Here is a 112,954-nt window from a genome sequence, read left to right as displayed (position 1 = left end):
CCGATGTCGGCCTGGCTGTGGATGATCTGCCGCTGCAGGTTGGACTCGTCGACCTCGTCGAACTCCACGATGCCGAGCGTGCCGACGCCCGCCGCGGCGAGGTACATCAGCGCCGGCGAGCCCAGGCCGCCGGCGCCCACACAGAGCACCTTGGCGTTCTTCAGCCGCTTCTGCCCGTCCATCCCGACGTCGGGGATGATCAGGTGGCGGGAGTACCTGCGGACCTCGTCTACGGTGAGCTCGGCAGCGGGCTCGACCAGGGGTGGCAGCGACACGGGGACTCCGTTGGTCGGTCAATCATTACGGTTGTTCTCCCCGTAACACTGCCATGGCCTTTTTCATTCCGAGACACCCGTCCCGATCCGCGAGACGATGTCGTCCCAGTAGCCGGGCATCGTCTCCCAGGGGTCGGTGCGGCCGCCGCGGTCCGTGCGGTCGGTGAAGTAGATCGTCGCGGCGCCCTGCCAGCGGGCGATGCGCAGGGCCTCGTCGAGATGCGGTCCCGGCACGCCGTGGACGAAGTGGCAGAAGCGGTCGGGCGGATAGTCGGCGGTCCACTCCGCCACCTGCGACCAGCGGTAGTCGCTCCACGGGCCGGAGAAGGTGACCAGTTGGTCCGCGCTCTCGGCGTAGCCCGGGTAGGGGTGGGTGCCGTGGCCGAGGACGACATGGGCGTCGTCGCGGAGCGCGCGGAGCGTGGTGACCGTGCGGCGGATCTCCGGGAGCGCGGTGCGTTCGGTCGGGCAGCGGTCCAGGAGGAAGCCGTCGACCTTGTACCAGTCGAGGTAGCGCTGCGCGTCGGACACCATCTCGCCGAACGACCGGGCCCCGTACGTGGCGTCGATGTGACCGAGCACCCGGATGCCCGCGTTGCGCAGCCGCCCGGCCGCCTCCAGACAGTGCGGGTCGGGGCGGCTGCCCGGGCCGTCGGCGACGTTGAGGACGACCCAGTGCAGGGGCGTGGTGCGGGGGCGGGTGAGTTCGGCCCACTCGGCGGGGGCGACGAGGGGGTGGGCGAAGCCCGGGATGCCGAAGCCGGTGTGCAGGCCGGCGCCCTGTTTCCTGGTGTTCGTGCTGGTCAGATGCGGCATGCCGCCTCCATCCAGATGTCCGCGAGGGACTCTTCGAGGTTGATACGGGGGCGCCAGCCGAGGCGGTCGCGGGCGGTGCGCACGTCGGCCTGCTGCCAGCTGCCGCAGCCGTCGGGGTACGGGTAGGCGACCGGGGCCGCGTGGTCCGGTTCGGAGCGCGGGTGGCCGATGGTGGCCCGCAGGGGCGGACCGGGCGGGCCGTCGAGTTCGTGGAGGGCGCCGCCGTAGCCGGCCACGCGCGCGAGGATCGCGGCGGCGTCGCGGAGGCGGACGGCGCGGCCGGAGCCGATGTTGATGACGCCCTGCGCGGCGGACAGGCTCGCGGCGTGCACGGCGCGGGCGACGTCCCGGACGTCGATGAAGTCGCGCTGGACGCCGAGGCCTCCGAGCTTCAGCTCGCCGTCGCCGGACTGCATGGCGCGGCGCATGGCCTCGGCGAGGCGGCCGAGGGGGGAGCCGGCGGGGGTTCCGGGGCCTGCCGGCGAGAAGACGCGGAGGACCACCGCGTCCAGGCCGGAGCCCAGGACGAGTTCCGTGGCGGCGAGTTTGCTGACGCCGTAGGGGCCGCCGGGGCGGGGGACGGCGTCCTCGGCGGTGGAGCTGCCGGGCTGGCTGGGGCCGTACTCCGCGCCGCAGCCGATCTGGACGAGTCGCGCGCCGCAGCCGCTGCGGCGCAGTGCCTCGCAGACGGTGGCCACGGCGACCGTGTTGTGGCGGGTGAGTTCGCGGGCCCCGCCCCTTGTGGCGCCGGCGCAGTTGACGACGACGCCGGGGTGGACCGCGTCGAGGAAGCGGGTGAGTGCGCCGGGGCTGCCGGACGCGAGGTCGAAGCGGACGTCGGCGTCGTCGCCGCGGCCGAGTGCGGTGAGCTGGACGGCCGGGTCGGCGAGGAGGCGGTCGGCCACGAAGCGGCCGAGGTAGCCGTTGGCTCCGATCAGCAGGACCCTCATCGTGCTGCTCCCGGGGCCTCGTGGTCGGGTCGGGAGGTGATCATCTGGTGCTCTCCTTCAGCGAGGGGGGCCTCCGGGCTCCGTTGGGGGGCGGGGGTGCCTGCGGGGGCTTGGGCGGGTGGATGGGCGTGCGGTTGTGTGAGCTCGCGTTGTGGCGTGCCGGTCCGCGTGAGCTCGCGTTTTGGCGTGCCGGTCCGAGTGGGATCGCGTTGTGGCGTGCCGGTCCGCGTGAGCTCGCGTTGTGCGGGGCCGGTCCGCGTGAGCTCGCGTTGTGCCGGGCCGGTTCGTTGTGGGGCGGGGCCGCGCCGGGGGGTGTCCGTCCTCGGAACGGCGCGGAATCGGTCAGTCGAGAGGGCAGCGGTGTTGACGCGCCAACCGCTGCGGGCGGACACCCCCCGACACGTCCTCGCGCCGCCGTCGCGCACTGCCCGTCCGCGGGGGTGCGCGTTCGATCCCGGCGCCGTGTGCGCGCCCGGCTCACCACTGAAGGTCCGTGGTGGCGTGGGCCGAGGCTCGTGTGAGTCGGCGGGTGGCGTGGAGGAGGAGGGCTGCCGCCGCGATGCCGCATGCGAGGGCTGGGACGGAGCCCGGGCCCCAGGTGTCCACGAGGGTGGTCACCGGGGTGCCCAGGAAGGCGCAGCCGGGGAGGCGGGACGCGAAGGTCGTGGCCAGGGCTGTTGCTTCGGTGGTGACGGTGACCGTGAGGACCAGGGCGGGGGCGTGGGTGAAGCCGTGGGTCGTGAGGAGGCGGGAGAGGTAGAGGAGGGCGCCGAGGGTCATCGTCTGGGCGTACGGGGCCGGTTCGTCCAGGGCCACAGCGGTCAGGGCCATGAGGGCCGCCAGCGTGGCCAGGTAGAGGGCGAACGCGCCCAGGAGGAGCGGGTGTACGGCTGCGGCGAAGTCCTCCAGGCCTCGGCTCGCCGTCAGTTTGCGGCGGGCTCGGGTGGTGAGGAGGTGGGCGGTCCAGGCCGCGGGCGCCAGGGACAGGGCGAGGGCCAGGGCGGGGGCGCCCGCCGCGGGCCAGGCGGCGTCCATGGTGCCGGTCGGGAGGGTGTCGGGGCCGCTGGCGACGGCTTGTCGGAGCAGGCCGTCGCCCAGGAGGGCGTAGGTGATCAGCCAGCAGGTGAGGGCGCGGGTTCGGGGGTGGGTGGGGTGAGTGGTGCTCAGGGGGCCTCTGTTCAGGGCCGCGCGTAAGGCCAGGGCCACGGCGAGGGTGCCGATGGCCGCTGTCAGAAGGCGGGGTCGGCCGTGGGTGACGTGGATGCCGGTGAGTGTCGCCGCGCACAGTGCGCCCGGCAGGAGCGTGAGCAGCGCCCAGTCGGCGCGAGTGCGGGGCGCCTGAGGGGGTGCGGTCGGCGCCGTGGAGTCGCCGTCTCGGGAGGCGCGTGCGTACATCTCCTCGGCGAGTGAGAAGACGTCCCGGTGGCGGAAGCGGGTCGCGGTGCGGTCGGTGACGCCGTGGGCCTCCAGGCCCGCCGCGATCTCCAAGGGGTCGACGGCTCGTTCGCACAGTTCGCGGTGACGGTGCATCAGGGCCTTGACCGGGTCCGCGGCCGTTCGGCGTGGGGTGGGGGCGGTCTGCGCACCGCGGGGTGTGGTCGCCGCGGGTGCGGTACGGGGTGGAGTGGCGGGCGTGGTTCGCTGGGTGGCCTCAGGCGCCGGCCGGTCGGTCGGCCGCGCTTCGCCGGCGTCCTCGGCGTCCGCCATGAGCGCCGTACGGTCGCCGTCCGTCAGCCACTCTTCCGACCGCGCGTCCCACGCCCCGGGGCTGTCCGGCGTGCCCGGCTGGTCCAGTTCGCCCGGGCGCCCCCGTTCGTCCAGCTCGCTCATCGCGCCACCTCCGGGGTGTTGGCGCGTACCGGCGGGCCCGCTGCCCAGCCGGGGCCGCCGCGGGCCACCACGCGGGCGCTGGGGCCGGTCCAGCGGCCGGGCATGTGGGCCTCGGCGGGGACGGCGAACGGGCGGGGTTCTCCCGTGGTGTCGTCGAGGACGACCCGGCGGACCGGGTGGCGCGAGACGATCTCCAGGTAAATGCCGTGAAATGCCGTGATGTTCTGTTCGACGGTGAACAACTCAAGGGCGCGGGCGCGTGCGGCGGCGCCCAGGCGCGCACGGCGCTCGGGGTCGCGCAGCAGCGCCACGCACGCCTCGGCGAGCGCCCGCGGATTGCGCGGCGGTACGACGAGTCCGGTGCCGCCGATCACCTCGACCACCGCGCCGACGTCGGTGGACACCGTCGCGCGGCCGCAGAACATGGACTCGACCAGGCTGATCGGAAACCCCTCGACCACGCTCGACAGCACGGTCACCGCGCCGGACGCGTACGCCTCGGCCGGGCTCGGGATGTCCGGGGCGCCGATCTCCTCGAAGGACACGGGGTTGTCGCCGACGGCGTGCAGCCCGTCCGCCTCGTCAGGGAAGAGCTGCGCGGCGAGCGCCTTGCAGTGGCCGAGGTAGGCCGCGCCCTCGCTGCCCGCGGGGACGCCGATGATCCGCAGCCGGGTCTTCGGCTCCTCCTTGCGGATCTCCGCGAAGGCGTGGAGGAGGGAGATCAGGTCCTTCGTCGGTTCCACGCGGCCGACCCAGGTGAGGGTGTCCGGGTCCGCGCACTCCGGGGACTCGCCGATCTCCGCGAAGCGGGTGGCGTCCATGCCCGGGTAGACGGTACGGATCTTGTCGCGGTCGGCGCCGCAGCGTTCCTGCCAGCGGCGGGCGTGCGCGTTGCCGGGGGTGATGACGGCGGCCCGGGCGTAGACCTCCGCGGCGAGCCTGCCGTGGAAGGCGGCGAGCAGGGCGCGTACGGAAGGGGAGGCCTCGGTGGCGGACAGGTGGTGGGTGCGCAGCTGGACGCCGTACTCGGTCACCAGCAGGGGTACGCCGGAGAAGTGGCGGGCGAGCAGGCCGGGGAGCGCCGCCGGGCCGCCCGAGGTGGCGTGGCAGAGGTCGACCGAGCCGAGGCCGTCGTCCTCGTACCAGTCGAGGGCCAGGGGGCGCAGGGCGCGCTCCAGGTGTGCGGCGACGGCGAGCAGATCGGGGACGCGCGCCGCGCGGGCCGCGCGAGGGGCGCCCGGCGTACGACAGGCGCGCTCCAGGGCGCGTACGGCGGTCTCGGAGCGGAGCGCCCCGCTCAGGCCGCCCTCGTCGCGGGCGAGTTCGGCGAGGCCGTACAGCGCGCTGCCGAAACGGTCCGCCTCAGCGGCCGACGCCTCCTCTGAGGGGCCCGTGCACAGGACGGCCGCCAACTCGCCGTAGTGCTCGGCGAACCGTCGGCGCGCGCGGCGCCCATGGGCGATCCCGTCGTCCTCCACGGTCCACAGCGGGGCCGTCCGCACGCGGCTGACCTGCGGCGGCAGGGTGACCCAGCCCTCGTCCTCCTGCCGCCGGCTGCGGCTGAGCGCGTAGATGTCGAACTCGTGTTGATCGAGCCCGCGCACGAGCCGGTCGCACCACAGCCTGGCGTCACCGCTCACATACGGATAGCCACCCTCCGTAAGCAGTCCGATGCGCACGAGTACACCCCCGATCTCCCGTATGGGGAGCCGCCGTTGACCCGGCGGCTCGCAGCGGGACGAACGTATGCGGACAAGGCGGTGGTGCGACGGACGGTTGTCCGTCGCACCACCAAAAGGGGTGAACGCTCGTAACTTTCCCGTGCGGGTCGCGTTCGCTCGCGCTAAGAGATCAAGCAGTTACGTTACGTCAGGCAGCGGCCAGTTCCCGACGGGTGGCTCTGCGGCGGGCGGCCACCTCGGGGTCGAGTGCCGGTACGGCGGCCAGGAGTTGCTGGGTGTACGGGTCCTGGGGGTTGTCGTACACCTCGTCGGCCGGGCCGGACTCGACGATCCGTCCCTGCCGCATCACCGCGACCCGGTCGCTGACCTGTCGTACGACGGCCAGGTCGTGCGCGACGAAGACGAGCGCGAGTCCGAGTTCGCGCTGCAACTCGCCGAGCAGGGCGACCACTTGGGCCTGCGTGGTGACGTCGAGCGCGGAGACGGGCTCGTCGCAGACGATGACGCGCGGGTCGGCGGCGAGCGCGCGGGCGATGCCCACGCGCTGGCGCTGTCCGCCGCTGAACTCGTGCGGGTAGCGGTCGTAGTGCGCCCCTTCGAGCCCCACGCGCTCCAGCAGTTCCGTCACGCGCCCCCTGATGCGCGTCTCGTCGCGCTCGCCCCGCGCGCGGAGCGGGTCGGCTATGGACTCGCCCACGCTGCGGCGAGGGTTGAGGGAGGAGACGGGGTCCTGGAAGACCATCTGGACTTCGGGGCGCACTCCGCCGCCGGGCTTGATCTCCCCGGCCGTCGGCTCCAGCAGCCCGACCAGCATCCGGCCGAGCGTCGTCTTGCCGCTGCCGCTCTCCCCGACCACGCCGAGGGTCTCGCCCCGCCGGATGGTCAGCGAGACGCCGTCGACGGCCGTGAAGGCCTTCTTCCCCCGCCCGAACTCACGCCGCAGGCCGATCGCTTCGAGTACGACGGCACCGGGCTCCAGCGCCGCCCCGCCCGGCTCGTGGGCGACCGGGCCGGGTTCCCGGGCGGATTCGGCCGACTCGAAGGCGGGCTCGCCCGACTCCAGGACGGACCCGCCCGACTTGAAGGCGACTGCGCCGGGTTCCCGGGCGGACCCGGCCGACTCAAGGGCGGCCGCGCCCGACTCCAGGACGCACCCGCCCGACTCAAAGGCGACCACACCCGACTCCAGCACAGCCCCGGCCGGCCCCACGACCGCCGCACCCGCCTCCCCCGCCACCCCGGCAGTCACCCGGCGCGCGTCCACGCGCGGGACCGCGGCCAGCAGTTCGCGTGTGTACGGCTCTCCCGGCGTCCCGAGCACCGTGCCGACCGGACCGTGCTCGACCGCCCGGCCGTGTCGCATCACCAGCACCTCGTCGACGCTCTCCGCCGCCACGCCCACGTCGTGCGTGACGAGGAGCAGGCCCATGCCGGTCTCCTCGCGCAGCGTGTGCAGCAGGTCGAGGATCTGGGCCTGGACGGTGACGTCGAGCGCGGTGGTCGGCTCGTCGGCGATCAGCAGAGCCGGTTCGCAGGCGAGCGCCATGGCGATCAGCGCGCGCTGGCGCATGCCGCCGCTGAACTCGTGCGGGCGCGAACGGGACCGCCGTGGCGCGTCCGGAATTCCCACCCGCTCCAGCACCTCCACCGCACGCGCGCGTGCGGCTCGTCGCGACACACGCGCGTGCACGCGGTACACCTCGGCGATCTGGTCGCCGATCGCGTAGTACGGGTCGAGGGACGACAGCGGGTCCTGGAAGACCATGGCGGCCTTTCCGCCGCGCAGCCGCCGCAACTCCTCGTCCGACGCCTGTTCCACGTCGGTGCCGGCGACCTCGACCGAGCCGCCGACCCGCGCGCCCGTCCCCCGGTGCAGCCCCAGCAGGGCCGAGGCCACCGTGGACTTGCCGGAGCCGGACTCGCCGACGAGGGCGAGGGCGCCGCCCTGCTCCAGCCGGAAGGAGAGCCCGTCGACGGCCCGGAGGGAGCCGAACTCGACCGTCAGGTCCTTGACGTCCACGAGGCTCATGCGAGCACCACCCGTCGGTCGGCCACCGCGTACAGCACGTCCGCGACGGCGTTGGCGAGGACCACGAAGAATCCGATGACCAGGACCATGCCGACCACGACCGGAAGGTCGACCACATTGACGGCATGGACGAGTTCTTGACCGATGCCTGGAAGGCCGAAGAGCGTCTCGGTGAGGACGGCTCCGCCCACCGCGCTGCCGAAGTTGTTGGCGTTGAGCGCGATGACGGGCGCGATCGCCCCGCGCAGCGCGTGCCGTCCGATCACCGACCGCTCCCCCACGCCGTACGCGCGGAAGGTGCGGATGTGGTCCTCGGCGAGCGTCTCCAGCATCGACGCGCGCGTGAGGCGGGCGAACGCGGCGGCCTCGATGAGGGCGAGCGACAGCCAGGGCAGCAGCAGGTTCCAGGCCCACTGCTCGGGGTCGTCGGTGAACTTCACGTACTGCGGGAACGGCAGCAGTTGGAGCTGGCCGCAGACGACGATCATCAGCACCAGGCCGATGACGAAGACCGGCGTCGCCACCCCCGCGAGCGTGACGCCGGTCAGCAGCCGCTCGCTGAGCCGGCCGCGCCGCCAGGCGGACAGGACGCCGGTGCCGACGCCGAGGATCAGCCACAGCACCATCGCGCCGAACACCAGCGACAGGCTGACCGGCAGCTTGTTCAGGATCAGCTGCGTGACCTGCTGGTCGCTCTGGTACGACAGCCCGAGGCAGGGCGCCGAGCAGTGCTCCACGGAGGTGCCGGTCGAGTAGTCCTGGCCGGCCACGAGGCCCTCCAGGAAGTGCCAGTAGCGCACATACAGGGGGTCGTCGAGCCGGAGCTGCTGGGAGACCTGGTGCACCTGTTCCGGCGAGCAGCGCGGGCCGCAGGTGATCTGGGCGACGTTGCCGGGGGTGACGTAGAAGACGACGTAGACGATCACCGAGATGGCGAGCAGGGTGACGACGGCGCCGAGTGCTCGGCGCAGGAGAAAGCCGGTCATGCCTTGGCCTCCCTCTTGCGGCCCGTGCCGACGCGCAGCCGGGACGCCGCGCGCGGGTCCAGCGCGGTGCGTACACCGTCGCCGAGGACGGTCAGGGCGAGGACGGTGACGAAGAGCGCGCCGGCGGGCAGCAGCAGGTACTGCGGGGCGGCCTGGTACCAGACGTCGGCGGCGGTGAGCATCTGTCCCCAGGACGGCGTCGGCGGCTTCACACCGACGCCGAGGAAGGACAGGGCGGCCTCGGCCGAGATGTTGGACGGCACCAGCAGGGCGGCGTAGGTGATGATCGGCGCGGCGATGCCGGGCAGCAGTTCGCGGCGGGCGATGCGCCAGGTGCCCCAGCCGCTGAGCCGGGCCGCGGCCACGTAGTCGAGCTGTTTGAGCGTGAGCGTCTGGGCGCGCACGATCTTGGCGATGGTGCCCCACCCGATCAACCCGATGACCAGCGCGACCAGTACAGGTCGCGGGAAGCTCGACGGGACGATCGCGAGCAGCGCCAACGACATGATCATGAGTGGCAGGGCGACGATGACGTCCGTGAACCTGCTCAACAGTTGATCAACCCATCGACTGCCCAGTGCGGCCGATACACCCACGACGACACCGATCACGATCTGGACGACCGTGGCGGCCAGCGCGACCCCCAGCGAGACCCGGGCGCCGTACACGAGCCGGGCGAACAGGTCGCGTCCCGTCTGCGGTTCGACGCCGAGCCAGTGGTCCCCGCTGATGCCGCCGAGCGAACCGATCGGCACGCCCCCGCGCGCGGAGTCCACCAGGGACGAGTGGTACGTGTTCGGGTCCTGGCCCTCCAGCGCGGTGAGCAGCGGCGCCGCGAGGGCGACCAGGACGAGCAGCGCGACGACGCCCGCCGCGACCATGGCGGCCCGCTGCGCCCGCAGCCGCCGCCAGAACTGACGAGCCCCCGAGACCCCCGGGACGACTGCCCCGGGGGTCTCGACGGCGACAAGTGCCTCGCTCATCGGGTTACTTGACCGCGACCTGCGAGATGTCCAGCACACCGGTCCAGTCGCTGATCACGACGTTCTTGATGTCCTTGCCGACCAACCGCTTGTAGACCGGGTGGAACAGCGGCACGGTCAGCGCCTGCTCACCGACCTTCTTGTCCAGTGCGCCCCACCTCTTGGCGGCAGCGTCAAGATCGGTCAACTTGTTGATCGCGTCAATCTCGGCATTGACCGACTTGTCATTGAGCAGGCCCGAGTTGAAGTTCGCGCCGTCCTTGACGATCTGACGGCCGTCGAAGATCGGGGCGAGGAAGGGACCGCCGGAGGGCCAGTCGGCACCCCACGCGGAGAGGAAGAAGCCCGGCTCGGTCTTCACGCTGTGGACGGTGTCCGAGTAGTTGTTGTCCTCCAGGCCCTGGAGCTTGACCGTGATGCCGGCCTTCTTGAGCGCGTCCTGGATCGCGGTCGCGATCTCGGGGCTGGTCTTGAAGTTCTGGGCGTTGTTGTGGGTCAGCGTGACGGTGAGCCCGTTCGGGTAACCGGCCTCCTTCAGCAGCTCCTTGGCCTTGGCCGCGTTGCCGGTCGCACCCGCCGGGAACAGGTCGTAGGGCTCGTACCCGAAGGACTTCTGGTTGGGCAGGAAGGTGGTGGCGGCCTCGGCCAGCGACGACCCGCCGGCGGCGTTCACGACCGACGAACGGTCGACGGCGTACGAGATCGCCTGCCGCACCTTGACGTTGTTGAACGGCTTGACGGTCGGGTTGAACGCTATGTAGTTCGTGTAGCCGAAGTGGCCGGTGCCGACCCGTGCGGCGAGCTCCTTGTCGCCGGTCACCTTGGCGAGTTCGGCGGGGCCGAGGTTGGTGTCCGTGGTGACCGCCGCCGCGTCCGCTCCCTGAGACGCGGACAGCCGCTGGTTGATCACCGAGGCGTCGAGCCCGGACCTGACGTCGATCTTGTCCGGGTACGCCTTGCGCTCGGCGTCCGTCGAGGCGGACCAGTGCGTGTTGCGCTCCAGGAGGACGGTCTCGCCGTCGTTCTCGTTCTTGACGACCTTGTAGGGCCCGGACGAGATCGGGTGCTCCTCGTACTTCGTGCCGGTGTCCTTGGCCTTCGGCACGGGCGCGAACTGCGTCTGCGTGGCCAGGAAGGGGAACTCGCCCTCGGGCTTGTTCAGATGGAAGACGATGGTCCGGTCGTCCGGCGTCTCGATCGCGTCGAGCCCGCCCTTGTCCTTGTACGGCCCCTGGTAGTCGGCCGCGCCGACCAGCCAGTCCCGCAGATAGGGCGCCCCGCCGGACAGCTCGGGCGCGAAGGAGCGCTCGATGCCGTACTTGATGTCGGCCGAGGTGATCGCGGTGCCGTCCTCGTACTTCAGGCCCGTCTTCAGGGTGTACGTCCACACGGTCGCGTCCTTGTTGGGGCGCCCGGTGTCGGTGGCGAGGTCGGGGACGACCTTCGCGCCGGCCGCGCCGCTCTCGCGGTTGCGGGTGGTGAGCGTACGGAAGACGAGCGAGGGCACGTTGCCGCCGCCCGAGGTGTACAGCCGGGCCGGGTCGAAGTCGGTCTGCGGCTCGGAGTTCAGGACCGTGAGGGTGCCGCCCTTGTGGGGCGTGGAGTCGCCACCGGAGCCCTTGGCATCGTTGTCCTCAGGGCCGCAGGCGGCGGCGCCCGCTGCCAGCACCAGGCTTACGGATGCCGCGGCCACGCGGCGCGCGATGACGGACGGTTGACGCATCGGAGACGACCTCTCGGAAGATGATTCGCCGTGTCTCGGATGACGAGACAGATGGACGAAGGGTGAGACGAAAGTGAACAGACGTCTGCCCGGGCGTCAGGCCGTCGAAAACCCGCGAGCGACAGCTCACGGGAGGAGAAAGAGATCGCGACGCGAACGCCAGAGGGCGGACGTCAGCGACAGTGAATGTCGGCCACGCACAACGCGGTCACGCCGATGAGCGCCAGCTCGATGGCGGCGCAGACGGAGGCGTGAGAGGACGACATGCGCAGAAAATTAGTACGACTTTTCTGCGCATGTCAACGTGACCTGTGAGGCTTCCGTCAACTCCCGGGATACGGCCAGGGGTTGGGCAGACAGTGGATTCCGTCGTGGTCCAGGAACTTGGTCTGCTGCTGCATGACGGGGGCGAGTTCGCCGTCCTTGTCGCAGGTCACGTGGTGGTTGCCCAGCCGGTGACCGACCTCGTGATTGATCAGCATCTGCCGGTAGGCGTGGATCTGGTCGCCATAGGTCTTCGACCCCTGGGCCCACCGGTACGCGTTGATCATCACGCGCTCGGTGGCGGCCGAATCGCAGGACACGTTGTCCACGGTCGTGTCCAGACCGGACTTGGCGCACCATTTCGCGGTCGTCCCCGGACTGGCGAGCGTGATCACGAAGTCGGGCTTGCCGGAGTAGATGCGCTCGAAGGTGCGGGCACCGTTGTGCGCCCAGCTCCGGTCGTCGTTGAGCGTCTTCTGCACCGCCTCGGCGAACAGCTCCGCGTCGAGCCCCAGTCCCTGCTCGACGTCGACCCGGTAGGTGTACTTCTGCCCCCTGCCGGGCGCCTTGGCGACGCCTTTGACCGCGTCGAACTTCCCCGACCCGGCCAGCCCCGCGGCGAGCGCGTACTTCTTGCCCATCTTCTGCTCGTACGTCAGCGTCGCCACGCGCGGCGACGACGGCGTCGGCCGCCCGTCCCCGCGCGAGGCAGGGTCGCGGGCGTCCCGCGCCTGGTCGGTGGCCGACTGCGACCGTACGTCGCTGCCGTCCTGCCGGTCGGCGACCTGACCGGCGACGACGACGGCCAGCACGGTGGTGACCGCGGCGGCCGCGATCCCGGTGAAGGTCCGCCCCTTGCTCCCCTTGCCGCGCACGGGTTCACCGGTGGGCTCCGCGCCCTCGTCGCCGCTACGCGGTTCCGGGACGGTCCGCCACTCGCCGGCCGCGGAGGGATGAGCCGTACGGCGTGAGAACGCGGGGTTCTGGTCGGTACGCGGCGAGAACAGATCGACGTCCTCGTCCCCGAAGGCGTCGACATAGTCCTGCCGGGGACCGGCCTGCCGAGGCCCACCGGGAGGCGCCTGCCGCTGCCGAGGCAGGGTGACACGGGGCCCGGCACTCACACCGTGCGCCCCCAACTCACCCCACCCGCCCCCGGTTTCCCGCTGCTCCGGGTGCCCGCCCCGCACGCGGGGGGTGCCGTGCGCGGGAGTACCACCACCAGGGAACCGGGGCACACCGTGGGCGGGGGTGCCATCGGGAAGCCTCGGCACACCCTGAGCGGGCGTCCCGTCGGCGAACCGCGGCACACCACGCGCGGGCGTGCCATCCGGAAGCCTCGGCACACCACGGGCCGGAGTCCCGTCCGGAAGCCGCGGAACCCCGCGCGCAGGCGTCCCCTCCGGCGGCCGTGCACCCTGCGCGACCCGGTAGACCGGGTCCCCGTACACCGAAGGCCCGCCCGCCGCAGGCATCCCCTGCTGTCGGCCGACCCCGAGCTGCTGCCCCGCCGCACCCGGCTGCCCCGCCGCGCCCTGCTGAGCCGGCCCACCCTGTCCCCGCGGTCCCGGGGAACCCGCGTCCCCCTGGCCCCCTCGCCTTGCGGCTATGTCCGCGGACTCACCCTTGGGTGCGGGCCCGCGGCGGCTGTGGCGTCCCACCTCGCGCCTCAGCTCCCCGCACTCGAGGACTCGACGGCACCATCACCGGAGCCCGACACCCCGTCGGCACCTTCGGAGGCACCACCCGAGCCCGACACGACAACAGCCCGCTCGGAGCCACCGTCCGAACCCGGCACCACGCCCGAACCCCCCAACTCCACCCGAATGGCGAGGAGTTCACCGAACGCCCGAGCCACCGTCTCCGGGTACTCCATCATCGCCACATGCCCCGCGTCCGGCAGGCTGAGGAGTCGGGAGTCGCGGAAGGCGCGCGCCGCCTTCCGCGCCATGCGGTAGCCGACGAGCTGGTCGCGACCGCCGTAGACGAGGAGCGTGGGCGCGAGGACCCGCTCGGCCTGGCGCCACAGCGCGTGCTGCCCGCCCAGCGTGTACGCGTTGACGATCCCGCGCGCGGAACGCGTCATCGCGTCCCAGAAGTACGGTAGTTGCTGCCGCCGCTCCATCTCCTCGACGGCGTGCCGGAAGCCTTCCGGCGACACGCGCGCGGGATCGCCGTAACAGAGCGCCATGACCCCGCGGACCCGCTGCTCGGCCGTCCAGTCCCGGCTCAGCCGCGCGAAGAGCGCCGTCACACCGGGAAGGGCCATCAGCGCCGTGGGCACCGCGGTCCGCTGCACGCGGATCTCCGGGAGCGCCGGCGAGACCAGGGTGAGCGTACGGACGAGGTCCGGGCGCACCGCGGCGACCCGGGTCGAGACCGCGCCGCCGAGGGAGTTGCCGAACAGGTGGACCGGCCCGCGGCCGGAGGCGTCGAGATAGCGGATCACCGCACGCGCGTGTGCGGTGATCGAGTAGTCGCCGTCGTCCGGTGGCGGCGAGTCCCCGAAGCCGGGCAGGTCGACGGCCTCACCGTCGACCACGGCCTCCAACTCCTGCATCAGCGCCGACCAGTTCTGCGAGGAACCGCCCAGACCATGGACGAAGAGCGCGGGCGGCAGCCCCTCGCGCGCGGGCGGCCTCGACCGCACCGTCAGCGTGATCCCCGGCAGCCCGACCGAGCGCAGCCGCTCGCCTTCCGCGACCCTGACGGCCGCCACCTTCGGAAGAACGTTGGTGGCCGGCACGATCGGCAGCTCGGTCGAAGACATGCGGCAATGTTACGAGACGATCACGCACTGGTTCATGTGTTCGCGGTCACAAGGGGCACTCGTATCCCAGCCCGCACCCCGGGAAGAACACACACAGAGCATGCACAGAGCACGTACAGAGCATGCGCGCATCGCATAGCGCCCGATTCGGGTGTCTCCTAGGCTCGTACGCAGGGCACCCGCATGTGGCCCCCTGCTGACCCAGGGACGTTCTAGGAAGGGAGCCCACCATGACCTACGACCCCAGCGACCCCGACACCTTCGAGAACGGCGACCCCGCCGAGCTCGACGTCGAGGCCCCCGAGGACGACGCCGCCGAACAGCAGACGGACGTCACCGCCGACCGCGACGATCCACTGACCGGCGTGGACCCCGCGCGGGCCAACGAGGCCGACCTCATCGAACAGGCCCGGGTCGTCCGGACCGACGAGGACGACTACCGCTGACCCGCCCGCCGACCCGCGGTGAGCAGGAAAGGTGCGTATGCTGCCCGCTCGATCCCTCTTTGAAACCTTTGCACGGCTATCGCCATCGTCCGGTACGTGAAATTCTGCGCTCGCACCGCGCACACCACGGTTACCGAAAAGTACGATGGCGGGCGCGGCGCACACCGCAAGTGGACGACTTTTGGGAGGCGGCGTGACAGCCATCGAGCAGACAGAGGCGGCACGCCCGCGAGGCACGCGCCTGCCGCGCCGTGCCCGACGGAATCAGCTGCTGGGCGCCGCACAGGAAGTCTTCGTGGCGCAGGGCTACCACTCGGCCGCGATGGACGACATCGCCGAGCGCGCCGGCGTCAGCAAGCCGGTGCTCTACCAGCACTTCCCGGGCAAGCTCGACCTCTACCTCGCGCTGCTTGACCAGCACTGCGAGGCGCTGATCGGTTCGGTACGGCAGGCGCTGGCGTCGACGACCGACAACAAGCAGCGCGTACGGGCGACCATGGACGCCTATTTCGCGTACGTCGAGGACGACGGCGGTGCCTTCCGGCTGGTCTTCGAGTCGGACCTGACGAACGAGCCCGCGGTCCGCGAGCGCGTCGACAAGGTCACGAACGAGTGCGCCGAGGCGATCACCGATGTCATCGCCGAGGACACCGGCCTCTCGCGCGCGGAGTCGATGCTGCTGGCCTCTGGCCTGGGTGGCCTTGCCCAGGTCGTGGCCCGCGCGTGGCTGCACAGCGACCGCAGCGTCCCGCGCGAGCAGGCCGTCCAGCTGCTGACCTCGCTCGCCTGGCGAGGCATCGCCGGTTTCCCGTTGCACGGCACCGAGCACCACTGACCCGCCCCGGGGACATTTGTTCCCGCCCGCTGTTCGCTGTTGGCGTTCTTGCGCGGAGCGTGTACGTCCCCTCACCGGGCTAATGTGTGCTGGGTACGGCGCGGAAGGTCGCGCACTTCACTGACCGTCGGAGGGACATAGCCGTGGAGGTCAAGATCGGCGTGCAGCACGCGCCCCGCGAGATCGTTCTGGAGAGCGGTCAGAGTGCCGAGGAGGTCGAGCGCGTGGTGGCCGAGGCACTCGCCGGAAAGTCGCAGCTGCTGAGCCTCACGGACGAGCACGGCCGCAAGGTCCTGGTCCCGGCCGACCGCCTGGCCTACGTGGAGCTCGGCGAGCCGGCCCCGCGCAAGGTGGGCTTCGGCGCGCTGTAGGCAGACGCACGAGGAAGGGCCCGGCGACGTGAAGTCGCCGGGCCCTTCGTCGTCGCACGGACAGAACGGGCCCTTCGTCGTCGTACGAACAGAAGCGGCGCGAGCCTCCGCAAGATTTTTTTCTCCACATATGGAGCACAAGTCACGCACAGAGGAGGATTGCATTCCGCAGGTCACGGGTATGACGGGCTACGACCGTGATACGCAGCGTGGCCGTGTGGGAGGGACCCCAATGATCTTGCTGGAAGCGCTCGGTTCCGCTCTGCTCGGTCTCGTCCTGGCGGTCGCCGCCGCGCACCGCCTGGCCCACCGCCTGCCCGCCCGCTCCCTGGTCCTCGCGACGGGAGTGGCCGGCGCCCTCTTCGGCGCCTTCATCACCCACAGCGCCCTGGGCGCGGGCAACGTCCTGCTGACCCTGATCGGCGCGACGGTGGTCTCGATCGCTTCCCTCTCGCTCCTGCTCCGCCCCGCGCGCAGACTCCGCCGCCGATCAGTGGCGGCATAGCTTTCGGACGCCGCTCAGCGCAACGCCCTCACGGGCGCGGGGAACTGCGCGACCAGCCCCCACGCACCCGCAGCCGCGAGACGGACCGCAACCCGCCCCCACGGAGCGCTACGCCGCCAAGCCCAGCGCAGCCATCCGCTTCGTGTGCGCCTCGGTGATCCGCGAGAACATCCGCCCCACCTCGGCAAGATCGAACCCGTCGGCAACCCCGCCGACGAGCATCGTCGACAGCGCGTCCCGGTCGGCGACCACCCGCTGCGACTGCGACAGCGCCTCACCCATGAGACGCCGCGCCCACAGAGCGAGACGCCCGCCCACGCGCGGATCGGCGTCGATCGCGGCCCGCACCTTCTCGACGGCGAACCCGGCGTGCCCCGTGTCGTCGAGCACGGCGAGCACCAGCTCACGCGTGTCCGAGTCCAGCCGCGCCGCGACCTCGCGGTAGAAGTCGCTGGCGATGGAGTCGCCGACGTAGGCCTTGACGAGCCCCTCCAGCCAGTCCGACGGCGCCGTCTGCCGGTGGAAGCCGTCGAGCGCGGCGACGAACGGCTCCATGGCCTGCGTCGGCTCGGCGCCGATCTCGGTCAGCCGGTCGCGCAGCTTCTCGTAGTGGTGGAACTCCGCCGACGCCATCTTCGCCAGCTCCGCCTTGTCCGCCAGGGTCGGCGCCAGCTTGGCGTCCTCCGCGAGCCGCTCGAACGCCGCGAGTTCGCCGTAGGCGAGTGCGCCGAGGAGGTCGACGACCGCGGCCCGGTACTGGGGCTCCGCGGAGGCCTGGGCCCAGTCCTGGGCGGCCACTCCGGTGGGCTCGGCGGGTGCGTCAGAGGTGTTGTCAGGCGTCGTCATGAAGCGCACAATAGTCCGCTCTCCGCCCCCCGGAAGTCCCTGGTCAATCAGTGTGACGACGACTACGTGACCAAATCGGCCATCGCATGTGCGCGTTTCCGGGGTATGGTGGTAATGCGCCTGCTGAGTACGCACGTCTATGAGGACCGCGTATCTCGACGGGCCGCACGTATGAGGATGCCCGGTCGGTGGCCCGATCGGCTCCGACCTGACAGCTCTCCTCGCCCGTACGGCACTGTGCGTACGGCATCCGGAGGGACCCTCAGCGGTTCGAGCGCTAGAGCGTCGGCAGAGGTCCCGTGCCATTACGGCTGGTCCGTAAGGCAGTCGACGTCCCCAGCACGGTCTTTAAGAGACCCCCGAGCTCGCCTCGCACCGCGTACACAGAAGAGGCAGCACCCTGACTACGACGTTCAGAGATCTCGGAATCCTCCCCGAGACCGCCGAGGCCCTTGAGGCCGTCGGCATCATCAACCCCTTCCCCATCCAGGAGATGACGCTCCCCGTCGCCCTTTCCGGCACGGACGTCATCGGCCAGGCCAAGACCGGCACCGGCAAGACGCTGGGCTTCGGCCTCCCGCTCCTCGAGCGCGTCACCGTCCCCGCCGATGTCGAGGCCGGCCGCGCCGCCCCCGAAGCGCTCACCGACGCCCCGCAGGCCCTCGTCGTCGTCCCCACGCGCGAGCTGTGCACCCAGGTCACCAACGACCTGCTGACCGCGGGCAAGGTCCGTAACGTACGCGTGCTCGCCATCTACGGCGGCCGCGCCTACGAGCCCCAGGTCGAGGCCCTCAAGAAGGGCGTCGACGTCATCGTCGGCACCCCGGGCCGGCTCCTGGACCTCGCGGGCCAGAAGAAGCTCAACCTCAAGCACGTCAAGGCGCTCGTCCTCGACGAGGCCGACGAGATGCTCGACCTGGGCTTCCTGCCCGACGTCGAGAAGATCATCGACATGCTGCCGGCCCGCCGCCAGACCATGCTGTTCTCGGCGACCATGCCGGGCGCGGTCATCGGTCTCGCCCGCCGCTACATGTCGCGGCCCACGCACATCCGCGCCACCGCGCCGGACGACGAGGGCGTGACGGTCGCGAACATCTCGCAGCACGTGTACCGCGCGCACAACATGGACAAGCCCGAGATGGTCGCGCGCATCCTGCAGTCCGAGGGCCGCGGACTGGCCATGATCTTCTGCCGTACGAAGCGCACCGCCGCCGACCTCGCCGACCAGCTCAAGCAGCGCGGCTTCGCCTCCGGCGCGGTCCACGGCGACCTCGGCCAGGGCGCCCGCGAGCAGGCGCTGCGCGCGTTCCGCAACGGCAAGGTGGACGTCCTCGTCTGCACCGACGTCGCCGCGCGCGGCATCGACGTCGAGGGTGTCACGCACGTCATCAACTACCAGTCCCCCGAGGACGAGAAGACGTACCTGCACCGGGTCGGCCGTACCGGCCGCGCGGGCGCCAAGGGCATCGCGATCACCCTCGTCGACTGGGACGACATCCCGCGCTGGCAGCTGATCAACAAGGCGCTGGAGCTCAACTTCAACGACCCGCCGGAGACGTACTCCAGCTCCCCGCACTTCTACGAGGAGATGAACATCCCCGCGGGCACCAAGGGTGTCCTGCCGCGTGCCGAGCGCACGCGCGCGGGCCTCGACGCGGAGGAGCTCGAGGACCTCGGCGAGACCGGCGGCCGTGGTGGCCGCGGTCGCGGTGACCGGACCGGCCGTGACGGTCGGGGCGGTCGAGGCGGCCGGGACGAGTCCCGTTCCGCCGACGCCGAGCGTTCACCTCGTACGCCGCGTCGTCGCCGCCGTACCCGCAACGGCGCCGTGCTGGACGGCACCTCGGCGCCCGCCGCCGAGGTGACCGCGCCTTCCGCGGACAGCGCGGTGGCCGGGGACGCCCCCGAGACCCGCACCCCGCGCCGCCGTCGCCGCACCCGCAACGGCGCCGCGGCGGAGCAGCCGCCGGCCGTGACCACCACGCCGGAAGCCGCCGAGGTCGCGGTCGACACGGCCGAGGCCGTCGAGACGACGCCGCGTCGCCGCCGCACCCGCAAGACCGCGGAGACCGTCCCGGCGACCGAGCCGGTCGCCACCGAGGCCGTCACCACGGAGTCCGTCGTGGCCGCACCGGTCGTCGCGGAGCCCGAGCCCGAGGCTCCCGCCGCCGCGCCGCGCCGCCGCACCCGCAAGGCCGCGCCGGCTGCCGAGACCGCGGTCGACACCGCCGAGGCCGTCGAGGCCAAGCCGCGTCGCCGCACCCGCAAGACCGCGGAGCCGGTGGCCGCCGCCGAGGTCGTCGAGGCCGCCCCGGCGGTCGTCGCCGAGCCCGAGGCTCCGGCCGCCGCGCCGCGTCGCCGCACGCGCAAGACGGCAGCCGCCGCCGAGACCGCGGTCGACACGGCCGAGGGCACGGAGGCCAAGCCGGCGGTGCGCCGTACGCGCAAGGCCGCCGCCGCGCCGGAGACCACCGCCGAGGCCACCGAGCCGAAGCCGCGCCGGACCCGCAAGACGGCAGCCGCCGCCGAGGCCGCGCTGGACACGGCCGAGGCCACTGAGGCCAAGCCGCACCGCACGCGGAAGACCACGGCTGCTGTCGCCGACACGGCCGAGGCCGCCGAGACCGTGGAAGCCAAGCCGCGTCGGACCCGCAAGACCGCCGCTGCCGCTGCCGAAGCCGCCGTCGACACCGCCGAGGCCGCCGAGGCCAAGCCGCGTCGCACGCGGAAGACCGCCGCCGCTGCCGAGATCCCGGCCCAGGCCGTGGAGGAGGCGGAGGCGAAGCCGCGTCGTACGCGCAAGACGGCCGCTGCCGCCGAAGCCGCCGTGGACACGGCCGAAGGCGTGGAGGCCAAGCCCAAGGTGCGGCGTACCCGCAAGGTCGCGGCTGCCGCCGTCGAGACGGCCGAGTCCGCCGAGACGGTGGAAGCCAAGCCGCGTCGGACCCGTAAGACGGCCGCCGCCGCGGAGACGACCGAGGCGAAGCCGCGTCGGACCCGTAAGGCCGCTGCCTCCGCCGAGATCCCGGCGCAGGTCGCCGAGGACGCGGAGGCCAAGCCGAGGGTGCGGCGTACGCGTAAGGCCGCGGCTGCCTCGGAAGGCTGAGCACGCGTTTGTCGCTGACGGCCCGGTCCACCGACAGGTGGGCCGGGCCGCCGCCATTTCCGGGCACACGGCGCCCAAGGACACGGGCACACTGCCCCCAGGGGCACGGACACACGACGCCCAAGGGCACGGTCACACGACCCCCAACGGCATGCGCTCCCCAAGCCCAGGTGGTCCACCTCACGCCGCGTCCCGACCCCCCGCCGGATAGCCTCGAGCCATGAGCCGTCCCCCCACCTTCGCTCCGCCCCCCGGCGCCCGCGCCTACTCCCTGCGCACGTCACGCGGTGAGTTCGCCGTGGTCGACGCTCCGGTGGCGGACGGCGTCACACCGCGCGGAACCGCCCTGCTGCTGCCCGGGTTCACCGGCAGCAAGGAGGACTTCAACCCGCTGCACGAGCCGCTCGCGGCGCGTGGGTACCGTACGGTCGCCGTGGACGGGCGCGGCCAGTACCAGTCGGACGGGCCGGACGCCGACGAATCCGCTTACGCCCAGGACGAGTTGGCGAAGGACGTGCTCGCTCAGGCGGCTGCCGTCGGGGCGCCCGTGCATCTCGTGGGGCACTCGCTCGGCGGGCAGATCGCGCGGGCCGCCGTCCTCCTCGACCCGACGCCCTTCCGTTCCCTGACCCTCATGTCCTCGGGCCCCGCCCAGATCTCCGGCTCCCAGCAGCAGCGCGTCAAGCTGCTCCGGGACGCGCTCGCCGTGATGAGCATGGCGAAGGTGTGGGACGCGATCCAGGCCATGGAGCCGCCCGAGGAGACCGACACCGGCGAGCTCGACGAGGGGCTCGACGACCGGGACGATCTGCGCCGACGCTGGCTGGGCAACAAGCCCGCCCAACTCATCGCCACCGGCCGCCAGTTGTGCACCGAGCCGGACCGGGTCGGTGAACTGGCCGCCGTGGCGCTGCCGTTCCATGTGCTGTCGGGGGCGCACGACGACACCTGGCCGGTGCCCCTCCTCGACGACATGGCCGTACGACTCCACGCCCACCGCACGGTCATCGCCGGTGCCGAGCACTCCCCCAACACCGACCGTCCTCTCGAAACGGCCCGCGCCTTCGCCGACTTCTGGGACAGCACCCCGAAGACCGGCTAGTACTGCGTCTGCAAGTGCTCCCAGAACCCGTCCCGCAACGCCCGCCGCAGGTCCGCCTGGCCGCGCAGCGAGTACTGGAGCAGCCCCTCCGCCTCCACCAGCAGGTCCTGGTCGACCGACCCGGGCAGGTAGGGGTGGCCCGGCAGCAGCTCCACCAGGGCGTCCCGGCCCCGTGCCGCCAGCCACTTCGCCGCGATCTGGGCGCCGACGAAACGGACGTCCTCGCGGGCGGGCCGGGTCACCGAGGCCTCGTACGCGGCGGACGTGCGGCGGGCGACGTACGGCTTGAAGAAGTCGAGGTCGAAGACGCGCTGGCTGTCGACCTCCCAGAGCAGCGGCTCGGCCTGGTTGCGGCCCTCGGGGGCCTCGATGCCCCAGAGGTGGACGCGGGCGCCGTAGCCCTGTGCCGCCTCCACCGCCGACACCAGGTCCTCGTCGCCGCCGAGCAGGGCCGCGTCGCTGATCGCGCGGTGCCGGGCGAGGGACTCCAGGTCGGAGCGGATCAGTGAGTCGACGCCCTTCTGCTGGTTGTTGGCGTTGAGGTTGCCCAACCGCACCTTGACGTCCGGGAGTTCGGCGATCGACTGCTGCTCGGCGGTGTGGATGCGGCGCCTGGCCCCGTCGTACCAGTAGACCCGGAGCAGTCTGCTGTCCGCGAAGATCGTACGGGCCCGGTCGATGAGCGCCTCGATGAGTCCCTCGGTGTCGATGTCGAAGGCGCGGCGGTCCTCCGTCCCGGCGACCAGGCGCCCCGCGGCCGCGTAGAGATACCCCGCGTCGACGAAGATCGCGTGGGTCGAGGGCGTCTTCGCCACCTCGGCGAGCATGCGCTGCAACAGCTCGTTGGTGTGGTCGATGCGGGCGCCCAGCGCCTGAAGGTCGTCGTTCATCGCCACCATTGTCCCGGCGGTCACGCTGCGAACACAACCGGTCCCGGTCAGTCTCATACGGACCACTTACCGGTCAGTAGTTAGTCGTTCGAAAAATTTCTTTAGCGTAGGGAATGTTTGTAACACGCAGCCCGTTAGATACAGACATACGCAGCTGTTCTCCTTCAGGAGGATGACCAGACGAAGGGAGAAGCCCATGCGCTTCGAAATCATGCGACTCGACGATGTCGACGGTACCCCCGTGGACAGCACCGTCGTGGACGCCGCCTCCGTCAACCGGATCGTTCAGCAGGCCGCCGCCATCGGACAGCGCCTCTGGATTCGCCCGGCCGACACCTCGGCCTCATAACAACCAGCTTCAGAGCCCCCGCACGGCAACGATGTCGTGCGGGGGCTCTGTGCTTCCCGAAGGCTTCACCCGAAGCGTTCGACCGAAGCGTCGACCCGAAGCCGTACGAGGCTCGGCTCGGCTCAGCTCCCCCGGATCACCTGCGTGACCCCGTTGATGATCTGCTGCACGGCGATCGCGGACAGCATCATCCCCGCGAGCCGTGTCACCAGGACGACCCCGCCGTCCTTGATGACCCGGATGATCAGCAGCGAGTACCGCATGACCAGCCACAGCACGACATGGATGGCGAGGATCGCCGCCCACACCGACACCTGCGTGGCGACACTGTCGGCCTTCTGCACGGCCAGGATCACGGACACGATCGCACCGGGCCCGGCCAGCAGCGGCATGCCCAGCGGCACCAGGGCGACGTTGACGTCCTTGGTCTGCTTGGGCTCGTCGGTCTTGCCGGTGAGCAGGTCCAGGGCGATCAGCAGGAGCAGCAGTCCGCCCGCGATCATGAGCGCGGGCACGGAGACGTGCAGGTAGTCGAGGATCTGGTGGCCGAGGAGGCCGAAGACCGCGATCACCCCGCCCGCCACGCAGACGGCCTGGAAGGCCATCCGCTTCTGCACCTTGCCGGGCCGGCCGGCGGTCAGGGCGAGGAAGATCGGGGTGATCCCCGGGGGATCCATGATGACGAACAGGGTCAGGAAGAGGGAGCCGAAAACGGCAGCGTCGAACACAGGTGAGCCTTGCGGAAGAAAGAAAAGTGGATCAGGTGGGCGCGAGGGCGGTCCCTCAGGCCCCGCCGGTCCCCGGCACCGGGAACGCGCCCGTCGCCCGCCGGGTGATCTCCCCGTACACCTCGGGGTCGGTCCGGAACTCGCCGAGCGTCACCGTCTTGCGGCTGCCGTGGTAGTCCGAGGAGCCGGTGACGAGGAGCCCCAGGTCGGCGGCGAGCCCGCGCAGCCGGTCCCGGGTCTCCGGGTCGTGGTCCATGTGGTCGACCTCGATGCCGTCGAGCCCGGCCGCGGCCATCTTCGCGATGGCGGACTCGGGGACGGTACGGCCGCGCTTGTCGGCGCCGGGGTGGGCGAAGACGGTGACTCCGCCGGCGGCCTTGACCAGCCGGATCGCCTCGAAGGGGTCGGTCTCGTGCTTCTCCACGTACGCCCGGCCGCCGTCGGCCAGCCAGTCCTCGGTGAAGGCGTCGCTGACGGTCGGTACGACACCGAGCTCGACGAGCGCGGTCGCGACGTGCGGCCGGCCGACCGAGCCGTCGCCGGCGATCCGCGCGACCTGCTCCCAGGTGACGGGCACGCCCAGCGCCTGGAGCTTGGTGACCATTCCGCGCGCTCGCGGCACCCGGTCGTCCCGCACCAGCTCACGCTCGGCGAGCAGCTCCGGCTCCTCGGGGTCGAAGAGGTAGGCCAGCAGGTGCATGGAGACGCCGTCGATCCGGCAGGACAGCTCGGCCCCGGTGACGAGCGTGAGCCCCTCGGGCAGCGCGGCGATGGCCTCGGCGTGTCCGCGCGTGGTGTCGTGGTCGGTCAGGGCGACGACGTCCAGCCCGGCGGCGGCAGCGTTGCGCACCAGCTCGGCCGGGGTGTCCGTACCGTCGGACGCGGTGGAGTGGGTGTGCAGGTCGATACGCACGACGCGAACTCCAGGCGGTGAGGGTACGGAAGGGGTCGCTCAAGGATAACCGGATTTCCGAGCCCTCATGTCACACCCGAAAGCCCATAGCGACCCCTACACAAACACTCAGGGTTTCAACAGCCGCGGCGACAACGCCCCGCAGGGGACCAGCTCCACCTCGGCCCCGGCGTCCCGCAGATCCGTCAGCACCAGCTCGTCGTACATCAGCAGTCCCGACTGCTCGGGCCACACGACCGCCCACAGCCACAGCCCGAGCGCCTCGCCCGCGAACACGGCCCGGTCGTCCGGAGTACCGGAGACATGCCACAGCGGGGTCGGGCGGCCGGCCGCCAGCACCTTGGCCTGGGGCGGCTTCTCGACACTCATGTACGGCCCCGGGTCCGGCCCGTCGATGCCCGCGTAGCGCGCGCCGAGGCCGACGCCGAGTTCCTCGGCGACGAGGATCAGCTCGCCGAAACCGCCGAGCGGTCCGGGCCCCGAGCAGGCCACAGCCGTCGCACGGCCGCCACTGCGGTCGTCACCGGCACTGCCGACGCCCGTGAAGAGCCAGCCGACCGGCAGCGGCCACGGCATCCACACCGGCACCTGCGTGCGATGCACCACGACGCCGAGGGCCTCGACGCTGGGCGGGATCACGGGCTGCAACGGGTGCACGGTCCCGTGCACGTCGCACTGCCAGGAATCGGCGAAGAGTCCGGGAGCCCTGACCCGGCCACCACACTTCGGGCAACTGGGTTCGCCCCTCATAGGGCCCCACGGTCCTACCCCTGCCCCGCCACGTCAAGGACGATCACCCGTCCGGGCTGAACCGTTCACCGTACGAAAGTAGATGTAGCTTGCATTAATTAGCTGCCCTAACTTACTATGTGCATACAGCAACCATCTCGACAGCCGTTCTCACCGGAAAGAGAGAAACCATGGACGCCCTCGACGCGGGAGCGGGCAGCCTCCTGCGACAGCCCAAGGCGGTCTGGGCCACGGCCGGCGCCTCCGTCGTCGCCTTCATGGGCATCGGACTCGTCGACCCGATCCTGCCCTCCATCGCCCAGGGTCTCGACGCCACCGCCGGTCAGGTCTCGCTGCTCTTCACCTCGTACTTCCTGATCACCGCGTTCGCGATGCTGATCACCGGCTGGGTCTCCAGCCGGATCGGCGGCCGCAGGACACTGCTGCTCGGCCTCGCGTTCGTGGTGGTCTTCGCGGGTCTCGCCGGTACGTCGGGCTCGGTCGCCGAGCTCGTCGGGTTCCGGGCGGGCTGGGGGCTCGGCAACGCCCTGTTCGTCTCGACGGCGCTCGCGGTCATCGTCGGCGCGGCGGCGGGAGGGAGCGCCGCGGCGATCCTGCTGTACGAGTCCGCGCTCGGCCTCGGCATGGCCTGCGGTCCGCTGCTGGGCGCACTGCTCGGGGACGCCAGCTGGCGGTACCCGTTCTTCGGCACGGCCTTCCTGATGGCGGTCGGCTTCCTGTGCATCACGGTGTTCCTGAAGGAACAGCCGAAGCCGGCCCGGAAGACCTCGCTGCTCGACCCCGTGAAGGCGCTCGGCCACGGCGGCCTGGCCTCCGCCGCCGCCTCGGCGTTCTTCTACAACTACACGTTCTTCACCGTGCTGGCCTTCACCCCGTTCGTGCTGAACATGACGCCGTACAAATCGGGTGCCGTGTTCTTCGCCTGGGGTGTGCTGCTCGCGGTGTTCTCCGTGATCGTGGCGCCGCGATTGCAGGCGCGGTTCGGTTCGCTGAAGGTGCTCGGCGGCTCGCTGGTGCTGCTCGCGGCGGACGTGCTCGTCCTCGGCTACGGCAGTCACACCACCGCGATCGTCTGCACGATCCTGTCCGGCGCGTTCATCGGCGTGAACAACACCGTCTACACCGAGTTGGCCCTGGGTGTGTCGGACGCCCCGCGTCCGGTCGCCAGCGCCGGCTACAACTTCGTGCGCTGGTTCGCGGCCGCCGCGGCCCCCTACTTCGCACCGCGGATCGAGGAGTGGACCGACATCCACATGCCGTTCGTGGTGGCGGCGGTCACCGCGCTCGTGGGCGCCGCCGTGGTCGTCGTACGACGGACCGCGCTGACTCATGAGGTGGAAGAGCTGGAGTCGAAGCACGCCACAGAGGACGGTGTGGCGGTCTTCGTCAACTGACGGTTTCCGGCCACCACTTGGTGAGCTTGCTCACCCCGCGCTCACCCCACGCTCACTCCAGCGGGACGGACTTCCGGGACGGGTCCCTGAGGTCCGTCCCGTTCGTCAGCCAGCGCTCCTGGAGGGCCTGGGCACCGTGCACCCGCTTCCAGGCGGCCTCGTTCGGGGTCATGGGCAGGAGGGGCAGGAACTGGACCGGGTCCATGGGCTCGTCCAGCTCCAGGTCCTCGACCAGGCCGCCCGGCTCGGCCACCAGGACCGAGGTGAACGGGGCGCCGGGCCACAGCGGTTCACCCACGTCGAGGGACGCGCCGGGGGCCACGATCACGCCCTCGACCTGCGGCGACGCGGCGAGGACGGCGAGCGCGCGGAGCACCTTGTCGGTGTCGGCGAGGCCCGCGCGGACCGACAGGAACAGCTCGGCGCGGGGGCCCTTGACCGGGTCGGCCAGCATCGCGGTGGGGTCGCCCATCGGCGCCGCGGACATGCCGAGCGTGGCGTAGCGGACGATGTCGCCCTCGTGGAAGCGGAGCACCTCGATGCGGTCCGTGCCCAGGAAGGTGACCGCCGCGCGGGCGTCCGGCTCGCCGAGCGCGGTACGCAACCGGGCCTCGACCAGAGGAAGAACATCAGCCATGCCGCGAGCATAGAACTCGTCAGTACCGGGCAAAGCAGCGCCTTGACACTTCAGTCGGCTGATACTCTTGCCCGGTCGTTCGGGGCAGCACGCAGAAGCGTCGCGATCGAGTCCCGACGCCATGAAAATCCCCTGCGAGGGGAACTCCCCTACGGGGAATGAACGTCCCTTACGAGGGACCGGCCGGAGGAGGTGGGGCTGTCATGGATCGAAGTCACCCGTGCAGTACCACTCGCTCTTCCGCCCGCTGATGTAGCTGATCCGGGTCCCCGGCTCACCGCCGCCTCTCGTCGCGCTCGCGTCTTCATCGGAAGAGCACTTCGTCTAGATCTGCCTGATCTGTCTGATTCGAAATCAGCATCTGTATCAGCAACGAAGCCTGCCACCGCAATGGTGCGGTGCTCCCCGCTTTGTGGACGTGCCAAACATCTGCCGTTCGGACGTCCCCATTCCGGGCAGTTCCACCCGTTGAAGCGGCCTTTCGTTGCCTGTCGCGAAGGAGCCTGCCATGTCGATGATCCGCGACCTGCGCGCCGTCGTCCGCCCGTCCCGTCCCTCGCTCCGCAAGGGCGTGCGCATGGACGGCGGGGCGTACGACACCACCCGCGACCCCGGCACCCCCTCGGCCGTCGTCGACTGCGCCGTCTACCGCGACGGCGCCCGCGTCGAGACGCCCCTGCCGCTGACGCCGCACGAGGCGATGCGTCAGGTGCGCCGCGACGGCGGCTTCGTCTGGATCGGTCTGCACGAGCCGACCGAGGCCGAATTCGCCGGTATCGCGAGCGAGTTCGGGCTGCACCCGCTGGCCGTCGAGGACGCCGTCCAGGCGCACCAGCGGCCGAAGCTGGAGCGCTACGACGACTCCCTGTTCACCGTCTTCAAGACCATCCACTACGTCGAGCACGACCGCCTCACCGCCAACAGCGAGGTCGTCGAGACCGGCGAGGTCATGTGCTTCACCGGACGGGACTTCTTCATCACCGTCCGGCACGGCGGCCAGGGTTCGCTGCGGGCGCTGCGCCACCGCCTCCAGGACGACCCGGAGCTGCTCGCCAAGGGCCCCTCCGCGGTGCTGCACGCGATCGCCGACCACGTCGTCGACGGCTACATCGCGGTCGCCGACGCCGTGCAGGACGACATCGACGAGGTCGAGACGGACGTGTTCTCGCCGGGCCGCAAGGGCTCCCCGCGCGGCTCGGACGCCGGCCGGATCTACCAGCTCAAGCGTGAGGTGCTGGAGTTCAAGCGGGCGGTGTCGCCGCTGCTGCGGCCCATGCAGCTGCTGAGCGAGCGGCCGATGCGGCTGATCGACCCCGACATCCAGAAGTACTTCCGGGACGTCGCCGACCACCTCGCCCGCGTGCAGGAGCAGGTCATCGGCTTCGACGAGCTCCTCAACTCGATCCTCCAGGCCAACCTCGCGCAGGCGTCCGTCGCGCAGAACGAGGACATGCGGAAGATCACCTCGTGGGCGGCCATCATCGCCGTACCGACGATGGTGTGTGGCGTGTACGGCATGAACTTCGACTACATGCCCGAGACGCACTGGAAGTACGGCTACCCCGTGATCATGATGATCACCGGTGTCATCTGCCTCGGCATCCACCGCACCCTGAAGCGCAACGGCTGGCTGTGAGGGTGCCTGGATAGGCTGCCCCCATGACTAGCGAGCTGCTCGACCAGGCCCTCGTCGAGGAGGCCACGAAGAAGTCCGGCCTCATCTGGGTCAGGGGTCCCGAGGGCCCCGCCCGGGCGCTGTGGCACGTGTGGCACGAGGGTGCCGCGTGTCTGGTCGGCGACGGGCCGGGCGAGCAGCCGCTGCCGGGGCTGACGGACGGCGGTGCGGCCGAGGTCACGGTCCGCAGCAAGGACAAGGGCGGGCGGCTGGTCTCCTGGACGGCGAAGGTCGTGGAGCTGCCGTCCGGGTCGGAGGCCTGGGCGGCGGCCGTCGCCGAGCTCAAGGGCAAGCGCCTCAACGCGCCCGACGGGGAGGCGATGCCGGAGCGCTGGGGGCGGGAGTGCCGGGTGCTGCGCCTGGAGCCGACCGGGGCGACCGCGCCGCTGCCCGACGGCGACCTGGCCGGGCCGCCGGTGCCGACGTCCGCGACGACCCGCCGGCCGATCCCCGCCGCTCTGCCGAAGCTGCTGCTGAAGCGGCGCCGCCGGAAGTAGCCGGGTCAGGACGTCGGCAGCTGCTTGCCGTAGTCCACCGTCTCGTCCTTCGCCGGCGCCGCCAGCTCGAAGGGCTTGCCCCAGCCGGAGAAGGTCAGTGTGCCGGCGCCGCCCGCGCGTTCCAGGCGGAGCGGGTACGGCTTGCCCTCCAGGGAGACGTCCAGGGTGCCGCCGGCGCCGTCGTCGCCCGTGATCCGGATCGTGCGGATACCCGACTGCTCGTGGTGGCCGTCGGTGGCGAGGTCGCCGTGCAGCGTCAGCAGGCTCGACAGCAGGACGTCCTTGTCGGTGAAGCCGCTGAACTTCTTGTACGACGGGTCGCCCTGAGGCACCTTCACGAACTTGCCGTCGAGCTTGTCGGCGGCGGCCGTGTCCGAGCCCTTGTCGTCGCCCTCGCCGTCCTCATGGCTCCAGAACCCGGCGTCGGCCTTGAGGAAGAGCTTCTCCCCGATCCGCAGCAGCTTGAAGGTGGCGCCCTCGGCGGTGACCGACCCGGTGCCGCCGTCCGCCTTCAGCTGCATGTCGAGTTTGTAAGTGCGCCCGCTGGTAACCACGGTTCCGGAGAGACGCACCGTGTCCGCGGACTCGGCGGCGGCCTTGGTCTTCGTCTGGATCTGGTCGGCCGGCAGCTTGCCGACGCCGTTGGTACCCGCGTCGGGGTCGTCACTACCGCACCCCGTCAGGACCGTGCCCGTCACGACCAGGGCGCACACCGCGCCCCTGAGTCCCGTCCGGCGGGTACGGACCTGGGGAATCGCAGTCACAGGTGGGGCGCCTTTCCGACGAGGGGCCATCAAGCGGCGTACGGCAGAGTACCGGGGCCCGGCGGGCCGAGCGGAGCCAGTCCGTCCGCACCGCCCACCAGGGCGTCCCTCATCGGGACGGGCTAGCCTGAAGCCCACTTGACGGACAATTCACACGGATCAATCCACAGGGAAAGGAGGCACGGCGATGGCAGGGGGCGCCCCCAGGATCTTCGTCTCGCACCTCTCCGGCGTCGCCGTGTTCGATCCCAACGGCGACCAGGTCGGCCGGGTGCGCGACCTCGTCGTCATGCTGCGCGTGGGCCGCAGACCGCCGCGCGTGCTCGGCCTGGTCGTGGAACTGTCCACGCGGCGCCGCATCTTCCTGCCCATGACCCGGGTGACCAGCATCGAGTCCGGCCAGGTCATCACCACCGGCGTGCTCAACGTCCGCCGCTTCGAACAGCGGCCCACCGAGCGTCTGGTCTTCGGCGAGCTCCTCGACCGGCGCGTCACCCTCGTCGAGACCCGCGAGGAGGTGACCGTCCTGGACGTGTCCGTGCAGCAGCTGCCGGCCCGCCGGGACTGGGAGATCGACAAGGTCTTCGTCCGCAAGGGCGGCAAGGGCGGCGCGTTCCGGCGCAAGGGCGAGTCGCTGACCGTCGAGTGGTCCGCCGTCACCGGCTTCTCCCTGGAGGAGCACGGACAGGGCGCCGAGAGCCTGCTGGCCACCTTCGAGCAGCTGCGCCCCGCCGACCTCGCCAACGTCCTGCACCACCTCTCCCCCAAGCGGCGCGCCGAGGTCGCCGCCGCCCTCGACGACGACCGGCTGGCCGACGTGCTCGAGGAGCTGCCGGAGGACGACCAGATCGAGATCCTCGGCAAGCTCAAGGAGGAGCGGGCGGCCGACGTGCTGGAGGCCATGGACCCGGACGACGCGGCCGACCTGCTCGGCGAGCTGCCGACGGAGGACCAGGAGCGGCTGCTGAGCCTGATGCAGCCCGCCGACGCGGCCGACATGCGGCGCCTGATGTCCTACGAGGAGCACACCGCGGGCGGTCTGATGACGACCGAGCCGATCGTGCTGCGGCCCGACGCCACCGTCGCCGACGCCCTCGCGCGCGTGCGCAACCCCGACCTCTCCCCCGCGCTCGCCGCCCAGGTCTACGTCTGCCGCCCGCCCGACGAGACGCCGACCGGCAAATACCTGGGCACCGTCCACTTCCAGCGGCTGCTGCGGGACCCGCCGTACACCCTGGTCAGCGCGATCATCGACGACGACCTCCAGCCGCTGGACCCGGACGCGGCGCTGCCGCTCGTCGCCGGGTTCTTCGCGACGTACGACATGGTCGCGGCGCCCGTGGTCGACGAGGCCGGGTCGCTGCTGGGGGCGGTCACCGTGGACGACGTACTGGACCACATGCTCCCCGAGGACTGGCGGGAGACGGAGTTCCATCTGGACGAGGACGAAGAGGGCGGGGTGGCAGCTCATGGCTCCTGAGCGCGAGACCGCCCGCGAGCGCACCCCCAGCGGCGCCACCGCCACCACCCGCCCGCGCACCCGCCTGGACCAGCCCCGGCCGCCGCGGCGCCGGCTGCTGCCCGAGTGGGACCCGGAGGCCTTCGGGCGGCTGTCGGAGCGCATCGCACGCTTCCTCGGCACGGGCCGGTTCATCGTCTGGATGACGGTCGTCATCATCGCGTGGGTGCTGTGGAACGTGTTCGCCCCCGGCGACCTGCGCTTCGACAACTACCCCTTCATCTTCCTCACCCTGATGCTGTCGCTCCAGGCTTCCTATGCGGCGCCTCTCATCCTGCTCGCGCAGAACCGGCAGGACGACCGAGACCGCGTCAACCTCGAACAGGACCGCAAGCAGAACGAGCGGTCCATCGCCGACACCGAGTATCTGACCCGGGAGATCGCCGCCCTGCGCATCGGCCTCGGCGAGGTCGCGACCCGCGACTGGATCCGCTCCGAACTCCAGGACCTGGTGAAGGAGCTGGAGGAGAGACAGGACGGGCACGGTGTATTCCCGGCAGAACGGTCAGCGGGACGTGACGCAGACGACCGCTAGGGCTATCCAGGGCCCCTGTGTTCAGCCGTACCATCGTCCTTATGGCTAGCGAAGACGCGGTGCGCGAGGCACTGGCGACGGTGAACGACCCCGAGATCAACCGCCCCATCACGGAACTCGGGATGGTCAAGTCGGTCGACATCGGCGCGGACGGGGCGGTCGCGGTCACCGTGTACCTGACGGTCTCGGGTTGCCCGATGCGCGAGACGATCACGCAGCGCGTGACGGACGCGGTCGCGGCCGTCGACGGCGTCACCCGTGTCGACGTCACGCTCGACGTGATGAGCGACGAGCAGCGCAAGGAGCTGGCGACGGCCCTGCGCGGCGGCCAGACCGAGCGCGAGGTCCCCTTCGCCAAGCCCGGCTCGCTCACGCGCGTGTACGCGGTCGCCTCCGGCAAGGGCGGCGTCGGCAAGTCCTCGGTGACGGTGAACCTGGCGGCGGCGATGGCGGCCGACGGTCTGAAGGTCGGTGTGGTCGACGCCGACATCTACGGCCACTCGGTGCCGCGCATGCTGGGCGCCGACGGGCGACCCACCCAGGTCGAGAACATGATCATGCCGCCGTCGGCGAACGGCGTGAAGGTCATCTCCATCGGCATGTTCACCCCGGGCAACGCCCCGGTCGTGTGGCGCGGCCCGATGCTGCACCGCGCGCTCCAGCAGTTCCTCGCGGACGTGTACTGGGGCGACCTGGACGTCCTGCTCCTCGACCTCCCGCCGGGCACCGGTGACATCGCGATCTCCGTGGCCCAGCTGGTCCCGAACGCCGAGATCCTGGTCGTGACGACCCCGCAGCAGGCGGCGGCCGAGGTCGCCGAGCGCGCCGGCTCCATCGCCGTCCAGACCCACCAGAAGATCGTCGGCGTGGTCGAGAACATGTCGGGCCTGCCGTGCCCGCACTGCGACGAGATGGTCGACGTCTTCGGCACCGGCGGCGGCCAGACGGTCGCCGACGGCCTGACCCGCACCACGGGTGCCACGGTCCCGGTCCTCGGCGCCATCCCGATCGACGTCCGTCTGCGCGAGGGCGGCGACGAGGGCAAGCCGGTCGTCCTGAGCGACCCGGACTCCCCGGCGGGCAAGGCCCTGCGCGACATCGCGGGCAAGCTCGGCGGCCGCCAGCGCGGCCTCGCGGGCCTGTCCCTGGGGATCACCCCGCGCAACAAGTTCTAGCTCTTCGCCTACGACGACGGGGGCGCCCACCAGGAGAGTGGGCGCCCCCGTCGTCGTACCGCTACGCGTACTCGCCGATGTCCTTGATCATGGCGAAGCCGAGCCCGTACGCGCTCATGCCTCTTCCGTACGCCCCCACGTGCACGCCCTCCGGGGTCGAGCCGGCGAGCACCCAGCCGAACTCGGACTCCCGGTAGTGGAAGGGCGTGGGCACGCCGTCCACGGGGAGCGACAGCGTCGACCAGTCGGAGCCGTCGAGGTCGTCGGCCAGCGCCCACGCCGTCTCGGTCTGCTGGTCCAGCCAGTCGTCACGCAGGGAGTGGTCCATCGAGCCGGGCCAGGTGAAGGACAGCAGCCCCACGCCCGCGAGCCACGCCGCCGACGAGACCGACGTGGCCTCCAGCAGGCCCGTGCCGTCGGCGCTCCTGCGGGACGGATTGGCCGCGACGGTGACCACCACCGCGAACTTCTCCTTGTCCTCCGAGGCTTCGTTGCGTACGGAGGGCTCGTCACCGTGCCCGATCGAACCGTGCTCGACGGCACCGTCGGCCGCCGTTCCGACCTGCATCAGCCACCGCGGCCCCGTGAAGGCCTCGTCGAGGCCGTACCACGGGAAGGGCGCCTGCAGGTAGCCGTCGACCGTGCGCCGGGCGGAGGGGACCTGTTGTCCGCCCTCCGTGGCCGGCGCCTGCGCGACTGCCTGACTCGTCGTCTCCATGTGCCCGGACGCCTCCTCGTTCCTCGTCGGACCGGGACGGCCCGCCCCCCTTCGGGCGACTCGTCCGGTCCGCACAACAACTCGGCAGCATAGCCACCCCATCGGGACCAGCAGCGAAACCGCCGGGTGCGCGGGGCGTCCGAAGGTCCGGTTCAGGCCGGGCACGCCCGCACACGGGTATGAAACGCATCACACACGACAGAGCCGCACATCACTGACGTGCGGCTCCGGGAGGTGCGGGGTGGCGTGGCTCAGGTGGCGTCCGCGTCGAAGACCGGCCGGTCGTCCTTGCCGTCGTCGTCCTTCTTGGTCATGTCGATCCGGCCGCCGGAGGACCCTGAGGACGAGGACGAGGCCGAAGAGGAGGAGTCCGAGTCGCGGCCGTGGACCGCGTCCGTGACCTCGGCCATCTCCTTCTTCAGGTCGAAGCCGTTGCGGATCTCCTTGAGCCCCAGCTCGTCGTTGTCCAGCTGCTTGCGGATGAACGTCTTGGGGTTCAGGTCCTCGAACTCGAAGTCCTTGAACTCGGGACCGAGCTCCGAGCGGATGTCCTGCTTGGCGCTCTCCGAGAACTCGCGGATCTTGCGAATGGTCCGCGTGACGTCCTGGATGAGCTTCGGGAGCTTGTCCGGACCGAAGACGAGCACGGCGAGGACAACGAGCGTCACCAGCTCGAGCGGTCCTATGTCATTGAACACCTGAAGCTCCTTGCGATGTCCGGGCCGGGTCCACGGTACCCGGCGATCCGGTACGACCGGTACTGTCCCGAGCCCCCCGAGTGCACGCGCATGAGCGGTTTTGTGGGTTGTTTGCCATGTGGGACGGGGTTTCCGGGCGTGACTATGAGGTTTCCGTCAATCGCCGTCCGAGGAGCCGAGCACCAGGGAGATGGTCAGTTCTTTGCCGCCGCGCTCCACGGTGAGCTCCAGCCGGTCGCCCGGGCGGTGGGCGCGGGTCTTGACGATGAGTTCCTCGCCGGAGTGGACGCGCTGGCCGTCGACCTCGGTGATGACGTCGCCCGCCTCGATGCCGGCCTTGTCGCCGGGGCCGCCCGCGGTGACCGCGGCGCCGCCGCCGTTGCCCTTGGTGCCGACGCGGGCGCCGTCGCCGGAGTAGTCCATGTCGAGGGTGACGCCGATCACCGGGTGGGTGGCCTTGCCCGTGTTGATCAGTTCCTCGGCGACGCGCTTGGCCTGGTTGACCGGGATGGCGAAGCCGAGGCCGATGGAACCCGCCTGGCCGCCGCTCTCGTCGGAGCCGCTGTCGGCGGAGCGGATGGCGGAGTTGATGCCGATCACCCGGGCCTTGGAGTCGAGCAGCGGCCCGCCGGAGTTGCCGGGGTTGATGGGCGCGTCGGTCTGCAACGCGTCGACGTAGGACACGTCGCTGCCGTCGCCGCTCTCGCCGCCGGCCGTGATGGGCCGCTCCTTGGCGCTGATGATACCGGAGGTGACGGTGCCCTCCAGGTCGTAGGGGGCGCCGATGGCGACGACGGGGTCGCCGACCTGGACGTTGTCGGAGTTGCCGAGCGTCAGGGGGGTGAGCCCGCTGACACCGCTGACCTTGACCACGGCGAGGTCGTAGCCGCTGTCCCGGCCGACGACGGTGGCCTTGGCGGTGTCCCCGCTGTGGAAGGTCACCGTTATCTCGCCGTCGCCGCCGGCGGGTTCGACGACGTGGTTGTTGGTGAGGATGTGGCCCCGGTCGTCGAGCACGAATCCGGTGCCGGTGCCGGACTCCTCGCTGCCGGTCACATGCAGCGTGACCACGCTGGGCAGCGCCCGCGCCGCGATCCCGGCCACGCTGTCCGGAGCCCGCCCGGCAGGCTCCGCCGCGGCCTGCGGCAGCTCTACGTCCCCCACGCCGCCGTTGCGCTCCAGATACGCCCCCACGACCCCGCCGACGCCCCCTGACACGAGCGCGAGCAGCACGGCGGCCCCGACGAGCACCTTCCTGGCCCGCTTACGCCGCTGCTCCTTGGAGGGGACGGCGGCACCGTTCTGCTGGAAGGGGGTCTGGAGGTGGTGCTGGACGGGGGTCTGGAGGGGGGTGGGGGTGGCGGACCAGGGGTCGTAGTTCTGCCACGGGTTGGTGGGGGGTGGGGTGGGACCGGGTGGGGTGGGAGCAGGGGCCGGGGCGGGGGCCTGGGCCGGGGCGGGGGTGGCGCTGTGGTGGTGCGGGGCGGGGGTCCCGTGGGGCTGGGTGGGCGCGGGGGCGGGGCCTGGGGTGGCGCTGTGGTGCGGGGCCGGGGCGGGGGCCGGAGTGGGGCCGTGGCTCGCGGCCGACGCGGGGGTGCCGTGCGGCTGGGCAGGCGCCGGGGCGGGGGCCGGGACGGTGCCGTGTGGCGGTGCAGGTGTGGCGGACGTGGGCTGCGGGGGCGCCGTGGGCGTTCCGTGGGACGGGGACGTCGCCGGGTGCTGGACCGGTGGGGCGGGGGCCCAGGGGCCGGGTTCGCCGTAGGGCGGGGTGCTGTAGGGGTCGGGGTCGTGCAGGGGCTTGGGGCGCTCGGGCTCGGCCGCGGGGGCCGGCGCAGGGTGCGCGTCGGTATCGGCGTGGGTGTCCGCGTCGGCGTCGGTGTCTGCGGCTGCGGCTGCGGCTGCGGCTGCGGCTGGTGCCGACGCCTCGGCGGGGCGGTCCAGTTCGAAGTCGCCGGAGACGTCGGAGACGCCGTCGCTCGGCGGCTCATGCCGGTCCGGCGCGGCCGGTGCGTCCTGCGGTGAGCGCAGTTCGAAGTCCCCCTCGGGGAGACCGCGTTCGGAGTCGTCCACGGGCGAGGCGTCCTGAGGTCGCCTCAACTCGTAGTCACCTTCCGGCAGGGCCGCGTCACCGCCACCCGCACGGCTCCACCACTTCGCCTTCGTGGGCTTCCCCTCGTTCATGCTCTCCCCACAGCCAGGGCCCGTCCGGCACGGCGGACCCCACTCACCCACACCTCTCAGGCACAGCGCCTCGACGACACGGCCTGAGCTGCCGGACAGGACACGGCACGGCTCTGACTGGATTCAACCAGGTTCACCGGCCGACGCGCAGACGCCGGTCAGCGGGTGGGGCCGGAGGAGGTGGAAGGAGAAGAGGTCGCGTCGGGGACGGGTGCGGCGAGAAGGGCGGGCGGGGGGAGGTCCGGTGCGGTGGACCACGCGGTCAGCGTCAGCTGGGGAGAGGTGCTGAGCGGACGTATCAGCGGGGACATGACGGCCGCGCCGGCCACGACGGGTGTCGCGAGCGTGCGCGAGACCGGCTGGGCCGGTACGCCGGGTACGAGCGGGGCGGAGGCCTCGGTCGGGGCGGACCCGGTGTCGTCGATCCGGGACTGACCGGCGGCGAGCAGCGGGCCCACCGCACGGCGGCGCTGGCTGTCCGGCGTGGTCGCGGCCCCGGTGCCCTGGGTGCGGGCCGGGGTCACATTGCTGCCGCCCGAGCCACCGCGCGCGTCGGTGTCGGCCGGGACGCCGGTCGTGACACCGCCCAGCGCGATCGCGGCCAGCGACACCGCACCGGCGGCGACGAACGCGAAGCGCATGCCGCGCGACGCCGTCCGCTCGGCCTCGTGCCGACTGACGTCGTGGATGCGGAAGCCGCCGCGGTCCATGCCGGCCGGGAGGACCGAGCCGTGCGGGCGGGTCGGGACGTAGTCGAACTCGAAGCGCTCGCCGCGCTTCACTCCGAAGACTCCGGCGGTCCCGGGTCGTTCGGCGAAGACGTCGGGAAAGCCTCCCCCGAACGGCGAGCCGGCGCCGTCGTCCGTGCCACCTCCTCCGGGCAGCCCCTGCAGTCGCGCCAGGAAGCTCTCGGACGGGGGCGGCGGGGCCGCCTCCGCGAAGACGTTCTTCAGTCGGCGCTGGGCGTCGGCCTCGGCCTTGCACTTGGCGCAGGTGGCCAGGTGGGCGAGGACGCGCTCGCGCGTCTCATGACCGAGCTCGCCGTCCACAAGCGCGGCGAGTCGGTCTCCCAGATGCTGCTCCGCGAGATGCCCTTTGGCGGGGTTGGGCCGTGATCCACTCACGCGGTCGCGCCCCCTCCCCCCAGTGCGGCGACGCGGGGCACGAAGGAGCGGCGCTCCTTGCGGGCCTCCGGAGAGCGGTGCGCGAGGGCCTTGCGCAGCTGGGAACGGCCGCGGTGGATACGGGAGCGGACGGTGCCGAGCTTGACGCCGAGGGTCGCGGCGATCTCCTCGTACGACAGTCCTTCGATGTCGCACAGCACGACCGCGGCGCGGAACTCGGGCGCCAGGGTGTCGAGGGCCTGCTGGACGTCCGCGTCGAAGTGGGCGTCGTTGAAGACCTGCTGGGGTGAGGGCTCGCGGCTGGGCAGGCGCTCGGCCGCGTCCTCGCCGAGGGCGTCGAAGCGGATGCGCTGCTTGCGGCGCACCATGTCCAGGAAGAGGTTGGTGGTGATGCGGTGCAGCCAGCCCTCGAAGGTGCCGGGCGTGTAGGTCGACAAGGAGCGGAAGACGCGGACGAAGACCTCCTGGGTGAGGTCCTCCGCGTCGTGCTGGTTGCCCGTCAGGCGGTAGGCGAGCCGGTAGACCCGGCCGCTGTGCGTGCTGACGATCTCCTCCCACGTCGGAGGAGTCCACGCCTGCCCGTCCGCGTCGGTGGAGAAGGTCGCGGTCTGGCTGTACTCGTCGTGGCTGGGGTCAGCAGCGGTGTCGTTCACGGATTTCGGCCTACCCGCCGATCCGAGGAAGCGCCGCAGCACTCCTCCGCGATCCACAGGCGCAGCCGCACCTCCCCTGTCGGCTCTGGTGGTGTCCAGTGGAGCCCCTACCATAGCCACCTCGCCCGTTAGCTCCGGATAAGCGGTTTTACGAGAATTTGATCTGGGCTGATACCGCTCGTACGGCTGCGTCACCGCCCGCTCGGGGCCCTGTCCGAGCCCCTGCTCGTCGTCGTGATCCAACTGTGTCCCCCCGGGTGCGTCTCCACCCCTCTAAACGCCCGGTCCCATCAGCAGGTTCCCGGCCCCAACGGATACAGTCACGCCCAGGCAACCACGGGGACAGGAGAGGGTCATTACCGGCAACCGGCAGACGAGCTGGGCGTTCGCCGACGCCTACGTCGCCGAGGACGAAGTGCTGCTCTGGGCCCGCGACCGGGCCCGTGAGGCAGGGCTGCGCTCGGTGTCGCCCGGCGCGGGTGCGGCACTGCGGTTGCTGGCGGCCTCGGTGGACGCCAAGGCGGTCGCCGAGATCGGCACCGGTACGGGAGTCTCCGGCATCCATCTGCTGCACGGCATGCGCCCCGACGGCGTCCTGACGACCGTCGACCCCGAGCCGGAGCACCAGCAGTTCGCCCGTCAGGCCTTCCGGGCCTCCGGCTTCGCCAGCAACCGGGCCCGCTTCATCCCCGGCCGCGCCCTCGACGTCCTGCCCCGGCTCGCGGACGCCGGCTACGACCTCGTCTTCTGCGACGGCGACCGTCAGGAGGTCATGGACTACCTCGCTGAATCGTTGCGCCTGCTGCGACCGGGGGGCCTCGTGGTGTTCGAGGGGGTCTTCGCGCACGGCCGGACGGTGGACTCGGGTCCGCAGCCGACCGAGGTGCTGCGGCTGCGCGAGCTGCTGCGCGCGGTGCGGGAGAGCCCGGAACTGGTGCCGTCGCTGCTGCCGGTGGGTGACGGGCTGCTGTGCGCGGTCAAGCGGTAGTCATGCGGCAGTACCGGCCCTGAGGCGGTAAACAGCGACCCCGGCACCGCATGCGATGCCGGGGTCACCGAAAGGGTATGGTCGCTTCCGCGTCAGCCGACGACCTTCTTGAGGGCGTCGCCGAGCGCGTCGGCCTCGTCAGGGGTCAGCTCGACGACGAGCCGACCGCCGCCTTCGAGCGGAACGCGCATGACGATGCCCCGCCCCTCCTTGGTCACCTCGAGCGGGCCATCGCCCGTCCGCGGCTTCATGGCCGCCATGCTCGTTCCCCTTCCTGAAACCAGCTCATCGTCAAAGCCGACGGCCCCTGGGAGGGCACGCGTGTCGTGCGTGAGCACGCGACACCGGCATCGAACACATTGCTTCCAAGCCATTATCCCGCATCTCAGGACCCGATGACCAACATCAGTCGGCATCGCTTGGGCAACGCGCGCGAGCAAAACCACTCAATTCGGCGATGTGACTGCGATACTGCGCGGCCGTGCACATGTTCGGCGACAGAATTCGGTCGCCGATTCTTTGATGCAGGTCACACGTCCGTTCCGGTCCCTGGGCGGTGATCTCCGCCATGCTGTCCTACTGAACCCGCAAGTAACCCGCAAGGACGCAGGAGGGGACGCATCATGGCCGACACCGTGCTCTACGAGGTGAGCGACGGACTCGCGACGATCACCATCAACCGGCCCGAGGCGATGAACGCGCTGAACATCGCGACGAAGGTCGCGCTGCGGGACGCGGTCCAGGCCGCGGCCGGTGACGACGCCGTACGGGCCGTGCTGCTGACCTCCGCCGGGGACCGAGCGTTCTGTGTGGGGCAGGACCTCAAGGAGCACATCGGGCTGCTCGCGGACGGCTCGACCTCCGTCATGAGCACGGTCAAGGAGCACTACAACCCGGTCGTGCGCGCCCTGACGGAGATGCCCAAGCCGGTGGTGGCCGGGGTGAACGGCGTCGCGGCCGGGGCCGGGTTCGGCCTGGCGCTCGCGGCGGACTACCGGGTGGTCGCGGACACGGCCGGGTTCAACACCTCGTTCGCGGGCGTCGCGCTGACGGCGGACTCCGGGATCTCGTGGACCCTGCCGCGGGTGGTGGGCCCCGGGCGCGCCGCCGACCTGCTGCTCTTCCCGCGGACGATCAAGGCCCAGGAGGCGTACGAGCTGGGCATCGCGAACCGGCTGGTCCCGGCGGGTGAGCTGCACGCCGAGGCCGAGAAGGTGGCGCGGGCGCTGGCCGAGGGGCCGACCGTGGCGTACGCGGCGATCAAGGAGTCCGTCGCCTACGGGTTCTCGCACTCTCTGGCGGAGACGCTGGAGAAGGAGGACGAGCTCCAGACGCGGGCGGGGGCGTCGGAGGACCATGCGATCGCGGTGCGGGCGTTCGTGAACAAGGAGCAGCCCAAGTACCTGGGACGCTGAGGGGGCTCAGCTCCGCCTGGCCGAGCAGTCGGCCAGGTGATCGTTCACCAGACCGCACGCCTGCATCAGGGCGTACGCCGTCGTCGGCCCCACGAAGCGCAAGCCCTTCTTCTTCAGGGCCTTCGACAGGGCCGTCGACTCCGGGGTGATCGCCGGGACGTCTCCCACCGTCCGGGGAGCCGGGCCCGGCGTCTTCGGGGCGTGGGACCAGATGAACTCGTCGAGCTCGCCCGGGGCCCACTCGGCCAGTACGCGCGCGTTGGCGAGGGTCGCGTCGATCTTGGCGCGGTTGCGGATGATGCCCTCGTCCAGGAGGAGGCGGTCGCGGTCGGTGTCCGTGAACGCCGCCACCTTGGCGATCTCGAAGCCCGCGAAGGCCGCGCGGAAGCCCTCCCGGCGGCGCAGGATCGTGATCCACGAGAGGCCGGACTGGAAGGCCTCCAGGCAGAGGCGCTCGTAGAGGGCGTCGTCGCCGTGGACCGGGCGGCCCCACTCCTCGTCGTGGTAGGCGAGGTAGTCCTCGGTGGAGACGCCCCAGGGGCAGCGCAGACGGCCGTCCGGGCCGGCGAGGGCGCTTCCGTCGCTCACTGGTCCTCCTGAGCGGGCTTCTCCATGGAGACGTGGGAGGCATGCGAGGCATGCGTGCCGTGGGCGGCGGCCTGGGCGCCGGCCAGGGCCGACTCCAGGTCGGCGATGCGCGCGTCGCGCTCGGCGAGCTCGGCGCCGAGGCGGCCGAGGGCGTCGTCCACGTCGGCCATGCGGTAGCCGCGCGCGGCGAGCGGGAAGCGGAGGGCCTCCACGTCGGCGCGGTGGACCGGGCGGTCGTACGGCAGGGGGTCCTGGAGGCGCTCCGGGGCGGCCTCCGGGAGCGGGCCCGTCTCGCCGCCGCCCACCACGGCGAGCGTCACCGCGGCGACCACGACGGCGAGCGCGACGACGAGGAACAAGAACATAACCATCGCTGTGGGCCCCCACGCTCGGTGAAAGTGTCGGACTCGAATGTGTCAGAGTCCGATCGTGCCATGCGAGTCTGACAGTTAGGGTCGCAGGCGGCCGCGGGCCGACGACTTGCCAGGACGTACTAGGAGAGGTCACAGGGGATGCTCAGGCTGGGCAGGCGGGAATTCGAACCGCACGAGCCGGTGATCATGGCGATCGTGAACCGGACCCCGGACTCCTTCTACGACCAGGGCGCGACCTTCCGGGACGAGCCGGCCCTCGCGCGCGTGGAGCAGGCGGTGGCCGAGGGTGCCGCGATCATCGACATCGGCGGGGTCAAGGCCGGGCCGGGCGAAGAGGTGTCCGCCGAGGAGGAGGCGCGGCGGACGGTCGGGTTCGTGGCGGAGGTGCGGCGGCGGTTCCCCGACGTCGTCATCAGCGTGGACACCTGGCGGGCGTCGGTCGGTGAGGCCGTGTGCGAGGCGGGCGCGGATGTGCTGAACGACGCGTGGGGCGGGGTCGATCCGGGGCTCGCGGAGGTGGCCGCGCGGTACGGGGTGGGTCTGGTGTGCACGCACGCGGGCGGGGCCGAGCCTCGTACGCGGCCGCATCGGGTGACGTACGACGACGTCATGGCCGACATCCTGCGGGTGACCGTGGGGCTGGCCGAGCGGGCTGTGGCGCTGGGGGTGCCGCGGGAGTCGGTGATGATCGATCCGGGGCACGACTTCGGGAAGAACACGCGGCACGGTCTCGAGGCGACGCGGCGGCTCGGGGAGATGGTGGAGACGGGGTGGCCGGTGCTGGTGTCCCTGTCGAACAAGGACTTCGTCGGCGAGACGCTGGACAAGCCGGTGAAGGAGCGGGTCGTCGGGACGCTCGCGACGACGGCGGTCTCGGCGTGGCTCGGGGCGCAGGTCTACCGCGTGCACGAGGTCGCCGAGACCCGTCAGGTGCTGGACATGGTGGCGTCGATCGCGGGCCACCGGCCCCCGGCGGTCGCCCGCCGGGGACTGGCCTGATCCGCCGGACCGGCCCTAGCGGCCCGCCTCCTTCGACACCAGCGCCACCGCCTCGTCCACGTCGTCCGTGACGTGGAACAGCAGGAGGTCCTTCTCGGAGGCCTTGCCCTGGGCGATCAGGGTGTTCTTCAGCCAGTCCACGAGGCCGCCCCAGTAGGCGCTGCCGAACAGGACGATCGGGAAGCGGGTGACCTTCTGGGTCTGGACGAGGGTGAGGGCCTCGAAGAGCTCGTCGAGGGTGCCGAGGCCGCCGGGCAGGACCACGAAGCCCTGCGCGTACTTCACGAACATCATCTTGCGGACGAAGAAGTACCGGAAGTTCAGGCCGATGTCGACGTACGGGTTCAGGCCCTGCTCGAAGGGCAGCTCGATGCCGAGGCCCACCGAGATGCCGTTCGCCTCGCAGGCGCCCTTGTTGGCCGCCTCCATCGCCCCTGGACCGCCGCCCGTGATCACCGCGAAGCCGGCCTCGACCAGGCCTCGGCCGAGCTGCACGCCCGCCTCGTACTCCGGGGAGTCCGCCGGGGTCCGCGCGGAGCCGAACACGCTGATCGCGGGCGGGAGTTCGGCGAGCGTGCCGAAGCCCTCGATGAACTCCGACTGGATGCGCAGGACCCGCCAGGGGTCGGTGTGGACCCAGTCGGAGGGGCCGCCCGCGTCCAGGAGCCGCTGGTCGGTGGTGCTGGCCGTGACCTGTCCACGCCTTCGGAGGACGGGTCCCAGGCGCTGCTCCGACGGTGGCTGCTTCTTCCCCTCGGGGTTGCCGGTAGCCATGTGCGCTCCCTCCGCTAGCGGGTAGTTCTGCTTCAGCCTAGATCTACGCGGGTTACGGAGGGGGGACATGTGCGTGTCCGCCGTGCAGCGGCCTTACCGCCTCATGCCGTCAGCCACGTCCTCAAACGCTCCTCCGCGACCGGGATCAGCGACGCCTTCACCCGCTCGTCGACCTTGTGGGCGAGCAGCGGGTTGCCGGGGCTGTAGTTGACGGCGGGGATGCCCAGGCGGCTGAAGCGGGACACGTCGGTCCAGCCGTACTTGGGGTGGACCTCGCCGCCCACGGCCTGCACGAAGGCCGCCGCGGACGGGTCGTTCAGGCCCGGTCGGGCCCCGCCGGTGTGGTCGTCGACGACGAACTCGTCCACGCCGCAGTCGGCGAAGTAGTCGCGGACGAAGGCCTCGGCCTCCTCCTCGCTGCGGTCGGGCGCGTAGCGGAAGTTGACGGTGACCGTGCAGGCGTCCGGGATGACGTTGGTGGCCACTCCGCCCTCGATGCCGACGGCGTTGAGGCCCTCGTGGTAGCGCAGGCCGTCCACCACCGGCCGGCGCGGCTCGTACGCGGCCAGCTTGGCCAGCACGCGCGCGGACGCGTGGATCGCGTTGGAGCCCATCCACGCGCGCGCGGAGTGCGCCCTCTCCCCCTTGAACTTGAGCAGCACCCTGAGCGTGCCCTGGCAGCCGCCCTCCACCTGGCCGTCGGTGGGTTCGAGGAGCACCGCGAAGTCGCCCGCCAGCCACTCGGGGTGGGCCTCGGCGACATGGCCCAGGCCGTTGAGGTGGGCGGCGACCTCTTCGTTGTCGTAGAAGACGAAGGTGAGGTCGCGGTTGGGGGCCGGGACCGTGGCCGCGATGCGCAGTTGGACGGCGACGCCGGACTTCATGTCGCAGGTGCCGCAGCCCCAGAGGTAGCCGTCCTCGTCGAGGCGGGAGGGGACGTTGTCGGCGATGGGGACGGTGTCGATGTGGCCGGCGAGGATGACCCGCTCCGCGCGGCCCAGGTTCGTGCGGGCCACCACGTTGTTGCCGTACCGGTCGACCGTGAGGTGCGGCAGGGCGCGCAGCGCGGTCTCGATGGCGTCCGCGAGGGGCTTCTCGGTGCCGCTCACCGAGGGGAAGTCGACGAGCTGCGCGGTCAGCTCCGCAGCGTCCAGCGTGAGGTCAAGCGGGGTATCGGCCATGGCCCCGACCCTAACGCCCGGGCCCTCGCGGCCGTCGTCCACACCCGGCTCGGGCACCACAGGCCCCTCCAGTATTTTGTACGGATGCCACAGCCGTCACCCACTCCCCGACGCCGTCGTCGTGGCCGCCTCCTGCGTTTCGGGGCGGCCCTCGTGGTCCTGTGTGCCGTCGCGGGCTATCTCGTCGTGCAGTACGTCACCGGGGGCGCGGACGCGCCCGGCTGCAAGGTCGTCTCGGGCAAGGGCGACGGGGCGGCGTACGAGTTCACGCCGGAGCAGGCGGTGAACGCGGCGACCATCACGGCCGTCGGCACCGGGCGCGGGCTGCCCGAGCGGGCGGTGGCGATCGCGCTGGCGACCTCGATCCAGGAGTCGGGGCTGCGCAACATCACCCACGGCGACCGGGACTCCCTCGGCCTGTTCCAGCAGCGTCCGTCGCAGGGCTGGGGCACGGAGAAGCAGATCATGGACCCGGCGTACGCGGCGGGGAAGTTCTACGAGCATCTGGTCAAGGTCTCGGGCTACACGAAGATGCCGCTCACGGAGGCCGCCCAGCGGGTGCAGCGCAGCGGCTACCCGGAGGCATACGCCAAGCACGAGCCGGACGCGGTGCTGCTCGCCGCCGCGCTCACCGGGGCCTCTCCGGCGACGCTGACCTGCGACGGGCGGCAGGCCGCCACGCAGGCCGCCGGTCCGGACGGGGTGCGGGACGCGCTGGTGAAGGACTTCGGGCGGGACGCGCTCGACACGGCCGCCGAGGACGTGGCGGAGGACGCGAAGTCGTCGCCCGCCGCCACCGAGGACGCGGCCGCGGGGCGGACGCTGATCGTGCCGGTCACCGCCGACGACTCGGCCGCCAGGCGCACGGCACGGCAGCGGGGCTGGCAGCTCGCGCACTGGGCGGTGGCCAACGCCTCGACCCTGCACATCCAGAGCGTCGGTTACGCGGGACGGCAGTGGACCGCGGGCAACACCCAGAGCGAGTGGCGGGCCGTCGAGGGCTCGGGCGCGGCGGAGCAGGGCGCCGGGTCCGTGCGGATCGTGACTGCTCAGTAGTACGGGCCGTCACTCGCAGGGGTTACGGGGGCCCGTCTCGGACGCGGGTGTGCGCAGGTTTTCGTCACCTCACCCTCGTATCCGAGAAATCCCTTGAGAACACAGGGCTGTAAGGATTCGGCGGACTTTCGGATCGGGCGCCTTTTGCCCGTTTTTATCCGCAGCCGATAATGCGACGCATTGCCAACTCTTTACGTTGGCCGTCCGCAACCTTCGCGGGCCTCGAGCGGTAGTCACTGCGTCCGAGCCCGGTGATCAACTGCCGGGAGCGGTTGCACACTTCCTCGTTCTCTCCCGTCAAAGGAGCATCATGTCCCTCCCCCTGACCCGCAGGATCGCCCGTGCCGCGCTGCTCGTCGCTGCGGGAGCGGCAGCCGGGGTCGGTGCGGCCGGCTCCGCCAGTGCGGCCCCCGCCGAGCTGCCCGCCACTCCGAACCTGAGCGGTCTGACCGCTCTGGACGGGGCGAGCGTCGGCAACAGCGTCGACGGTGCCACGCAGAACGTCACCAAGATCGCGGGCAACACCGGCGGCAACGCGCTCAAGAAGGCGGTGCCGACGGCGGGCAAGACCGGCGGCAAGGTCGCGAAGAAGGCGGCCCCGGCCGCGCAGCAGACGGCCGGTGACGCGGCGGGCTCCGCCGGGGACATCCTCGGTGACACCACGTCCACCGCGACGAAGGGCGGTCTGCCGACGGACTCCCTCACCAAGGGCGGGCTGCCCGCGGCGGACTCGCTGCCGGTGAAGTCGCTGCCGCTGGGCTGACCGGCCTGAAGCACCGAGGGGCCCGGGGTTCTCCCCCGGGCCCCTCGCGTTGTCCCGCGGTTACAGGCGCTCGACCGCCGCCCGCACGCGTTCATCTGTCGCCGTGAACGCCACGCGCACGTACGTCGCGCCCGCCTCCCCGTAGAAGTCGCCCGGCGCCACGAGGATGCCCAGCTCGGCCAGGTGGGCGACGGTGTCCCAGCACGACTCGTCGCGAGTGGCCCAGAGGTAGAGGCTCGCCTCGCTGTGCTCGATGCGGAAGCCGTGTTTCACGAGCGCCTCGCGCAGGGCCTGGCGGCGGGCCGCGTACCGCTCGCGCTGCTCCTGGACGTGGACGTCGTCGCCCAGCGCCGCGACGACCGCCGCCTGCGTCGGGGCCGACGTCATCATGCCGCCGTGCTTGCGGATCTCCAGCAGGGGGCCGAGGACGGCCGGGTCGCCGGCCAGGAAGGCCGCGCGGTAGCCGGCCAGGTTGGAGCGCTTGGAGAGGGAGTGGACGGCCACGATGCCGTCGTACGAGCCACCGTTGACGTCCGGGTGCAGGACCGAGACCGGGTCGGCCTCCCAGCCGAGCTCCAGGTAGCACTCGTCGGAGAAGAGCAGCACGCCGTGCTCACGGGCCCAGGCGACGATCCGGGTCAGCTCCGCCTTCGACAGGACCTTGCCGGTCGGGTTCGACGGGGAGTTCAGCCACAGGAGCTTCAACCCCTCGGGGTCCAGCTCGGTCCCCGCGGCGGTAGCCGCAAATGTCTCAGCGTCGTAGACCTCGTACTCGGCGCGGGCCAGGCGGGCGCCCACCTCGTACGTCGGGTAGGCCAGGCGCGGGTACGCGACCTTGTCGCCGGGGCCCAGGCCCAGCTGGGTCGGCAGCCAGGCGACCAGTTCCTTGGAGCCGACGATCGGCAGGACGTGCCGGTGGGTGACCTCGCGGGCGCCCAGGCGGCGCTCCAGCCAGCCGGTGATCGCGTCGCGCAGTGCCGGGGTGCCCCAGACCGTCGGGTAGCCCGGGGAGTCCGCCGCGTCGATCAGGGCCTTCTGGATCAGCTCGGGGACCGGGTCGACCGGGGTGCCGACGGAGAGGTCGACGATGCCGTCCGGGTGCGCTGCGGCCGTCTTCTTGTACGGCTCCAGCTTGTCCCAGGGGAAGGTGGGGAGGCGGTCGGAGACTGCGGACACGGGGACTGGCTCACTTTCTGGTACGTACGGCAAACGCCTCGGTCCCGTACGGCGATCAGAGGTGATCTGGCCGTACGGGACCGAGGCGGCACGAAGACTGCGGGCCGCTTACGCGCTTACGCCTGGGGCGGCAGCGCGGCGATGAAGGGGTGGTCCCGCTCGATCAGACCCAGCTTGCTGGCGCCGCCGGGGGAGCCGAGCTCGTCGAAGAACTCGACGTTCGCCTTGTAGTAGTCCTTCCACTCCTCCGGAGTGTCGTCCTCGTAGAAGATCGCCTCGACCGGGCAGACCGGCTCACAGGCACCACAGTCGACGCATTCGTCCGGGTGGATGTACAAGGACCGGGAGCCCTCGTAGATGCAGTCGACCGGGCACTCCTCGATGCACGCCTTGTCCTTGACGTCGACACAAGGCTGCGCGATGACGTAGGTCACGCTGTCGTTCCTCCTCGATAGGGCGCTGGCGGGCCTCCATAGGCTCCGCCGCCTGGCGCGCGGGAGCGCGGCGTCGTCGATGCCCGCCCCTAGTATCTCCGTTCTTGGGCATGATCCGAACAGGAGGGGTGAACTGACCTGTGGAAATCTCTGCGACGGGGCGCCTTGAGGTCCGTATCACCGCAGCTGACGTGGGTAAACGGGTCTCCGTACGCCGCATGAACGATCCTGCGGTTCCGGGTGAGAAGTTCACCGACACGGTGGGTGTTCTCGCATCATGGGACGCCGGTGTGCTTCGGATCACACGCAAGGACGGCGAGACTGTCCGCATCGCGGAATCCTCGCTGGTGGCGGGCAAGGTGGTGCCGAGCGCCCCGGCCCGCCGCCGGGGGCCCTCCGCCTCGTACGCGGAACTCGCCCATGTCTGCACGCGCGCGTGGCGGCCGGTGGAGAGCGAGCGGCTCGGCGAGTGGGAGCTGCGGGCCGCGTCCGGCTTCACCCGACGGGCCAACTCCGTACTGCCGGTCGGCGACCCCGGCATGCCGCTGGACGACGCGCTGGAGGCCGTACGGCGCTGGTACGGCGCTCGCGGACTGCCCGCGTACGTGCAGACCGCGACCGGCGCCGAGGGCACGCAGGAGCTGCTGTGCGCGGAGCTGGAGCGGCGCGGGTGGGTGCGCGAGGTGACGGCCGAGCTGTGGATCGGGGCGCTGGCGCCGCTCGCCGACCGGGCCGGGGGCGCCGGGGTGGAGCTGTCCCGGGACGTGGACGAGGCGTGGCTCGCGCGGTACCAGCGCAAGGGGGTGAGCGAGGTGGCGCTGAAGGTGCTGTCGAGCGGGCCCTCGGTGTGGTTCGCGCAGGTGCCGGGGAGCGGTGGCGTGCCCGCCGCCATCGGGCGGTGTGTCGTGGACGGGCGGTGGGCGTCCTTCGCCGCGGTCGAGGTCGATCCCGGGCAGCGGCGGCGCGGGCTGGCCACCGAGGTGATGGCCGCGCTGGCCCGGCGGGCGCTCGACGAGGGCGCGTCGGCGGCCTGGCTCCAGGTCGAGACGGAGAACGCGGGGGCGCGGGCGCTGTACGCCGGGATGGGCTTCGCGGCGCATCACGCGTACCACCACTACCGGGAACCGGCCGTCGGGAAAAGCGACCGGTGAGCGGCCGGTACCGATCGCTGTGAGAGGGCACGAGCCAGCTATGCGTCTGCCGCATCCACCACCCCCGGAACGCTCCGCCGAACTGCGTCGGCGGTTCGCCGAAGAGGCCCGCTCCGAGCGGCCCGACCTGTCCGCGCTGTGTCTGCTGCTGGGCGCGGAGGCGGACGGCGGCCTCGACGAGGCGGGCATCGACGCGGCCCAGATCGAACTGGACGAACTGGCCGGGCGGCTGCCGTTCCGGCCGGGTGGGCCGCGGTCATGGGCGGTGGCGCTGCGGGAGCTGCTCGGGGAGCGGTGCGGGTTCCGCGGCTCGGCCGCGGACTATCAGCGGCTGGAGTCGTCGTTGCTGCACGAGGTGCTTCGGCGGCGGCGGGGGTTGCCGATCCTGCTGTCCGTGGTGTGGATGGAGGTGGCCCGGCGGGCCGGGGCGCCGGTGTACGGGGTCGCTCTTCCGGGGCACTTCGTGGTGGGGTTCGGGGCCGCGGAGGAGCAGGTGCTGGCCGATCCGTTCGACGGGGGGCGGGTGCTGGCCGGGGCGGACGCGGAGTTGTTGGTGGCGGGGGCCACGGGGGCCTCTCTTGACCCGTCCATGTTGGTGCCGGCCGACCCGCTGGATGTGGTGCTGCGGATTCTCAACAACGTGCGGGCCTGGGCGGCGGCTCGGCCGGAGCGGTCGGATGTGGCGCTGTGGGCTGTTGAGTTGTCGTTGCTGTTGCCCTCGCATCCGGCTCGGTTGAGGTATGAGCGGGCGCAGTTGCTTGTCGAACGGGGGGATTTCCTGGCGGGGGCCGCGGAGTTGGAGGCCTATGCGGAGGTGGTGGGCGCTGTGGATGAGGGGGCGGCTGAGCGGGTGCGGGGGCAGGCTCGGGCGGCTCGGGCGTTGTTGAACTGACATCGCCGTAGGGGCTTTTGCCGGTGGATGAGTGCAGGCGCGTCGTGGCCGGTCGCGCAGTTCCCCGCGCCCCTAAAGCAAAAGCCTTTAAAGCCAGCCCTTCTCCCTTGCCAGGCGCGCCGCCTCTGCCCTGTTCCTCACCGCCAACTTCTGGATCGCCGTCGAGAGATAGTTGCGGACCGTCCCCTGCGACAGGTGCAGCTTCGCTGCCAACTCCGCGTTCGTGGAGCCGTCCTCCGCTGCCCTCAGGACCTCGCGCTCCCGGTCCGTCAGCGGGTTCGCGCCCTCGGCGAGGGCCGCTGCCGCCAAGGTCGGGTCGATGACCCGCTCCCCCGCCAGGACCTTGCGTACCGCCTCCGCCAGTTGGGCGGCCGGGGCGTCCTTGACCAGGAACGCGTCGGCGCCTGCCTCCATGGCGCTGCGGAGATAGCCGGGGCGGCCGAAGGTGGTCAGGACGACCAGCTTCACGCCCGGCAGGGCCTGGTGGACCTGGGCCGCCGCCTCGATGCCGGTCATGCCGGGCATCTCGATGTCCAGGAGGGCCACGTCGACACCGTGGGCCTGTGCCGCGGCCAACACCTCGTCGCCCCGGGCCACTTGGGCGACGACCTCGATGTCGTCCTCCAGGCCCAGGAGGGCGGCGAGGGCCTCTCGGACCATCGACTGGTCCTCGGCGAGCAGGACCTTGATCGTGTGGCTCATGCCCCGGATCCTACGGGCGCCGCCGCGCCGGCGGGCACTCGGGCGAGCAGCCGGAAGCCGTGCTTGGTGCGGCCCGCCTCCAGGGTGCCGCCCGCCTTCCCCAGGCGCTCGGTCAGACCGGTGAGGCCGTTGCCCGGACCCTGGCCGGCGCCGCCGGAGCCGTTGTCCTCGACGGCGAGTTCCAGGACCGGGCCGTCGAGGGTCTGGCGGTGCAGGACCTCGATCGTGCAGCGGGTGGCGCCGCTGTGCCGTACGACGTTGGTGACCGCCTCGCGCAGGGCCCAGGCGAGGGCGCTCTCGCTCTCCTCGGGCACGCCGGCGAGGTCGGGTTCGGCGGGTACGTCGGCCGTGACCGCGGCGGCCGTCAACGCGACCTGGGCGCCCGCGAGTTCCTCGGACAGCCGGGGCCTGCGGTAGCCGGAGACCGCCTCGCGGACGTCCACCAGGGCCTGGCGGCTGACCTGTTCGATGTCGGCGACCTGCTGGGCCGCCTTGTCGGGGTGGTCCGGGAGCATCCGGCCGGCCAGTTCGCTCTTCAGCGTGATCAGGGAGAGCGAGTGACCGAGGAGGTCGTGCAGGTCGCGGGCGAGACGCAGGCGCTCCTCGTTGGCGGCGAGCTGGGCGACGGTGGCGCGGGCCTTGCGCAACTCGACGGTCGTGGCGACGAGTTGCCGGATGCCGGTCATGGAGTAGCCGACCAGCAGCACCACCAGGAACAGTCCCCAGGCCTCGTCCAGGTCGTGGGCGTGCCAGCCCGCCAGCATCATCGCGGCGGTGGTGAGCGGGATCGTCCAGTAGGCGGTCCGCAACGGGAAGGTCACCCCGCAGATGACCGAGACGTACACGAACAGGCCGAGCCATTCGCTGCCGAAGCAGAAGGCCAGGGTGAGTCCGAGCGCCCAGAGGGTGGCGGCGAGGACGTGGATGATCCCGCCGCGGAAGGGCCGGCCCATGGTGCGGAAGACCAGGGTCAGATAGATCCCGACGAAGGCCACGAGCCCCGTCCAGCCGGCCGCCGTTGCCGCGGTGGTGTGGTCACCGGAGCTCAGGTCCCGCACCGGGGAGGCGAGGAACACCAGCCAGGGCAGGACCCACACCAGCTTCCGGATCGCCTCGCCCCGGTTGCGGGGTGGCCGGCCGATCCGGATCAGCCGTTCCGCCCGGGCTTCCTCGTCGGGCCGCAGATCGTCCGTCATCACACTCACGCCTTCAGCGTGTCCTTCCGGTACAGCCAGGCCGCGCCGCCGGCGAACAGGGCGAAGAAGACGGCGAGGACGGCGATGTCCTTGGCATGCGGGGCCTGGCTCTGCTCGATCGCCTGCCCGAGGGCAGCGTACGCGTGCGTGGGCACCCACTTGGCGATGTCCTGGAGCCAGGTCGGGAAGGTCGTCGTCGGCATCCACAGGCCGCCGAGGATGGACAGCCCGAAGTAGGTGATCATCGTGATCGGCCGGACGGCGTCCCCGCTCGCCAGGTACCCGATGGCCACGCCGAGCGCGGCGAAGACGAGGCTGCCGGCCCAGATCGCGCCGGTGAGCGCGAGCCACTGCCAGGCGTCCAGCCGTACGTCCTTCACGGCCGCGGCGACGACGAAGACGACGACTATGGAGGGCAGGCTGACCACGGCCGCGCTCGCGGTCTTCGCGAGGACGTAACCGCGGCCGGGCAGGGTCGTCAGCCGCAACTGCCGTACCCAGCCGCTCTCCCGCTCCTTGGCGATGCGCTCGCTGTTGCCCATCAGGACGGCGGTCAGGGCGCCGAAGGAGGCCATGGACACCATCATGTAGGTCGGCAGGGTCAGGCCCGTGCCGTCGACCTTGTCCGTGCTGTCGGCGCTGCCCGCGATGAGCAGGAAGAGGAGGGACGGGTAGAGGACCGAGAAGAACAGGAACTTGCGGTTGCGCAGGGCGCGGTTGAGTTCCAGCTTGATGAGGCTGTTCATGACGTACGGGCCTCCTCGGCCTCGGTGATGGCGACGAAGGCCTGCTCCAGGCCGAGCCCGGCGACCTCCAGGTTGCGGGGGTAGAGGCCGAGGCCGTAGACGGCGTGGACGGTGGCGTCGGCGTCGGAGGACTGGATGCGGACGGTGGAGCCGGAGACGCTCAGGTGGGCGAGGAAGGGGAGCTCCCGGAGCGCGTCCGGGTCGATCGGGCCCTCCAGGTCGAAGGAGATCCGCCGGGCTCCGGCCTTCGCCTTGATCTCGGCGGCCGTTCCGTCGGCGAGCAGCCGGCCCCGGTGCAGCACGAGCACGCGGTCGGCGACGGCGTCGGCCTCTTCGAGGTAGTGGGTGGCGAACAGGACCGTCCGTCCCTGGTCGGCCTGTTCGCGCATGGTGGCCCAGAAGGCCTGGCGGGTGGTGACGTCCATGCCGGTGGTCGGCTCGTCAAGGACGATCAGGTCACTGTCGCCCGCGGTCGCGAGCGCGAAGCGGACGCGCTGGGCCTGGCCGCCGGAGAGCTTGTTGACCTTGCGGTCGGCGATCTGGGTGATGCCGGCCCGGGCGAGGACGTCGTTCGGCCGGTACGGCTTCGGGTGCAGGTCGCAGGCCAGCCGCACCAGCTCGGAGACGGTCACCTCGTCCATCAGCCCGCCGCTCTGGAGCATCGCGCCGACCCGCCCGGCGACGATCGCCTCACGCGGGCTGGTGCCGAAGAGCCGGACGCTGCCGCTGTCCGGCTGCTTGAGCCCGAGCAGCAGGTCGAGCGTGGTCGACTTGCCGGCGCCGTTGGGGCCCAGCAGGGCCACGGTCTGTCCGGGCTGGAGGCTCAGTGTCAGGCCGTCGACGGCCCGGACCTCGCCGTACGCCTTGCTCACCTGGTCGAATGCGACCGCTGTCGTCGTCATGTGATCCAGAGTGGCCTTCGGGGGCCCTCGTCCGGCAGTGTCGGCGATCCTGAGTGGCGGATGACAGATGTCATACGACGAGCAGGGGGCACCCGGCGCGTGCCGGGTGCCCCCTGGGGCCGAGCGGTCGGGCTAGCTCGGGTTGGTGTCGATGGTGGCGATGCGCTGGGCCGACGTCTTGCCGCGCAGGGCCTTGCGCAGGGCCGAGGCGACGTCCTCGGGCAGGACGTCCCGCTTGCCGCTCGCGCCGTTGATCTGCACGCCGACGAAGGTGGTGCCGTACGCCGACTTGAGCGCATTGAGGTCGTAGTAGTCGACGAGCTTGCCGTCGACCGCCTTGAAGCTCAGGATGTCCGGCAACGACCGCTGACCGAAGTCGATGAAGTGCGCCGGGTCGGTCTGCACCCGGACGGTCTGGGCCATCGCGGGCTCCGCGATCGACTTCATCACCGAGTCGACCTCGGCGTTCGAGATCGTCGGCTGCTTGGTCGTGGTCGGGAGCGTGACCGCGCCCGCCGAGCCGTTCTCCACCTGGGTGCGGTACGCCTGCTCGACCGCCGCCATGGACTTGGCGACGTCGATGCCCTTGCCGGGTTTGCCGTAGACGGCGACGGCCTTGCCGTTCTTGAACTTGATCGTGCCGTCGGTCGCCGAACCGGAGCTGCCGGAGGCGTCCTCCAGAGCGGCGGTCAGCTTCTCCTCGTCGACCGGCATCTCCGGCTCGATCACCCGCTGGCCGCCGAAGAGCGAGCCGATCACCGAGACCGGGTTGTAGTCGCTGGTCGCGGCCTTGCTGACGGTGGCCTGCATGTCGAACTGGAGGCCGGCCTGGTCGGGCTGGAGCGTGACCGTCTTGCCGTCCACCGAGAGCTTGAGCGGCTGGTTCACCTTCTTGTCGAAGGCCGCGTCGAGCTTCTTGACCGCGTCGTCGCGGGTGCCGCCGCCGATGTCGACGCCGAGGACCGTGGTGCCCTTGGGCACGTCGGAGTGGTTCATCAGCAGCCCGACGCCGTACGCGCCGCCCGCGATGACGACCACGCCCACGGCGAGCAGGGTCAGCTTGCTGCGGCCCTTCTTCTTCGCCTTCTTCTTCGACGACGACGCCGGCACGTTCTGCGCGACCGGCTCGGGCAGCTTCGGAGGCGTGTGCGGCAGCGGTCCGTCGGTGGCGGCGCCCGGCCCGAACGGGGAGTTCTGGGCGGTGGACGGCACGACCGGGATACCGCTGGTGACGGTGTGCCCGGAGACGTTGTCCGGCGGGGTGCCGTAGCCGGGGGTGCCGGGTTCGGGGGCCGGCTTCTGCGGGGTGAGGATCGCGGTGTCGTCACTCAGGCCGCCACCGGGGCCGCGACCGGGGGCGGTCTGCGGGCCGCCGTGGGGGGCGACGCCGGGGCCGCCGGGGCCGACACCGGGTCCGCCGGGACCGGTTCCGGGGGGTGCGCCGACGCCGGGGCCGGCGAGGCCGGCGGAGGCGTTGGGCATACCGGGAGCGCCGGGGCCACCGCGACCGCCCGGGCCGCCCGCGCGGCGGTGACCGCCGGGGCCTGCCGGGCCGCCCGGAGCACCGGCCCCGCCAGGACCACCGGGACCACCCGCGCTGCCGGGACCGCCGAGCGCGCCCGGCCCGCCCTGCGGGCCGCCGACCGGCGGTACGACGGGGCCGTCGCCGGTGACCGGGCCGCCGGTCGGGCCCGCGGGGCCCTGCGGGCCGCCGTAGCCGCCCGTTCCGCCGAAGTCGTTGGGCCCGTTGAAGTCGTTGGCGGGCGTGAAGCGGTGCGAGCCGGTGGAGCTGTTGAGGTCGTCGTGGCCGCCGCCGGGGAGTCCGGCCTGGGCTCCGTAACCGTTCTGACCACTCTGCGGGCCCTGGCCGTTCTGGCCGTTCTGCGTGCCGCCGTTGTCCGAGAAGTACGGCAGGTCGTCGCGGCGCGGCTCGGCGCCGGGGCGTGCGCCGCCGCCCAGCGGGCCCGCGGCCAGCGCCTCGGTCACGTCGAAGGAACCCGTGCCGCCGCCGTGGCCGGGCGCGACAGGGCCGCCTGTCGCGCCGGGCAGGCCCGCGCCGTTGGTGGAGCCGGAACGGGAGCCGCCGGGCACGCCCATGGAGCCGACCACGCCACCGGGACGCCCGGCACCGGGCCGCGCACCACCGGAAGCACCGCCCGGAGCACCGCCGGGAGCGCCACCGGCCGGAGCACCCGGCGCGACACCGGAACCGTTCGCCGCGGGCGCCGAACCTCCGGGCAGACCGGCCCCGTTGGTCCCGCCGCCGCCCTGACCGCCCTTGGCGGGGCCGGACTTGCGCGGGGCGAACCAGTCGCTGGTCTTCTCCTCGGCGGACGGAGCCGGCTCGGCGGGAGCCTCGGCCATGCCGTTGCCGGCCGCCATGCCGTTGCCTGCCGCGCCGTTGGCGGCGGGCGCGGTCGGCGCCGGGGTCTCGGCCGTGGTGTCACCCGTGGTGCCCTCGGCGTCCGCGACGGGCGTCCGGACGACGACCGGCGGGATCGGCCGCGACCCGGGGATGTTGATCCGGATCCGGGTCGTCAGCGTGGTCTCGGTCTTGCGCTCATCGGACTGCGCGGCCGAACGGCCCGCGCCCGTACCGTCGTCGGAAGCCATGGGGGTCCCGTAAGGCGGCGTGCCCGAGGGGTATGCGGCTCCGCCGCGCCCGTTGGGCCCGGAGGACGGACTGTCAGTTTCACGACTCAAGGCAGGTTCTCCCGGTTGGCTCCACCGCCCGTGTCGACCTCATCGCTTCGGACGGCTCGGCGGCGCGCACCACCATACTGGCCACTTCTGGCCCGTATCCCACGACCGCTGGGGAAACCCACACGGGACTCGCACGTCCCTGCGGCGGCGAAGTGGTACGTCACTTGCGAAGTCGGACGGCGTCGCCGTCAGGTTGCCGCCCGGCGCCGAGAGTGGCGCAGATCACAGCCGTAGCCATGCCGCCGAGCAGGAAGAGGTACGAGCCGGCTCCCGCGCCGAACAGGAAGTCGCCTTCGGGGCGGCTGGCGGTGAGCAGGATGACGGCGAGCACCCAGCCGGCGGCCGGTGCGACGGCCCCGCCCCGGCCGCCGACGGCGCGCGCACCGCCGAGGCAGAGCCCGGCCTCGCCCGCGAGGGCGAGCAGCAGGCCGCCCGGGAACCAGCCGGACTGCACGAGCGATCCGGCGGCGCCGACGACCGCGCCGAGCACGAAGAGGCCCAGGTAGAGGAGGGCTCGTCCGGCGGAGGGTGCCTTGAGGGGCTGGGCGAGCATGGATCCGTGGTCGTTCATGAGATGTCCCCGGTGCCGGCGAAGAGGTCGGTCTCCCGATCCCCGGGTACCCGGTCCCCTCGTACCAACTCGTAGTACTCGGTGGTGAAGAGGGGCTGGGCGAGGTCGTTGGAGAGCACGAAGTAGGGTGCGGCGACGGTGATCTGGGTGGCGTGCGCGGCCATCGCGGCGGCCTTGGCGGCGGCGTACGCGGTGCCGTCGATCTCGGTCGTCACCCGCTCGTCGGCCACGACACCGGGGACGTCGTCGAGGACGCCCTCCTTGGTGAAGGGCAGGCCGGGCAGGTCGTCGTGGAGGCGGGCGAAGGCCTGTTCGCCGACCGTGCGCGGGACGCGGTTCCAGTAGATCTTGGGGATCGTCCAGCCCGCTTCGGCCGCCAGGTCCGCGGCGCGCATGGCGACGCGGTGCGCCTGGATGTGGTCGGGGTGGCCGTAGCCGCCGTTCTCGTCGTAGGTGACGACGACGTGCGGACGTACCTCCAGGATCACCCGCACCAGATGCGCGGCGGCCTCGTCGACGTCCGCCTGCCAGAAGCAGGCGGGGTCGTCGTTGTCGGCGAGGCCCATCATCCCGGAGTCGTGGTAGCGGCCCTCGCCGCCGAGGAGACGGAAGTCCTCGACGCCGAGTGCGCGCATCGCGGCGGTGAGCTCGCCGAGACGGTACGCGCCCAGGGCGGTGCCGGAGAGGTGCCGGAGCTCCGGGGGAATGACCTCGCCGTGCTCACCGAGCGTGCAGGTGACCAGGGTCACCCGGGCACCCTCGGCCGCATAGCGAGCCATCGTCGCGCCGTTGTTGATCGACTCGTCGTCCGGGTGCGCGTGCACCAGGAGGAGGCGCCGGGCGGGTGGTTCCGTCATGGGACCACCCTAAAGGCGACCTGGGACCTGCCCCGGGAAGGGTCAGAACTTGATGCTGCCGATCATCCCCGCGATGTTCGTCGTCAGCTCGCTGATCGTCGGCGCCATGGTCGAGGAGGCCAGGTAGAAGCCGAGCAACATGCAGACGATCGCGTGTCCGGCCTTCAGTCCGGACTTCCTGATCAGCAGGAAGACGATGATCGCCAGCAGCACCACCGCCGAAATCGAGAGTGCCACGGCGGCTCACCTCCAAAGATCCCAAGAGCGCGGGGGGTTCGGACCAGGGGGGCAGATAAATCCATACGACAGCCAGCGGGTTCATACCCACTATGCGCTAGTGATCATAACTATCCGTACTCGCGCATCGGTCGGCGCACGGACGCACAAGGGGGCGTATGGCCAATATGGTCGGGGCATGACGACGACGCCCGACTCCTTCCCTCGCCGGCACGCCCGCACCCAGCGCTTCACGCTCGGCGCGCCGCGCGCGTTCACCGTGGCTCCCGACGGTTCCCGTGTCGTGTTCCTGCGCTCGTCCTCCGGTACGGACCGGGCGAACTCTCTGTGGGTGCTCGACCCGGCGGACGGCGGGGAGCGCGTGGCGGCCGACCCGCGCGCCCTGCTCGGCGGGGCCACGGAGGATCTGTCGCCCGAGGAGCGGGCGCGGCGCGAACGCAGCCGTGAGGGCGGCGCCGGGATCGTCGGCTACGCCACCGACGCGGCGGTGGAGTTGGCGTCTTTTGCCTTGTCAGGGCGGCTGTTCGCGGCGGAGCTGCGGGCCGGGACGGCGACCGAACTCCACGTCCCGGGACCGGTGATCGACCCGCGCCCCTCCCCCGACGGCCGGCTCGTCGCCTACGTCGCCCAGGGCGCCCTGCGGGTCGTCGGGGCCGCGGGCGAAGGTGACGTGGCGCTGGCCGAGCCGGAGTCGGAGCACATCACCTACGGTCTCGCCGAGTTCATCGCGGCCGAGGAGATGGGCCGGTCACGGGGGTTCTGGTGGTCGCCGGAGTCGGACCGGCTGCTGGTGGCGCGCGCGGACGACACGCCGGTGCGGCGCTGGTGGATCTCCGACCCGGCACATCCGGAACGTGATCCACAGCACGTCCCCTATCCGGCGGCGGGGACGGAGAACGCGGACGTACGGCTGTACGTCGTCGGCCTCGACGGGACGCGCACCGAGGTGACGTGGGACCGTGCCCGCTACCCGTATCTGGCGCATGTGCACTGGTCAGCGGCGGGTGCGCCGCTGTTGCTGGTCCAGGCGCGTGACCAGCGCAGTCAGCTGTTCCTGGCCGTGGACACGGAGTCCGGGGCGACCCGGATGGTGCACGCGGACGAAGATCCAGTTTGGCTTGATCTTTTCCCAGGGGTGCCCTGCTGGAGTCCGTCCGGGCGGCTCGTGCGGATCGCGGACGAGGGCGGCGCGCGGGTCCTCGCGGTGGGCGAACGCCCGCTGACCGGGCCGCAGTTGCATGTCCGTGCGGTGCTGGACGTGTCCGACGACGACGTCCTGGTCTCGGCCTCGGCCGGGGAGCGGGCGGCGGCGCCGGAGACCGGCGAGGTGCATGTGTACCGGGTCAACGAGCTCGGCATGGAGCGGGTCTCGCAGGAGCCCGGGGTGCATTCGGCGGTGCGGTCCGGGAGCGTGACCGTGCTGGTCTCGGCGACGCCGGGGCGGGCCGGGTCGGTGGCGCAGGTGCTGCGGGACGGGAAGCAGACGGCGACGATCACCTCGTACGCCGAAGATCCCGGTATGTCCCCGCGCGTGACGCTGACCGAGGGGGGCGCACGGCGTATCCCGTGCGCCGTGCTGTTGCCTCGGAACCACCAAGGGGATGGTCGTCTTCCGGTTTTGCTGGATCCCTACGGGGGACCGCACGGGCCGCGCGTCCTCGCGGCCCACAACGCGCACCTCACCAGCCAGTGGTTCGCCGACCAGGGTTTCGCGGTCGTGGTCGCGGACGGCCGGGGCACGCCGGGCCGCTCCCCCGCCTGGGAGAAGGCGATCCGCGACGACTTCACGGTGTCCCTGGACGACCAGGTGGAAGCGCTCCAGGACCTGGCGGAGCGGTACCCGCTGGACCTGGACCGGGTGGCGATCCGCGGCTGGTCGTACGGCGGCTGGCTGGCGGGGCTGGCGGTCCTGCGCCGCCCCGACGTCTTCCACGCGGGCATCGCGGGCGCCCCGGTGACGGACTGGCGGCTGTACGACACCCACTACACGGAGCGGTATCTGGGCGACCCGACGGCATCACCGGAGGTGTACGCGCGCAGCTCCCTGGTGACGGACGAGGGACTGTCCTCCCCCGCCGAGCCGCACCGCCCCCTGATGATCGTGCACGGCACGGCCGACGACAACGTGGTCTTCGCCCACGCCCTGCGCCTCTCCTCGGCCCTCCTGTCGGCGGGCCGCCCGCACGAGGTGCTCCCCCTGTCCGGCGTGACCCACATGACCCCGCAGGAACAGGTCGCGGAGAACCTGCTGCTGCTCCAGGTGGACTTCCTGAAGCGGTCGCTGGGACTGCTGTAGCGGGCCGGGGTACGGCAACGGGCCGGGACGACATGGCGCGTCCCGGCCCGTTTACGGCACCCGCACGGCCGTACGTTGTTCAGACTGACGCGTCCGTATATCGGGATCGGGTCAGCTAAGTTGCCTGCGTGTTAACGCGGTTGGTGCGCATTTGTGTGGTTATTCCCGGCCATTTGCAAGATCATCCGGCGGCTCCTCCGGCGGCACCACCTGCTTCTCCTCCGCGAAATGGCAGGCGGAGTCGTGGGCCGCGGGGCCGGACATGAGGCGGAACTCGCTCGGGACCGCCAGGGCCGGGACCTCCAGGGCGCAGCGCTCCTGTGCCTTCCAGCAGCGGGTGCGGAAGCGGCAGCCGGAGGGGATGTTGGTCGGGGAGGGGACGTCGCCGGTGAGGATGATGCGCTCGCGGTGTTCGCGGGCCTCCGGGTCGGGGACCGGGACCGCGGAGAGCAGGGCCTGGGTGTAGGGGTGGGTGGGGTGGTCGTAGATCTCCGCGTCCCTGCCGATCTCCACGATGCGGCCCAGGTACATCACGCCGACGCGGTCGGAGATGTGGCGGACGATCGACAGGTCGTGGGCGATGAAGACATAGGAGAGGTCGAACTCGTTCTGGAGGCGGTCCATCAGGTTGATGACCTGGGCCTGGACGGAGACGTCGAGCGCCGAGACCGGTTCGTCGGCGACGATCACCTCCGGGCGCAGGGCCAACCCGCGGGCGATGCCGATGCGTTGGCGCTGGCCGCCGGAGAACTGGTGCGGATAGCGGTTGATGTACTCGGGGTTGAGGCCGACCACGTCCAGGAGGTCCTGGACCTTGCGTCTGCGGTCGCCCTTCGGGGCCACCTCGGGGTGGATGTCGTAGGGCTCGCCGATGATGTCGCCGACCGTCATGCGGGGGTTGAGCGAGGTGTACGGGTCCTGGAACACCATCTGGATGTTGCGGCGGACCGACTTGAGGGCCTTGCCGGACAGCTGGGTGATGTCCTCGCCCTTGTACTTGATCGACCCGGCGGTCGGCTGCTCAAGATTGACGAGCATCTTGGCGACAGTCGACTTGCCGCAGCCGGACTCCCCGACGATCCCGAGGGTTTCGCCCTTGTTGAGCGTGAAGTCCACACCGTCGACGGCCTTGACCGCACCGACCTGCTTCTTGAACAGGATGCCCTGGGTCAACGGGTAGTGCTTGACCAGTCCGGTCACTTCAATGATCGGCTCAACCATTGAGGCACTCCCTCCAGAAGTGGCAGGCGCTCGTACGGTCCTCCGACACCTCGTACAGCGGGGGTTCGTCCGTCCTGCACACGTCCTGGGCCATCGGGCAGCGGGGGTTGAACGCACAACCCGGCGGGATGGCCATCAAGTTGGGCGGCAGTCCCTTGATCGCGTACAGCTCCTGGCCCTTCTGATCAAGACGGGGGATGGAGTCGAGGAGACCGCGCGTGTAGGGGTGGGCCGGGGCCTTGTAGATGTCGTGCACCGGCGCCTGCTCGACGATGCGGCCCGCGTACATCACCGCGATCCGGTCCGCCACGTCGGCCACCACACCCAGATCGTGGGTGATGAGGATGAGCCCCATGTTGTACTCGCGCTGCAACTCCGCGAGCAGGTCCATCACCTGGGCCTGGACGGTGACGTCGAGGGCGGTGGTGGGTTCGTCGGCGATGATGAGGGCCGGCTCCAGGGCCAGCGCCATCGCGATCATGATGCGCTGGCGCATGCCGCCGGAGAACTGGTGCGGGTACTGCTTGACGCGTTCCTTCGCGGCCGGGATGCGCACCCGGTCCATCAGCTCGACGGCCTTGGCCCGCGCGTCCTTCTTCGACATGCCGCGGTGGACCACGAACATCTCACCCAGCTGATCGCCCACGCTCAGCACGGGGTTGAGGGACGACAGGGCATCCTGGAAGATCATCGCCATCTCGGCGCCGCGGACCTTCCGCCGCTCCTCCTCCTTGAGCTTCAGCAGGTCCTTGCCCTGGAAGAGGATCTCACCGCCCGCGATCCGCCCCGGCGGCATGTCGAGGATGCCCATGATCGCCTGAGCGGTGACGGACTTCCCGGACCCGGACTCCCCCAGCACGGCGAGGGTCTCCCCCGCGTCGACCGCGTAGTCGACCCCGTTGACGGCCTTGGCGACCCCGTCCCGGGTCTTGAACTCCACGTGCAGATCACGCACTTCCAGGAGCACGACTCACCTCAGCTTCGGGTCGAGGGCGTCGCGGACCGCGTCGCCGAGCATGATGAACGCGAGGACCGTGAGGGCCAGGGCGCCGGCGGGCCAGAGGAGCATGTGGGGGGCCTGGCGGATGTAGGCGGAGGCTGCGGAGATGTCGATGCCCCAGCTGACGGTGGGGGGCTTGAGGCCCACGCCGAGGTAGGAGAGCGTCGCCTCCAGGGCGATGTACGTGCCGAGCGCGATGGTCGCGACCACGATCACCGGGGCCACCGCGTTGGGGGCGATGTGGCGCAGCAGCTGGCGGGAGTTCGAGGCGCCCAGCGCCTTCGCCGCCTGCACGTAGTCGTTCTGTTTGGCCGTGATGACCGAGCCTCGCGCGATGCGTGAGATCTGCGGCCAGCCCAGCAGCACCATGAAGCCGATCACCGGCCAGACCGTGTTGCTGGTGACGACCGAGAGCAGGACCAGGCCGCCCAGGACCACCGGGATCGCGAAGAACACGTCCGTGATCCGGGACAGGATCGAGTCCCAGAAGCCGCCGAAGAAGCCGGCGAGGCCGCCGAGGACCGAGCCCAGGATCGCGACCCCGAGCGTCGCGCAGACGCCGACCGTGACGGACGTACGGGCGCCGTAGACCGTGCGGGTGTAGACGTCGCAGCCCTGGCCGTCGAAGCCGAAGGGATGGCCTGGTTGCGAGCCCTCCTGCGCTTTGGCCAGGTCGCACTTCAGGGGGTTGCCGGAGGCGATCAGCGAGGGCCAGAGGGAGATCACGACCAGGAAGAGGATCACCAGGCCCGAGATGATGAAGACGGGGTTGCGGCGCAGGTCGCGCCAGGCGTCGGACCAGAGCGAGCGGGGCTTGCCCTGGGGGCCGCCCGCCGGGCCGGGCCCCTTCTCCAGGGTGTTCGCCTCGCTCACCGCGAGGTCCATGGCACCGCCCATGCCGGTCCCGGCGATCGCACCCTCGGGCTCCTGGGGTTCAGGCATAGCGGATCCTCGGGTCGAGTACGGCGTACAGGAGGTCGACGAGCAGGTTGGCGACCAGGAAGACCAGCACCAGGACGGTGACGAAGCCGACCACCGTCTGGGTGTTCTGGCGCAGGATGCCCTGGTAGAGCTGGTAGCCGACGCCGTGGATGTTGAAGATCCGCTCGGTGACGATCGCCCCGCCCATCAGGGCGCCGATGTCGGTGCCGATGAAGGTGACGACGGGGATCAGGGAGTTGCGCAGGAGGTGGCGGGTGATGACCCGTCTCCTCGGCAGGCCCTTCGCCACCGCCGTGCGCACGTAGTCGCTGCGGCGGTTCTCCGCGATCGACGTCCGGGTCAGCCGGGTCACGTACGCCAGCGACACCGACGCCAGCACCAGGCCCGGCACGATCAGTTCGCTGAACGTGGCGTCCGTGGACACCGACGGTTTGATCCAGCCCCACTCGACGCCGAGCAGGAGCTGGAGCAGCAGGCCGGTGACGAAGGTCGGGATCGAGATCACGACGAGCGTCAGCATCAGCACCGAGGTGTCGACGGGCTTGCCGCGGCGCAGGCCCGTGACGACCCCCAGCGTGATGCCGATGACGATCTCGAACAGGATCGCGACGATCGTCAGGCGGATCGTCACGGGGAACGCCGTCGACATCAGCTCGGTGACCTTCTGCCCGTTGAACGCGGTGCCGAAGTCGCCGGTGAAGACGTTCCCCATGTAGGTCAGGTACTGCTGCCAGACGGGTTTGTCGAGGCCGAACTCCTTCTCCAGCTGCGCGGCCGTGGCGGGGTCGCACTGCCGGTCGCCGCACAGGCCCGCGATGGGGTCGCCCATGACGTTGACCATGAGGAAGATGAGGAGCGTGGCGCCGATGAACACCGGGATCATCTGGAGCAGACGCCGGACGACGTAGCGTCCCATGGCGGGTCAGCTGACCTTGATCTCGTTGTAGACCGGGACGCTGAACGGGTTGAGCTTGACGTTGGACAGCCGCTCCGAGTAGCCCGCGCTGCCGTTCTGGTACCAGAGCGGGATCGCGCCCATGTTGTCCCGCAGCACCTTCTCGGCGTCCTGGAACGTGGAGACGGCCTTGGCGGTGTCGGTCTCGGCGTTGGCCTCGTCGACGAGCTTGTCGAAGTCCTTGTTGGACCACTTGCCGTCGTTGGAGGAGGCGTTCGTGTAGTACAGCGGCTGGAGGAAGTTCTGGATGAGCGGGTAGTCCATCTGCCAGCCGGCCCGGAAGGGGCCGCTCATCTTCTGCTCGCCGATCTGGTTGCGGAAGTCGGCGAAGGTGCCGACCGGGTTGCCGACACAGGCCTTGTCGTTGTCGAGCGCGTTGTTGATGGAGTTGCAGACCGCGTCGACCCACTGCTTGTGGGAGCCGGTGTCCGCGTTGTACGTGATCTTGACCTGGCCGCCGGGGAGGCCGCCGCCCTCCTCGATGAGCTTCTTGGCGGCCTTCGGGTCGTATTCACAGGCGTCCCCGCACAGCCCCTCCTTGAAGCCGCCCGCCTCGCCGAGGACCGGGGAGGTCCAGTCGGAGGCCGGGGTGCGGGTGTCGTTGAAGATGGTCTTGGTGATCTGGTCCCGGTCGATGGCCCGGGAGAGACCCGTGCGCACCTTCTCCATCCCCGGCTTGTTCCAGTTCTTGTCGTAGAACGGGAAGGCGAGGGTCTGGATGATGCCGGCCGGGGTGTTGAGGTAGCGGTCGCCGAGGTCGGCCTTGACGTTCTTGAGCTGGGCGGCGGGGACGTCGTCGACGAGGTCGAGGTTGCCGGCCATGAGGTCGGTGTAGGCGGTGTTGTTGTCGGTGTAGACCTTGAGGGTCACGCCGCCGTTCTGCGCCTTGTCGTCGCCCTTGTAGCCGTCCCACTTCTTCAGGCTCATCTGGGAGCCCTTGGTGTACGACTCGATGGTGTACGGGCCGTTGCCGACCGGCTTCTTCAGCCAGGCGTCGTGGTCGGTGAAGAAGGCCTGCGGGAGCGGGGCGTAAGCCGGGTAGCCGAGGGTGTCGGGGAAGGTCGAGAACTTCTGGTTGAGCTTGACGGTGAAGGTCAGGTCGCCGGTGACCTTCAGCCCGGAGAGCGTCTGGGCGGTCTGCTTGCTGCCGTCCTCGGGGTGGACCTTGTCGTAGCCGTCGATGTACCCGAAGAAGTACGCGTTCTTCTGGTTGTTCTTGAGGCTGGCCCCGTAGTTCCAGGCGTCCACGAAGGACTTGGCGGTGACCTTCTCGCCGTTGGAGAAGGTCCAGCCGTCCTTGACGGTGACGGTGAAGTTCTGCGAGTCGCTCGTCTCGATCTTCTCGGCGAGCATGTCCTCGGCCTTGCCGGTCTCCGGGTTGTACCTCTTCAGGGACCGGAAGATCATGTCGAGCACCTTGCCGCCCTGCACCTCGTTGGTGTTGGCCGGCTCCAGCGGGTTCTGCGGGTCGCCCCAGGAGGCACTGAGCGTCGCGCCGCCGTCGCCACTGCCACTGCCGCCGCTGTCGCTGTCCCCACCTCCGCAGGCCGTCGCCGCGAGTGCTACCGCCGCCGCGCATGCGGCCCACTTGGCGTGCGTGGCTCCACGCATGGAGTGCCTCCTGATTGACTGCGCTGATCCGTTAACGGCAAATATCGACGTAAATCAGGCAAACCGCACACGTATTGAGCCCTTTAGGGGAACGGGTGGAGACCTCCCGGGCGCCTCCGGGGAACGTCCGACCTCTGCGTCAGTGGATCTTGCGTGTAGGACGCAATGGATCTTCACCATCCGATGCAGAACCGTTGGATTGCGACCCTCCTATGTACGGATTTCGACACGTCGCAGTCCGCATATCGAACTCATTGCCCGATTGGGGAAGTTGGCCCGATGTAAAACACGGATCGATCACGAGGTGCTACACGCGTAGCTACAGAATGGTCAAGTACAGGCAAAGAAAGTAAAGAGAAACCCAAGTCGACCGAGAATTTATTGACCTTGAATGAATTGCGTTGAAAAAGTCCGGCGTAGCCCGTAGGGGAGTGCCCTGCGGAGTCATCAGACCCTCCCTTGGGCCAGGAGCACCATGACCCCCCCAACTCCATCGGCGGCTGCCCCGCTCGAGGTGACCGAAGAGAGCGCCGAGAAGTCGATCACTTCTCCCTCTCCGAAGGCCAACGAAAGCCGGTCTCCCGGGCAGCTTGCCTGGCGCCGGTTCAAGCGCGACCGTACGGGCGTCATATCGGCGTACATCGTGATCTTCTTCTTCGTGATCGCCGTCGCCGCTCCGCTCATAGCCAAGCTGTACGGGAAGAACCCGTACGACCAGTACGGCCAGGACGCGCCGATCGGCACCCTCTTCAACGAGTCCGGCTACCCCATCAAGCCGAACGGCGGCATCGACGCCAACTTCTGGTTCGGCCTTGAGCCGCAGATGGGCCGCGACGTCTTCACGTTCCTGCTCTACGGCATCCGCACCTCGCTGATGATCGCCACGATCACCACGATTCTGGTCACGGTCATCGGCGTGATCGTCGGCGTCTCCGCCGGCTACCTGGGCGGCAAGACGGACTACCTCGTCAGCCGGATCATCGACATCGTGCTGTCGTTCCCCTCCACGCTGTTCTTCATCGCCTTCACCCCCGTCGTGTACGGGATCTTCTGGGCCGCCGACGAGGAGATCCCCGCCTGGGGACGCGGCGTCTGCCTGGTCGTGCTGCTGACGGCCTTCGGCTGGGCCTCCATCGCGCGACTGCTGCGCGGCCAGGTGCTGGCCCTGCGCGAGCGCGAGTTCGTCGAGGCGGCCAAGGTGACCGGTGCCTCCCCGACCCGGATCATCTTCAAGGAACTGCTCCCCAACCTGTGGACGCCGATCCTCATCCAGTCCACGCTCGCCCTCCCGGCGTTCGTGACCGCTGAGGCCGGCCTGGCCTTCCTCGGTGTCGGCATCCAGGACCCGACCCCGGACTGGGGCGTGATGATCCAGCGTGGTGCGCAGTTCTACACGGACGACATCACCTTCATGATCTTCCCGGGCGTCTCGATGATCATCTTCGTCCTGGCGTTCAACCTTCTCGGCGATTCGGTGCGCGACGCACTCGACCCGAAGTCCAAGCGCTGAGTCCCCCGGCCCGGTCATCGTCGTCCGGCTGCTGGCAGCACGTCTCTCTCATTCATCTCAACCAGGCAGGTAGGCCATGTCCTTTTCCCGCAGAAACTTCCTGATCGCCACCGGTGTGGCGGCGGGTGCCTCCACCGTCCTGAGCGCTTGCAGCAGCGGCAACGCCGGCGGCGGCGGCAGCAAGGCTCCCTCGGTCGAGAAGGGCAAGGCCGCCACGATCGCCGTCGGCACCGCCACCGACTCCAAGGGCCCCGCCCCGGAGATGCCGGGCGCTCGTAAGGGCGGCACGATCTACACCCTCGACCAGATCGACTACGACCACCTGGACCCGGCGCAGATCTACTCCTCGTACACGGGCGCCGGTTCGGTCCTGTTCCTGCGTGGTCTGACCGGCTACCGCGTCGACTCCAAGGGCAACACCACCCTGGTCGGCGACCTCGCCACCGACGCCGGCACCGTCAAGGACGGCGGCAAGACCTGGTCCTTCACGCTGAAGGACGGTGTGAAGTGGGAGGACGGCTCGACCGTCACGATCGACGACGTCCGCCACACCTTCGAGCGTCTCTTCGCCGACTTCGTCACCGAGGGCCCCCGCTACCCGCAGAACTGGCTCGCCGGCGCCGACAAGTACAAGGGCCCCTACGAGGGCAAGCACCTCTCCTCCATCGAGACGGACGGCAACACCGTCACCTTCCGTCTGAAGGAGGCGCACGCCGACTTCCCGTTCATGCTCGCCATGCGCGGCTACTCGATCGTGCCCAAGGCCAAGGACACGAAGAAGAAGTACGACCAGCGTCCGTTCTCCTGCGGCCCGTACAAGATCGAGTCCCGCAGCATCGACAAGTCCCTCACCCTCGTGCGCAACGAGCACTGGGACGCCAGCCTGGACCCGTGCCGCAACGGCTACCCGGACAAGGTCGTCATGCAGTTCGGCTTCCAGTCCCTGGCCTCCACGGACCGCTACATCGCCGACTCGGGCAACGACCAGTACGCGCTGTCCCTGCTGAACGAGGTCGCCCCCGAGCGTGTCACCAAGGTGCTCGGTGACGCCACGCTGAAGAAGCGGGTGCTGACCCAGGTCGACACGACGTGCTACTACTTCCCGATCAACATGACCCGGATCAAGGACGTCAAGGTCCGTCAGGCGATCAACTGGGCGTGGCCGGCGCAGCAGCTGAAGCAGCAGCGTGGTGGCTCGCAGGTCACCGCGACCGCGACCACGATCATCTCCCCGCTGACCCCGGGTCACGAGGACTTCGACCTGTACGGCAAGAAGACCAAGCCGACCGGTGACCCGGAGAAGGCCAAGGCGCTGCTGAAGGAGGCCGGCAAGGAGGGCCAGAAGCTGGTCATCGCCTTCCAGCAGTCCGACCGCGCCGTCAAGGAGGCCGTCACCATCAAGAACGCCCTCACCAAGGCGGGCTTCGACGTGGTGACCAAGCAGGTCGACAAGACCACCTTCTACTCCGAGATCGGTCAGCTGGACAACGGCTTCGACCTGTTCGCCGCGGGCTGGGGCCCGGACTGGCCGGCCGGTTACGCCGTCATCCAGCCCTGCTGGGACGGCAGCCAGATCGCCGACGGTGGCGTCAACTGGTCGCAGCTGAACGACACCAGCGTCAACAAGGCGATCGCCGCGGCCACCGCCATCACCGACGCGGACAAGGCCAACAAGGCCTGGGGCGCGATCGACAAGCAGATCATGACGCTCGCGGCCTGCGTCCCCGACTACAACCCGATCCGTAACTACTTCTACGGTTCCAAGGTCGGCGGCGTGGTCTACAACTCCGGTGACACCTGCGTCGCCATCGGCAAGGTCTTCGCGAAGGCCTGACGCTTTCCCGGGGCGGCGGTCCGACCGGCCGCCGCCCCGGCCCCGTCCACGCCCGCTCCCCACACCCCGGCGACGGCGCCCCGTCCGGAAAGTCTCACCCCATGTTCCGTTTCCTGGTCCGCCGAGTGCTCGGCGCACTCGTGATTCTGCTGATCATCAGCGCCGTCACCTTCTTCCTCTTCTACGCCATCCCGCGTGACCCGGCGCGGATGGCGTGCGGCAAGGTCTGCCCCGACGACCTGCTGGCGCAGGTGCGGCAGAACCTCGGCATCGCCGATCCGATGCCGGTGCAGTACTGGCACTGGCTCGAGGCCATCTTCGTGGGCCGGGACTATGTGGGCGTCGGGCACTGCGCCGCGCCCTGCTTCGGCTACTCGTTCAGCAACAACGTGAACGTGTTCGACACGATCATGGAGCGGATGCCCACCACCGTCTCCCTCGCCATCGGCGGCGCCTTCTTCTTCCTGATCATCGGTGTCGGCACCGGCATGCTGGCCGCGCTCAAGCAGGGCAAGTTCCTCGACAAGGCCGCGAGCTCCTTCTCGCTCATCGGCTCGTCGATGCAGATCTACTTCGTCGGCTACATCGCGATGTTCTTCTTCGTGACCCAGCTGCACCTCCTGGACCAGCCGTCGTACACGCCGTTCACCGAGAACCCCGGCGCCTGGTTCTCGGGCCTGCTGCTGCCGTGGCTGGTGCTGTCGATCATCTTCACGGCCAACTACACGCGTATGACCCGCTCGCAGCTCGTGGAGCAACTCAGCGAGGACTACGTGCGTACGGCACGGGCGAAGGGCCTGTCCCGCTCCTCGGTCTTCTTCCGCTTCGCCTGGCGCGGCGCGATGGGTCCGATCGTGACCATCTTCGGCATCGACATGGGCACGCTGGTCGGCGGCGCGATCATCACCGAGTCGACCTTCAGCATCCAGGGCCTCGGCACCCTCGCCGTCCGCTCGGTCGACGACAGCGACCTTCCGATGCTGCTCGGCGTCACCATGATCGCGGCGGCCGGCATCGTCTTCGCCAACATCATCGTGGACGCCGTCTACGCCCTCATCGACCCGCGTATCCGGCTCGCCTGATCCGGTCCCCCTCCAGCTACCCCCCGGCATGACCCCCAGGAGCGTCCCCGTGACGAGCACCGATCAGCAGGCCTTCCTCTCCGTCAGGGACCTGAAAGTCCACTTCTCCACCGAGGACGGCGTCGTCAAGGCCGTCGACGGTCTCTCCTTCGACCTCGAAAAGGGCAAGACCCTCGGCATCGTGGGCGAGTCCGGCTCCGGCAAGTCCGTCACCAACCTGACGATCCTGGGCCTGCACGACCGGCACCGCACCGCGATCGACGGCGAGATCCTGCTCGACGGCAAGGAGCTGACCACGGCTCGCGAGTCCGAGCTGGAGAAGCTGCGCGGCAACAAGATGGCGATGATCTTCCAGGACGCCCTGGCCTCGCTGTCGCCGTACCACACCATCGGCAAGCAGATCGGTGAGACGTACCGCAAGCACACCGGTGCCTCCAAGTCGGAGGCCCGCAAGCGGGCGATCGAGATGCTGCGGCGCGTCGGCATCCCGCAGCCGGACATGCGGGTGGACGACTACCCGCACCAGTTCTCCGGCGGTATGCGCCAGCGCGCGATGATCGCCATGGCCCTGGTCTGCGACCCCGAGCTGCTGATCGCCGACGAGCCGACCACCGCGCTCGACGTGACGGTCCAGGCCCAGATCATGGACCTGCTCAAGGACCTCCAGCAGGAGTTCGGCACCGCGATCATCTTCATCACCCACGACCTCGGTGTCATCGCCGACATCGCGGACGACGTGCTGGTGATGTACGGCGGCCGGTGTGTGGAGCGGGGCACGAAGGAGGAGGTGCTGCGCACCCCGCAGCACCCCTACACGGTCGGTCTGCTGAGCTCGATGCCGAGCCTGGACGGCCCGGTCGACGTACCGCTGTCGCCGATCCCCGGCTCGCCGCCCTCCCTCCTCAACCCGCCCTCCGGCTGCCGCTTCCACCCGCGCTGCACCTTCGCCGAGAAGGTCCCCGGCGGGCTGTGCTCCACCGAGCGCCCGCTGCTGAAGGTCGAGGCCGGCCGGGGTTCCGCCTGCCACCTCACGCTGGACCAGCGCCAGGAATTCTTCGCCGACCTCGCCGCGACCCGGCACTGACGTAACTGAGACGGGACTTCACCATCATGAGCAACACGAACCCCCTCCTGGACGTCACCGGCCTGACGAAGCACTTCCCGGTCAAGGGCGGATTCCCGATCCGGCGCACGGTCGGCGCGGTGCAGGCCGTCGACGGCCTCGACTTCCAGGTGAACGAGGGCGAGGCCCTCGGCCTGGTCGGCGAGTCCGGCTGCGGCAAGTCCACGACCGGCCGCCTGATCACGCGCCTTCTGGAGCCCACCGGCGGCAAGATCTCCTACCGCGGGCAGGACATCACGCACGCGGGCCGCAAGGAGCTGGCGCCGGTCCGCTCCGAGATCCAGATGATCTTCCAGGACCCCTACGCCTCCCTGAACCCGCGGCAGACGGTCGGCAAGATCATCTCGGGTCCGATGGAGATCAACGACATCAACCCGGAGGGCGGCCGCGAGAAGCGGGTCCGTGAGCTCCTGGAGATCGTCGGCCTCAACCCCGAGCACTACAACCGCTTCCCGCACGAGTTCTCCGGCGGCCAGCGTCAACGTATCGGCGTGGCACGCGCGCTGGCCCTGGAGCCGAAGCTGATCGTGGCGGACGAGCCGGTCTCGGCCCTGGACGTGTCGATCCAGGCGCAGGTCGTGAACCTGCTCCAGAAGGTGCAGCAGGAGCTGGGCATCGCGTTCGTCTTCATCGCCCACGACCTGGCGGTGGTACGGCACTTCTCGCAGCGCGTGGCGGTCATGTACCTCGGCAAGATCGTCGAGATCGCCGACCGCGACGACCTGTACGGCAACCCGCGCCACCCCTACACCAAGGCGCTGCTGTCGGCGGTGCCCGAGGCGACGGTGGACGAGACCCCGGCCCGCGAGCGCATCCGCCTCCAGGGCGACGTCCCCTCCCCGCTGAACCCGCCGTCGGGCTGCCGCTTCCGCACCCGCTGCTGGAAGGCGACGGAGAAGTGCGCGACCGAGGCGCCCCCGCTGGTCCAGGTCGAGGGCAACAAGCCGGGCCACCTGACGGCGTGCCACTACCCGGAGACGGAGGGAACCATTCCGGCCCCGCGTCTCTCCAAGGACCCCCAGGCGGCGGCCTGACACACCCCTTTACCGTCAGCCGCCCCCTACCGGGACCGGACTTTCAGGCCCATTGACCCGAGCCCGCGAACGTCCGCTTCCAGGGGAGACGAAGGCCCGCGCCCACCCAGGCGCGGGCCTTTGTGCTGCTGCCCCGGACCATCACACCCCGGTCGCCCCGTCCACCAGTTCGCGCACGATGTCCAAGTGCCCGTTGTGGCGGGCCGTTTCCTCGATCAGGTGGAGGAGGATCCAGCGGAGGTCGGGGTGGCGGCCGTCGCGGATGGGGCGTTTCGCCTGGGTGTCCAGGTCGTTCGCGGCGACCAGCTCGCGGTAGCGGGCGGACTGTTCCTCGTAGTCGCGCAGGACGTCCGCCAGCGGCATGTCGACCGCGATCCGCATCTCGCGGTCCGGGTCCTCGTCCGTCCAGGGGCCCTCGTCCTCCTCGCCGAGGAACACGACCTGGAACCACCAGTACTCGACCCAGCGCAGATGGTTGATCAGGCCGGACAGGGTCATGAGCGGTGAGCCCGGCAGCGGGGCCTTCACGGCGTTCTCCGCGGAGACGTCCTCGCACTTGGCCAGCGCGGTGGCCCGGGCGTAGTCGAGGAAGGTGGTGAGCTGGGTGCGTTCGTCCCAGGCGGCGGGGGTGTCGGTTCGAGTCATCGGGGAGAGCATGACTCCCCCGGCACCCCTTGTCGAACCAATTAGCCCGCCCCGGCGACCAGTTCCACCTCGAACCCGTCCCCGTCCTCCAGATACCCCGCGTAATGCTCGGCTCCGCCGGCGTACGGATGCCGGTCCGGGAAGAGCAGCGTCCAGCCGTGCCCCGGTGCTTCCGCCACCAGCGCGTCCAGTTCGGCGCGGCTCCGGACGTGGAACGCGAGGTGGTTCAGGCCCGGCCGCATGCGGTCGTGCCGGGTGTCCGTCAGCGCCGGCGACTGTTCCAGGACGACGTACGTCTCCCCCATGCGCCAGCTGCGTCCCGCCGCCCAGTTCTGGTACGGCTCCCAGCCCAGCCGTTCCAGCAGCCAGCCCCAGGACGTCACCGCCCGCTCCAGGTCCGGCACCCACAGCTCGACGTGGTGCAACAACTCCCGCTCCCTCCAGGGTGATGGAGGCCTGATCCTGTCACGCCGTTCAGTAGCGTGTGGGACACTGCCGCGATGGTCGATCGCTCGTTCGCGGATCTCTCGCTCGCCGCGCTGTACGACTCCCTGCACCCATGGGGCCCGGGCGACGACTTCTACGCCCGCCTCGTCCGGGACGCCGCCGCCGTCCTCGACGTCGGCTGCGGTACCGGGCGGCTGCTCGCCCGGGCGCGGGCCGTGGGGCATCACGGGCGGCTCGTGGGGGTCGATCCGGCCGCCGCCATGCTCGTACAGGCGCGGCGGCGGGAGCCGCGTGTGGAGTGGGTGCTCGGGGATCTGCGTTCGCACTTCTGGCACGGGGAGTTCGACCTCGTCGTGATGACCGGCCACGCTTTTCAGGCTCTCGTCACGGACGACGACGTACGACAGGCCCTGCACGCCGTCCGGAACGCGCTGCGCGCCGGGGGGCGGTTCGTGTTCGACGTGGTGAACCCGGCCGGCCGGGGGTGGGAGGGCTGGGGCCCCGAGCAGATCCACGAGGGCGCCGACGCCGCGGGATCGGTCGCGTGGATGTGGCGGGAGGTCTCCTACCCCGTCGTCGGCGACCGGGTCACATTCACCGAGACCTACGAGGGCGTCCGCTGGGACCACCCCCAGATCAGCACCACCACGCTCCGGCTCCTCGACCCGTACGGTATCGAGCGCCTCCTGGCCGAGGCCGGTCTGGCGGTCGTGGAGCAGTACGGGGACTGGGGGCGGGGGCCGGTCAGCGCCGCGAGCCCCGAGATCGTCACCGTCGCCGGACACCGCTGACGCCCCGGCTCCGGGCCGCTGCTCGGCGGCCGTGCGGGATCCGTGCGGGAGCCGAACAGCGGCCCGGCACAGTGGTGGCCTCAGTGGTTCCGGATACGGGGGCGCCATGGACATACAACTGCTCGGATGCGTGGAGGCACACGTCCGCACCGGCGAACGGGTGCCGCTCGCGCACGGCACGAAACTTCTGCTGGCCGCCCTGGCCTGGACTCCGGGCGCCTTCGTGGCCGACGAGGTCCTGGCGGAGCGCGTGTGGCCGGAGCGGCTGCCCCAGCATCCGCGCGAGGCGCTCTACATCCAGGCCACGCGGCTGCGCAAGGCGCTGGGTGGAGTCGGCCGGGCCTCTGCCGACGAGGCCTTCGAACTGTCCCGCAGGCGCGGCGGATACGTCCTCGTCATCGACGAGCGGAGTGTGGACACCGTGCGGTTCCGCGCCCTGGTACGGGAGGCCCGGCTCAGCGCCAGGGACGGGGGCACCGAACGCGCGCTCGATCTGTTCACCCGGGCGCTGGAGCTGTGGCGCGGCGAACCGCTGTCCGACGTGCGCACCCCCTGGGCGGAGACGGCCCGGGTGGCGTTGCGACGCGAGCACCGGGAGGCGTTGGTCGGCAGCGCCGAACTCGGTCTGCGGGCCGGGCGGGTCGAGGAGTGCCTGCGGCGGTTGAGCCGGCTGGCGGACATGCATCCCTTCGACGAGAAGGTCACCGGTCTGCTCATGCTCGCTCTCCATCAGGTCGGCCGGCAGGCGGACGCGCTGGACTGCTTCGACCTGCTGCGCCTGCGGATGACCGATCTGCTGGCGTGCGAGCCGGGTCCCGAACTGCGTGCCCTGCGCGAGCGGATCCTGGCCCGGGACCCGGATCTCGTCCCGGCCGCCGCCCACACGGCGACGCCTCACTGACGTCCGCCTCGACCAAGCCCTCCGTGGGCCCGCGCCCGTCTCATCCCCCGTCTCATCCCCCGTCTCCGGCCTCGGTGAAGTGTTCGTTCAGGTACAGGTCGAGCCGGGACTCCGCGTCCAGGGGCAGCTCTCGATGCGGGGCGGCGGGCCGTGGTCGTGTGCCGGCGGGGGGCGGTCCGTGCAACGCGGCCCGGGCGGGTTCCGGGGTGCCGATCGCGTCGAACAGGGCGGCGGCCCGCGCCCGCGCCGCCGCGGCCGGCTCCCCCTCGCCCCGGACCTCATGCGCGGCGGCCAGGGCCAGCGCCGCTCGGGCCTGGATCAGGCGCTGGCCGGAGTCGCGGGCCAGCGCGACCGCCTCCTCGGCCATGTCCAGCGCGCCGGCCGGGTCGCCGTTCTCCAGCCGGATCACCGCGGCGGCCACCTGGACCCGGGGAAGCGTGAGCGGGCTGCCGTCGACGGCCAGGCGGGCGGCGCTCTCCAGATGGTCCAGGGCCACGCCCGGGAGGCCGGCCGCGCGGGCGACGGCGGCGCGTTCCACCAGGATCTCGATGTGGCCCGTACGATGCCCGGTCCGTTCGGCGATCTCGAACGCGGCGTCCAGATGGCCGGCCGCCTCGTCCGCCCGGCCGGCCCGTAGCTTCAGTGCCGCCAGCCCCACCAGGGAGTCGACCTGGCAGTTGCGGTTCTCCGCCCGCAGCGAGATGGCGAGGGCGTCCTCGTAGGCCGACCGCGCGCGTTCGTCCTGGCCCGCGTCGGCCCGTACCCGGCCCAGGGTCTCCAGGGCGACCGCCTCGGCGTAGGTGGACCCGGAGTCACGGCAGACGAGGAAGGAGGTGCGCAGCGCGGCCTCCGCCTCGGCGAACCGGGCCTGCTTCTGCCGGGTCAGGGCGAGGTTGACCAGGGCCAACGCCCGGTGGTGGTCCGCGGTGTCGCCGATCAGGGCGAGTGCGGCGCCGGCCGCCTCCCCGGCCGCGTCGGTCCGGCCCAGGGCCAGGTTCAGCGAGGCCATGTTGATCAGCATGACCTCCTCACTCCTGACCTCTCCGAGGGTGCGGTAGAGGGCGAGGGCGCGCCGGTAGCGGGGCAGGGCCCGCAGGGGTTCGCCGAGCAGTTTCAGGGTGACGGCCGCGCCCTGGAGCGCCACGGCCTCGCCGTGGGTCCAGTCGGCCGTGCGCGCCCGTTCCTCCGCCTGTTCGTACTCGGTCAGGGCACCGCGCAGGTCCCCGTTGCGCCAGCGGGCGTGGCCCACCGAGACATGCATCGCGACCTGGCCGCGCAGGTCTCCGTCGCGTTCGGCGGCGGCCCGGGCCAGCAGGGCCAGCCGCATCCAGTCGGCGAGCGGGCGCCGGTGGTGGAACAGGTCCTGCAAGGCGTCGACGAGGGCCCACGCGAACCGGGCGGGGCCGTGCTCTGCGGCATGGCCGATGGCCGCCGCGATGTCGTCCCACTCGGCGTCGAACCAGTCGTACGCCTCCTCCGTCGTGCGGAACTCCCGTGGCAGCGAGCCGTCGAGGGCGTCGGGGTGGTCCCGCATGACGTACAGGCCCGCCGTCCTGGCCGCGTTGACGACGGTCTGCACGTAGTGGTCGAGGAGCCGTTCGACGGCCGCGGCGCGTTCGGCGGCCGTGTCCTCGGCGGCGGTGCGGTCGCGGGCGTACTCGTGGACGAGGTCGTGCCAGGCGGTACGGCCGCGACCGGCGTCGTGCAGCAGGTGCACCCGCTGGGCCAGCCGCAGCAGGTCGGTCGCCGCGGCCTCGTCGGTGTGCGCGGCCGCGGCGGCGGCGCGGAGCGAGCGACCGGTGCCGGGGAGCAGGCCCAGCCGCCGGAAGGCGCGCCGGGCGGCGTCCGGGAGGGCGCCGTACGACATGTCGAGTGCCGCGCGTACGGCGATGCTCTCCTCGCCCTCGACATGCAGCCGGGCGAGCCGGCCGCGGTCGGCGAGGTCACGGACGTAGGTGCGGATGCCGCCGGGGCTGCCGCCGATCCATGAACCGGCGACGCACAGGGCCAGCGGCAGGCGGTCGCAGAGCTCGACCAGTTCGGCGGCGGCCGCCGGATCGGCGTCGACGGCCTCGGCGCCGACCACGGCGCTGATCAGCTCCAGGGCGCCGGTGCGGTCCAGGACGTCGCACGCCACCCGGTACGCGCCGTCGAGCGTGACCAGTCCGCTGAGCTTGTCGCGGCTGGTCACCAGGGTCAGGGACCCGGTGGACGCGGGCCGCAGCAGCCGTACGGTCGCGGGGTCCGCCGCGTCGTCCAGGACGACGAGGACCCGGCGGTCCGCCAGCAGGGTCCGGTACAGGGCGGTCTGCGCCTCGGTGCCGAGCGGGATGTCCCGCGGGCCGCAGCCGAGGCCCTGCAACAGCAGGGGCAGCGCTTCCTCGGGGCCCATGGGTTCGGCGTCGTCGAAACCGCGCAGGTCCAGGAAGAGCTGTCCGTCGGGGAAACGGTCGGCGACCCGGTGGGCCCAGTGCAGGGCCAGCGCGCTCTTGCCGACGCCGGCCGGGCCGACGAGCAGAGCGAGCGGTTCGGCGGCGCGCAGAGCGGAGTCCAGGCCCCGCAGTTCGGCGTCGCGGCCGACGAAGCGCCGGGGCGCGGGCGGGAGTTGGCGTGGCACCCGGCGCTCGGACCGGGCCGGGGCGGCGGGCGCGGGGCGGGCGGCCGGCGGTCGGCGCACGGACGGCGCGGTGGGCGCGGTGCCGCCGGCCAGCAGCCGCCGGTGCAGGGTGCGCAGGTCGTCCGAGGGTTCCAGGGCGAGCTCGTCGACCATGCGGCGGCGCAGGTCGGCGTACACCTGGAGTGCCTCGGCGGGCCGTCCGTCCGCCTGGAGGGCGCGCATCAGCAGCGCGTGCGGGCGTTCGCGCAGGGGGTGGGCGGTGGTGAGGCGGAGGAGTTCGGCGACGGCCTGCCGGTGCCGGCCGGTCTCCAGGTCCGCCTCGGCCGCGCTCTCCCGGGCCACCAGGTGCAGTTCGCCGAGCCGTCGCCGTTCCGCCTCGCTGACGGCCGCCTCCGGCAGGTCGGTCAACGGCTCGCCCCGCCACAGGCCGAGGGCCTGCTCGGCGTGGTGGCGCACGGTGTCCCAGTCGCCGTTCGCCGCGGCGCGCGAACCGTCCTCGACGAGCTGCTCGAAGGTGAGCAGGTCGAGTTCGCCGGGGCGGGCGTGCATGACGTAGCCGGGCCGACGCGTGGTCAGCAGACTGGGGCCGAGCGGGCCGAGGACCCGGCGGACCTCGGCGACGAGGGCGCGCACCCGCGCGGCGCCCGCTCCCGGTGGGCGGCTGTCCCACAGGAAGTCGATCAGGCGGTCGACGGAGACCACGTGGTTGGCGTGGAGCAGGAGTGCGGTGCACAGCGCGCGTTGCCGTCCGGTGAGCGCGGCGGGCTGCCCTTCGATCTCGACTTCCAGCGGGCCGAGTACGCGAAAGCAAAGCCGGGGGGTGAGCATTCACAGAACGTAATCCAGGGCTGACGGGCAAGCAACGCCCGCCCGGCTCAGCGGAATTGACCGGCTTCATCGCCGTGCGGCGCGCACCGCCCTGCGCACCCTCGGCCCGTGCCGGCGCCACCACAACCGTGCCCACAGCACCTGGAGCCCCGTCAGAAGCAGCACCGTGACGAGGGCGTCGAGCCACAGCAGCGGATCGGTGTCGGTCAGCAGCCGGTGGCCGGAGCGGGCCAGCAGCGGCCAGGTGACGTCCAGCAGCAGCCGCAGCCCGACGAAGACACAGGCGATCGAGCCCGCCACCGCGCCCGCCGCGTACGCCTTCAGCATCCGCCGTTCACCGGGTCGCCGGCCGGCCAGCGGGTCGCGGCTCGCCCGGCCCAGGAGCCGGGCCCCGAGGTGGCGGAGCCACGCGCCGGCGTCGCCGTAGAGGTTGCGGCACCCGGTCAGGTCCTGGGCGACGAAGTACAGGTCGGTGCGCATGAAGACCAGGCACTGGTTGGCGAAGGAGGTGACCAGGGTCATCGCGACGACCGGCAGCAGGGGCGAGTCGGCGCCGGCCGCGAGGGCGAGCAGGCAGCCGCCCCAGACGGCGGCGTCCACGGCGAGCCCGGACAGATACACGGTGAGCCGCGCGCGGCGGCCCTTGAGCCAGATCCCGGACACCTCGGTCTGCGCCACCAGGAATTGCAGACGGGTGCCCAGCCGGACCCGCCCGGCGACCCCGGCGGCCCGCGCGGTCACCAGGTGCGCCAGTTCGTGCAGGCCGATCAGACACCAGGCGGCGAGCGACTGCACGAGGAGGTTGACGGTGCCCAGGCGCGCCCACACCAGGTCGTCCCAGGTGGGCAGGGAGCGCCCGCGCAGCACGACGGCCACGAGTCCGGCCACGGGGACGGCGAGGAGGGCGACATGGAGAATGGGAGCGAGCACCCAGCGGACGTGGTGTTGCCGCAGCCGGGGCAGGGAGACCGGGACCGGCGCGGTCTCGAAGCGCCGGGTCCCGATCGCGGCGACCAGGCCGGCGGCGGCCAGCGACTCGGCGAACGCCTCGACATCGAGGTCCCGGCCGGTGTCCTGGCGCAGCGCGCCGCGGGTCTGGCCCACGGTGCGTCCCTCGGCGAGCAGCCGGAGCGCGTTGATGCCGATCTCGGGCAGGGCGACGACCTGGTCGTTGCCCTGCCGTCCGACGATCCACTCGTCCCGGTCCTGCCGCATCTCCAGCGGATACAGGACCACTGTGGGGTCCGGCTCCGGCGGCGCGGCGGCCGTCACGGCCCGCACACCGGGCAGTCGGTCCGGGCCGGGTGCCGTACGAAGACATGCTGGTCGGGCGCGATCAGGTTCACCCCGCGCACATAGCCGGGCGGGGTGGCGCCGATGCCGGTGAGCAGGGCGATGACCTCGTGGGCGATGAGCTGTCCGGAGATCCCGGCGGCCGGGGCGAGCGCGCCGGCGGTGCCCAGGTGCGGGGTCCACCCGGGTTTGAGCTTGGCCTCCTCGCCGGCGCCGACGCACTCGAAGCAGGGGCCTTCGGGTGCGTACACCCCGACCGTGGCCAGGGGGCCGCTGTAGCCGGCGGACACCCACGGCACGCCCAGGGCCGCGCAGACCCGGTTCGTCATCTTCCGGATCAGGTCGCCGCGGGGCTCGTCCGCGCACAGCACGAAGACGTCCCGGTCCCGCACGAGTTCGGTGAGCGCGGCCTCGGTGTCGGCGCGACGGCTCTCGTGGGTGTAGCGGCCGGCCGAGTTCACGGCCGCGAGGCGGCGGGCCGCCGTCTCCGCCTTGGGGCGGCCGAGGTCGGCCTCGGTGTAGAGCACCTGCCGGCTGAGGTTGGACTCCTCGACCACGTCGGGGTCCACGAGGTGCAGCTCGCCCACCCCGGCGGCGGCGAGCGCCCACGCGGCGTGGCTGCCCGCGCCGCCCACGCCCAGCACGGTCACGCGGGCCTGCTTGAGGCGCAGTTGGGAGGACCAGGCATCGCTGCCGGGGCGCAGGTCGACGTACCGGAAGTAGGTGTGGTTCCTGCTGTACCGCTCGCGCTCGCGGTCGGTGAGGCCGTCCGGAGGAGGGGTGGCGGCGTCCTCGACATAGCCGGTGTCCAGCAGTTCGGCGAGCAGCCGCCGGGCGCCTTCGGGGCCCAGCGCGGGGTGGCTGTCCGCGAGGGTGCGCTCGATCCGGTCCGGCGGTGTGGTGCCGTCGAGGAGGGTGAGCGCGTCCCAGACCCAGCCGTGCGGATCGGCGATCTCCGCCGCGACTCCGTAGACCCCGCCGCCGAGCCGGAGGGTTCCGTCGTCGAAGCGATGCGGGGTGTGCTCCGCCTTGATCCGTGGCAGCTGCACGGGCGTCTCCTTCGGAAACGACCCCGGCGGCGGACCTGGTCCGCCGCCGGGGTCTGCCGTTGTCAGCTGTCGATCTGCTTGTTCTGGATCGTCTCGATCTTGTCCAGGAGCCGGACCTCGATGAACTCGGGCTGCTGCGGGGCCTCGGAGGTGCCGAGCGTGCCCTGGTCACCGAAGGTCTCGGCGTGCGTGGTGTGCTCCACGGTGGTCTCCCTTTCCGATGGATCGGATGCCGCGGGCGGCCGTCGGTAACGGCCGTCCCGCTTCTGCCACCCAGCCTCGGACAGGGGTCTTTCCCTGGTCTTTCAGCGGCCTTTCACACGGCGCCTAGTCGTCGTTCAGCCCCTCCTCCAGCGCCGCCAGCGCCGGATCCAGCACGATGTCCTCGTCCCGCGCCTCGATCGTCGGGTCCTCCGGGAAGTGGCAGGCCGTCAGATGGCCCTCGTGGTTGCCGGAGATCCGGATCAACGGCGGTTCCTCCGTCGCGCACTTGTCCTGCGCCTTCCAGCACCGCGTCCGGAACCGGCAGCCGGACGGCGGCGAGATCGGCGACGGCACGTCACCGGCCAGCCGGATCCGCTCACGCCCGCCCGCCTCCGTCTCCTCCCCGAGGTTCACCTCGGGGACCGCGGACAGCAGGGCGTGGGTGTAGGGGTGACGGGGGCGGGTGTAGATGGACTCGCGGTCGCCGACCTCGATCACCTTGCCGAGGTACATGACCGCGACCCGCTGCGAGAAGTGCCGTACCACCGCCAGGTCGTGGGCGATGAACAGGAACGCGATGCCCAGCTCCTGCTGCACCTTCTGGAGCAGGTTCACGACCTGCGCCTGGATCGACACGTCGAGCGCCGAGACCGGCTCGTCCGCGACGATCAGCTTCGGCTCCAGGGCCAGCGCGCGTGCCACGCCGATGCGCTGGCGCTGGCCGCCGGAGAACTCGTGCGGGAAGCGGTTGTAGTGCTCGGGGTTGAGGCCGACGATCTCCAGGAGCTCACGGACCCGCTTCTCGCGGCCGCCCTCCGGGTTGATGTCGTTGATCTCCATCGGACCCGAGATGATCTTGCCGACCGTCTGCCGCGGGTTCAGCGACGAGTACGGGTCCTGGAAGATCATCTGGATCTCGGAGCGGATCGGCGCCAATTCCTTGCGGCTGGCATGGGTGATGTCCTTGCCGCGGTACGAGATCTTCCCCGCCGTCGGCTCCAGCAGCCGGGTGATCAGGCGGCCGGTCGTGGACTTGCCGCAGCCGGACTCGCCGACCAGGCCGAAGCTCTCGCCGACGTTCACGGTCAGGTCGATGCCGTCGACGGCCTGCACCGCGCCGACCGTGCGCCGGATCGGGAAGCCGCCCTTGACCGGGAAGTGCTTGGTGAGCCCCTCGACCACGAGGAGCGGATCGCCGGACGAGTCGGCGACCGCCTCGCGCGGGGCCGGGAGGACGAGGTCCTCTTTCATGACGTGTCCTCCTAGGACTGGGGCGACGACTAGCCCAGGCTGGGCTTGATCTCTTCGATGAAGATGGTCCGCTTCTGGTCCGCCGTGAGATGGCAGGCGGAGGCGCGGTCCGGGGCCAGCAAGGGGCGTTCGTCGGTGCAGCGGGTGCCGCCGACCCGGTCCTGGAAGGTGCAGCGCGGGTGGAAGCGGCAGCCGGACGGGGGGTTGAGGAGCGAGGGCGGGGCGCCCGGGATGGGGGCCAGCGGGGCCGCGAGGTCCGAGTCGAGGCGCGGCATCGAGTTCAGCAGGCCCCAGGTGTACGGGTGTTGGGGCGAGCGCAGGACCTCGTTCGTCGTACCGCGTTCGATCGCGCCGCCCGCGTACATCACCATGATGTCGTCGGCCATGTCGGCGATGACGCCGAGGTCGTGGGTGATGAAGATGATCGCGGAGCCGAACTCCTGCTGGAGGTCCTTCAGGAGGTCGAGGATCTGGGCCTGCACCGTCACGTCGAGCGCGGTGGTCGGCTCGTCGGCGATCAGCAGGTCCGGGTCGCAGACCAGGGCCATGGCGATCATCGCGCGCTGACGCATACCGCCGGAGAACTGGTGCGGGTAGTCCTTCGCGCGTTCCTTGGGGTTGGGGATGCCGACCTTGCCGAGCATCTCCACCGCACGGTCCCAGGCGGCCTTCTTCGAGGCACCGGTGTGCTTCATGAACGGCTCGGCGATCTGCCGGCCCACCGTGTAGTACGGCGACAGCGCGGTGAGCGGGTCCTGGAAGATCATGGCGACCTTGTTGCCGCGCAGCTTCTCCAGCTCGGACTCGCGAGCCGTGGTCAACTCCCGGCCTTCCAGGAGGATCTCGCCCTCGACGGTGGTGAACTTCGGGTTGTGCAGCCCGAGGATCGTCAGGTTGGTCACGGACTTGCCGGAGCCGGACTCGCCGACGATGCCGAGGGTCTTGCCGCGCTCCAGGTCGAAGGAGAGTCCGTCGACGGCGCGGACCATGCCGTCCTCGGTGCGGAAGCTGACGTGCAGGTCGCGCACCGAGAGGAAGGCGCCCGCGTCGGACGGGACGGGTGCCCCGGCCTCCTTGGTCAGAGTGGTCACGACAGAGCTCCTAGGACAGCCGCACGCGCGGGTCGATGAAGGCGTAGCAGGCGTCGACGACGATGTTGCACAGCAGGATCACGGCGGCCGAGAACAGCATCACGCCGAGCAGCAGCGGCAGATCGCTGAACTGCACCGACTCCACCGCGAGCCGTCCGAGGCCGGGCAGTCCGAAGGTGTACTCGGTGATGATCGCGCCGCCGAGCAGCGAGCTGAGGTCGATGCCGAGGATGGTGATGATGGGGATCAGCGAACCACGCCAGGCGTAGCGGAAGAAGACGTAGCGGCCGCTCATGCCCTTGGCCCGGGCGGTGCGGACGTGTTCCTCCTGGAGCTGCTCGATCATCGAGGAGCGTGCCATACGGGTGTACTGCGCGGCGAAGATCGTGGAGAGCACGGCCCAGGGGATGATCAGCCCGGTGAACCAGGCGGCGGGGTTGTCGGTGAGCGGGGTGTAGTCCGGCTCCTCGAAGATGTGGGTCTGGTAGACGAGGATCGCCAGCGCCAGCGGGCCCAGGAAGTAGATCTGCATCGAACTGAGCACCATGGACCCGGCGGTGAACGACTTGTCCACGAAGGTGCCGCGCTTCCAGGCGGCGAGCAGTCCGGTGCCGAGTCCGACGAACAGGAAGACGACGGTGGCGCCGGCCGCGAGCGAGAGGGTGAGCGGCAGTCGGTCCATCAGGGTCGACCAGACCTGCTCGTTGGTGTGGTACGAGTACCCGAAACACGGGGCGGGGCAGGGGCCCTGCTCGAAGTCGTTGCGTCCGGTGACCAGTCCGGACAGGAAGATCCAGAACTGTTCCGGGATCGACTTGTCGAGCCCGAGCGTGTGGTGGATGTTCGCCAGCGCGTCGGGCGTGCAGGTCTTGCCGCACATCAGCAGCGCCGGGTCGCGGGGCATGCCGAAGAAGAGCAGGAAGGCGACCACGGTCAGCAGGACCAGGATCACGAATGAGCCGAGGATCCGGCGGAGGAGGAAGCGCAGCATCTCAGTGGCAGCTTTCGGGCGAAGCCTGGGCGGCGCGGTGCGCCCCGTCACGGGACGGGGCGCACCTGACGCCGCTTGGACGGGTTACTTCACGAAGAGCCTGCGCGGGTCGACGCCGCCGATGACGTCGTCGTACGCGAGGCCACCGATCTTGGATCCGGCGATCTGGGTCTGCTTGTAGTACGCCGTCGGGATGTTGGAGACGACATCCTTCACGATGTACTCGTTGATCTTGTTCCAGGCCTCGGCGGCCTTGATCGGGTCGGTGATGGTGTTCGCCTTGTCGATGTCGGCGTTCACCTTCGGGTCGTTGATGTGCGAGTAGTTCGAGGAGCCGTCCTGGATCTGGCGGCCGTCGTACAGCGGCGGGATGACGGTCGAGGCGCTCGGCCAGTCGGCACCCCACGCGGTGTGGAAGATGTCGTAGTTGTTCTTGACCTTGCTGACCTGGTCGTAGTAGGTCTCGGCCGGGATCTCCTGGCGCTGCACGTCGAAGCCGGCCTTCTCCAGGCCCGCCGCCATGGCGGTGGAGTACTGCTGGCCCTCGGGGGTGTTGATGTAGCCGAAGGTGAGCTTCAGACCGGTCTTGCCGGCCTTCTCCAGCAGCTGCTTGGCCTTGGCCGGGTCACCGGCGGGCTTGGCCTTCTTGCCGAACGGGTCGAACTTGGGGTCGTAGCCGGAGACGGTCGGGCTGATCAGACCGCCGGCGACCTCCATCGCGTCGGTGCCGCCGAAGGCACGGACGAACGGCGTGATCGGCAGGGCGTAGGCGATGGCCTCGCGGACCGTCTTGTCCTGCATCTCCGGCTGGGACAGGTTGATGTTCATCTGGCCCACGTACGGCTGGTAGCCGGAGACCGTGCGGTTCTTCAGCGAGGCGTCGCCGAGGACCTTGGTCAGGTTGCCCGCGTCGACCTGGTTGCTGAAGCTGATCGCCGTCGCGTTGGCGCCGGTGTCGTCGAGGATGGCCTTGGTCGAGTCCTCGAACTGCTTGTTGAACTCGATGTTGAACTGGTCGACGTACTGGTGCCGGACCGCGTCGGTCTTCGGGTCCCAGTTGGTGTTCTTGACCAGCGTCATCGTCTTGCCGGACTTGAACTCCGAGATCTTGTAAGGACCGGAGGTCATCGGGGACTTGTCGTACTTGACCTTGGTGTCCTTCTCGGCGGACACGATGGAGTAGCCCGCCATGGCGAGCGCGTACGGCAGGTCGGGCTTGGCCGACTTGAACTTGAAGACGATGGTTTTGTCATCGGGCGTCTCCAGGACGGTGTCCGGGAGGTGCTTGCCCTTGTAGGGGCCGTCCGGGAGGAGCTTGCGGTACTCGGTGCCCGGGGTGTTGGCGAGCCACTGCTGGATGTACGTCGGGCCGTTGGAGATGAACGGCGCGAAGAGCCGCTCGAAGGTCTGCCGGACGTCCTTGGCGGTGATCGCGGAGCCGTCGGCCCACTTGATCCCGTCCTTCAGCGTGTACTTCCAGGTCTTGCCGCCGTCGGTGGTGGTACCGCTGTCGGTGGCCAGGTCGCCGACGACCTCGTGCTTCTTGCCGTCGTCGCTGGTGGCCTTGTACGCGGTCAGTCCGCGGTGGATCAGCTGCGAGAGCGCCATCTCGTCGGAGACGTAGATCTGGCCCGGGTCGAGGTGCGCGAAGCTGTCCCGCTGGAGCACCGTGACGGTGCCGCCGGACTTGGCGCCGGGGAGCTCGGCGGCTGGACCCGTGGAGTCCTTGGCGTCGCCGAAGGAGATGCCGGCCTGCTGACGCTGCGCGTTCTCCTTGTCCTGCTTGTCGTTGTCGCTGCCTTTGCTGCCACCCTCGCTGCAGCCGGTGAGCACGAGAGCCCCCGCCGCCAGCAGTGAGAGCGCGGCGTACGCGTGGCGTCCACCCTTACCCATCACTCAGATTCCACCCATCTTGTGTCACCGTTGCGAGTTGAAGTGCGGACCGGGCCCGGTGGGAGCCGTCGGTCTCAGTCGGGCGGAGACGCCCACAACTTGTCGGTCAGCGCGCCGTCTTGGGATCGAAGGCGTCCCTGACCGAGTCCCCGAGCAGGTTGAACGCCACGATGAAGATGATCATCGAGATGCCCGGGAAGAACATGTAGGTGATGTCGTTCTGCATCACGAGTTCGGTAGACGCCTTGGAGAACATCTGCCCCCAGTCCGGCGTCGGTTCGACGATCCCGACCCCGAGGAAGCTCAGACCGGCCTCCGCGGTCACGAAGTTGGGCAGCATGTACGTCGACTGCACCAGGATCGGGGTGACCACGTTCGGCAGGATCTCTTTGCGGATGATCCGCACCGGGGACGCCCCGCTGACCTTGGCGGCCTCGATGAACTCCCGTTCTCGCAGGGCGAGTGTGGTGCCGCGCAGGATGCGGGCGAGGCTCATCCAGCCCAGCACCCACTGCACGGCGATGAGGGCGACGACCCGGACGTACACCGGCGTCTCGTCGCGCGGGCTGACGAACAGCGAGACCACGACCGGCATGCTCGCGATGAAGAACAGCTGGGCCGGGAAGGCGAGGAGGAAGTCGATGACCCGGCTGATCAACTGGTCGGGCTTGCCGCCGAGATAGCCGGCCGCGACACCCAGGACGATGCCCGTCAGCACGGTCGCGACGGTGACCGCGAGCGAGATCATCAGGGAGTTGCGGATGCCGTAGAGCAGCTTGGTGAAGACGTCGTAGCCGTTGCCGGGCTCCAGGCCGAACCAGAACTCGCCGCTGATACCGCCGTTGGGCTGGAGGGGCACGCCCGCGCTGTCGAAGAGCTCGGGGCGTTCGTCGGCGAACACCGTGTACGGGTCTTTGCCGTAGAGCTTCGCGATCAGGGGGGCCGCGAGGCCGACCACGAAGAAGAAGATCACGACGTAGGCCGAGATCACTCCGGTGCGGTCGCGCTTGAAGCGGATCCACATCAACTGCCCGGGAGAGCGGCCTTCGAGCTGCTTGGCCTCCTCGGGCTTGCTCTTCGGCTGCTGGTCGCCGTCGACGACGACCGAGGTCCCGCCGCCTTCGATGTCGATAGGACTGGTCACAGTTCGCCCATTTCACAGGTGTGGGTGTGCCGAACCGGCGACCGGCACAAGGGTGTGCGAGATCGCGGATCGGATCATGAAGAAGCGTCAGCGGCGTGTCACGGCAGCGGAAGAAGCCGCAGCCTGACGCGCGTAGGGGCGGGAGCGGAGCTCCTCAGAGCCGATCGCCGCACGCCGGCGCGGAGTTGACGCAACTTGCGGACGCTGTGACCCACCTGGTGCTTGTGACACCGCGCATGGGACTCCTCCTCATGACTCCACGTGTTCACCAACAGGAGGGGGTTGCACGCCTTTCCTCCGACACCCCTGACGGAGGGTCAGGCACCCCCTGGTGCTCGTGAGTCGGCGCCGTCCCCACGGCGCGAGACCCATTGACCCGAGCGCTACGCGGCTAACTATCTGCCATGAGCCATGGACCGACCACTGTTCTTAAATCTCAATTCAGTCACAGCTGGCCCGTACATCTTCCAAAATCTGGACAAACTGTCTGGTGAAAGAAGGCCACGAAACGGACGTGTTACATGGGTATCGGGCGAGGATCTCCGCATTACGGACATCCTTCACCGGCCCTGCACAGCCATCTGACCGAAAAAATGAGTTGCAAAAAGCCCGGGCGCCCCCAAGATGGGGGCACCCGGGCTCTGGAACCGACCGTCGATCAGCCGTGCTTGGCGCGGCTCGCGGCGCGGGCGCGCTCGCGGGCGTCCAGGTTCACCTTGCGGATGCGAACGGCCTCCGGAGTGACCTCGACGCACTCGTCGTCGCGGCAGAACTCCAGCGACTGCTCCAGCGACAGCTTGCGCGGCGGGACGATCGCCTCGAACGAGTCGGCCGAGGACGACCGCATGTTCGTGAGCTTCTTCTCCTTGGTGATGTTGACGTCCATGTCGTCGGAGCGCGAGTTCTCGCCGACGATCATGCCCTCGTACACCTCGGTGCCCGGCTCGGTGAAGAGCACGCCGCGCTCCTGGAGGTTCGTCATCGCGAAGGCGGTGACGGCACCGGCGCGGTCGGCGACCAGGGAGCCGTTGTTACGGGTCTGGAGGTTGCCGAACCAGGGCTCGAAGCCCTCGTGGATGGAGTGCCCGATGCCCGTACCGCGGGTCTGGGTCAGGAACTCGGTCCGGAAGCCGATGAGACCGCGGGACGGCACGACGAACTCCATGCGCACCCAGCCCGAGCCGTGGTTGGACATGTTGTCCATCCGGCCCTTGCGGACGCCCATGAGCTGCGTGACCGCGCCCATGTGCTCCTCGGGCACGTCGATCGTCATGCGCTCGACGGGCTCGTACGTCTTGCCGTCGACCTCCTTGGTGACGACCTGCGGCTTGCCGATGGTCAGCTCGAAGCCCTCACGGCGCATCTGCTCGACCAGGATGGCGAGCGCGAGCTCACCACGGCCCTGGACCTCCCAGGCGTCGGGACGCTCGGTGTCGAGGACGCGCAGCGAGACGTTACCGATCAGCTCGCGGTCGAGGCGGTCCTTGACCTGACGGGCGGTGACCTTGCGGTCCTTGACGGCCGCCTTGTTGTCGGCGCCCTTGCCGGTGCCGCCCCGGCCGACCAGCGGCGAGGTGTTGGTGCCGATCGTCATGGAGATCGCGGGCTCGTCGACCGTGATCAGCGGGAGCGGGATCGGGTTCTCGGGGTCCGCGAGGGTCTCGCCGATCATGATGTCCGCGATACCGGCGACGGCGCAGATGTCACCGGGTCCTGCCACCTCGGCGGGCTTGCGGGTGAGCGCCTCGGTCATCAGCAGCTCGGTGATGCGCACGTTGGACATGGAGCCGTCGCGCTTGATCCACGTGACGGTCTGGCCCTTGCGCAGCTCGCCCTGCTCGACGCGGAGCAGCGCGATACGGCCGAGGAAGTTGTCGGCGTCCAGGTTGGTGACGTGCGCCTGGAGCGGCGCGTCCTCGTCGTAGGTCGGGGCCGGGATGTGCTGGAGGATCGTCGAGAAGAACGGCTCCAGGCTGTTGGAGTCGGCCGGGACCGTGCCGTTCTCCGGCTTGGTCAGCGACGCGATGCCGTCACGGCCGCAGGCGTAGACGATCGGGAACTCGATCTGCTCCTCGTCCGCGTCCAGGTCGAGGAAGAGGTCGTACGTCTCGTTGACGACCTCGTCGATCCGGGAGTCCGGACGGTCCGTCTTGTTGATGCACAGGATGACGGGCAGACGCTGCTGGAGCGCCTTGCGCAGCACGAAGCGGGTCTGCGGCAGCGGGCCCTCGGAGGCGTCGACGAGCAGGACGACACCGTCGACCATGGACAGGCCGCGCTCGACCTCGCCACCGAAGTCGGCGTGGCCGGGGGTGTCGATGATGTTGATGGTGATGACGTCCCCCCCGTCCTTCGGGTGGTACTTCACCGCCGTGTTCTTGGCCAGGATCGTGATGCCCTTCTCACGCTCCAGGTCGTTCGAGTCCATCATGCGGTCGTCGACGCCTTCGAGCTGGTGCGCGGCGAAGGCGCCGGCCTGCTTCAGCATGCCGTCGACGATGGTGGTCTTGCCGTGGTCGACGTGGGCGACGATGGCGACATTGCGGATGTCGTGGCGCGTGGCCATAGTGCGGCGTACTCCCGGAGTGGTGTGGAAGGGGCCTGCGCGTACGTCTGTGTTACGCGGACCCTGCCGGGCTGTACATGCCACGGCCTCACCCCATGGTACGTGGGATTGACAGAGGCGGCCTCCGGGGGCCGGTTTCAGGCCTCCCGCGCGGCCTTCGAGCCGGTCGGACAGCGGCGGGCGGCGGCCTCCCGGCCACTGTCGCTCGGCGCGGCCTCGGCGCAGGGCCGGAGGTCGGAGCCGATCTCGTCCCAGGTGCGCACATGCCCCTTCACCGGGTCGACGTCCTCGCAGGTGTACGTGAAGTCGGCGTCGACGAGATCGACGTAGCTCCAGGCGTAGTAGGCGCCCTTGTGCAGCGCCGTCCCCTCCACGTAGGAGTCCCCGTGCCGGGTGTCCACCACCCCTCGCGCGCCGGCCTTCGACTCGTCGACGTCCAGGTGCTCGTCCAGCGCCGCGAGTACTCCCGATCTCCCCGCGCCGGGCGGCACGGGGGTGACCGTCCGGCTGTAGACGACGGTGTCGATGACCTCGAGCGGGGCCTTGTAGGACGCCGTCGTCCTCGCGATCGTTATGGGGGCGGCGAGCTTGGTCACCTTCTGCGTGCGCTCGACGCCCGACCAGGTGTACGTCCCGTCCGTGCAGGATCCCGCCCGCGTGTCCGAGTCACTGCACGCCGTCAGTCCTGCCGCGAGGGCGACCAGCGCCGCCCCCGCCACCCACGTCCGTCTCCGCATGTACATGCGGAGAATGATCCCCTACTTCTCCGTGGGGCTCGCCGAGGGGTGCGCTGCGCCCTTCCGCAGGAAGCCCATGTCCTCGAACACCGGGGTCTGGAAGCCGAAGGCGCCGGCGTTGGCGATGTTCGTGCGCGCGGCCGTCAGCTGGGGCCGCTGGTACAGCGGGATCGAGCCGGCGGCGGCCCAGATCCGGGAGTCGGCCTTGCGGATCAGGCCCCGGCTCTCGTCCTCGTCCAGCGTGGAGACGGCCTGGTCGAAGAGCTGGTCCACCTGGTCGGTGCCGACCCGGGTGTAGTTCTGCTCGACGTTCAGGGAACCGTCGGCCGCCGGGACCGGCTTGGCGTAGATGGGCCGGGCGTCGGTGGCGGGGAAGGCGGACGCGGGCCAGGAGTACAGGGCGAGGTCGAACTGGCCGGACGCGATGTGGTCCTTGAAGTAGCTCTCGTCCGCGACCTTGGTGATCTCGGTGCGGATACCGACCTTCTGGAGCATCCCGGAGATCCGGTCGGCCACCGTGCGCAGGGTCTGCGAGCCGGGCCCGGACGGCAGCACGAAGCGGAGCGTGAGCGGCTTGCCGTCCTTGGCGAGCGCCCCGGCCGCGGCGCCCGCCGGCGCGGCGGTGCCGCGGGGGGCGTAGGCGCCGGGGGCGCCGCCCTGCGTCAGCTTGTTCGCGTACTGCTTGCCGTCCTGCGCGAGGTGCTGGGAGCCGTCCCCGCTCTCCTGGTGCTTCCTGGGGTCCTGCTTCTTCTCCCGGTCCGCCTCGCGGAGCGCCTTGTCGGCCTCGCGCGGCGCCTTGTCGTCCTCGCCGACGATGTACGTCCCGTCCTCGGACTCCTCCTCGTCCGAGGAGTCCTTCTCGCCCTTGGACCCGGCGGTCTTCTCGCCCTTGGACCCGGCGGCCTTGTCGCCCTTCTTCTTCTCCTCCTTCAGCGGACCGCCCGGCACCCAGCCGGCGTCCGCGAGGAGGGCCTGCGCCTCCGCGGTGTCCTGGCCGCCGAGGGCGCCGCTGTTGTCGGCGTAGGCGGCCTGCCCGGAGAGCGCGAGGTGGCTGCCGACCGGCTCGGCGGGCAGACCGAGCGGGGTGAGCACGGCCGAGGCGAGGGCCTCGCGGTCGATGGCGCGGGCCACGGCACGGCGGACCCGCTCGTCGGCGAGGGGGCCCTCGGCGCCGTTGAGGGCCAGCTGGGTGTAGGCGGGCTCCAGGGAGCGGCGCACCTCGAAGCCGCGCAGGGCCTGCTGCTGCCGGGCGTACGCGGCGGCTTCCTCGCGCTGCTTCTCGCGGGCGCTGATCTCGTCGTCGGCGGCCTCCTCGTCGGTGCCCTTGGCGACGGCCCAGGAGCGCAGGGCGTCGGCGGCACTGAGGTTGCTGCCGGGTCCCATCAGCGGGGTGGCGCTCCGCGTGCCCTTCGCCGCCACGGTGATCCGCTTGACGGACTCCGGGTCGATCTCGGCCAGGTCGAGTTCACCGGCGGCGAGCGCGGCGGCCCGCTTGTCGCGGGGTACGGCGCGCAGCACGATCTCGTTGAGCTTGGCGGGGTGGCCCCACCAGCGCGGGTTGCGGGCGAGGGTGACCTCGTCGTCCTTGCGGTCGACCTTCTCCAGCGCGAAGGGACCTGCGGTGACCTTGAGCTTCTTGCGGGCGCTGTCGTTGAAGGAGTCCGGGGTGCCCATGACGTCCTTCGGGTACAGCGGGGAGAACAGCGACTTCCAGTCGGCGTACGGCCGCGCGAAGGTGACCTTGACCTCGAGGTCGTTCTTGCCGCGCTCGATCTTCTCGATGCGGTCGTAGCCGGCGTTGCGGGCCGTCCAGTAGGCGGTGTCCTTGCCGGACAGGGCGCGCCACTGGGCGGCGAAGTCGGCGGCGCCGATCTCGCGGCCGTCGCTCCAGACGGCCTGCTGGTTCAGCTTGTACAGCACGACCTGGCGGGGCTCGGTCTCGACGACCTCGGCCTTCTCCAGGTAGTCGGCGTCGAGCTGCGGGCGCCCGTTCGCGTCGAGCCGGTACATGGCCGGCAGGACGGCCTGGGCGACGCGGGTGGTGGTGGCGTCGGCGTCCGACTGGAAGGTGTTGAGGGTGTCCGGCACGGAGTCCACGGCCCAGCGCAGGGTGCCGCCGTCGGCGACCAGGGAGCGGTCGGCGAACCCGATGTCCGACGCCGCGAGCGGCTTGCCGGCCGGGTCCTCGGAACTGCACCCGGCGAGCAGCGGGACCGCGAGCGCGCCGGCGCTCAGGAAGGCGACCGAGCGCATCACAGCGCGCGGTGCGACGCCGTCGTGGGACATGCCGTCTACCTCCGGGGGTGCGCCGCCTGGTTTCGATCACGTTTGGCGGTATATGGAGCTGATCAGATGTATGCGGCCACTGAAGAGGAAAGGGTTCGGCAGGCGGTGGCGACACGGCGCAGACCGCCCGGAAGCCCACCCGTGCGGCGCAATGGACGGCATCCAGGGGGCGCGCACGGAGGCACACGATCCGCCAATCCATGCACGTCCCTTCACATGGGCCGGTGTGACGCGCAACACTCGCAGGCGCACATGAACGTTGCCGCCCTAAGTGAGGTCACGTCATGGCCCTGCACGACGAACTGGCGTCAGCCCAGCGCTGCCTCGACGAACTGCACCGGTATGTGAAGCGCCTGGAGCAGCAACTCGGCAGCGGTGGTCTGGAGATGCGCCGCGTCCGCGTCGACACCGACCGCCTGCGCGAGAGCCTCGCCCTGCTCAGGGACGCCGATCCCGCGCTCGCCCAGTCGAAGCGGACCGATCTCGTCTCCATCCCCGACACCCCGTACGACAACACCCTGTGGACGGACTCGGACGACGAGGGTCTCGGCGCCCATCACGGGCCCGGCCACTGAGCCGCCCCTCCACACCGACCGGAGTCATGAATTGGCCACTGGTACGGAACCTCATCCGAACAGCGGCGGCGTACGGTCCGGTACGCGCGCCGCGATCACCGCCCCTCATCTGCGGACCGACCGCTGGTGGCTGGCGCCCGCGGCCACCGCCGCCGGGCTGCTGGCCTTCGTCGTCTACTCGACCTGGCGGGCCTTCGCGGACACGGACTACTACGCGGCGCCGTACGTCTCGCCGTTCTACTCGCCCTGTCTGGCCGAGCGGTGCGAGACGATGCGCTCCGGGCCCAACTGGGAGATCTTCGGCGGCTGGTGGGGCATCTCCCCCGCGATCCTCATCCTGATCTTCCCGCTCGGCTTCCGCCTGACCTGCTACTACTACCGCAAGGCCTACTACCGGGGCTTCTGGGCGTCCCCGCCGGCCTGCGCGGTGGCCGAGCCGCACAAGAAGTACACCGGCGAGACCCGCTTCCCGCTGATCCTGCAGAACATCCACCGGTACTTCTTCTACGCCGCGCTCGTCGTCGCCGGGATCCTGACCTACGACACCGTGCTCTCCTTCCGCGACGAGCACTACGCGTGGGGCCACATGGGCCTGGGCACCCTGGTGTTCCTGGTCAACATCGTGCTGATCTGGGCGTACACCCTCTCCTGCCACTCCTGCCGGCACATCGTCGGCGGGCAGCTCAAGCACTTCTCCCGGCATCCCGTGCGCTACCGGGCCTGGCAGTGGGTCGGGAAGCTGAATGCCCGTCACATGCTGCTGGCCTGGGCGTCGTTGGTGAGCGTGGCACTCGCCGACTTCTACGTCTACCTGGTCGCCTCCGGCGCCTTCGACGATCCGAGGTTGTTCTGATGTCCGTGGTCGACCGCCAGGAGTGGGACGTCGTCGTGGTCGGTGCCGGGGGCGCCGGCCTCCGCGCCGCCATCGAGGCGCGCGAGCGTGGCGCCCGTACGGCAGTCATCTGCAAGTCGCTGTTCGGCAAGGCGCACACGGTGATGGCCGAGGGCGGCATCGCGGCGGCGATGGCGAACGCCAACGAGCACGACAGCTGGCAGGTGCACTTCCGCGACACCATGCGCGGCGGGAAGTTCCTCAACCAGTGGCGGATGGCCGAGCTGCACGCCCAGGAGGCCCCGCAGCGGGTGTGGGAGCTGGAGACCTGGGGCGCGCTGTTCGACCGTACGAAGGACGGCCGGATCTCCCAGCGCAACTTCGGCGGCCACGAGTACCCGCGCCTCGCCCACGTCGGCGACCGCACGGGCCTCGAACTCATCCGGACCCTCCAGCAGAAGATCGTCTCGCTGCAACAGCAGGACCACCGCGAGACGGGCGACTACGAGTCCCGGCTCAAGGTCTTCCAGGAGTGCACGGTCACCCGTGTCCTGAAGGACGGCTCACGCGTGAGTGGCGTCTTCGCCTACGAGCGCGAGTCCGGCCGTTTCTTCGTCCTGGAGGCGCCTTCCGTCGTCATCGCGACCGGCGGCATCGGCAAGTCGTTCAAGGTGACGTCGAACTCGTGGGAGTACACCGGCGACGGCCACGCACTCGCCCTGCTCGCGGGCGCCCCGCTGCTGAACATGGAGTTCGTGCAGTTCCACCCGACGGGCATGGTCTGGCCGCCGTCGGTGAAGGGCATCCTCGTCACCGAGTCGGTGCGCGGCGACGGCGGGGTGCTCAGGAACTCCGAGGGCAAGCGGTTCATGTTCGACTACGTCCCGGACGTCTTCAAGGAGAAGTACGCCGAGTCGGAGGAGGAGGGCGACCGCTGGTACGAGGACCCGGACCACAACCGGCGTCCGCCCGAGCTGCTCCCCCGCGACGAGGTGGCCCGCGCCATCAACTCCGAGGTGAAGGCGGGCCGCGGCTCCCCGCACGGCGGCGTGTTCCTGGACGTGTCGACGCGCATGCCCGCCGACGTCATCAAGCGCCGACTGCCGTCCATGTACCACCAGTTCAAGGAGCTGGCGGACGTCGACATCACCGCGGAGGCGATGGAGGTCGGGCCGACCTGTCACTACGTGATGGGCGGCATCGCGGTCGACTCGGACAGCGCGGCGGCCCGCGGGGTGCCCGGGCTGTACGCGGCCGGTGAGGTCGCGGGCGGCATGCACGGCTCCAACCGGCTCGGCGGCAACTCCCTTTCCGATCTGCTGGTGTTCGGCCGCAGGGCGGGCCTGCACGCCGCCGAGTACGCGGCCTCCCTCGCCTTCGAGCGCCCCGCGGTGGACGACGACCAGGTCGACTCGGCGGCGGCGGAGGCGCTGCGGCCGTTCTCGGCGGAGGGACCGGCGCCGGGCGAGGAGGACGGGCGCCCGCCGGAGAACCCGTACACCCTCCACCAGGAGCTCCAGCAGGCCATGAACGACCTGGTCGGCATCATCCGCCGCGAGGCCGAGATGGCGCAGGCCCTGGAGAAGCTGGCGGACCTGCGGGTACGGGCCCGACGCGCCGGGGTCGAGGGCCACCGCCAGTTCAACCCGGGCTGGCACCTCGCGCTCGACCTGCGCAACATGCTGCTGGTCAGCGAGTGCGTGGCGCGGGCGGCGCTGGAGCGCACCGAGTCGCGCGGCGGCCACACCCGCGAGGACCACCCGGCGATGGAACGCACGTGGCGCAACATCAACCTGCTGTGCCGACTGACCGACCCCACGGGCGGGTTGGCGGCCACGGACCCGGTCCGCGGTCAGATCGCCCTCACCCGGGAGACCACCGACCCCATCCGCGCCGACCTGCTCGCCCTCTTCGACAAGGAGGAGCTGGTCAAGTACCTCGCCGAAGAGGAGCTGTACGAGTGAGCAGCTACAAGGCCCAGTTCAAGGTGTGGCGGGGCGATGTGCGGGGCGGCGGCCTGGAGGACTTCACGGTCGAGGTGAACGACGGTGAGGTGGTCCTCGACATCATCCACCGCCTTCAGGCCACCCAGGCCCCCGATCTCGCCGTCCGCTGGAACTGCAAGGCGGGCAAGTGCGGTTCGTGCTCGGCGGAGGTCAACGGGCGGCCGCGGCTGATGTGCATGACCCGCATGTCGGTGTTCACCCGCGAGGAGACGATCACCGTCACCCCGCTGCGGGCCTTCCCCGTCGTCCGCGACCTGGTGACCGACGTCGGCTTCAACTACGAGAAGGCGCGCGAGGTCCCGGCGTTCGTGCCGCCGCAGGACCTGGGGCCGGGCGAGTACCGGATGATGCAGGAGGACGTGGACCGCTCGCAGGAGTTCCGCAAGTGCATCGAGTGCTTCCTGTGCCAGGACACCTGCCATGTGGTCCGCGACCACGAGGAGAACAAGCGGGCGTTCGCGGGTCCGCGCTTCCTGATGCGGGTGGCCGAGCTGGACATGCACCCGCTGGACGCGGCGGAAAAATCGGGCCTGGACCGCAAGACCACCGCCCAGGACGAACACGGCCTCGGCTACTGCAACATCACCAAGTGCTGCACCGAGGTCTGCCCGGAGGGCATCAAGATCACGGACAACGCGCTGATCCCGCTGAAGGAGCGGGCGGTGGACCGCAAGTACGACCCGCTGGTGTGGCTGGGGTCGAAGATCAGGAGGAGGTCCTCATAGCGAGCCGCTGCACGTACAGCCCGAGCGCGAACACCGCCATGCCGGCCATCGCGTACGGCACGTGCCGCATGCTCGGCCCGTAGAGCGGCCCGACGAACAGGAAGGTGCCGATCCCGGCCTGCCCGATCAGCGTGCCGTACCCCCACATCCTGGGCCGGGCCACTTTGGCGCGCCCCCGCCCCGGCAGCAGCCACCCGGCGGTGGCCGCGGCGCCGCCGATCACCAGTCCGGCCGTGAGCACCACGACGGCCGCGATCACCAACATCTCGTGCACGTCGATCATCGTCGCACCAGGTCGAGGACGTGCACCAGGTTGTGCTCGGCAATACCGCGCATGAATTCCGTAAAGGGAAAGTCCCCGTCCAGCAGCCGCAACGGCCCGGCGACCAGGGACAGCCGCATGGCGAGCCGGTAGAGCCGGAGCCGGTCCTCGTCGAGGTCCGGGACGCGGAGGGCCTCGTAGGCGTCCCCGAACCGGATCTCCAGGAAGACGTGCTCCCACTCCACGTCGAAGTAGAGCAGCCCTTCGATGTCGATGAGGGCGAGTTCGCCGTCCTGGGTCAACAGGACGTGATCGGGGCCGAGTTCACCGTGGATGAGGGTGTGGCGCTCGCGCGGCCGGACCCGTGCCGCCAACTCCCCCGCCCGCTCCACCAGTCGCTCCCGTACGGCGGCGGCGCGCGGCTCCCGTCCGGCGACCTCCGCGATGTCGCGCAGGGCGCCCTCCAGGACCCGCTGTTCGCACGACGTGCCGTACGAGGTGCCGCCGCCGTCGACGAGGGCGACCTTGCCGAAGCGGGGGCCGGTGTGGGTGTGCAGGATGTCGAGGAGGGCCGCCAGCCGGTCCAGGAGGGCCGGGTCGCGGGGCAGGGCCGCTTCCAGGCTGCCTCCGGGGAGGTCCTCGACGACCGCCTGCCGGGCCTCGGCGTCGACGTGCAGCAGGCGGGGTGTGCGGACGCCCGCGGCCGCCAGGCGGTCGTGCGCGGCGGCGAAGAGGCCGAGGCCCGTGCCGTGGGAGAACGGGTCGCGGAGGTCGGAGGGGCCCGCGTCCCAGTAGTCCTCGTCCGGCGACCAGACGTAGGCGATCGCGCTGAAGCCGTCGTCGAAGGCGAGCCGGTAGACGCCCTTCTTGCTGCCGCCGCGCAGCCGGGTGGCGTCGACGAGGGTGCGGTTGCCGCCGACGGCGGCGCGGGCGAGGGGGGCGAGGTCGGCGCGGGTGAGAGGCCGGCGGGAGGCGGTCATCCGCCCGATCCTGGCATCCGGCCCCGGCAGCCGCAGCCGGATTTCACCGCACCCCGGCCCGTACGGACCTCTCGCCCCTCTCCGTCCCCTGCCGCCTCCCTGCGCCTCTTCCCGGTCGCGCCCCCGCATTCCTGCTCATACGCTCCGAAATGTGACGTCATCCTTGATACGGGGCCGGCCGCGGCGGGCGACCTCGCACATATCCGCGCGGGTCGCGCACACCCTGCTGGGTGTGCTGATCGGCGTGCTGTGGCTGGTGCTGCCGGGGATGACGATCGAGCACCGCGCCCCGGCGGCCGACGGCCGCGCGCAGGCGGCCGCACCGTCCCTCGCGCAGGAGGAGGACGAGTCGTCGGCCGCCGACCTGGTGCTGCCGCTGGTGGTCGCGGGCGCGGCGGCGGTGGTGGCCGGCTACGCGTACGTACGGCGGTCGCGGCGCACCCGGACCCGGACCACCCCCGGCGGCGCCCCCGCCCCGCTCGCCGCGTCACCGCCGCCGGCCGAACTGGACGAGCAGGCCCGGGTGTTGCTGGTGGCCGCCGACGACAGTGTCCGCACCAGCCGTGAGGAGCTGGCCTTCGTCGAGGCCCGGTTCGGGGAGAGCGCGGTGGCGTCCACGGTCCTCGCGCTGCGGGGCGCGGAGGCCGAGCTGCGGGCCGCTTTCCGGATGCGGCAGCAGTACGACGACGGCGTACCGGAGGAGGCCGCGGCCCGGCAGCACGCGCTCGCCGGGATCGTGGGCCGCTGCGAGGAGGCCGGGCGGCGGCTGGACGAGGCCGCGGCCGGCGTCGACCAGCTGCGCGGCCTGGAGCAGGGGGCGGGTGAGGCGCTGGGGCTGGCCGAGACCCGGTTCCGGGCGCTCACCGGCCGCACCCGGGCCGTCGACGCGCTGCTCGCCGACCTGACCGCCCGGTACGGCCCCGCCGCCGTCGCCGAGGTCACCGGATACGGGGAGCAGGCCAAGGACCGGCTCGTCTTCGCCACCCTCCGCCTCAACCAGGCCCGCCAGGCCGGCGACCTCGCCGCCCACGACCGGGCCGCCGTGCATCTGCGCGCCGCCGAGGGCGCGATCGCCCAGGCCGCCGTCTTCCTCCACGGCGTCGAACGCCTCGGCACGGAGCTCTCCGGGGCCGCGGCCCTGGTACCGGCCGCGCTGACCGGCGCGGAGGCGGAGATCGCGCGGACCCAGCGGTCGGCGCGGGCCCAGGTGCCCGTCGGCGAGCTGCGGGCGCGGATCGTGCACGCCGACAACGTCCTGGCCTTCGTACGGGACGAGCTGGCGAGTGAGGCTCCCTACGACCCGCTCGACGCCCTGCGCCGGATCGTGCGGGCGGTCGCGCCGCTCGCCGCGGAACCGACGGCCGGGGTGCTGGGGGCCGCCGCCGCGCTGGCGGCGAGGACCGCCGTGGCGGGCGCGGACGACTTCGTCGCGACGCACCGGGGTGCGGTGGGCGCCACGGCCCGCACCCGGCTGGCGGAGGCGGTGCGGCTGCTGGACGAGGACCCGGTGGCCGCCGACGCGCTCGCCGTCGAGGCCCGTGACCTCGCCGAGCAGGACGTCCGCGTGCACGGCAACCCCGTCGCCGGGGCCGCCGAGCACGAGAGCGGGATCGCCGGGGCGGTGCTCGGCGGCATCCTGCTGGACGGCGGGGCGGCGGCGAGCTTCGGCGGCCCGCGCGGCCGGGGGCGCCGCGCCTGACCTGAGTGCCTAGAAGAGGCTCAGCAACGCCTCCGCCGGGTCCGTCAGGCCCGTCTCGCCGTCCGGCAGCGGCAGTTCGAACCACACCGTCTTCCCGCGCGGCGTACGGCGTGAGCCCCAGGCCGCGCTGAGCAGGCCGACCAGTTGCAGGCCCCGGCCGCCCTCGTCGGTGTCGCGGGCGCGGCGGCGGCGCGGCTGGACCAGGCCGGAGTCCCAGACCTCGCAGACCAGGGTGCGGTCGAGGAGGAGTCTCAGCCTGATCTCGCCCTCGCCGTACCGCAGGGCGTTGGTCACCAGCTCGCTGACCAGCAGTTCCGTGGTGTCGACCAGCGGCTCCAGGTCCCAGCTGAGCAGCTGCCCGCGCGCGTACTCCCGGGCCCGGCCCACGCTGCGCGGCTCGCGCGGCAGGGTCCAGTCGCCGACGGAGTCGGTGGGCAGGCCCTGGACACGGGCCATCAGCAGGGCGATGTCGTCCTCGCCGTGGTGGGTGTCGAGGGTGTTGAGGACGTGGTCGCAGACGTCCTCCAGCGGGCGGCTCGGGTCGGTCAGCGCGCCCACGAACGCCTGGAGGCCCTCGTCGAGGGGGTGATCGCGGCTTTCGACCAGTCCATCCGTGTAGAGCGCGAGCAGAGCGCCCTCGGGAAGGTCGACCTCGACCTCCTCGAAGGGCTCCCCGCCGACGCCGAGCGGCATGCCCGGCGGGACGTCCAGCATCAGCGCCGCCTCGCCGGGTTCGACGAGGACGGGCGGCAGATGACCGGCGTTGGCGAAGGTGCAGCGGCGGGTGACGGAGTCGTAGACGGCGTACACGCAGGTCGCCAGGTACACCTCGGACAGGTCGGCCTCGCGGGGCCGGCGGGCGGCCCGGGTGGCCTGCTGGACACCGCCGGGCGCTCCCAGCCCGCGCGCGATCTCGTCCAACGCGCTCAGCACTTCCGCCGGTTCGAGGTCGAGAAGGGCCAGGGTGCGGACGGCGGAGCGGAGTTCACCCATCGCCACGGCGGCACGCAGTCCGCGCCCCATGACGTCCCCGACCACCAACGCCGTACGGTGCCCGGGCAGTTCGATGACGTCGAACCAGTCGCCGCCGACCTCGCTGGGCCGGTCGGAGGAGGAGTTGCCGGGCCGGTAGCGGCAGGCGATGTCGAGGCCGGCGGCGACCGGGTCGCCCGGCGGCAGCAGGGACCGCTGCAACATCAGCGCCCGCTCGTGCTCCCGCCGGTACAGCCGCGCGTTGTCGATACAGACCGCGGCCCGCGCCGCCAGCTCGACGGCCAGCTCCCGGTCCCGGTCCCCGAACGGCTCACTGCCCTTGGTCCGCGCGAACTGCGCCAGGCCTACGACGGTGTCGTGGGCGACCATCGGCACGGCGAGCGTGGACTGCACGAGGCCGCCCTCCTCGGCCGGGATGTACTGCGGGCGGGCGGTGCGCAGGGCGTCCGCGCAGGGCGAGTTGAAGGGGTAGTGGTGGACGGCGCCGACCGCTATGGGCGGGCCCGAGCCGGCGAAGGGGGCGTCGGAGACGGCGCTGGCGAAGGCGACCCGGCGCAGTTCGGCGCTGCCGTCCGCGAGCCCGGGCGGGGTCTCGTCGCCGGCCAGGAGGCCCTGGTAGAGATCGACGGTCGCCAGGTCGCAGAAGCCGGGGACGACGACGTCGAGGAGTTCGCGGGCGGTGGTCTCCAGGTCGAGGGAGTTGCCGATACGGGCACCGGCCTCGTTGAGAAGGGCGAGATTGCGCCGCGCGGCGGCGGCTTCCCGGGCGGCCTGGCGGCGGGCGGTGATGTCGATGGCGAGCCAGGCGATGCCGATGGGGCGTCCGGAGCCGCTGTGCACCCGGTAGAGGTTGACCGACCAGTGCCGGCGGTCCTCGGAGCCCGGCACGAAGCCCGTGACGTGCATGTCCGTGATGGAGTCGCCGGTGTCCAGGACCCGGCGCAGGGTGGCCGCCACCCGCTCGGCCTCGGGACGCGGCAGGTAGTCGTGGACACCCTTGCCCCGGTGCTCGTCCGGAGTCCCGCCGAACACGGTGGCGAACCGCTGGTTGGCGCGGCGGACCCGCAGGTCGGGGTCGATCAGCAGGAAACCGAACGGAGATTGACCGAATATCGACTGCGAGGCGGCGAGGTCGGTCTCGATGCTGCGCAGGGTGCGGACGTCGACGACGATGCAGACGGCGGCCTTCGCGCCGTCCTCGGTCCGCGTCGGCATGACATAGACCTCGGCGAGGCCCTCCGTACCGGGGGTGCCGTCCTCGCCGTCCGGGGAGCGGAAGGGGACGACGCCGGTCCACTCGCGGCCGTCGAGGATCTCGGCCATCTTGCGCTGGCCGATCTCGCGCCGGTCCGGGTCGATGAACGCCTCGATGGGATCCATGCCGACCGCCTGCTCGGCGGAGATCCCGAAGACCTGCTCGGCGCGCAGGCTCCACTGGTCGACGAGACCGTCGGGGCCGATGGAGAAGGACGCGACCTTGATGTAGTCGTAGATCGAGCCGGGCGGACTGCTCTGCCACATGGCGTCACCCTGTGGGGCCACGGCCTCACATGCGGCCTGTGACCTCGCGCCGCCCGACGGGTCCTCGGACTCCGTGGCCTTCGCTGGTATCTCGCTCACGCGAACCGTCCCCTCCAGCTCACCGCGCCCGGCACCGGTCACCGGCAACGGCTGCCCGCAGTATCCAGCACTACGGCGCCGCACAACACGGTGTTCACGATCACAGCACGGTCCCAGCGTTTTTTGGACCGCACCGCGACAACACTTCCAGTCTTCTAACCAGCCAACACGCAGTCGAACCACCCGCTCCGACAACCGTCAGTGGCCTGAACCAGCCGGTGGACAGTGCGGGCGCACGCGTACACCCCGTACGCCCCCGGTGCGCCGCCGCGTTCACTGGGGCACCGCGAGCTCGAACCACACCGTCTTCCCGGCCGCGCCGGGGCGGGTACCCCAACGGCGCGAGGAATGGGCGACCAGCTGAAGACCCCGGCCGCTCTCGTCCTCCGGCAGCGCGACGCGCTCGCGGGGCGGGTCCGGGAGCGGGTCGGAGACCTCCACCAGGAGGACGGCGTCGAGGCCGGTGGGACGGACGAGGCGGACGCCGATCGGGCCGGTGGCGTGCCGCAGGGAGTTGGTGACCAGTTCGCTCACCAGCAGGGCGGTGATGTCGGCCATGCTGTCGAGGCCCCAGTCGCGCAGTCGTCCGCGGACGGCTCCGCGGGCGGCACGGACGGCGCCGGGGTCCGCGGGGAACGACCACTCGGCGCAGTCGCCTTCGGTGTCGATCACGCCGATCACTTCCCAGGCCACACCCATGTCCGGTTTCGTGGGGTTAATGGGCACATACCCGATATCCGGTGGGGATTACCGTGCGGCGGGGCGCACTGTGGTGCGAACGGGGGTATGCGGGGGCGCCTAGGAGGCAAGCAGCCTGGTCGCCACTTCCCGGACCGCCGGGATGTCCTGGTCCAACCACGGCACGTCCCACAGCTCGTCGCGGCTCAGCCAGCGGAGTTCGTCGTGGTCCTGGAGGGGCTTGGGATCGGGGGAACCCGGGAGCAGGCGGACCGTCCAGACCTGGAGGACGTACGGGACCCGAAGGGGCCACTCGCCCGGGATCCGGTCCCCCACCTCCGTCTCCACGCCCAGCTCCTCGCGGAGTTCTCGCACCAGGGCCGCCTCGGGAGTCTCGCCCGGTTCGACCTTGCCGCCCGGGAGTTCCCAGCGGCCCGCCAACTCGGGTGGGGCGCTGCGGCGGGCGGCCAGGAGGCGGCCGGCGTCGAGAAGGGCGGCTCCCACCACCACGGTGCGTTCGGTCATGCGGCGGAGCCTAGGCGTTGCGGGTGGCCTCGCCGTTCTGGCCGATGCGCTCGACCCAGTACAGCTGCTTGTGTCCGCGGTCGTCGAGGCTGTCGGCGATCTTCTGGGCCTCGGCGCGGGTGGCATAGCGGCCCACGCGGTAGCGGTTGCCGTTGTCGTCCTGTCGTATGACGAGCCAGGGAAGAGTGATCGTGCTGTCGTTCATCGCCCCCCACTGCTCCTTCCCGACAACGCCCCGCCCGCTAAGGAAACCGCAATCCGCATATGCCCGAGCCTACGCCTAACCTTTACGCAGCGAATACGCATTTTCACAAAGAGGTACGCAACCGGCCAGAACGAGGGGGGCGTGCGGAGGCGAACGCGCCGTGCGCAGACGTCGATGCGTCCGGTCAGAGGCGTATCCGCGCGTAGGGGGTCACCTGCGAGAACGGCCAGAATCCAACGCCGTTCGAAGGAGCGGCCGTTGAACCGTCGCCGGGGCAACAGCCGTAAAGGTGTGCGCTACTTCACCGGAAGGTGGTACGCGACGCGGTAGCGGTCGGCCGGGATGACCACGTCGGCCGTCTCCACGGGGCGGCCGGAGGCGTAGAACGTGCGATGGACGACCACGACGACATGACCGGGGACGCCGCCCAGGGCGAGGAGTTCCTCGGCGAGGCCGGGGCGGGCGCCGACCTCCTCGGTGACGTTGTCCACGATCACGTCGATGGCCGCCATGCGCTCGACGACGCCCATGCCGCCGAGTGGGCCCTCCTCGGGGAGCATCACGGGGGTGCGGCCGGTGACCGCGAGGGGTTCCCAGGAGGTGGAGAGCATCATCGGCTCGCCGTTGTCCCGGTAGACGTACTTGGTGCACATCACGCGGTCGCCGGGGCGGATCGCGAGCCGCTCGGCGACGGCGACGCTGGCCTCGGCCTGGCGGCTGCTGGACTCCCAGGTGCCGCGCGCGTCGGCGTCCGCCTGCTCCTGGCGGAAGGGCGTCGCCCCGCCGTCCGGGCGGAAGCCGGAGCGGGCGACCCTGCGGGGTACGGGCCGCTCACGGACGTACGTCCCGGAGCCGGAGCGGCCCTCGACCAGGCCCTCGGCCATCAGCACCTTGCGGGCCTCCAGGGCGACGGTGTCCGAGACGCCGTACTCCTCGCGGATTCTGGCCTGGGAGGGCAACCGGGTGTGCGGTGGCAGCGAACCGTCGACGATCTTCTTGCGCAGATCACCCGCGACACGCAGATACGCCGGCTGCTCACCGAAAGTCACTGGCCGCTCCCATCAGGTTGTACAGACAGCAACAGCGTGGCAACCGTGGGTTGAGCCATGCAAGCAAAGGCCAGAGAATCACTCGATGTAGTGACATGTGGTGTCGGCGGGCTTTACGCAGGCACTTTCTCCCCGCTATAGCGGGGATCACACATCGAGCTCGCCCGCGTCCCCGTCGCCGCCCCCGCCGTCGTAGTCCTCGTCGTACGACGGCACCGTGGTGGCCAGCCCCAGAGCCTCGCGGGCGGTGACGGTGGTGTCGCCGTCGATGTACTCGTACCCGGCGTCGTAGTGCTCGTAGTAGGCGTCGACGTTCTTCGCCGCGGCGGCCTTCGCCCACTCCTTGCGGGCCGCCTCCAGGTCGGAGGCGAGGTCGGCGACGGCCTTCTCGCTGTCGGCGGGCCAGGAGCGGGCACGCAGCGCCTCGGCCTGCTCGTCGAGGGTGGTGCCGACCTCGCCCGCCCACTTCCGGTTCGCCGGCAGGTCGTCCTCGGCGTAGTCCTCGGGCTGCTCGTACAGCACCCCGTCCAGCGCGTTGGCCGACTTCAGGAAGGCGATCTGGTCCGCGTCGAGCTTGGTGGCGTCGTTGCGCAGCGAGCCGGTCAGGCTCTTCTTCTCGTCGACGTTCCCGAAGACGCAGGTGATCTCGCGGTCGCCGAAGGTCCAGCTCTCCTTGGACGGCACCAGGTAGTAGACGTCCACGTCGTCCGGTACGGCCCACGCGTCCATCGCGTAGTCCTCCTGGAGCGCGTAGCACTTGTCGTCGGCCAGGTCGGTGACCTCGTCGTCACCGGGGAAGGTGCCTGCCGGCAGGGTGACGACGGCGAACACCTCGCCGTGGTGGGCGTCGGTGCAGGGCACCTCGTCGACGTCGTAGGCGTCGCCGTGGAGGGAGCCGGTGCCCGAGTCGAAGCAGTCGCCCTTGGCGAGCGCGAAGGCGGTGCCGTCGCCGCGCGCGGCGTCCTTGAAGCCGTCGACCGCGTCGGACACCACCCCGGTCGACAGCGACACCGTCCACAGCACCAGCCCGACGACGGACAGCACGGACCCGGCGATCGCCATGCCCTTGCCGCGTTCGCCCCTCTTCTTGATCTGCGCGAGCGCGATCAGCCCCAGGACCAGCCCTACCGCCGGCAGGAAGCAGAGGATGCCGAGCACCAGGGCGGCGATGGCGACGCCGTTGACGGGCACGGGCTGCGCGTATCCGCCGTAGCCGTACCCCCAGGGCCCTGGCGGGGTGAAGGGGCCCGGCGGGTACGGCCCCTGGGGCTGGTGCGGGCCGGGAGGCGGAGGTATGGACACGGGTACCGTGCTCCTGGTTCGGGCTGGGGTGGCGAACTGTCGTACGACTGGGCGCATGGTAAGCGCAGGGTGAGCGGGGGCGGAACGGTGGTCACGAACGCCGCGATTCAGGCGGTCAACGGGGGCTGACGGGGGACGAGACCGCCGACGGGGCGGCACTGGACGTGTGGGCGGCGCAACGGACGGATGGGCTCACCGAGACGATGCCCATGGTGGTGGGCGATCAGACCGATCCCGAGCCGGAGCACGAGTCGAAGCGGGTCCACGCCACCCTCGACCGCCCCTTCCGGTTCCTCGCCGTCCACCGCACGTCACGGCTCGCCCTCGCGGCGGGCTGGGTCACCGACCCGGCGCCCTTCCGCGAGGACGAGCTGAACTGAGGCCGGACGGGCTGTACTGACGTACGGGAACTTCTCAGGCGTCGAACGCCGTCGCCCTCGCGTCCTTCTCCCAGGGCGTGATGTCCTCCCTGACCTGGTCCAGGTGGCCCAGGACCGCCGAGACGCCGTCGTCGCCGAGGGGGAGGCGCAGCGGAGTGTGGTCGGACCGGAGGGCGGCCAGGACGACCGCGGCGGCCTTGGCAGGGTCGCCCGGCTGGGTGCCGTCGCCGCCGGAGACGAAGCCGCGGGTGGTGCTGACCTTGGAGTAGACGCCGCTGTCCGTACTGACGCCCGCCCGGTCCTTCTCGAACAACCCGGTCCGGAAGGCGCCCGGCTCGACGATCAGCACCTTGATGCCGAACTCCGCGACCTCGTCCGCCAGCGCCTCGGACATGCCCTCCAGCGCGAACTTCGTGCCGCTGTACGCCGAGAAGCCCGCGAAGGACATCTGCCCGCCCATGCTGCTCATCTGGACGATCGCGCCCGAGCGACGCTCGCGCATCGAGGGCAGTACCGCGCGCACCAGCGCCGCCGGCCCGAAGACATGCACGTCGAACAGCGCCCGCAGCTCGTCCTCGCCGGTCTCCTCGAAGGCGCCGACATGCGTACGGCCCGCGTTGTTGACCAGGACGTCGATCCGGCCGTGCCGGGCCACCACGTCCCGTACCGCCGCCTCGGCCGCGGCCGTGTCGGCGACGTCCAGGCGCAGCGCCTCCACCTGGTCGGGGTGCGCGGCGACGAGGTCGTCCAGCGCCTCGGGGCGGCGGGCCGCGCCCACGACCACGTCACCGTCGGCGAGGGCCGCCTCCGCGATGGCCCGCCCGAAGCCGCTGCTCGCGCCGGTGATGAGCCACACCTTGTTCATGACTGCTCCTGCTCGCTCACGCTCGGTTGATCCTTCTGTGAACCAGCTTGCGGGCGCGGGTGGTTGCCCGTCCAAGACCCGTGGTGATAACCGATGGCCATGACGACCGACGTTCATCTGCGGGACCTGCGCTACTTCCTCACGGTGGCCGAGGAACTGCACTTCACCCGTGCCGCCGAGCGGCTGTACGTGTCCCAGCCCGCGTTGAGCAAACAAGTACGGGCGCTGGAGCGGCAGTTGGGCGTCGAACTGTTCCGGCGCGACCGGCACGGCGTGGCGCTCACCGCGCCGGGCGAGGCGCTGCTGCCGTACGCCCGGCGGGTGGTGGACGACTGGGCGGCGGGGGCGGCGGCGCTGGACGCGGTCCGGGCGGAGGGGCGCAGCACCCTCACCGTGGGGATGAGCACCAGCCCCGGGCGCGGCGGGCTGCTGCCGGCGATCCGCTCCCGCTTCACCGCCGCCCATCCGGAGGCGACGGTGCGGCTGCGCCAGGTGAGCTGGGAGGACCCGACCGCGGGGCTGGCCGACGGGGACGTCGACGTGGCCTTCGTCTGGCTGCCGCTGCCGGACGCCGAGCGCTACGCGTGGACCGTGGTCGCCGAGGAGGCGCGGCTGGTCGCGCTGCCGGAGAGCCATGCGCTGGCGGCCCGCGCGGAGATCGACTTCGCCGACCTCGCCGACGAGCCGTTCCTCGCCCTGCCCGAGAGCGCCGGTCCGCTGCGCGACCACTGGCTGGCCCTGGACTCCCGCGCCGGCCGCCCGCCCCGCATCGGCGCGGAGATCGCCGGCACGGAGGAGACGTACGAGGCCTTGGTCGCGGGCCTGGGCGTCTGCCTGGTCGCCGCGGGCAACGCCCCGCTGATCACGCTGGGCGGGGTGGTGACCCGACCGGTGCGCGGGGTGTCGCCGAGCCGGTACGCGCTGGCGTGGCGACGGGAGCAGCCTCCGGGGGCGCTGGTACGGGGGTATGCGGAGGCGTGCCGGGAGGTGGCGGGGCGACTGCGGCAGACGCGCGGCTGATGCTCAGTTGACGCTCAGCCAGATGTGGGGATCGTTCTCTTCCTCGTCCAGTTCGGGGCGTTCCGGCGCCACGGCGTCGTCCGCCTCGGCGAGCGGGCCACCGGGGTCCGGGGTGCGGTGCTCCTGGATGGGCCGGGTCAGATGCATGACGTATGCACTCCTCTCTGTCATCTCCTCCGCCTGCTCCCCCGCCTCCGGTCCCCGGTCCAGCCCCACCGCGCAGACATAGCCACCGGGGAGCCGGTGCGCGGTGAACACGCCGGGGGTGTACGAGGTCTGCGCGACCGTCGGCCCCCTCGTCGCCTCCCGGTAGCGGAAGCCCACGCGTCTCACGCCCGCCCGCAGGCCCTCGCCGGTGAGCTTCGTCGCGGCCTCCTTCAGCGTCCAGAGCGCCGCCCTGGACTCGGTGCCGTGCGGCGCCGGAGGGAGGGCGGAGATCTCGGCCGGGGTGAGGTAGGCGCTGTCGGGCAGAGCGGCCACCCGGGAGACCTCCTCCACGTCGACGCCGACCCGCCCGCCGTGGACCACGGCAGCCACCGCGTACCGCCCACTGTGCGCAAGGCTCAGCGACAGCCGCGGCCGCCCCACGACATACGGCCGGCCTCGGGGGTCGCGGGCGAGCCGGAGGCCGGTCCACGGGGTGCCGAGGAGCCGGGCGGCGCCCCGTAGCGCGAGCCAGCGGGCCAGCACGGCGCGGGTGCGGTCGCCGGGGCGGCGCAGCCGGGCGACCCGTTCCCGGTCGTCGGCGGAGAGCCGGGGCAGCACCGCCCGGGCAGCCGCCTCGGCCCCTGGGGTGTGGAGGTCGTAGGCGAGGACGAGGGAGCTGCGGGGCCGGGGCGCCGTGACGCCCCCGAAGCGCGGCGCGTCGGGTGGCCCGGGCAAGTCGGCCGCCGCGGTCATGCCGCCCTCGGGCGATCGGGGCGTCGCACGGCCGCCGGGACGTAGAGCCGAGAAGCCTTCGCCGGGACCTGGCGCCCAGGACCAGCCGCCGACACGTCACGCTCGGGACCAGTCGCGGGCGCGTCACGCCCAGAGCCGCTCGCCAGCGCGCCACGCCCAGCCGCCGACGCCTCACGCCCAGGGTCACTCGCCAGGGCGTGAGGCCCAGGAGCAGGCGTCGGGACCTGGCGCCCAGGACCAGTCGCCGACACATCACGCCCAAGACCACTCGCCAACGCCTCACGCCCAAGACCACTCGCCAGGGCGTGAGGCCCAGGAGCACGCGTCGGAAGCTGGGACCTCGGGTCCGGGGCCGTCTCCTCCTCGCGCGCCGAGGCGTCCACGATGCCTGGGGCGAAGATGCTCAGTGCGCCCACCAGGGGGTGTTCGAGGTCGGCGAGGGAAGGTGGGGGCAGGTGCAGTGTCATGGTCGCCGTCCCTCTCCGCCCGGCCGCCGGCGCAGGCACTCCTCGGCGAAGCCCAGCGCCCGCAGGTGATACGACCGTGCCGCCCACCCCAGGCTGATGTTGTGGCCGGCGTCGGGCTGGTGGTCGATGCGGACCCGGGGGGCCGCGTCGAGCCGGTTCCGCAGCCGGGCGAGGGCCGATGCGTCCCGGCGCCACCAGGCCTCGTGCTCGGCGAACGTGAACCGGACGGGGACGCGGACCCGTCCGGCCAGCGCGGCGAACTCCTCGGGCCACCGGGCGGCGTCCGCCAGCTCGCGCTCCGGCGGCGGGGCGACGACCGCGAGACCGGCCTGGAACGTCCCCGGCGGATACAGCCGCAGGGGACCCCAGTTGAGCTTCCAGCTCCCGGCACGGGTGCCCGGCTCGGTGGGCGGGACCAGGTACTCGTCACCGCAGCCGGAGACGTCGAGCCCGAGCAGCCCCGGCACCTTGCCGTCCGCCGCCATCCGCAACGCCGGTTTGCTGCCGAATGAGTGGGCCACCAGGAAGATCCCGGCGCCGGTCGCGCCGTACGCCGACAGGCCGCGCAGTGCTGCGGCGAGGGTGGTGGCCTGGTCCGCCACCCCCTGGCCGTGCGGAAGTTGGCCGGCCGAGGCGCCGTAACCCGGGCGGTCGACGGCGACCGCGGCGAAGCCGAGTTCCGCCGCGAGGGCCAGCAGCGAGGTCTCCGGGTGGGCCGGGCCGTCGAAGTACGCCGCGCTCATCCCGGCCCCGTGCAGGGCGACCACCGTCGCCCTGGGCGGGACGTGCGTGGGCAGGGTGAGCCGGGCGGACAGCGGGATGCCGTCCGCGTCCAGGGTGATGAGCCGCCGGTCGACCACCGGCGCCGGGGGCGGCGGGGCGGGGGGCGCCGTGGTCATGAACGGCCTTCCCCGCCGGAACCTGCCGTTCCGGCCAGGCCTTCCGCGTACGCCTTCGCGATGGTCAGTGTCGCCCTGCTGTTGGTGCTCAGGGCCGTGCGGACGTACTCGATCGCGTCCTGCACGGTCGCCTCCGTCCCCAGCACCCGCTCGATCGCCGCCGTGTTGACGGTGAAGGTGTGCTGCGAGGACGCGTCGACCCCGTCGCCGGCCGGGGTGAAGGTCCAGCGGCCGGTGTGCAGGGTGATCAGTGCGGGCAGGGTGATCTGCTTGTAGACGATGCGGTCGGGGGCCAGTCCCACGCGGTACGACTTCGTGGTGTGCGTGGAGCCGTCCTTGGACAGCGTGTCCATCTCCAGGGTCTGGAGCCCGGGTTCCGGCTGGTCGAGGCGGACCGTGACGACGTGCGGCAGGCGCTCGGTCCACAGGTGGGCTTCGTAGATGAAGTCGTAGACGTCGCTCGCGGCCCCCTTGATGTGGACCGTGTCCTCGAACGAGCAGGTCAGTTCATCGGTGGCGGTCTTCGACTCGGCGAGCGCCTTCAAAGACTCCAGTTCGGCGCGGGAGTTGCGGTCCACGACCTCGTCGACCCAGGCCAGGTCGGCCTCTTCCACGGCCCGGAAGTCGTGGCCGAGGCGGACCAGGGCCTCGCCGGAGGGCAGGTCCTCGATCTGCCAGGTGCCGCCCATGGCCGCGACGGGGGGTGCGCTCACCTCCTGCCGGAAGGTGATGCGCAGCCCCGCGGGGTCCAGGGTGCGGTGCGAGGTCCAGTTCTTGACGGTGTCGCCGGCGGTCGCCCAGATGCGGATGCGCTCCTCGCGCTCACCGCCCTCCAGCCGGTCGACGTGGATGTTCGGCGGGAACAGCTGGGGCCAGTTCTCCGCCTGGGCCAGCAGACGGTAGACCTCCTCGGCGGGCGCCGCGATCTTGATCTCGTGCTGGGACGTGCGCGGTTGGGACGGCATGGGGCTCCTCTGGTGGGAACGGGCGTTGCGCGGTCAGAAGTTGCCGAGGCCGCCGCAGACGTTCAGGGCCTGTGAGGTGATGGAGGCCGCCAGGTCGGAGGCCAGATAGCCGACCAGACCGGCCACTTCCTCGGGCGTCGAGTAGCGGCCGAGGGGGATCTTGGCCTGGAACTTCTCCAGGATGGCGGCCTCGGACGCGCCGGACAGCCGCGCGTAGTTCTGCCGTACGCGCTCGGCCATC

The 112,954-nt window shown here is 71.0% G+C and carries 107 protein-coding genes (2 of these 107 only partly in view); 35 read left to right on the top strand and 72 right to left on the bottom strand.

Annotated elements, in window-relative coordinates; genetic code table 11:
* The 12 genes from moeZ to EJC51_RS31835 form a co-directional block, all read right to left on the bottom strand.
* A protein-coding gene (gene moeZ / locus EJC51_RS31885) for an adenylyltransferase/sulfurtransferase MoeZ (protein WP_126274229.1) crosses the window boundary here: on the bottom strand, positions 1-275 show its 5' end (the start). It extends 904 nt beyond the left edge of the window; the window shows 275 of its 1,179 coding nt (coding positions 1-275); the start codon lies at positions 273-275; the stop codon falls past the left edge of the window.
* Between the two features lie 63 nt (positions 276-338).
* Positions 339-1,091, bottom strand: coding sequence for a spherulation-specific family 4 protein (locus EJC51_RS31880; protein ID WP_126274228.1), 753 nt, complete (start codon positions 1,089-1,091; stop codon positions 339-341).
* Complete coding sequence (locus EJC51_RS31875; protein WP_126274227.1) at positions 1,079-2,041, bottom strand: NAD-dependent epimerase/dehydratase family protein; 963 nt, start codon at positions 2,039-2,041, stop codon at positions 1,079-1,081. Before EJC51_RS31875 ends, EJC51_RS31880 begins: the two co-directional genes overlap by 13 nt.
* A 477-nt stretch (positions 2,042-2,518) precedes the next feature.
* Positions 2,519-3,871, bottom strand: coding sequence for a hypothetical protein (locus tag EJC51_RS31870; RefSeq protein ID WP_126274226.1), 1,353 nt, complete (start codon positions 3,869-3,871; stop codon positions 2,519-2,521).
* Complete coding sequence (locus EJC51_RS31865) at positions 3,868-5,550, bottom strand: DUF3492 domain-containing protein (RefSeq protein ID WP_126274225.1); 1,683 nt, start codon at positions 5,548-5,550, stop codon at positions 3,868-3,870. Before EJC51_RS31865 ends, EJC51_RS31870 begins: the two co-directional genes overlap by 4 nt.
* A 190-nt stretch (positions 5,551-5,740) precedes the next feature.
* Positions 5,741-7,582 (bottom strand): dipeptide ABC transporter ATP-binding protein, encoded by a 1,842-nt coding sequence (locus EJC51_RS31860; protein ID WP_126274224.1) that lies wholly within the window; start codon positions 7,580-7,582, stop codon positions 5,741-5,743.
* A complete protein-coding gene (locus EJC51_RS31855) occupies positions 7,579-8,568 on the bottom strand; it encodes an ABC transporter permease (protein ID WP_126274223.1) in 990 nt (329 codons plus the stop codon). Before EJC51_RS31855 ends, EJC51_RS31860 begins: the two co-directional genes overlap by 4 nt.
* On the bottom strand, positions 8,565-9,551 hold the full coding sequence (locus EJC51_RS31850) for an ABC transporter permease (RefSeq protein ID WP_126274222.1): 987 nt from the start codon (positions 9,549-9,551) through the stop codon (positions 8,565-8,567). The genes EJC51_RS31855 and EJC51_RS31850 overlap by 4 nt, the downstream gene beginning before the upstream one ends.
* Before the next feature lie 4 nt (positions 9,552-9,555).
* The gene (locus EJC51_RS31845; protein ID WP_126274221.1) at positions 9,556-11,274 is read right to left on the bottom strand and encodes an ABC transporter substrate-binding protein; all 1,719 of its coding nucleotides are present in this window, start codon (positions 11,272-11,274) and stop codon (positions 9,556-9,558) included.
* Positions 11,275-11,447: 173 nt separating this feature from the next.
* Complete coding sequence (locus EJC51_RS49410; protein WP_341870679.1) at positions 11,448-11,540, bottom strand: Ms4533A family Cys-rich leader peptide; 93 nt, start codon at positions 11,538-11,540, stop codon at positions 11,448-11,450.
* 57 nt (positions 11,541-11,597) lie between these two features.
* Positions 11,598-13,199 (bottom strand): DUF3152 domain-containing protein, encoded by a 1,602-nt coding sequence (locus EJC51_RS31840; RefSeq protein WP_166682924.1) that lies wholly within the window; start codon positions 13,197-13,199, stop codon positions 11,598-11,600.
* Between the two features lie 8 nt (positions 13,200-13,207).
* On the bottom strand, positions 13,208-14,308 hold the full coding sequence (locus tag EJC51_RS31835; RefSeq protein ID WP_126274219.1) for an alpha/beta fold hydrolase: 1,101 nt from the start codon (positions 14,306-14,308) through the stop codon (positions 13,208-13,210).
* A gap of 230 nt (positions 14,309-14,538) precedes the next feature.
* On the opposite strand from EJC51_RS31835, the gene EJC51_RS31830 reads away from it, so the two are divergent.
* From EJC51_RS31830 to EJC51_RS31815, 4 genes are all read left to right on the top strand, one after another.
* The gene (locus tag EJC51_RS31830; protein ID WP_126274218.1) at positions 14,539-14,754 is read left to right on the top strand and encodes a hypothetical protein; all 216 of its coding nucleotides are present in this window, start codon (positions 14,539-14,541) and stop codon (positions 14,752-14,754) included.
* A gap of 193 nt (positions 14,755-14,947) precedes the next feature.
* Positions 14,948-15,589 (top strand): TetR/AcrR family transcriptional regulator, encoded by a 642-nt coding sequence (locus EJC51_RS31825; RefSeq protein WP_059193157.1) that lies wholly within the window; start codon positions 14,948-14,950, stop codon positions 15,587-15,589.
* Positions 15,590-15,732: 143 nt separating this feature from the next.
* A complete protein-coding gene (locus EJC51_RS31820; RefSeq protein WP_059192479.1) occupies positions 15,733-15,960 on the top strand; it encodes a DUF3107 domain-containing protein in 228 nt (75 codons plus the stop codon).
* A 232-nt stretch (positions 15,961-16,192) separates the two neighbouring features.
* On the top strand, positions 16,193-16,465 hold the full coding sequence (locus tag EJC51_RS31815; RefSeq protein ID WP_207924768.1) for a hypothetical protein: 273 nt from the start codon (positions 16,193-16,195) through the stop codon (positions 16,463-16,465).
* 108 nt (positions 16,466-16,573) lie between these two features.
* Here the strand turns inward: EJC51_RS31815 and EJC51_RS31810 are convergent, their stop codons facing one another.
* Positions 16,574-17,311 carry a ferritin-like fold-containing protein gene (locus EJC51_RS31810; protein ID WP_207924769.1) on the bottom strand — a complete coding sequence of 246 codons (738 nt, stop codon included), beginning with the start codon at positions 17,309-17,311 and terminating at the stop codon, positions 16,574-16,576.
* Between the two features lie 493 nt (positions 17,312-17,804).
* Here EJC51_RS31810 and EJC51_RS31800 point away from each other — a divergent pair, with 493 nt between their 5' ends.
* A complete protein-coding gene (locus EJC51_RS31800; protein ID WP_126274216.1) occupies positions 17,805-20,417 on the top strand; it encodes a DEAD/DEAH box helicase in 2,613 nt (870 codons plus the stop codon).
* 220 nt (positions 20,418-20,637) lie between these two features.
* Positions 20,638-21,519: an alpha/beta fold hydrolase gene (locus tag EJC51_RS31795; protein WP_126274215.1), complete on the top strand. Its 882-nt coding sequence runs from the start codon at positions 20,638-20,640 to the stop codon at positions 21,517-21,519.
* Here the strand turns inward: EJC51_RS31795 and EJC51_RS31790 are convergent.
* Positions 21,516-22,409 carry an NYN domain-containing protein gene (locus EJC51_RS31790; RefSeq protein ID WP_126274214.1) on the bottom strand — a complete coding sequence of 298 codons (894 nt, stop codon included), beginning with the start codon at positions 22,407-22,409 and terminating at the stop codon, positions 21,516-21,518. The two genes, EJC51_RS31795 and EJC51_RS31790, sit on opposite strands and share 4 nt — an antisense overlap.
* Before the next feature lie 196 nt (positions 22,410-22,605).
* Here EJC51_RS31790 and EJC51_RS31785 point away from each other — a divergent pair, with 196 nt between their 5' ends.
* Positions 22,606-22,758 carry a hypothetical protein gene (locus tag EJC51_RS31785; RefSeq protein ID WP_007384531.1) on the top strand — a complete coding sequence of 51 codons (153 nt, stop codon included), beginning with the start codon at positions 22,606-22,608 and terminating at the stop codon, positions 22,756-22,758.
* Positions 22,759-22,880: 122 nt separating this feature from the next.
* Here the strand turns inward: EJC51_RS31785 and EJC51_RS31780 are convergent, their stop codons facing one another.
* The 3 genes from EJC51_RS31780 to EJC51_RS31770 all read right to left on the bottom strand — a co-directional run bounded on the left by EJC51_RS31780 (position 22,881) and on the right by EJC51_RS31770 (position 25,149).
* Positions 22,881-23,486 carry a MarC family protein gene (locus tag EJC51_RS31780; RefSeq protein WP_097268717.1) on the bottom strand — a complete coding sequence of 202 codons (606 nt, stop codon included), beginning with the start codon at positions 23,484-23,486 and terminating at the stop codon, positions 22,881-22,883.
* 55 nt (positions 23,487-23,541) lie between these two features.
* Positions 23,542-24,399 (bottom strand): PHP domain-containing protein, encoded by an 858-nt coding sequence (locus EJC51_RS31775; RefSeq protein WP_126274213.1) that lies wholly within the window; start codon positions 24,397-24,399, stop codon positions 23,542-23,544.
* 108 nt (positions 24,400-24,507) lie between these two features.
* Positions 24,508-25,149 (bottom strand): DUF6758 family protein, encoded by a 642-nt coding sequence (locus tag EJC51_RS31770; protein WP_059192484.1) that lies wholly within the window; start codon positions 25,147-25,149, stop codon positions 24,508-24,510.
* Between the two features lie 170 nt (positions 25,150-25,319).
* Between EJC51_RS31770 and EJC51_RS31765 the strand changes: the two genes are divergently transcribed.
* On the top strand, positions 25,320-26,543 hold the full coding sequence (locus tag EJC51_RS31765; protein WP_126274212.1) for an MFS transporter: 1,224 nt from the start codon (positions 25,320-25,322) through the stop codon (positions 26,541-26,543).
* 52 nt (positions 26,544-26,595) lie between these two features.
* Here EJC51_RS31765 and EJC51_RS31760 read toward each other — a convergent pair whose 3' ends face one another.
* Complete coding sequence (locus tag EJC51_RS31760) at positions 26,596-27,180, bottom strand: suppressor of fused domain protein (RefSeq protein WP_126274211.1); 585 nt, start codon at positions 27,178-27,180, stop codon at positions 26,596-26,598.
* A 508-nt stretch (positions 27,181-27,688) separates the two neighbouring features.
* Here EJC51_RS31760 and EJC51_RS31755 point away from each other — a divergent pair.
* Together EJC51_RS31755 and EJC51_RS31750 are read left to right on the top strand one after the other, a co-directional pair.
* A complete protein-coding gene (locus tag EJC51_RS31755; RefSeq protein WP_126274210.1) occupies positions 27,689-28,816 on the top strand; it encodes a magnesium and cobalt transport protein CorA in 1,128 nt (375 codons plus the stop codon).
* A gap of 23 nt (positions 28,817-28,839) precedes the next feature.
* Positions 28,840-29,352, top strand: a complete 513-nt coding sequence (locus EJC51_RS31750; protein WP_126274209.1) for a hypothetical protein — start codon at positions 28,840-28,842, stop codon at positions 29,350-29,352.
* Between the two features lie 5 nt (positions 29,353-29,357).
* On the opposite strand, the gene EJC51_RS31745 is transcribed toward EJC51_RS31750, so the two are convergent.
* The gene (locus tag EJC51_RS31745; protein WP_126274208.1) at positions 29,358-30,116 is read right to left on the bottom strand and encodes a hypothetical protein; all 759 of its coding nucleotides are present in this window, start codon (positions 30,114-30,116) and stop codon (positions 29,358-29,360) included.
* Between the two features lie 187 nt (positions 30,117-30,303).
* Between EJC51_RS31745 and EJC51_RS31740 the strand changes: the two genes are divergently transcribed.
* Genes EJC51_RS31740 through EJC51_RS31730 form a run of 3 tightly spaced genes read left to right on the top strand, consistent with a single transcriptional unit; the run spans position 30,304 to position 33,345 of the window.
* Entirely contained in the window at positions 30,304-31,596 is a 1,293-nt protein-coding gene (locus EJC51_RS31740; RefSeq protein WP_126274207.1) for a magnesium transporter MgtE N-terminal domain-containing protein, read from the top strand.
* Positions 31,586-32,170: a DUF1003 domain-containing protein gene (locus EJC51_RS31735; RefSeq protein ID WP_059192490.1), complete on the top strand. Its 585-nt coding sequence runs from the start codon at positions 31,586-31,588 to the stop codon at positions 32,168-32,170. The genes EJC51_RS31740 and EJC51_RS31735 overlap by 11 nt, the downstream gene beginning before the upstream one ends.
* 41 nt (positions 32,171-32,211) lie before the next feature.
* The gene (locus EJC51_RS31730) at positions 32,212-33,345 is read left to right on the top strand and encodes an Mrp/NBP35 family ATP-binding protein (RefSeq protein WP_097274549.1); all 1,134 of its coding nucleotides are present in this window, start codon (positions 32,212-32,214) and stop codon (positions 33,343-33,345) included.
* 61 nt (positions 33,346-33,406) lie between these two features.
* On the opposite strand, the gene EJC51_RS31725 is transcribed toward EJC51_RS31730, so the two are convergent.
* From EJC51_RS31725 to sigE, 5 genes are all read right to left on the bottom strand, one after another.
* Positions 33,407-34,063: a hypothetical protein gene (locus EJC51_RS31725; RefSeq protein ID WP_059192492.1), complete on the bottom strand. Its 657-nt coding sequence runs from the start codon at positions 34,061-34,063 to the stop codon at positions 33,407-33,409.
* A 251-nt stretch (positions 34,064-34,314) separates the two neighbouring features.
* Positions 34,315-34,761 (bottom strand): sec-independent translocase, encoded by a 447-nt coding sequence (locus tag EJC51_RS31720; RefSeq protein ID WP_126274206.1) that lies wholly within the window; start codon positions 34,759-34,761, stop codon positions 34,315-34,317.
* 156 nt (positions 34,762-34,917) lie between these two features.
* Positions 34,918-36,942, bottom strand: coding sequence for a S1C family serine protease (locus tag EJC51_RS31715; protein ID WP_126274205.1), 2,025 nt, complete (start codon positions 36,940-36,942; stop codon positions 34,918-34,920).
* Positions 36,943-37,100: 158 nt separating this feature from the next.
* A complete protein-coding gene (locus EJC51_RS31710; RefSeq protein WP_126274204.1) occupies positions 37,101-38,066 on the bottom strand; it encodes an anti-sigma factor family protein in 966 nt (321 codons plus the stop codon).
* Positions 38,063-38,761: an RNA polymerase sigma factor SigE gene (gene sigE / locus EJC51_RS31705; RefSeq protein ID WP_079310366.1), complete on the bottom strand. Its 699-nt coding sequence runs from the start codon at positions 38,759-38,761 to the stop codon at positions 38,063-38,065. The genes EJC51_RS31710 and sigE overlap by 4 nt, the downstream gene beginning before the upstream one ends.
* A gap of 313 nt (positions 38,762-39,074) precedes the next feature.
* Here sigE and EJC51_RS31700 point away from each other — a divergent pair, with 313 nt between their 5' ends.
* Entirely contained in the window at positions 39,075-39,707 is a 633-nt protein-coding gene (locus EJC51_RS31700; RefSeq protein WP_126274203.1) for an O-methyltransferase, read from the top strand.
* 92 nt (positions 39,708-39,799) lie between these two features.
* On the opposite strand, the gene EJC51_RS31695 is transcribed toward EJC51_RS31700, so the two are convergent.
* On the bottom strand, positions 39,800-39,967 hold the full coding sequence (locus EJC51_RS31695) for a DUF3117 domain-containing protein (protein WP_003966491.1): 168 nt from the start codon (positions 39,965-39,967) through the stop codon (positions 39,800-39,802).
* A gap of 145 nt (positions 39,968-40,112) precedes the next feature.
* The gene (locus EJC51_RS47885) at positions 40,113-40,277 is read right to left on the bottom strand and encodes a hypothetical protein (protein WP_165951180.1); all 165 of its coding nucleotides are present in this window, start codon (positions 40,275-40,277) and stop codon (positions 40,113-40,115) included.
* A gap of 53 nt (positions 40,278-40,330) precedes the next feature.
* Here EJC51_RS47885 and chcB point away from each other — a divergent pair, with 53 nt between their 5' ends.
* On the top strand, positions 40,331-41,122 hold the full coding sequence (gene chcB, locus EJC51_RS31690) for a 2-cyclohexenylcarbonyl CoA isomerase (RefSeq protein WP_126274201.1): 792 nt from the start codon (positions 40,331-40,333) through the stop codon (positions 41,120-41,122).
* A gap of 6 nt (positions 41,123-41,128) precedes the next feature.
* On the opposite strand, the gene EJC51_RS31685 is transcribed toward chcB, so the two are convergent.
* Positions 41,129-41,710, bottom strand: a complete 582-nt coding sequence (locus EJC51_RS31685; protein WP_126274200.1) for a DNA-3-methyladenine glycosylase I — start codon at positions 41,708-41,710, stop codon at positions 41,129-41,131.
* A complete protein-coding gene (locus EJC51_RS31680; RefSeq protein ID WP_126274199.1) occupies positions 41,707-42,081 on the bottom strand; it encodes a DivIVA domain-containing protein in 375 nt (124 codons plus the stop codon). The genes EJC51_RS31685 and EJC51_RS31680 overlap by 4 nt, the downstream gene beginning before the upstream one ends.
* Positions 42,082-42,222: 141 nt before the next feature.
* Here EJC51_RS31680 and folP point away from each other — a divergent pair, with 141 nt between their 5' ends.
* Entirely contained in the window at positions 42,223-43,083 is an 861-nt protein-coding gene (gene folP / locus EJC51_RS31675; RefSeq protein ID WP_126274198.1) for a dihydropteroate synthase, read from the top strand.
* A gap of 15 nt (positions 43,084-43,098) precedes the next feature.
* Here folP and EJC51_RS31670 read toward each other — a convergent pair whose 3' ends face one another.
* Entirely contained in the window at positions 43,099-43,857 is a 759-nt protein-coding gene (locus tag EJC51_RS31670; protein WP_126274197.1) for an LOG family protein, read from the bottom strand.
* A 101-nt stretch (positions 43,858-43,958) separates the two neighbouring features.
* On the bottom strand, positions 43,959-45,038 hold the full coding sequence (gene dapE, locus EJC51_RS31665; RefSeq protein ID WP_126274196.1) for a succinyl-diaminopimelate desuccinylase: 1,080 nt from the start codon (positions 45,036-45,038) through the stop codon (positions 43,959-43,961).
* An 84-nt stretch (positions 45,039-45,122) separates the two neighbouring features.
* Between dapE and EJC51_RS31660 the strand changes: the two genes are divergently transcribed.
* Complete coding sequence (locus EJC51_RS31660; protein ID WP_244362945.1) at positions 45,123-46,094, top strand: VldE C-terminal domain-containing protein; 972 nt, start codon at positions 45,123-45,125, stop codon at positions 46,092-46,094.
* Positions 46,095-46,404: 310 nt separating this feature from the next.
* A complete protein-coding gene (locus EJC51_RS31655; RefSeq protein ID WP_097268676.1) occupies positions 46,405-46,857 on the top strand; it encodes an ATP-binding protein in 453 nt (150 codons plus the stop codon).
* Positions 46,858-46,917: 60 nt separating this feature from the next.
* On the opposite strand, the gene EJC51_RS31650 is transcribed toward EJC51_RS31655, so the two are convergent.
* On the bottom strand, positions 46,918-48,033 hold the full coding sequence (locus EJC51_RS31650; protein ID WP_126274195.1) for a bifunctional succinyldiaminopimelate transaminase/glutamate-prephenate aminotransferase: 1,116 nt from the start codon (positions 48,031-48,033) through the stop codon (positions 46,918-46,920).
* A 116-nt stretch (positions 48,034-48,149) separates the two neighbouring features.
* Entirely contained in the window at positions 48,150-48,467 is a 318-nt protein-coding gene (fdxA, locus tag EJC51_RS31645; protein ID WP_010047804.1) for a ferredoxin, read from the bottom strand.
* 140 nt (positions 48,468-48,607) lie between these two features.
* Between fdxA and EJC51_RS31640 the strand changes: the two genes are divergently transcribed.
* Positions 48,608-49,618: a GNAT family N-acetyltransferase gene (locus EJC51_RS31640; protein WP_126274194.1), complete on the top strand. Its 1,011-nt coding sequence runs from the start codon at positions 48,608-48,610 to the stop codon at positions 49,616-49,618.
* Positions 49,619-49,658: 40 nt separating this feature from the next.
* Positions 49,659-50,510 (top strand): transglutaminase family protein, encoded by an 852-nt coding sequence (locus tag EJC51_RS31635; protein WP_126274193.1) that lies wholly within the window; start codon positions 49,659-49,661, stop codon positions 50,508-50,510.
* A gap of 87 nt (positions 50,511-50,597) precedes the next feature.
* Here the strand turns inward: EJC51_RS31635 and EJC51_RS31630 are convergent, their stop codons facing one another.
* The 8 genes from EJC51_RS31630 to EJC51_RS31595 form a co-directional block, all read right to left on the bottom strand.
* Positions 50,598-51,212: a response regulator transcription factor gene (locus EJC51_RS31630; RefSeq protein ID WP_126274192.1), complete on the bottom strand. Its 615-nt coding sequence runs from the start codon at positions 51,210-51,212 to the stop codon at positions 50,598-50,600.
* Positions 51,209-52,408, bottom strand: coding sequence for a sensor histidine kinase (locus EJC51_RS31625; protein WP_126277204.1), 1,200 nt, complete (start codon positions 52,406-52,408; stop codon positions 51,209-51,211). The genes EJC51_RS31630 and EJC51_RS31625 overlap by 4 nt, the downstream gene beginning before the upstream one ends.
* Before the next feature lie 5 nt (positions 52,409-52,413).
* Positions 52,414-53,154 (bottom strand): ABC transporter permease, encoded by a 741-nt coding sequence (locus tag EJC51_RS31620; protein WP_126274191.1) that lies wholly within the window; start codon positions 53,152-53,154, stop codon positions 52,414-52,416.
* On the bottom strand, positions 53,151-54,056 hold the full coding sequence (locus EJC51_RS31615; RefSeq protein WP_126274190.1) for an ABC transporter ATP-binding protein: 906 nt from the start codon (positions 54,054-54,056) through the stop codon (positions 53,151-53,153). The genes EJC51_RS31620 and EJC51_RS31615 overlap by 4 nt, the downstream gene beginning before the upstream one ends.
* A gap of 132 nt (positions 54,057-54,188) precedes the next feature.
* Positions 54,189-56,759 (bottom strand): peptidoglycan binding domain-containing protein, encoded by a 2,571-nt coding sequence (locus EJC51_RS31610; RefSeq protein WP_126274189.1) that lies wholly within the window; start codon positions 56,757-56,759, stop codon positions 54,189-54,191.
* Between the two features lie 160 nt (positions 56,760-56,919).
* Positions 56,920-57,330 carry a DUF6113 family protein gene (locus tag EJC51_RS31605; protein ID WP_126274188.1) on the bottom strand — a complete coding sequence of 137 codons (411 nt, stop codon included), beginning with the start codon at positions 57,328-57,330 and terminating at the stop codon, positions 56,920-56,922.
* Entirely contained in the window at positions 57,327-58,187 is an 861-nt protein-coding gene (gene mshB / locus EJC51_RS31600; protein WP_126274187.1) for an N-acetyl-1-D-myo-inositol-2-amino-2-deoxy-alpha-D-glucopyranoside deacetylase, read from the bottom strand. Before mshB ends, EJC51_RS31605 begins: the two co-directional genes overlap by 4 nt.
* Before the next feature lie 42 nt (positions 58,188-58,229).
* Positions 58,230-58,424 carry a hypothetical protein gene (locus tag EJC51_RS31595; protein WP_079312001.1) on the bottom strand — a complete coding sequence of 65 codons (195 nt, stop codon included), beginning with the start codon at positions 58,422-58,424 and terminating at the stop codon, positions 58,230-58,232.
* Between the two features lie 178 nt (positions 58,425-58,602).
* Between EJC51_RS31595 and EJC51_RS31590 the strand changes: the two genes are divergently transcribed.
* A complete protein-coding gene (locus EJC51_RS31590) occupies positions 58,603-60,720 on the top strand; it encodes a S9 family peptidase (protein WP_126274186.1) in 2,118 nt (705 codons plus the stop codon).
* Positions 60,721-60,879: 159 nt separating this feature from the next.
* On the opposite strand, the gene EJC51_RS31585 is transcribed toward EJC51_RS31590, so the two are convergent.
* From EJC51_RS31585 to EJC51_RS31565, 5 genes are read right to left on the bottom strand one after another with little or no spacing between them, the layout of a single operon-like run.
* Positions 60,880-61,941 (bottom strand): ABC transporter ATP-binding protein, encoded by a 1,062-nt coding sequence (locus EJC51_RS31585; RefSeq protein WP_126274185.1) that lies wholly within the window; start codon positions 61,939-61,941, stop codon positions 60,880-60,882.
* Positions 61,934-62,908: an ABC transporter ATP-binding protein gene (locus EJC51_RS31580; RefSeq protein WP_126274184.1), complete on the bottom strand. Its 975-nt coding sequence runs from the start codon at positions 62,906-62,908 to the stop codon at positions 61,934-61,936. The genes EJC51_RS31585 and EJC51_RS31580 overlap by 8 nt, the downstream gene beginning before the upstream one ends.
* Before the next feature lie 3 nt (positions 62,909-62,911).
* Entirely contained in the window at positions 62,912-63,883 is a 972-nt protein-coding gene (locus EJC51_RS31575) for an ABC transporter permease (protein WP_126274183.1), read from the bottom strand.
* The gene (locus EJC51_RS31570) at positions 63,876-64,799 is read right to left on the bottom strand and encodes an ABC transporter permease (protein ID WP_126274182.1); all 924 of its coding nucleotides are present in this window, start codon (positions 64,797-64,799) and stop codon (positions 63,876-63,878) included. The genes EJC51_RS31575 and EJC51_RS31570 overlap by 8 nt, the downstream gene beginning before the upstream one ends.
* A gap of 6 nt (positions 64,800-64,805) precedes the next feature.
* Positions 64,806-66,449: a peptide ABC transporter substrate-binding protein gene (locus EJC51_RS31565; RefSeq protein ID WP_126274181.1), complete on the bottom strand. Its 1,644-nt coding sequence runs from the start codon at positions 66,447-66,449 to the stop codon at positions 64,806-64,808.
* 475 nt (positions 66,450-66,924) lie between these two features.
* Between EJC51_RS31565 and EJC51_RS31560 the strand changes: the two genes are divergently transcribed.
* The 5 genes from EJC51_RS31560 (at position 66,925) to EJC51_RS31540 (ending at position 73,032) form a co-directional block, all read left to right on the top strand.
* A complete protein-coding gene (locus tag EJC51_RS31560) occupies positions 66,925-67,959 on the top strand; it encodes an ABC transporter permease (protein ID WP_126274180.1) in 1,035 nt (344 codons plus the stop codon).
* Between the two features lie 76 nt (positions 67,960-68,035).
* Positions 68,036-69,793 (top strand): ABC transporter substrate-binding protein, encoded by a 1,758-nt coding sequence (locus EJC51_RS31555; protein WP_126274179.1) that lies wholly within the window; start codon positions 68,036-68,038, stop codon positions 69,791-69,793.
* Positions 69,794-69,894: 101 nt separating this feature from the next.
* Positions 69,895-70,875, top strand: coding sequence for an ABC transporter permease (locus EJC51_RS31550; protein ID WP_126274178.1), 981 nt, complete (start codon positions 69,895-69,897; stop codon positions 70,873-70,875).
* A 49-nt stretch (positions 70,876-70,924) separates the two neighbouring features.
* Complete coding sequence (locus EJC51_RS31545) at positions 70,925-71,959, top strand: ABC transporter ATP-binding protein (protein ID WP_126274177.1); 1,035 nt, start codon at positions 70,925-70,927, stop codon at positions 71,957-71,959.
* A 26-nt stretch (positions 71,960-71,985) separates the two neighbouring features.
* Entirely contained in the window at positions 71,986-73,032 is a 1,047-nt protein-coding gene (locus tag EJC51_RS31540; RefSeq protein WP_059192525.1) for an ABC transporter ATP-binding protein, read from the top strand.
* Positions 73,033-73,173: 141 nt separating this feature from the next.
* On the opposite strand, the gene EJC51_RS31535 is transcribed toward EJC51_RS31540, so the two are convergent.
* Both EJC51_RS31535 and EJC51_RS31530 read right to left on the bottom strand, forming a co-directional pair.
* The gene (locus EJC51_RS31535; RefSeq protein WP_126274176.1) at positions 73,174-73,677 is read right to left on the bottom strand and encodes a DinB family protein; all 504 of its coding nucleotides are present in this window, start codon (positions 73,675-73,677) and stop codon (positions 73,174-73,176) included.
* A gap of 41 nt (positions 73,678-73,718) precedes the next feature.
* A complete protein-coding gene (locus EJC51_RS31530) occupies positions 73,719-74,105 on the bottom strand; it encodes a VOC family protein (protein WP_126274175.1) in 387 nt (128 codons plus the stop codon).
* Between the two features lie 72 nt (positions 74,106-74,177).
* On the opposite strand from EJC51_RS31530, the gene EJC51_RS31525 reads away from it, so the two are divergent.
* Positions 74,178-74,915: a class I SAM-dependent DNA methyltransferase gene (locus tag EJC51_RS31525; protein ID WP_126274174.1), complete on the top strand. Its 738-nt coding sequence runs from the start codon at positions 74,178-74,180 to the stop codon at positions 74,913-74,915.
* Positions 74,916-75,021: 106 nt separating this feature from the next.
* Positions 75,022-75,816: an AfsR/SARP family transcriptional regulator gene (locus tag EJC51_RS31520; protein ID WP_126274173.1), complete on the top strand. Its 795-nt coding sequence runs from the start codon at positions 75,022-75,024 to the stop codon at positions 75,814-75,816.
* Between the two features lie 52 nt (positions 75,817-75,868).
* On the opposite strand, the gene EJC51_RS31515 is transcribed toward EJC51_RS31520, so the two are convergent.
* From EJC51_RS31515 to EJC51_RS31465, 12 genes are all read right to left on the bottom strand, one after another.
* Positions 75,869-79,261, bottom strand: a complete 3,393-nt coding sequence (locus EJC51_RS31515; RefSeq protein ID WP_126274172.1) for an AfsR/SARP family transcriptional regulator — start codon at positions 79,259-79,261, stop codon at positions 75,869-75,871.
* Positions 79,262-79,327: 66 nt separating this feature from the next.
* Positions 79,328-80,533, bottom strand: coding sequence for a hypothetical protein (locus tag EJC51_RS31510; protein WP_244362943.1), 1,206 nt, complete (start codon positions 80,531-80,533; stop codon positions 79,328-79,330).
* The gene (locus tag EJC51_RS31505; RefSeq protein WP_207924770.1) at positions 80,530-81,603 is read right to left on the bottom strand and encodes a HesA/MoeB/ThiF family protein; all 1,074 of its coding nucleotides are present in this window, start codon (positions 81,601-81,603) and stop codon (positions 80,530-80,532) included. Before EJC51_RS31505 ends, EJC51_RS31510 begins: the two co-directional genes overlap by 4 nt.
* A gap of 62 nt (positions 81,604-81,665) precedes the next feature.
* Complete coding sequence (locus EJC51_RS47880) at positions 81,666-81,806, bottom strand: hypothetical protein (protein WP_165951183.1); 141 nt, start codon at positions 81,804-81,806, stop codon at positions 81,666-81,668.
* A gap of 124 nt (positions 81,807-81,930) precedes the next feature.
* Positions 81,931-83,058, bottom strand: coding sequence for an ABC transporter ATP-binding protein (locus EJC51_RS31500; protein ID WP_126274171.1), 1,128 nt, complete (start codon positions 83,056-83,058; stop codon positions 81,931-81,933).
* Between the two features lie 29 nt (positions 83,059-83,087).
* Positions 83,088-84,149, bottom strand: a complete 1,062-nt coding sequence (locus EJC51_RS31495) for an ABC transporter ATP-binding protein (RefSeq protein ID WP_126274170.1) — start codon at positions 84,147-84,149, stop codon at positions 83,088-83,090.
* Positions 84,150-84,159: 10 nt separating this feature from the next.
* Positions 84,160-85,140 (bottom strand): ABC transporter permease, encoded by a 981-nt coding sequence (locus EJC51_RS31490; protein ID WP_126274169.1) that lies wholly within the window; start codon positions 85,138-85,140, stop codon positions 84,160-84,162.
* A gap of 84 nt (positions 85,141-85,224) precedes the next feature.
* Positions 85,225-87,033, bottom strand: a complete 1,809-nt coding sequence (locus EJC51_RS31485; RefSeq protein WP_126274168.1) for an ABC transporter substrate-binding protein — start codon at positions 87,031-87,033, stop codon at positions 85,225-85,227.
* A gap of 106 nt (positions 87,034-87,139) precedes the next feature.
* Positions 87,140-88,177 (bottom strand): ABC transporter permease, encoded by a 1,038-nt coding sequence (locus tag EJC51_RS31480; RefSeq protein WP_126274167.1) that lies wholly within the window; start codon positions 88,175-88,177, stop codon positions 87,140-87,142.
* A gap of 658 nt (positions 88,178-88,835) precedes the next feature.
* On the bottom strand, positions 88,836-90,743 hold the full coding sequence (typA, locus tag EJC51_RS31475) for a translational GTPase TypA (protein ID WP_097268613.1): 1,908 nt from the start codon (positions 90,741-90,743) through the stop codon (positions 88,836-88,838).
* Between the two features lie 137 nt (positions 90,744-90,880).
* Positions 90,881-91,486 (bottom strand): hypothetical protein, encoded by a 606-nt coding sequence (locus tag EJC51_RS31470; RefSeq protein WP_126274166.1) that lies wholly within the window; start codon positions 91,484-91,486, stop codon positions 90,881-90,883.
* Between the two features lie 15 nt (positions 91,487-91,501).
* Positions 91,502-93,766: an ABC transporter family substrate-binding protein gene (locus EJC51_RS31465; protein ID WP_126274165.1), complete on the bottom strand. Its 2,265-nt coding sequence runs from the start codon at positions 93,764-93,766 to the stop codon at positions 91,502-91,504.
* Positions 93,767-94,050: 284 nt separating this feature from the next.
* On the opposite strand from EJC51_RS31465, the gene EJC51_RS31460 reads away from it, so the two are divergent.
* From EJC51_RS31460 to EJC51_RS31445, 4 genes are read left to right on the top strand one after another with little or no spacing between them, the layout of a single operon-like run.
* The gene (locus EJC51_RS31460) at positions 94,051-94,341 is read left to right on the top strand and encodes a hypothetical protein (RefSeq protein WP_126274164.1); all 291 of its coding nucleotides are present in this window, start codon (positions 94,051-94,053) and stop codon (positions 94,339-94,341) included.
* Between the two features lie 31 nt (positions 94,342-94,372).
* Positions 94,373-95,194, top strand: a complete 822-nt coding sequence (locus EJC51_RS31455) for a hypothetical protein (protein ID WP_126274163.1) — start codon at positions 94,373-94,375, stop codon at positions 95,192-95,194.
* The gene (locus EJC51_RS31450; RefSeq protein ID WP_126274162.1) at positions 95,194-97,137 is read left to right on the top strand and encodes a fumarate reductase/succinate dehydrogenase flavoprotein subunit; all 1,944 of its coding nucleotides are present in this window, start codon (positions 95,194-95,196) and stop codon (positions 97,135-97,137) included. The genes EJC51_RS31455 and EJC51_RS31450 overlap by 1 nt, the downstream gene beginning before the upstream one ends.
* Positions 97,134-97,904 (top strand): succinate dehydrogenase/fumarate reductase iron-sulfur subunit, encoded by a 771-nt coding sequence (locus EJC51_RS31445; RefSeq protein WP_126274161.1) that lies wholly within the window; start codon positions 97,134-97,136, stop codon positions 97,902-97,904. The genes EJC51_RS31450 and EJC51_RS31445 overlap by 4 nt, the downstream gene beginning before the upstream one ends.
* Here the strand turns inward: EJC51_RS31445 and EJC51_RS31440 are convergent.
* Positions 97,885-98,187: a hypothetical protein gene (locus tag EJC51_RS31440; protein WP_126274160.1), complete on the bottom strand. Its 303-nt coding sequence runs from the start codon at positions 98,185-98,187 to the stop codon at positions 97,885-97,887. The two genes, EJC51_RS31445 and EJC51_RS31440, sit on opposite strands and share 20 nt — an antisense overlap.
* Positions 98,184-99,146, bottom strand: coding sequence for a phosphotransferase (locus EJC51_RS31435; protein WP_126274159.1), 963 nt, complete (start codon positions 99,144-99,146; stop codon positions 98,184-98,186). Before EJC51_RS31435 ends, EJC51_RS31440 begins: the two co-directional genes overlap by 4 nt.
* A gap of 268 nt (positions 99,147-99,414) precedes the next feature.
* On the opposite strand from EJC51_RS31435, the gene EJC51_RS31430 reads away from it, so the two are divergent.
* Positions 99,415-100,845, top strand: coding sequence for a hypothetical protein (locus EJC51_RS31430; protein ID WP_244363482.1), 1,431 nt, complete (start codon positions 99,415-99,417; stop codon positions 100,843-100,845).
* Between the two features lie 9 nt (positions 100,846-100,854).
* Here the strand turns inward: EJC51_RS31430 and EJC51_RS31425 are convergent, their stop codons facing one another.
* The 6 genes from EJC51_RS31425 to EJC51_RS31400 all read right to left on the bottom strand — a co-directional run bounded on the left by EJC51_RS31425 (position 100,855) and on the right by EJC51_RS31400 (position 107,217).
* A complete protein-coding gene (locus EJC51_RS31425) occupies positions 100,855-103,458 on the bottom strand; it encodes a SpoIIE family protein phosphatase (protein ID WP_126274157.1) in 2,604 nt (867 codons plus the stop codon).
* Positions 103,459-103,731: 273 nt separating this feature from the next.
* Positions 103,732-104,157: an ATP-binding protein gene (locus tag EJC51_RS31420; protein WP_126274156.1), complete on the bottom strand. Its 426-nt coding sequence runs from the start codon at positions 104,155-104,157 to the stop codon at positions 103,732-103,734.
* Positions 104,158-104,256: 99 nt separating this feature from the next.
* Positions 104,257-104,661, bottom strand: coding sequence for a (deoxy)nucleoside triphosphate pyrophosphohydrolase (locus EJC51_RS31415; RefSeq protein WP_126274155.1), 405 nt, complete (start codon positions 104,659-104,661; stop codon positions 104,257-104,259).
* Between the two features lie 10 nt (positions 104,662-104,671).
* On the bottom strand, positions 104,672-104,866 hold the full coding sequence (locus EJC51_RS31410; protein WP_059192548.1) for an SPOR domain-containing protein: 195 nt from the start codon (positions 104,864-104,866) through the stop codon (positions 104,672-104,674).
* A gap of 296 nt (positions 104,867-105,162) precedes the next feature.
* Positions 105,163-105,915 carry a GntR family transcriptional regulator gene (locus EJC51_RS31405; protein WP_059192549.1) on the bottom strand — a complete coding sequence of 251 codons (753 nt, stop codon included), beginning with the start codon at positions 105,913-105,915 and terminating at the stop codon, positions 105,163-105,165.
* 147 nt (positions 105,916-106,062) lie between these two features.
* Positions 106,063-107,217 (bottom strand): DUF4190 domain-containing protein, encoded by a 1,155-nt coding sequence (locus tag EJC51_RS31400; protein ID WP_126274154.1) that lies wholly within the window; start codon positions 107,215-107,217, stop codon positions 106,063-106,065.
* Between the two features lie 215 nt (positions 107,218-107,432).
* On the opposite strand from EJC51_RS31400, the gene EJC51_RS47875 reads away from it, so the two are divergent.
* Positions 107,433-107,597, top strand: a complete 165-nt coding sequence (locus tag EJC51_RS47875; RefSeq protein ID WP_166682779.1) for a hypothetical protein — start codon at positions 107,433-107,435, stop codon at positions 107,595-107,597.
* Between the two features lie 34 nt (positions 107,598-107,631).
* Here the strand turns inward: EJC51_RS47875 and EJC51_RS31395 are convergent, their stop codons facing one another.
* Positions 107,632-108,462, bottom strand: a complete 831-nt coding sequence (locus tag EJC51_RS31395) for an oxidoreductase (RefSeq protein ID WP_126274153.1) — start codon at positions 108,460-108,462, stop codon at positions 107,632-107,634.
* A 93-nt stretch (positions 108,463-108,555) separates the two neighbouring features.
* Here EJC51_RS31395 and EJC51_RS31390 point away from each other — a divergent pair, with 93 nt between their 5' ends.
* Positions 108,556-109,482 carry a LysR family transcriptional regulator gene (locus EJC51_RS31390; protein WP_126274152.1) on the top strand — a complete coding sequence of 309 codons (927 nt, stop codon included), beginning with the start codon at positions 108,556-108,558 and terminating at the stop codon, positions 109,480-109,482.
* 3 nt (positions 109,483-109,485) lie between these two features.
* On the opposite strand, the gene EJC51_RS31385 is transcribed toward EJC51_RS31390, so the two are convergent.
* From EJC51_RS31385 to fabG, 4 genes are all read right to left on the bottom strand, one after another.
* Complete coding sequence (locus tag EJC51_RS31385; RefSeq protein ID WP_126274151.1) at positions 109,486-110,382, bottom strand: 4'-phosphopantetheinyl transferase family protein; 897 nt, start codon at positions 110,380-110,382, stop codon at positions 109,486-109,488.
* 463 nt (positions 110,383-110,845) lie between these two features.
* Complete coding sequence (locus EJC51_RS31380) at positions 110,846-111,748, bottom strand: alpha/beta hydrolase (protein ID WP_126274150.1); 903 nt, start codon at positions 111,746-111,748, stop codon at positions 110,846-110,848.
* Complete coding sequence (locus EJC51_RS31375) at positions 111,745-112,713, bottom strand: aromatase/cyclase (protein WP_126274149.1); 969 nt, start codon at positions 112,711-112,713, stop codon at positions 111,745-111,747. Before EJC51_RS31375 ends, EJC51_RS31380 begins: the two co-directional genes overlap by 4 nt.
* 33 nt (positions 112,714-112,746) lie before the next feature.
* Positions 112,747-112,954: the final stretch of a 3-oxoacyl-ACP reductase FabG gene (gene fabG, locus EJC51_RS31370; protein WP_079308114.1), read on the bottom strand. The gene runs 587 nt beyond the window's last position; 208 of the gene's 795 nt are visible here — the last part of the coding sequence; the start codon falls outside the window, past its right edge; its stop codon occupies positions 112,747-112,749.

Source organism: Streptomyces aquilus, assembly GCF_003955715.1.
GTDB classification, from domain to species: domain Bacteria; phylum Actinomycetota; class Actinomycetes; order Streptomycetales; family Streptomycetaceae; genus Streptomyces; species Streptomyces aquilus.
This window is presented reverse-complemented; position numbering and strand designations above follow the sequence as displayed.

Coding starts and splice junctions, on each gene's coding strand:
- EJC51_RS31880 (WP_126274228.1), bottom strand. CDS start 1,091: ATGCCGCATCTGACCAGCACGAACACCAGGAAACAGGGCGCCGGCCTG.
- EJC51_RS31875 (WP_126274227.1), bottom strand. CDS start 2,041: ATGAGGGTCCTGCTGATCGGAGCCAACGGCTACCTCGGCCGCTTCGTG.
- EJC51_RS31870 (WP_126274226.1), bottom strand. CDS start 3,871: ATGAGCGAGCTGGACGAACGGGGGCGCCCGGGCGAACTGGACCAGCCG.
- EJC51_RS31860 (WP_126274224.1), bottom strand. CDS start 7,582: ATGAGCCTCGTGGACGTCAAGGACCTGACGGTCGAGTTCGGCTCCCTC.
- EJC51_RS31855 (WP_126274223.1), bottom strand. CDS start 8,568: ATGACCGGCTTTCTCCTGCGCCGAGCACTCGGCGCCGTCGTCACCCTG.
- EJC51_RS31850 (WP_126274222.1), bottom strand. CDS start 9,551: ATGAGCGAGGCACTTGTCGCCGTCGAGACCCCCGGGGCAGTCGTCCCG.
- EJC51_RS31845 (WP_126274221.1), bottom strand. CDS start 11,274: ATGCGTCAACCGTCCGTCATCGCGCGCCGCGTGGCCGCGGCATCCGTA.
- EJC51_RS49410 (WP_341870679.1), bottom strand. CDS start 11,540: ATGTCGTCCTCTCACGCCTCCGTCTGCGCCGCCATCGAGCTGGCGCTC.
- EJC51_RS31835 (WP_126274219.1), bottom strand. CDS start 14,308: ATGTCTTCGACCGAGCTGCCGATCGTGCCGGCCACCAACGTTCTTCCG.
- EJC51_RS31830 (WP_126274218.1), top strand. CDS start 14,539: ATGACCTACGACCCCAGCGACCCCGACACCTTCGAGAACGGCGACCCC.
- EJC51_RS31815 (WP_207924768.1), top strand. CDS start 16,193: ATGATCTTGCTGGAAGCGCTCGGTTCCGCTCTGCTCGGTCTCGTCCTG.
- EJC51_RS31810 (WP_207924769.1), bottom strand. CDS start 17,311: ATGACGACGCCTGACAACACCTCTGACGCACCCGCCGAGCCCACCGGA.
- EJC51_RS31800 (WP_126274216.1), top strand. CDS start 17,805: ATGACGCTCCCCGTCGCCCTTTCCGGCACGGACGTCATCGGCCAGGCC.
- EJC51_RS31795 (WP_126274215.1), top strand. CDS start 20,638: ATGAGCCGTCCCCCCACCTTCGCTCCGCCCCCCGGCGCCCGCGCCTAC.
- EJC51_RS31790 (WP_126274214.1), bottom strand. CDS start 22,409: ATGAACGACGACCTTCAGGCGCTGGGCGCCCGCATCGACCACACCAAC.
- EJC51_RS31785 (WP_007384531.1), top strand. CDS start 22,606: ATGCGCTTCGAAATCATGCGACTCGACGATGTCGACGGTACCCCCGTG.
- EJC51_RS31770 (WP_059192484.1), bottom strand. CDS start 25,149: ATGAGGGGCGAACCCAGTTGCCCGAAGTGTGGTGGCCGGGTCAGGGCT.
- EJC51_RS31765 (WP_126274212.1), top strand. CDS start 25,320: ATGGACGCCCTCGACGCGGGAGCGGGCAGCCTCCTGCGACAGCCCAAG.
- EJC51_RS31760 (WP_126274211.1), bottom strand. CDS start 27,180: ATGGCTGATGTTCTTCCTCTGGTCGAGGCCCGGTTGCGTACCGCGCTC.
- EJC51_RS31755 (WP_126274210.1), top strand. CDS start 27,689: ATGTCGATGATCCGCGACCTGCGCGCCGTCGTCCGCCCGTCCCGTCCC.
- EJC51_RS31750 (WP_126274209.1), top strand. CDS start 28,840: ATGACTAGCGAGCTGCTCGACCAGGCCCTCGTCGAGGAGGCCACGAAG.
- EJC51_RS31740 (WP_126274207.1), top strand. CDS start 30,304: ATGGCAGGGGGCGCCCCCAGGATCTTCGTCTCGCACCTCTCCGGCGTC.
- EJC51_RS31735 (WP_059192490.1), top strand. CDS start 31,586: ATGGCTCCTGAGCGCGAGACCGCCCGCGAGCGCACCCCCAGCGGCGCC.
- EJC51_RS31730 (WP_097274549.1), top strand. CDS start 32,212: ATGGCTAGCGAAGACGCGGTGCGCGAGGCACTGGCGACGGTGAACGAC.
- EJC51_RS31725 (WP_059192492.1), bottom strand. CDS start 34,063: ATGGAGACGACGAGTCAGGCAGTCGCGCAGGCGCCGGCCACGGAGGGC.
- EJC51_RS31715 (WP_126274205.1), bottom strand. CDS start 36,942: ATGAACGAGGGGAAGCCCACGAAGGCGAAGTGGTGGAGCCGTGCGGGT.
- EJC51_RS31695 (WP_003966491.1), bottom strand. CDS start 39,967: ATGGCGGCCATGAAGCCGCGGACGGGCGATGGCCCGCTCGAGGTGACC.
- EJC51_RS47885 (WP_165951180.1), bottom strand. CDS start 40,277: ATGGCGGAGATCACCGCCCAGGGACCGGAACGGACGTGTGACCTGCAT.
- chcB (WP_126274201.1), top strand. CDS start 40,331: ATGGCCGACACCGTGCTCTACGAGGTGAGCGACGGACTCGCGACGATC.
- EJC51_RS31680 (WP_126274199.1), bottom strand. CDS start 42,081: ATGGTTATGTTCTTGTTCCTCGTCGTCGCGCTCGCCGTCGTGGTCGCC.
- folP (WP_126274198.1), top strand. CDS start 42,223: ATGCTCAGGCTGGGCAGGCGGGAATTCGAACCGCACGAGCCGGTGATC.
- EJC51_RS31670 (WP_126274197.1), bottom strand. CDS start 43,857: ATGGCTACCGGCAACCCCGAGGGGAAGAAGCAGCCACCGTCGGAGCAG.
- dapE (WP_126274196.1), bottom strand. CDS start 45,038: ATGGCCGATACCCCGCTTGACCTCACGCTGGACGCTGCGGAGCTGACC.
- EJC51_RS31660 (WP_244362945.1), top strand. CDS start 45,123: ATGCCACAGCCGTCACCCACTCCCCGACGCCGTCGTCGTGGCCGCCTC.
- EJC51_RS31655 (WP_097268676.1), top strand. CDS start 46,405: ATGTCCCTCCCCCTGACCCGCAGGATCGCCCGTGCCGCGCTGCTCGTC.
- EJC51_RS31635 (WP_126274193.1), top strand. CDS start 49,659: ATGCGTCTGCCGCATCCACCACCCCCGGAACGCTCCGCCGAACTGCGT.
- EJC51_RS31630 (WP_126274192.1), bottom strand. CDS start 51,212: ATGAGCCACACGATCAAGGTCCTGCTCGCCGAGGACCAGTCGATGGTC.
- EJC51_RS31625 (WP_126277204.1), bottom strand. CDS start 52,408: ATGACGGACGATCTGCGGCCCGACGAGGAAGCCCGGGCGGAACGGCTG.
- EJC51_RS31620 (WP_126274191.1), bottom strand. CDS start 53,154: ATGAACAGCCTCATCAAGCTGGAACTCAACCGCGCCCTGCGCAACCGC.
- EJC51_RS31615 (WP_126274190.1), bottom strand. CDS start 54,056: ATGACGACGACAGCGGTCGCATTCGACCAGGTGAGCAAGGCGTACGGC.
- EJC51_RS31605 (WP_126274188.1), bottom strand. CDS start 57,330: ATGAACGACCACGGATCCATGCTCGCCCAGCCCCTCAAGGCACCCTCC.
- mshB (WP_126274187.1), bottom strand. CDS start 58,187: ATGACGGAACCACCCGCCCGGCGCCTCCTCCTGGTGCACGCGCACCCG.
- EJC51_RS31590 (WP_126274186.1), top strand. CDS start 58,603: ATGACGACGACGCCCGACTCCTTCCCTCGCCGGCACGCCCGCACCCAG.
- EJC51_RS31585 (WP_126274185.1), bottom strand. CDS start 61,941: ATGGTTGAGCCGATCATTGAAGTGACCGGACTGGTCAAGCACTACCCG.
- EJC51_RS31575 (WP_126274183.1), bottom strand. CDS start 63,883: ATGCCTGAACCCCAGGAGCCCGAGGGTGCGATCGCCGGGACCGGCATG.
- EJC51_RS31570 (WP_126274182.1), bottom strand. CDS start 64,799: ATGGGACGCTACGTCGTCCGGCGTCTGCTCCAGATGATCCCGGTGTTC.
- EJC51_RS31565 (WP_126274181.1), bottom strand. CDS start 66,449: ATGCGTGGAGCCACGCACGCCAAGTGGGCCGCATGCGCGGCGGCGGTA.
- EJC51_RS31560 (WP_126274180.1), top strand. CDS start 66,925: ATGACCCCCCCAACTCCATCGGCGGCTGCCCCGCTCGAGGTGACCGAA.
- EJC51_RS31555 (WP_126274179.1), top strand. CDS start 68,036: ATGTCCTTTTCCCGCAGAAACTTCCTGATCGCCACCGGTGTGGCGGCG.
- EJC51_RS31550 (WP_126274178.1), top strand. CDS start 69,895: ATGTTCCGTTTCCTGGTCCGCCGAGTGCTCGGCGCACTCGTGATTCTG.
- EJC51_RS31540 (WP_059192525.1), top strand. CDS start 71,986: ATGAGCAACACGAACCCCCTCCTGGACGTCACCGGCCTGACGAAGCAC.
- EJC51_RS31535 (WP_126274176.1), bottom strand. CDS start 73,677: ATGACTCGAACCGACACCCCCGCCGCCTGGGACGAACGCACCCAGCTC.
- EJC51_RS31525 (WP_126274174.1), top strand. CDS start 74,178: ATGGTCGATCGCTCGTTCGCGGATCTCTCGCTCGCCGCGCTGTACGAC.
- EJC51_RS31520 (WP_126274173.1), top strand. CDS start 75,022: ATGGACATACAACTGCTCGGATGCGTGGAGGCACACGTCCGCACCGGC.
- EJC51_RS31515 (WP_126274172.1), bottom strand. CDS start 79,261: ATGCTCACCCCCCGGCTTTGCTTTCGCGTACTCGGCCCGCTGGAAGTC.
- EJC51_RS31500 (WP_126274171.1), bottom strand. CDS start 83,058: ATGAAAGAGGACCTCGTCCTCCCGGCCCCGCGCGAGGCGGTCGCCGAC.
- EJC51_RS31490 (WP_126274169.1), bottom strand. CDS start 85,140: ATGCTGCGCTTCCTCCTCCGCCGGATCCTCGGCTCATTCGTGATCCTG.
- EJC51_RS31485 (WP_126274168.1), bottom strand. CDS start 87,033: ATGGGTAAGGGTGGACGCCACGCGTACGCCGCGCTCTCACTGCTGGCG.
- typA (WP_097268613.1), bottom strand. CDS start 90,743: ATGGCCACGCGCCACGACATCCGCAATGTCGCCATCGTCGCCCACGTC.
- EJC51_RS31470 (WP_126274166.1), bottom strand. CDS start 91,486: ATGTACATGCGGAGACGGACGTGGGTGGCGGGGGCGGCGCTGGTCGCC.
- EJC51_RS31465 (WP_126274165.1), bottom strand. CDS start 93,766: ATGTCCCACGACGGCGTCGCACCGCGCGCTGTGATGCGCTCGGTCGCC.
- EJC51_RS31460 (WP_126274164.1), top strand. CDS start 94,051: ATGGCCCTGCACGACGAACTGGCGTCAGCCCAGCGCTGCCTCGACGAA.
- EJC51_RS31450 (WP_126274162.1), top strand. CDS start 95,194: ATGTCCGTGGTCGACCGCCAGGAGTGGGACGTCGTCGTGGTCGGTGCC.
- EJC51_RS31440 (WP_126274160.1), bottom strand. CDS start 98,187: ATGATCGACGTGCACGAGATGTTGGTGATCGCGGCCGTCGTGGTGCTC.
- EJC51_RS31435 (WP_126274159.1), bottom strand. CDS start 99,146: ATGACCGCCTCCCGCCGGCCTCTCACCCGCGCCGACCTCGCCCCCCTC.
- EJC51_RS31430 (WP_244363482.1), top strand. CDS start 99,415: ATGACGATCGAGCACCGCGCCCCGGCGGCCGACGGCCGCGCGCAGGCG.
- EJC51_RS31420 (WP_126274156.1), bottom strand. CDS start 104,157: ATGGGTGTGGCCTGGGAAGTGATCGGCGTGATCGACACCGAAGGCGAC.
- EJC51_RS31415 (WP_126274155.1), bottom strand. CDS start 104,661: ATGACCGAACGCACCGTGGTGGTGGGAGCCGCCCTTCTCGACGCCGGC.
- EJC51_RS31410 (WP_059192548.1), bottom strand. CDS start 104,866: ATGAACGACAGCACGATCACTCTTCCCTGGCTCGTCATACGACAGGAC.
- EJC51_RS31395 (WP_126274153.1), bottom strand. CDS start 108,462: ATGAACAAGGTGTGGCTCATCACCGGCGCGAGCAGCGGCTTCGGGCGG.
- EJC51_RS31390 (WP_126274152.1), top strand. CDS start 108,556: ATGGCCATGACGACCGACGTTCATCTGCGGGACCTGCGCTACTTCCTC.
- EJC51_RS31385 (WP_126274151.1), bottom strand. CDS start 110,382: ATGACCGCGGCGGCCGACTTGCCCGGGCCACCCGACGCGCCGCGCTTC.
- EJC51_RS31380 (WP_126274150.1), bottom strand. CDS start 111,748: ATGACCACGGCGCCCCCCGCCCCGCCGCCCCCGGCGCCGGTGGTCGAC.
- EJC51_RS31375 (WP_126274149.1), bottom strand. CDS start 112,713: ATGCCGTCCCAACCGCGCACGTCCCAGCACGAGATCAAGATCGCGGCG.